The sequence below is a fragment of the Alteromonas sp. Cnat2-8 genome (assembly GCF_022348355.1).
In the GTDB taxonomy this organism is placed as follows: Bacteria; Pseudomonadota; Gammaproteobacteria; order Enterobacterales; family Alteromonadaceae; genus Alteromonas; species Alteromonas macleodii.
Map to the genome: position 1 here is coordinate 115,343 of NZ_JAKREX010000005.1, position 115,343 is coordinate 230,685.

The 115,343-nt window shown below is 44.2% G+C and carries 110 protein-coding genes and 9 tRNA genes (1 of these 119 cut by a window edge); 44 read left to right on the top strand and 75 right to left on the bottom strand.

The genetic code is table 11. The annotated features are described in order from the left end of the window. From MHN00_RS14000 to MHN00_RS14145, 30 genes are all read right to left on the bottom strand, one after another. On the bottom strand, window positions 1-779 hold the 5' portion of the coding sequence (locus MHN00_RS14000) for a phage protease (protein WP_239301510.1). It extends 433 nt beyond the left edge of the window; only the first 779 of its 1,212 coding nucleotides appear in the window; the start codon lies at window positions 777-779; its stop codon lies beyond the left edge, outside the window. 39 nt (window positions 780-818) lie between these two features. After that, window positions 819-1,649, bottom strand: a complete 831-nt coding sequence (locus MHN00_RS14005; protein WP_239301511.1) for a hypothetical protein — start codon at window positions 1,647-1,649, stop codon at window positions 819-821. A 97-nt stretch (window positions 1,650-1,746) separates the two neighbouring features. Next, on the bottom strand, window positions 1,747-2,199 hold the full coding sequence (locus MHN00_RS14010; RefSeq protein ID WP_239301512.1) for a phage virion morphogenesis protein: 453 nt from the start codon (window positions 2,197-2,199) through the stop codon (window positions 1,747-1,749). Window positions 2,200-2,370: 171 nt separating this feature from the next. Further along, window positions 2,371-2,568 carry a hypothetical protein gene (locus tag MHN00_RS14015; RefSeq protein WP_239301513.1) on the bottom strand — a complete coding sequence of 66 codons (198 nt, stop codon included), beginning with the start codon at window positions 2,566-2,568 and terminating at the stop codon, window positions 2,371-2,373. Further along, the gene (locus tag MHN00_RS14020) at window positions 2,568-3,986 is read right to left on the bottom strand and encodes a phage minor head protein (protein WP_239301514.1); all 1,419 of its coding nucleotides are present in this window, start codon (window positions 3,984-3,986) and stop codon (window positions 2,568-2,570) included. Before MHN00_RS14020 ends, MHN00_RS14015 begins: the two co-directional genes overlap by 1 nt. Window positions 3,987-4,161: 175 nt before the next feature. Continuing rightward, window positions 4,162-5,787, bottom strand: a complete 1,626-nt coding sequence (locus MHN00_RS14025; protein ID WP_239301515.1) for a DUF935 domain-containing protein — start codon at window positions 5,785-5,787, stop codon at window positions 4,162-4,164. Further along, window positions 5,787-7,442 (bottom strand): terminase family protein, encoded by a 1,656-nt coding sequence (locus MHN00_RS14030; protein ID WP_239301516.1) that lies wholly within the window; start codon window positions 7,440-7,442, stop codon window positions 5,787-5,789. The genes MHN00_RS14025 and MHN00_RS14030 overlap by 1 nt, the downstream gene beginning before the upstream one ends. Beyond that, window positions 7,442-8,014: a DUF3486 family protein gene (locus MHN00_RS14035; RefSeq protein ID WP_239301518.1), complete on the bottom strand. Its 573-nt coding sequence runs from the start codon at window positions 8,012-8,014 to the stop codon at window positions 7,442-7,444. The genes MHN00_RS14030 and MHN00_RS14035 overlap by 1 nt, the downstream gene beginning before the upstream one ends. Continuing rightward, window positions 8,007-8,267, bottom strand: coding sequence for a hypothetical protein (locus MHN00_RS14040; protein WP_014976450.1), 261 nt, complete (start codon window positions 8,265-8,267; stop codon window positions 8,007-8,009). Before MHN00_RS14040 ends, MHN00_RS14035 begins: the two co-directional genes overlap by 8 nt. Window positions 8,268-8,413: 146 nt before the next feature. Next, window positions 8,414-8,707 (bottom strand): hypothetical protein, encoded by a 294-nt coding sequence (locus MHN00_RS14045; RefSeq protein WP_014976451.1) that lies wholly within the window; start codon window positions 8,705-8,707, stop codon window positions 8,414-8,416. Beyond that, window positions 8,707-9,096 (bottom strand): DUF2730 family protein, encoded by a 390-nt coding sequence (locus MHN00_RS14050; RefSeq protein ID WP_014976452.1) that lies wholly within the window; start codon window positions 9,094-9,096, stop codon window positions 8,707-8,709. The genes MHN00_RS14045 and MHN00_RS14050 overlap by 1 nt, the downstream gene beginning before the upstream one ends. Before the next feature lies 1 nt (window position 9,097). Beyond that, complete coding sequence (locus MHN00_RS14055; RefSeq protein WP_014976453.1) at window positions 9,098-9,322, bottom strand: hypothetical protein; 225 nt, start codon at window positions 9,320-9,322, stop codon at window positions 9,098-9,100. Beyond that, a complete protein-coding gene (locus tag MHN00_RS14060) occupies window positions 9,322-9,840 on the bottom strand; it encodes a hypothetical protein (protein ID WP_239301519.1) in 519 nt (172 codons plus the stop codon). The genes MHN00_RS14055 and MHN00_RS14060 overlap by 1 nt, the downstream gene beginning before the upstream one ends. Beyond that, a complete protein-coding gene (locus MHN00_RS14065; protein WP_239301521.1) occupies window positions 9,840-10,109 on the bottom strand; it encodes a hypothetical protein in 270 nt (89 codons plus the stop codon). The genes MHN00_RS14060 and MHN00_RS14065 overlap by 1 nt, the downstream gene beginning before the upstream one ends. Further along, window positions 10,100-10,630, bottom strand: coding sequence for a hypothetical protein (locus MHN00_RS14070; RefSeq protein ID WP_239301523.1), 531 nt, complete (start codon window positions 10,628-10,630; stop codon window positions 10,100-10,102). Before MHN00_RS14070 ends, MHN00_RS14065 begins: the two co-directional genes overlap by 10 nt. Before the next feature lie 52 nt (window positions 10,631-10,682). After that, window positions 10,683-11,312, bottom strand: a complete 630-nt coding sequence (locus tag MHN00_RS14075; RefSeq protein ID WP_239301525.1) for a hypothetical protein — start codon at window positions 11,310-11,312, stop codon at window positions 10,683-10,685. Window positions 11,313-12,056: 744 nt separating this feature from the next. After that, entirely contained in the window at window positions 12,057-12,947 is an 891-nt protein-coding gene (locus tag MHN00_RS14080) for an AAA family ATPase (protein ID WP_171337124.1), read from the bottom strand. Window positions 12,948-12,964: 17 nt separating this feature from the next. Continuing rightward, complete coding sequence (locus MHN00_RS14085) at window positions 12,965-13,402, bottom strand: hypothetical protein (protein WP_014976459.1); 438 nt, start codon at window positions 13,400-13,402, stop codon at window positions 12,965-12,967. A gap of 297 nt (window positions 13,403-13,699) precedes the next feature. Continuing rightward, the gene (locus MHN00_RS14090) at window positions 13,700-14,026 is read right to left on the bottom strand and encodes a hypothetical protein (RefSeq protein WP_239301527.1); all 327 of its coding nucleotides are present in this window, start codon (window positions 14,024-14,026) and stop codon (window positions 13,700-13,702) included. Between the two features lie 8 nt (window positions 14,027-14,034). Further along, window positions 14,035-14,466 carry a Mor transcription activator family protein gene (locus MHN00_RS14095; RefSeq protein WP_239301529.1) on the bottom strand — a complete coding sequence of 144 codons (432 nt, stop codon included), beginning with the start codon at window positions 14,464-14,466 and terminating at the stop codon, window positions 14,035-14,037. Further along, entirely contained in the window at window positions 14,463-14,993 is a 531-nt protein-coding gene (locus MHN00_RS14100) for a regulatory protein GemA (protein ID WP_239301531.1), read from the bottom strand. The genes MHN00_RS14095 and MHN00_RS14100 overlap by 4 nt, the downstream gene beginning before the upstream one ends. Continuing rightward, window positions 14,994-15,158 (bottom strand): hypothetical protein, encoded by a 165-nt coding sequence (locus MHN00_RS14105; RefSeq protein ID WP_171337120.1) that lies wholly within the window; start codon window positions 15,156-15,158, stop codon window positions 14,994-14,996. Window positions 15,159-15,229: 71 nt separating this feature from the next. Beyond that, entirely contained in the window at window positions 15,230-15,406 is a 177-nt protein-coding gene (locus MHN00_RS14110; RefSeq protein ID WP_239301532.1) for a hypothetical protein, read from the bottom strand. Then, entirely contained in the window at window positions 15,381-16,073 is a 693-nt protein-coding gene (locus MHN00_RS14115; protein WP_239301533.1) for a DUF3164 family protein, read from the bottom strand. Before MHN00_RS14115 ends, MHN00_RS14110 begins: the two co-directional genes overlap by 26 nt. Continuing rightward, window positions 16,070-16,351 (bottom strand): hypothetical protein, encoded by a 282-nt coding sequence (locus MHN00_RS14120; protein WP_014976464.1) that lies wholly within the window; start codon window positions 16,349-16,351, stop codon window positions 16,070-16,072. Before MHN00_RS14120 ends, MHN00_RS14115 begins: the two co-directional genes overlap by 4 nt. Further along, complete coding sequence (locus MHN00_RS14125) at window positions 16,348-16,656, bottom strand: hypothetical protein (RefSeq protein WP_239301534.1); 309 nt, start codon at window positions 16,654-16,656, stop codon at window positions 16,348-16,350. The genes MHN00_RS14120 and MHN00_RS14125 overlap by 4 nt, the downstream gene beginning before the upstream one ends. 6 nt (window positions 16,657-16,662) lie before the next feature. Continuing rightward, window positions 16,663-17,211 carry a hypothetical protein gene (locus MHN00_RS14130; RefSeq protein WP_239301535.1) on the bottom strand — a complete coding sequence of 183 codons (549 nt, stop codon included), beginning with the start codon at window positions 17,209-17,211 and terminating at the stop codon, window positions 16,663-16,665. 2 nt (window positions 17,212-17,213) lie between these two features. After that, entirely contained in the window at window positions 17,214-17,924 is a 711-nt protein-coding gene (locus tag MHN00_RS14135) for an ATP-binding protein (protein ID WP_239301536.1), read from the bottom strand. 2 nt (window positions 17,925-17,926) lie between these two features. Then, entirely contained in the window at window positions 17,927-20,095 is a 2,169-nt protein-coding gene (locus MHN00_RS14140) for a Mu transposase C-terminal domain-containing protein (RefSeq protein WP_239301537.1), read from the bottom strand. Between the two features lie 37 nt (window positions 20,096-20,132). Further along, the gene (locus MHN00_RS14145) at window positions 20,133-20,423 is read right to left on the bottom strand and encodes a helix-turn-helix transcriptional regulator (protein WP_239301538.1); all 291 of its coding nucleotides are present in this window, start codon (window positions 20,421-20,423) and stop codon (window positions 20,133-20,135) included. A gap of 184 nt (window positions 20,424-20,607) precedes the next feature. Between MHN00_RS14145 and MHN00_RS14150 the strand changes: the two genes are divergently transcribed. The 4 genes from MHN00_RS14150 to MHN00_RS14165 all read left to right on the top strand — a co-directional run bounded on the left by MHN00_RS14150 (window position 20,608) and on the right by MHN00_RS14165 (window position 27,120). Continuing rightward, window positions 20,608-21,123 carry a S24/S26 family peptidase gene (locus MHN00_RS14150; RefSeq protein WP_239301539.1) on the top strand — a complete coding sequence of 172 codons (516 nt, stop codon included), beginning with the start codon at window positions 20,608-20,610 and terminating at the stop codon, window positions 21,121-21,123. A 1,270-nt stretch (window positions 21,124-22,393) separates the two neighbouring features. Next, entirely contained in the window at window positions 22,394-24,022 is a 1,629-nt protein-coding gene (locus tag MHN00_RS14155; protein ID WP_239301540.1) for an ABC-three component system protein, read from the top strand. Next, a complete protein-coding gene (locus tag MHN00_RS14160; RefSeq protein WP_239301542.1) occupies window positions 24,012-24,740 on the top strand; it encodes an ABC-three component system middle component 1 in 729 nt (242 codons plus the stop codon). Before MHN00_RS14155 ends, MHN00_RS14160 begins: the two co-directional genes overlap by 11 nt. Further along, window positions 24,733-27,120 (top strand): AAA family ATPase, encoded by a 2,388-nt coding sequence (locus MHN00_RS14165; RefSeq protein ID WP_239301544.1) that lies wholly within the window; start codon window positions 24,733-24,735, stop codon window positions 27,118-27,120. The genes MHN00_RS14160 and MHN00_RS14165 overlap by 8 nt, the downstream gene beginning before the upstream one ends. 257 nt (window positions 27,121-27,377) lie before the next feature. On the opposite strand, the gene MHN00_RS14170 is transcribed toward MHN00_RS14165, so the two are convergent. Beyond that, window positions 27,378-27,812: a hypothetical protein gene (locus tag MHN00_RS14170; RefSeq protein ID WP_039227301.1), complete on the bottom strand. Its 435-nt coding sequence runs from the start codon at window positions 27,810-27,812 to the stop codon at window positions 27,378-27,380. 236 nt (window positions 27,813-28,048) lie between these two features. Then, window positions 28,049-29,218: a patatin family protein gene (locus tag MHN00_RS14175; RefSeq protein WP_061485262.1), complete on the bottom strand. Its 1,170-nt coding sequence runs from the start codon at window positions 29,216-29,218 to the stop codon at window positions 28,049-28,051. A 220-nt stretch (window positions 29,219-29,438) separates the two neighbouring features. On the opposite strand from MHN00_RS14175, the gene MHN00_RS14180 reads away from it, so the two are divergent. Together MHN00_RS14180 and MHN00_RS14185 are read left to right on the top strand one after the other, a co-directional pair. Beyond that, window positions 29,439-30,455, top strand: a complete 1,017-nt coding sequence (locus tag MHN00_RS14180) for a 2-dehydropantoate 2-reductase (RefSeq protein ID WP_239301545.1) — start codon at window positions 29,439-29,441, stop codon at window positions 30,453-30,455. 163 nt (window positions 30,456-30,618) lie between these two features. Continuing rightward, the gene (locus MHN00_RS14185) at window positions 30,619-31,809 is read left to right on the top strand and encodes a porin (RefSeq protein ID WP_231506442.1); all 1,191 of its coding nucleotides are present in this window, start codon (window positions 30,619-30,621) and stop codon (window positions 31,807-31,809) included. A gap of 4 nt (window positions 31,810-31,813) precedes the next feature. Here the strand turns inward: MHN00_RS14185 and MHN00_RS14190 are convergent, their stop codons facing one another. Next, a complete protein-coding gene (locus MHN00_RS14190) occupies window positions 31,814-34,339 on the bottom strand; it encodes an ATP-binding protein (protein WP_231513054.1) in 2,526 nt (841 codons plus the stop codon). Between the two features lie 125 nt (window positions 34,340-34,464). On the opposite strand from MHN00_RS14190, the gene MHN00_RS14195 reads away from it, so the two are divergent. Beyond that, window positions 34,465-34,824, top strand: coding sequence for a VOC family protein (locus MHN00_RS14195; RefSeq protein ID WP_014948877.1), 360 nt, complete (start codon window positions 34,465-34,467; stop codon window positions 34,822-34,824). A 118-nt stretch (window positions 34,825-34,942) separates the two neighbouring features. Here the strand turns inward: MHN00_RS14195 and asd are convergent, their stop codons facing one another. Continuing rightward, window positions 34,943-36,067 carry an aspartate-semialdehyde dehydrogenase gene (gene asd, locus MHN00_RS14200; RefSeq protein WP_014948878.1) on the bottom strand — a complete coding sequence of 375 codons (1,125 nt, stop codon included), beginning with the start codon at window positions 36,065-36,067 and terminating at the stop codon, window positions 34,943-34,945. Between the two features lie 480 nt (window positions 36,068-36,547). Here asd and MHN00_RS14205 point away from each other — a divergent pair, with 480 nt between their 5' ends. Continuing rightward, window positions 36,548-37,114 (top strand): cytochrome b, encoded by a 567-nt coding sequence (locus MHN00_RS14205; RefSeq protein WP_014948879.1) that lies wholly within the window; start codon window positions 36,548-36,550, stop codon window positions 37,112-37,114. Window positions 37,115-37,251: 137 nt separating this feature from the next. Here MHN00_RS14205 and MHN00_RS14210 read toward each other — a convergent pair whose 3' ends face one another. Genes MHN00_RS14210 through MHN00_RS14220 form a run of 3 tightly spaced genes read right to left on the bottom strand, consistent with a single transcriptional unit; the run spans window position 37,252 to window position 40,540 of the window. Then, the gene (locus tag MHN00_RS14210; protein ID WP_069943989.1) at window positions 37,252-38,850 is read right to left on the bottom strand and encodes a sensor domain-containing diguanylate cyclase; all 1,599 of its coding nucleotides are present in this window, start codon (window positions 38,848-38,850) and stop codon (window positions 37,252-37,254) included. Further along, a complete protein-coding gene (locus tag MHN00_RS14215) occupies window positions 38,843-39,286 on the bottom strand; it encodes a hypothetical protein (protein ID WP_069943990.1) in 444 nt (147 codons plus the stop codon). Before MHN00_RS14215 ends, MHN00_RS14210 begins: the two co-directional genes overlap by 8 nt. Window positions 39,287-39,295: 9 nt before the next feature. Next, window positions 39,296-40,540, bottom strand: a complete 1,245-nt coding sequence (locus MHN00_RS14220) for a hypothetical protein (protein ID WP_069943991.1) — start codon at window positions 40,538-40,540, stop codon at window positions 39,296-39,298. A gap of 332 nt (window positions 40,541-40,872) precedes the next feature. Here MHN00_RS14220 and MHN00_RS14225 point away from each other — a divergent pair, with 332 nt between their 5' ends. Both MHN00_RS14225 and MHN00_RS14230 read left to right on the top strand, forming a co-directional pair. Further along, window positions 40,873-41,370 (top strand): YgjP-like metallopeptidase domain-containing protein, encoded by a 498-nt coding sequence (locus MHN00_RS14225; RefSeq protein WP_014976045.1) that lies wholly within the window; start codon window positions 40,873-40,875, stop codon window positions 41,368-41,370. A 113-nt stretch (window positions 41,371-41,483) separates the two neighbouring features. Then, window positions 41,484-41,903 carry a CBS domain-containing protein gene (locus tag MHN00_RS14230; protein ID WP_014948884.1) on the top strand — a complete coding sequence of 140 codons (420 nt, stop codon included), beginning with the start codon at window positions 41,484-41,486 and terminating at the stop codon, window positions 41,901-41,903. 103 nt (window positions 41,904-42,006) lie between these two features. Here MHN00_RS14230 and MHN00_RS14235 read toward each other — a convergent pair whose 3' ends face one another. Then, complete coding sequence (locus MHN00_RS14235; protein ID WP_069943992.1) at window positions 42,007-45,048, bottom strand: efflux RND transporter permease subunit; 3,042 nt, start codon at window positions 45,046-45,048, stop codon at window positions 42,007-42,009. 3 nt (window positions 45,049-45,051) lie between these two features. Beyond that, window positions 45,052-46,134 (bottom strand): efflux RND transporter periplasmic adaptor subunit, encoded by a 1,083-nt coding sequence (locus MHN00_RS14240; RefSeq protein WP_069943993.1) that lies wholly within the window; start codon window positions 46,132-46,134, stop codon window positions 45,052-45,054. A gap of 209 nt (window positions 46,135-46,343) precedes the next feature. On the opposite strand from MHN00_RS14240, the gene MHN00_RS14245 reads away from it, so the two are divergent. Then, a complete protein-coding gene (locus MHN00_RS14245) occupies window positions 46,344-46,958 on the top strand; it encodes a TetR/AcrR family transcriptional regulator (RefSeq protein WP_014976048.1) in 615 nt (204 codons plus the stop codon). Between the two features lie 509 nt (window positions 46,959-47,467). Next, complete coding sequence (locus tag MHN00_RS14250) at window positions 47,468-49,549, top strand: TonB-dependent siderophore receptor (RefSeq protein WP_049585922.1); 2,082 nt, start codon at window positions 47,468-47,470, stop codon at window positions 49,547-49,549. Window positions 49,550-49,643: 94 nt separating this feature from the next. Here MHN00_RS14250 and MHN00_RS14255 read toward each other — a convergent pair whose 3' ends face one another. From MHN00_RS14255 to MHN00_RS14285, 7 genes are all read right to left on the bottom strand, one after another. Then, window positions 49,644-50,135, bottom strand: coding sequence for a GNAT family N-acetyltransferase (locus MHN00_RS14255; protein ID WP_049585890.1), 492 nt, complete (start codon window positions 50,133-50,135; stop codon window positions 49,644-49,646). A gap of 93 nt (window positions 50,136-50,228) precedes the next feature. Continuing rightward, entirely contained in the window at window positions 50,229-53,408 is a 3,180-nt protein-coding gene (locus tag MHN00_RS14260; protein WP_069943994.1) for an efflux RND transporter permease subunit, read from the bottom strand. A gap of 9 nt (window positions 53,409-53,417) precedes the next feature. Next, window positions 53,418-54,566: an efflux RND transporter periplasmic adaptor subunit gene (locus tag MHN00_RS14265; protein ID WP_014948891.1), complete on the bottom strand. Its 1,149-nt coding sequence runs from the start codon at window positions 54,564-54,566 to the stop codon at window positions 53,418-53,420. A gap of 139 nt (window positions 54,567-54,705) precedes the next feature. Then, entirely contained in the window at window positions 54,706-55,821 is a 1,116-nt protein-coding gene (locus MHN00_RS14270) for a GGDEF domain-containing protein (RefSeq protein WP_069943995.1), read from the bottom strand. A 2-nt stretch (window positions 55,822-55,823) separates the two neighbouring features. Further along, a complete protein-coding gene (locus MHN00_RS14275) occupies window positions 55,824-56,435 on the bottom strand; it encodes an ABC-type transport auxiliary lipoprotein family protein (protein WP_069943996.1) in 612 nt (203 codons plus the stop codon). A gap of 177 nt (window positions 56,436-56,612) precedes the next feature. Continuing rightward, the gene (pqiB, locus tag MHN00_RS14280; protein ID WP_049585894.1) at window positions 56,613-58,265 is read right to left on the bottom strand and encodes an intermembrane transport protein PqiB; all 1,653 of its coding nucleotides are present in this window, start codon (window positions 58,263-58,265) and stop codon (window positions 56,613-56,615) included. Next, the gene (locus tag MHN00_RS14285; RefSeq protein ID WP_110288075.1) at window positions 58,262-59,404 is read right to left on the bottom strand and encodes a paraquat-inducible protein A; all 1,143 of its coding nucleotides are present in this window, start codon (window positions 59,402-59,404) and stop codon (window positions 58,262-58,264) included. The genes pqiB and MHN00_RS14285 overlap by 4 nt, the downstream gene beginning before the upstream one ends. 413 nt (window positions 59,405-59,817) lie before the next feature. Between MHN00_RS14285 and MHN00_RS14290 the strand changes: the two genes are divergently transcribed. After that, window positions 59,818-60,591, top strand: coding sequence for a hypothetical protein (locus tag MHN00_RS14290; RefSeq protein ID WP_239301546.1), 774 nt, complete (start codon window positions 59,818-59,820; stop codon window positions 60,589-60,591). Between the two features lie 89 nt (window positions 60,592-60,680). Here MHN00_RS14290 and asnS read toward each other — a convergent pair whose 3' ends face one another. Beyond that, entirely contained in the window at window positions 60,681-62,078 is a 1,398-nt protein-coding gene (gene asnS / locus MHN00_RS14295; RefSeq protein WP_014948897.1) for an asparagine--tRNA ligase, read from the bottom strand. Between the two features lie 324 nt (window positions 62,079-62,402). Between asnS and MHN00_RS14300 the strand changes: the two genes are divergently transcribed. Further along, window positions 62,403-62,891 (top strand): hypothetical protein, encoded by a 489-nt coding sequence (locus MHN00_RS14300; protein ID WP_069943998.1) that lies wholly within the window; start codon window positions 62,403-62,405, stop codon window positions 62,889-62,891. A gap of 182 nt (window positions 62,892-63,073) precedes the next feature. Here MHN00_RS14300 and MHN00_RS14305 read toward each other — a convergent pair whose 3' ends face one another. After that, window positions 63,074-64,042, bottom strand: a complete 969-nt coding sequence (locus MHN00_RS14305) for a calcium/sodium antiporter (protein WP_014948899.1) — start codon at window positions 64,040-64,042, stop codon at window positions 63,074-63,076. A 252-nt stretch (window positions 64,043-64,294) separates the two neighbouring features. Here MHN00_RS14305 and MHN00_RS14310 point away from each other — a divergent pair, with 252 nt between their 5' ends. Beyond that, window positions 64,295-65,782 (top strand): RimK family protein, encoded by a 1,488-nt coding sequence (locus MHN00_RS14310; protein ID WP_069943999.1) that lies wholly within the window; start codon window positions 64,295-64,297, stop codon window positions 65,780-65,782. After that, a complete protein-coding gene (locus MHN00_RS14315) occupies window positions 65,779-67,053 on the top strand; it encodes a GNAT family N-acetyltransferase/peptidase C39 family protein (RefSeq protein ID WP_069944000.1) in 1,275 nt (424 codons plus the stop codon). The genes MHN00_RS14310 and MHN00_RS14315 overlap by 4 nt, the downstream gene beginning before the upstream one ends. A gap of 125 nt (window positions 67,054-67,178) precedes the next feature. Here the strand turns inward: MHN00_RS14315 and MHN00_RS14320 are convergent, their stop codons facing one another. From MHN00_RS14320 to bioA, 3 genes are all read right to left on the bottom strand, one after another. After that, window positions 67,179-67,460 carry a hypothetical protein gene (locus MHN00_RS14320; protein WP_039233500.1) on the bottom strand — a complete coding sequence of 94 codons (282 nt, stop codon included), beginning with the start codon at window positions 67,458-67,460 and terminating at the stop codon, window positions 67,179-67,181. A 454-nt stretch (window positions 67,461-67,914) separates the two neighbouring features. Then, entirely contained in the window at window positions 67,915-68,436 is a 522-nt protein-coding gene (locus tag MHN00_RS14325) for a DUF2937 family protein (RefSeq protein ID WP_014948903.1), read from the bottom strand. A gap of 173 nt (window positions 68,437-68,609) precedes the next feature. Continuing rightward, window positions 68,610-69,935, bottom strand: coding sequence for an adenosylmethionine--8-amino-7-oxononanoate transaminase (bioA, locus tag MHN00_RS14330; RefSeq protein WP_239301547.1), 1,326 nt, complete (start codon window positions 69,933-69,935; stop codon window positions 68,610-68,612). 38 nt (window positions 69,936-69,973) lie between these two features. Between bioA and bioB the strand changes: the two genes are divergently transcribed. The 4 genes from bioB to bioD are packed head-to-tail and all read left to right on the top strand — an operon-like array spanning window position 69,974 to window position 74,311. Then, a complete protein-coding gene (gene bioB, locus MHN00_RS14335) occupies window positions 69,974-71,098 on the top strand; it encodes a biotin synthase BioB (RefSeq protein WP_039227343.1) in 1,125 nt (374 codons plus the stop codon). Next, window positions 71,098-72,459, top strand: coding sequence for an 8-amino-7-oxononanoate synthase (locus MHN00_RS14340; RefSeq protein WP_239301548.1), 1,362 nt, complete (start codon window positions 71,098-71,100; stop codon window positions 72,457-72,459). The genes bioB and MHN00_RS14340 overlap by 1 nt, the downstream gene beginning before the upstream one ends. 2 nt (window positions 72,460-72,461) lie before the next feature. After that, entirely contained in the window at window positions 72,462-73,544 is a 1,083-nt protein-coding gene (locus tag MHN00_RS14345) for a methyltransferase domain-containing protein (protein ID WP_239301549.1), read from the top strand. Beyond that, window positions 73,541-74,311 (top strand): dethiobiotin synthase, encoded by a 771-nt coding sequence (bioD, locus tag MHN00_RS14350; protein WP_239301550.1) that lies wholly within the window; start codon window positions 73,541-73,543, stop codon window positions 74,309-74,311. The genes MHN00_RS14345 and bioD overlap by 4 nt, the downstream gene beginning before the upstream one ends. Here the strand turns inward: bioD and pepE are convergent. Next, window positions 74,282-75,004, bottom strand: a complete 723-nt coding sequence (gene pepE, locus MHN00_RS14355) for a dipeptidase PepE (RefSeq protein ID WP_014978798.1) — start codon at window positions 75,002-75,004, stop codon at window positions 74,282-74,284. The two genes, bioD and pepE, sit on opposite strands and share 30 nt — an antisense overlap. A 93-nt stretch (window positions 75,005-75,097) precedes the next feature. On the opposite strand from pepE, the gene MHN00_RS14360 reads away from it, so the two are divergent. The 8 genes from MHN00_RS14360 (at window position 75,098) to MHN00_RS14395 (ending at window position 82,929) form a co-directional block, all read left to right on the top strand. Continuing rightward, window positions 75,098-75,574, top strand: coding sequence for a low molecular weight protein-tyrosine-phosphatase (locus MHN00_RS14360; RefSeq protein WP_239301551.1), 477 nt, complete (start codon window positions 75,098-75,100; stop codon window positions 75,572-75,574). A 57-nt stretch (window positions 75,575-75,631) separates the two neighbouring features. Next, entirely contained in the window at window positions 75,632-76,609 is a 978-nt protein-coding gene (locus MHN00_RS14365) for an iron chelate uptake ABC transporter family permease subunit (RefSeq protein WP_239301552.1), read from the top strand. A 15-nt stretch (window positions 76,610-76,624) separates the two neighbouring features. After that, window positions 76,625-77,560 (top strand): ABC transporter ATP-binding protein, encoded by a 936-nt coding sequence (locus MHN00_RS14370; RefSeq protein ID WP_239301553.1) that lies wholly within the window; start codon window positions 76,625-76,627, stop codon window positions 77,558-77,560. 178 nt (window positions 77,561-77,738) lie between these two features. Beyond that, the gene (locus MHN00_RS14375) at window positions 77,739-79,082 is read left to right on the top strand and encodes a 3-deoxy-7-phosphoheptulonate synthase class II (RefSeq protein ID WP_014978802.1); all 1,344 of its coding nucleotides are present in this window, start codon (window positions 77,739-77,741) and stop codon (window positions 79,080-79,082) included. Between the two features lie 131 nt (window positions 79,083-79,213). Beyond that, a complete protein-coding gene (locus MHN00_RS14380; protein WP_156078139.1) occupies window positions 79,214-80,212 on the top strand; it encodes a DUF4118 domain-containing protein in 999 nt (332 codons plus the stop codon). Between the two features lie 4 nt (window positions 80,213-80,216). Next, the gene (locus MHN00_RS14385; protein WP_075176251.1) at window positions 80,217-80,912 is read left to right on the top strand and encodes a response regulator transcription factor; all 696 of its coding nucleotides are present in this window, start codon (window positions 80,217-80,219) and stop codon (window positions 80,910-80,912) included. Further along, window positions 80,912-81,568 (top strand): TrkA family potassium uptake protein, encoded by a 657-nt coding sequence (locus MHN00_RS14390; RefSeq protein WP_239301555.1) that lies wholly within the window; start codon window positions 80,912-80,914, stop codon window positions 81,566-81,568. Before MHN00_RS14385 ends, MHN00_RS14390 begins: the two co-directional genes overlap by 1 nt. After that, window positions 81,565-82,929, top strand: a complete 1,365-nt coding sequence (locus MHN00_RS14395; protein WP_039227356.1) for a TrkH family potassium uptake protein — start codon at window positions 81,565-81,567, stop codon at window positions 82,927-82,929. Before MHN00_RS14390 ends, MHN00_RS14395 begins: the two co-directional genes overlap by 4 nt. Here MHN00_RS14395 and MHN00_RS14400 read toward each other — a convergent pair. From MHN00_RS14400 to MHN00_RS14410, 3 genes are all read right to left on the bottom strand, one after another. Further along, on the bottom strand, window positions 82,926-83,249 hold the full coding sequence (locus tag MHN00_RS14400; RefSeq protein ID WP_239301557.1) for a hypothetical protein: 324 nt from the start codon (window positions 83,247-83,249) through the stop codon (window positions 82,926-82,928). The genes MHN00_RS14395 and MHN00_RS14400 overlap by 4 nt on opposite strands. 65 nt (window positions 83,250-83,314) lie before the next feature. Continuing rightward, window positions 83,315-83,530 (bottom strand): DUF3820 family protein, encoded by a 216-nt coding sequence (locus MHN00_RS14405; RefSeq protein WP_014948919.1) that lies wholly within the window; start codon window positions 83,528-83,530, stop codon window positions 83,315-83,317. Further along, a complete protein-coding gene (locus tag MHN00_RS14410) occupies window positions 83,531-85,351 on the bottom strand; it encodes an ABC transporter ATP-binding protein/permease (protein ID WP_239301559.1) in 1,821 nt (606 codons plus the stop codon). 324 nt (window positions 85,352-85,675) lie between these two features. Here MHN00_RS14410 and moaA point away from each other — a divergent pair, with 324 nt between their 5' ends. Then, a complete protein-coding gene (gene moaA, locus MHN00_RS14415; protein WP_101563948.1) occupies window positions 85,676-86,644 on the top strand; it encodes a GTP 3',8-cyclase MoaA in 969 nt (322 codons plus the stop codon). Window positions 86,645-86,772: 128 nt separating this feature from the next. Beyond that, window positions 86,773-87,300: a GNAT family N-acetyltransferase gene (locus tag MHN00_RS14420; protein WP_014948922.1), complete on the top strand. Its 528-nt coding sequence runs from the start codon at window positions 86,773-86,775 to the stop codon at window positions 87,298-87,300. Between the two features lie 45 nt (window positions 87,301-87,345). Here MHN00_RS14420 and MHN00_RS14425 read toward each other — a convergent pair whose 3' ends face one another. The 5 genes from MHN00_RS14425 to MHN00_RS14445 form a co-directional block, all read right to left on the bottom strand. Beyond that, a complete protein-coding gene (locus MHN00_RS14425; protein ID WP_075176256.1) occupies window positions 87,346-88,968 on the bottom strand; it encodes a response regulator in 1,623 nt (540 codons plus the stop codon). A 243-nt stretch (window positions 88,969-89,211) separates the two neighbouring features. Continuing rightward, window positions 89,212-89,287: transfer RNA gene (locus MHN00_RS14430), tRNA-Val, on the bottom strand. A 37-nt stretch (window positions 89,288-89,324) separates the two neighbouring features. Next, window positions 89,325-89,400: transfer RNA gene (locus MHN00_RS14435), tRNA-Val, on the bottom strand. Window positions 89,401-89,437: 37 nt separating this feature from the next. Beyond that, window positions 89,438-89,513, bottom strand: a tRNA-Val gene (locus MHN00_RS14440). Between the two features lie 37 nt (window positions 89,514-89,550). Next, window positions 89,551-89,626 (bottom strand) — tRNA-Val (locus tag MHN00_RS14445). Window positions 89,627-90,522: 896 nt separating this feature from the next. Between MHN00_RS14445 and gltX the strand changes: the two genes are divergently transcribed. From gltX to dusC, 10 genes are all read left to right on the top strand, one after another. Further along, entirely contained in the window at window positions 90,523-91,932 is a 1,410-nt protein-coding gene (gltX, locus tag MHN00_RS14450; RefSeq protein WP_239301561.1) for a glutamate--tRNA ligase, read from the top strand. Window positions 91,933-92,017: 85 nt separating this feature from the next. Continuing rightward, window positions 92,018-92,093, top strand: a tRNA-Ala gene (locus tag MHN00_RS14455). A gap of 92 nt (window positions 92,094-92,185) precedes the next feature. Then, window positions 92,186-92,261: transfer RNA gene (locus MHN00_RS14460), tRNA-Glu, on the top strand. Window positions 92,262-92,418: 157 nt separating this feature from the next. Next, window positions 92,419-92,494 (top strand) — tRNA-Glu (locus MHN00_RS14465). Between the two features lie 151 nt (window positions 92,495-92,645). Further along, window positions 92,646-92,721: transfer RNA gene (locus tag MHN00_RS14470), tRNA-Glu, on the top strand. A 156-nt stretch (window positions 92,722-92,877) separates the two neighbouring features. Continuing rightward, window positions 92,878-92,953, top strand: a tRNA-Glu gene (locus MHN00_RS14475). Between the two features lie 348 nt (window positions 92,954-93,301). Then, the gene (locus MHN00_RS14480) at window positions 93,302-94,207 is read left to right on the top strand and encodes a M14 family metallocarboxypeptidase (RefSeq protein ID WP_239301563.1); all 906 of its coding nucleotides are present in this window, start codon (window positions 93,302-93,304) and stop codon (window positions 94,205-94,207) included. Between the two features lie 59 nt (window positions 94,208-94,266). Beyond that, complete coding sequence (locus MHN00_RS14485; protein ID WP_014948926.1) at window positions 94,267-94,488, top strand: hypothetical protein; 222 nt, start codon at window positions 94,267-94,269, stop codon at window positions 94,486-94,488. Further along, on the top strand, window positions 94,485-94,673 hold the full coding sequence (locus MHN00_RS14490; RefSeq protein WP_014948927.1) for a DUF1289 domain-containing protein: 189 nt from the start codon (window positions 94,485-94,487) through the stop codon (window positions 94,671-94,673). The genes MHN00_RS14485 and MHN00_RS14490 overlap by 4 nt, the downstream gene beginning before the upstream one ends. A 318-nt stretch (window positions 94,674-94,991) precedes the next feature. Continuing rightward, the gene (dusC, locus tag MHN00_RS14495) at window positions 94,992-95,930 is read left to right on the top strand and encodes a tRNA dihydrouridine(16) synthase DusC (protein WP_061485318.1); all 939 of its coding nucleotides are present in this window, start codon (window positions 94,992-94,994) and stop codon (window positions 95,928-95,930) included. 29 nt (window positions 95,931-95,959) lie between these two features. Here the strand turns inward: dusC and MHN00_RS14500 are convergent, their stop codons facing one another. From MHN00_RS14500 to MHN00_RS14510, 3 genes are all read right to left on the bottom strand, one after another. Continuing rightward, on the bottom strand, window positions 95,960-96,934 hold the full coding sequence (locus MHN00_RS14500; RefSeq protein ID WP_014948929.1) for a transposase: 975 nt from the start codon (window positions 96,932-96,934) through the stop codon (window positions 95,960-95,962). Window positions 96,935-97,265: 331 nt separating this feature from the next. Beyond that, window positions 97,266-97,448 (bottom strand): hypothetical protein, encoded by a 183-nt coding sequence (locus tag MHN00_RS14505; RefSeq protein WP_202940837.1) that lies wholly within the window; start codon window positions 97,446-97,448, stop codon window positions 97,266-97,268. 45 nt (window positions 97,449-97,493) lie between these two features. After that, window positions 97,494-98,150, bottom strand: a complete 657-nt coding sequence (locus MHN00_RS14510; protein WP_014948930.1) for an arylesterase — start codon at window positions 98,148-98,150, stop codon at window positions 97,494-97,496. A gap of 16 nt (window positions 98,151-98,166) precedes the next feature. On the opposite strand from MHN00_RS14510, the gene MHN00_RS14515 reads away from it, so the two are divergent. Together MHN00_RS14515 and MHN00_RS14520 are read left to right on the top strand one after the other, a co-directional pair. Beyond that, complete coding sequence (locus MHN00_RS14515) at window positions 98,167-98,865, top strand: ABC transporter ATP-binding protein (RefSeq protein ID WP_061094658.1); 699 nt, start codon at window positions 98,167-98,169, stop codon at window positions 98,863-98,865. Next, window positions 98,866-101,388: an FtsX-like permease family protein gene (locus MHN00_RS14520; protein WP_239301565.1), complete on the top strand. Its 2,523-nt coding sequence runs from the start codon at window positions 98,866-98,868 to the stop codon at window positions 101,386-101,388. Between the two features lie 339 nt (window positions 101,389-101,727). Here MHN00_RS14520 and MHN00_RS14525 read toward each other — a convergent pair whose 3' ends face one another. Both MHN00_RS14525 and folX read right to left on the bottom strand, forming a co-directional pair. Beyond that, on the bottom strand, window positions 101,728-102,624 hold the full coding sequence (locus tag MHN00_RS14525) for a TIGR01777 family oxidoreductase (protein ID WP_239301567.1): 897 nt from the start codon (window positions 102,622-102,624) through the stop codon (window positions 101,728-101,730). A 23-nt stretch (window positions 102,625-102,647) separates the two neighbouring features. After that, window positions 102,648-103,016, bottom strand: a complete 369-nt coding sequence (gene folX, locus MHN00_RS14530) for a dihydroneopterin triphosphate 2'-epimerase (RefSeq protein WP_012517852.1) — start codon at window positions 103,014-103,016, stop codon at window positions 102,648-102,650. 73 nt (window positions 103,017-103,089) lie between these two features. Here folX and MHN00_RS14535 point away from each other — a divergent pair, with 73 nt between their 5' ends. Continuing rightward, on the top strand, window positions 103,090-104,130 hold the full coding sequence (locus MHN00_RS14535) for an AI-2E family transporter (RefSeq protein WP_014948934.1): 1,041 nt from the start codon (window positions 103,090-103,092) through the stop codon (window positions 104,128-104,130). Window positions 104,131-104,388: 258 nt separating this feature from the next. Here the strand turns inward: MHN00_RS14535 and MHN00_RS14540 are convergent, their stop codons facing one another. The 3 genes from MHN00_RS14540 to MHN00_RS14550 are packed head-to-tail and all read right to left on the bottom strand — an operon-like array spanning window position 104,389 to window position 106,662. Then, window positions 104,389-105,720, bottom strand: coding sequence for an ATP-binding protein (locus MHN00_RS14540; RefSeq protein WP_239301568.1), 1,332 nt, complete (start codon window positions 105,718-105,720; stop codon window positions 104,389-104,391). After that, window positions 105,717-106,391 carry a response regulator transcription factor gene (locus MHN00_RS14545; protein WP_239301569.1) on the bottom strand — a complete coding sequence of 225 codons (675 nt, stop codon included), beginning with the start codon at window positions 106,389-106,391 and terminating at the stop codon, window positions 105,717-105,719. Before MHN00_RS14545 ends, MHN00_RS14540 begins: the two co-directional genes overlap by 4 nt. 1 nt (window position 106,392) lies before the next feature. Continuing rightward, a complete protein-coding gene (locus tag MHN00_RS14550) occupies window positions 106,393-106,662 on the bottom strand; it encodes a PepSY domain-containing protein (protein ID WP_014948937.1) in 270 nt (89 codons plus the stop codon). 631 nt (window positions 106,663-107,293) lie between these two features. Between MHN00_RS14550 and MHN00_RS14555 the strand changes: the two genes are divergently transcribed. Further along, window positions 107,294-107,758 carry a pyridoxamine 5'-phosphate oxidase family protein gene (locus MHN00_RS14555; protein ID WP_239301570.1) on the top strand — a complete coding sequence of 155 codons (465 nt, stop codon included), beginning with the start codon at window positions 107,294-107,296 and terminating at the stop codon, window positions 107,756-107,758. A gap of 334 nt (window positions 107,759-108,092) precedes the next feature. On the opposite strand, the gene MHN00_RS14560 is transcribed toward MHN00_RS14555, so the two are convergent. Genes MHN00_RS14560 through MHN00_RS14590 form a run of 7 tightly spaced genes read right to left on the bottom strand, consistent with a single transcriptional unit; the run spans window position 108,093 to window position 115,199 of the window. Next, a complete protein-coding gene (locus MHN00_RS14560) occupies window positions 108,093-108,392 on the bottom strand; it encodes a YciI family protein (RefSeq protein WP_061094662.1) in 300 nt (99 codons plus the stop codon). A 4-nt stretch (window positions 108,393-108,396) separates the two neighbouring features. Continuing rightward, complete coding sequence (gene trpA, locus MHN00_RS14565; protein WP_239301571.1) at window positions 108,397-109,206, bottom strand: tryptophan synthase subunit alpha; 810 nt, start codon at window positions 109,204-109,206, stop codon at window positions 108,397-108,399. Beyond that, a complete protein-coding gene (gene trpB / locus MHN00_RS14570) occupies window positions 109,206-110,387 on the bottom strand; it encodes a tryptophan synthase subunit beta (protein WP_014976090.1) in 1,182 nt (393 codons plus the stop codon). Before trpB ends, trpA begins: the two co-directional genes overlap by 1 nt. Window positions 110,388-110,407: 20 nt before the next feature. Then, the gene (gene trpCF, locus MHN00_RS14575; RefSeq protein WP_239301572.1) at window positions 110,408-111,817 is read right to left on the bottom strand and encodes a bifunctional indole-3-glycerol-phosphate synthase TrpC/phosphoribosylanthranilate isomerase TrpF; all 1,410 of its coding nucleotides are present in this window, start codon (window positions 111,815-111,817) and stop codon (window positions 110,408-110,410) included. Continuing rightward, window positions 111,810-112,841 carry an anthranilate phosphoribosyltransferase gene (trpD, locus tag MHN00_RS14580; RefSeq protein WP_014948943.1) on the bottom strand — a complete coding sequence of 344 codons (1,032 nt, stop codon included), beginning with the start codon at window positions 112,839-112,841 and terminating at the stop codon, window positions 111,810-111,812. The genes trpCF and trpD overlap by 8 nt, the downstream gene beginning before the upstream one ends. After that, window positions 112,834-113,466 carry an aminodeoxychorismate/anthranilate synthase component II gene (locus MHN00_RS14585; RefSeq protein WP_101563971.1) on the bottom strand — a complete coding sequence of 211 codons (633 nt, stop codon included), beginning with the start codon at window positions 113,464-113,466 and terminating at the stop codon, window positions 112,834-112,836. Before MHN00_RS14585 ends, trpD begins: the two co-directional genes overlap by 8 nt. Beyond that, window positions 113,463-115,199 (bottom strand): anthranilate synthase component 1, encoded by a 1,737-nt coding sequence (locus tag MHN00_RS14590; protein ID WP_239301573.1) that lies wholly within the window; start codon window positions 115,197-115,199, stop codon window positions 113,463-113,465. The genes MHN00_RS14585 and MHN00_RS14590 overlap by 4 nt, the downstream gene beginning before the upstream one ends. Window positions 115,200-115,343 lie beyond the last annotated feature (144 nt).

A 115,343-nucleotide genomic window follows, 5' to 3' on the forward strand; every position in this document is an offset into this window, starting at 1 on the left:
GCGCCGTCTAACTTGGACTTAATTTCGTCAAGCTTGGCTTTCACGCCTGGCTTAGTTAACTGTGCATGTAATGCAGCAGCATCGATGTCGGTAGACGGGGTAGTAATACCCAGCAGGTTAAATAGCAGGGCTAATGCTTCGTTCATGGGCGTAGGCTCCGATGGTTGGTTATTAACGTTTGCATGAAGGGCGGCAGCTTGACTCATGCCCTTTACTGCTGGGTCATTAGTGAGAGCGGCGCTGTGAAGGTCTAACACTTCACCTGTGTGTTTGTTGTAAATGACGACCGGGGAGTAGTATTTGTACTCACCGTCTTTGATGTGCTTTCGCGCGGTGGGCGTGAAATTAAGCTGAGCAAATAAGCCTTTGTCTTCTCGCCATTCGAATTTATTACCCCATGCACTGGCAGGGGCTTTAGAACCGTTCTCTTTGGCAAGTAGGGTTTGATGGTCATAGTCGACAAGCAGCTGCTCGCCCGCATCAGCTCGCGCATTTAATTTCGCGGCAAGAGCTTCGCCTTTGGCATTATCGATGCGCCACTTATTACCAGGCACTTCAGTAGGGCGGCCATCGTAGGCAGCGAAGTCAGCTCCCGGGAGTATTTGTTGCCAGGGCTGTTCTATATCAATTGAAAAGGTACAGGCAGCAACGCCAAGTGGAGACTCAGCGTTGTTCGACTGGTTCGATAGGGCAGCAAAGGACACGGCTGCTGCTAGCGTTGTCGCTACATGGCGGCCTCCAAGTACTGAAGATGTAAGTGTGGTTAATTGTTTTTTCATAGCCCGACCAGTATGTCGGGCTATAGGGAAGGAAGGGGATTAGTCTAGGTTTAGGATATTTTGTGCTTTCACAATCGTTGAAATTGACTGGTGGATTAGCGCATTCAATGTACTATTTATTTGCATGGAGTCTGATTCTATTCCCAGCGAATCTATATCATTATGCAATTCTTGAAGGGTTTCATTAAATTTTTCAAATTGCTTCAGATAAAGCAGGTTGTTTACTCCCAGCCGCTGATATTCTTCTGCAAACGTGTAAACTTCGTGAGCTAGCTGCACTGAATGATTCAAAGCCAGCTTCAATTTGTCTAAAAAAAAGTTTCCATCCGCGCTATACAGGGCAATTTGGATTTTTTCCCCCTCTTCTTTTAGTTTTCTCAAGCTTATTTCAACCATAGGCTTCCCAACTAATTGAGCTTCAGTACGTTGAGTAACTGTTAGTGCAGCTCCGTCTTTAGACAAGGATACGAAGTTATAATTTAGCGAGTTATTAAAGTTCTGAATTGCCTTGCTGTATTTTTCATATGTTTTTTCATAAATATCTACAGCTCGGCTATGTTTCATGTTTTCTTCATGAATCTCAGCGGTTGCTCTTAGTTCTTTTGCTGTTGCATTCAATTCACTTCGCTGAAGTCTTAACTGTCGAAGTAAGAGTAAGATAGTTAAGAAAGTCAGCATTGGGTTTAAGATGCCACCGAAAAAATCGCCAAATGCCCCAAAGTCACTTTGATCACCAAAGTCACCGTGAAAATTTCCAAAGTAGGTTGCCAACATCAGTATGGCGATGGGTATCGCAACATATGGGAAATACTTGATGATTTTGTCTAATGTGGTGTTTTCGTCTTCGACAAGGTGCTTCCCTTCGCTCATTGCTGTTTAAATCCTTTCAGAAGTGTTTAAGTTTTTTGATTGGTAACTTTACTCGTCTAATTAGCAAAGTCGCCTTAGGATGTCTTACAGGGCGCTTTTATGCAATAGCATCTTTTAGGTGGTCTTGCAGTATTTCAACAATCTCGTCTGCATCTCTCCACGGCCCAGTTGTGAGACCTAAGAATGGGCGGGCAGGTATGCCGTCTTCTTCTCTACCGAATTGGTGCGTGGCGGCATATTCTTGGTTGCTTCCGAATGTGAGCACTCTTCCCGTTATCTGATAGGTTAACAAATCACGCATGGTACCGGATTGCTGCAGTATCCTATCTTCGCCACCTTTTCGTGCAAACGTCTCTGGCGCTAGCGGTTCCCATTGCTCCCCGTTGGGCGCTAGCTCAAGCTTAAAACGTTCTTGAGTTGCTTCTATCAGATATTCACCGATTTCCGCGAACGCTGGCTCTAAGTCAGTTCCTGCCCTGGCAATGCGAGAAAGCAACGCATTTATCTCTCCACTGCCATAAGCACGAACCGTAATGAAGCTACCAGCCATTACCATCCCTTTTTTTTATAACGTCGATTTTACTTTCAATTTCACAGCCCACAGAGAAAATCGTCATGCAGATGAGAAAACCCCAGATAGATATTACTTCTACCTTCATCAGAAAAGCGCTCAGTATCGCTATAAAGAGGATCCAACTAAGAATACTAGCTTTAACCATAATTAGTCAGCCTGCAGCACTAGGTTAGAAAGAAGATCACCAAACATAGCTTTTTCATGTTCAGGGGCTTTTTTCATTAGCGCTTCAATACGCGCTTGCTTTTCTGCAGTTGGTACCGATGATTGAAGCACTTGCTGTGCGTCACGCAGCTGCTCGCTCTCACCTTGATGTTCAGCGTTAATTTTATCGAAAATACTCATTACAGTAGTTCCCCCATTAGTTCGTCGAAGTATGCGACTATCGCTGGATAGTGCGTTTCAAGCACGGCGCGATTAAGCGCCCATGCGGCAAAGTGCTCGGCATGCCATTCCATGGTGTCTTGCATACTGTAAGTGGTAATACTCTCATTTAAGCCAGGTGTAGGAATTTCCATGCGCATGGCCTGAAATTGAACTTGGTGTCCCATTTCATGAAGCCATGTGATTATTGCGCCACCATGATCACCACTGTCTGTATAGTGCCTTACTATATGCGACAGTGACCATTGCCGCTTGCCAGCCTGTAAAGCGAGTATTGCCGCCTCTACCGCATTGGTTAAGTCGGTAATGTCGGCAATTTTATTTAAGTTTACACCTGTTTTGGCTTTTACGACTACGTGCTTCCAAGCAAGTGCTGTGTAACCATTTGCACGTCGTGCGGTGTTACTGGGTACAGGCCAATGGCCATTGGCTTTTGATATTGGGACATTTAAATAACTGGTAATGTCCTCTTCCAACTCTTTGGCTTTCTTGCTTCCACGTACCATTTCAGTTGGTTTAAGAAACAAGGTTTTCATACCGTAGGTGGTAATAAAATCGGTCACTTGGCGCATTTGTGGTTGCGCCTGGCTCAATTCTGAAATGATCTTGTTTAGTCCATGAATGGTTACATTCTTATTGGTTGAGTAAGCGCTAGGTACCACACGTTCAGGAAGGCGCTCTTTTAGTGGTGGCTTTGAAAGTTGCTGCTGGCGCAATACATCGGCTTGCGATTTTGAGCCAGGCGAATAATCGAAACCAGGGTCGATACCTACTGGCACATAATGTACTTCACCAGTTTTTTTATCTATCCATTCACGCGTCTCAATAACGGGCTCTTTGCTTAACTTCAGGCCTTTTCGCTGAATGCTTCTTGCTGTCTCACCAAACACTTTGCATTTACAGCCCCAACCGTTTTGGGGAAACCAGGTAAGCCAGAACGGCGACTCTTTGGGTAAAATGGTACCGTCTTTACTTTGGTGATGTGGGCGAGGGTAGCGACTATCTCCGTGCGCATAGCGCCAGTAAGGAAAATTCTGCAGCTGCTGGAAGCGACCCGCATTATAAGCTTGGCGCATGTTTGTGTCGTAAATGATATTAGCTCGCCATGCGGCACTGCCTGTGTGTTCCCATCCATGCTTTTTAACCAGGTGTTTAAACTCTTTTTGAAACCAGCTTAAACTTTTGCCCTCTGCTATTGCACTGTCTACCATTTGGCGAATGTCGGCCAACAAATCCGTCTTCGTTGCGCCAGCCACCATAAAGGCGTTGTTGTGTTGTTCGCGCCACACATCAGCCCAGCGTTCGCTGGGCATGTTCAACTTGTTTCTAAAGTGGGTAATGGCTTCAGTAAACTTCTGAGGGCCGTACTGGGCAGGCATTAGGCTTTTTCTTCCGCGTCCAAAATGTAGTAAGACTTACACTGACAGCGCGGACAAACCGTGTCATAGACTGCTAGCTTCTTGTGGCTGAGGTTGCGCTTTTCAAGCCTCTCATTTTCAAAATGTATATTTCTACATCTACAACATTCAACTTTCACTGGTTGTCTTATAGTCATCAATTACCCTCATTCACATCAAATCGTCCGCTTAACTCAGCTGCGGTAAATGCTTGGCCCAAAAGTAGTTGATAATCTTCAATGGGCAGTTGGTCTTCTAGTTCCAGCAGCTGCTCTAATAGCGCCTCCAATGAGTCAGCATTAGCTATTAGCGACTCAATGGGTTGCATTAACTGACTGAACGACTCGCCAGCCTGTTGTGCTAAACGCTTGGTAAGTACATCTGCACCGTCGTCTTTCGGTTGTTGTGCTTTAAGTGCAGCGAGCGCTAAACGCAATGCAGCGGTTTGTGGCTCTTGTTTTGGGACGTCCTTATCCGCATCTTTTTCCTCTGGCTCTTTAACAGCAGGCGTGGCGATAGCGCGAGCCAAGATAGCCTCTTCACCCTCTGGCTCGGGAATGCGAAGCTTGTCTTGCGCCCAGCTGGCCGGAATACGAAAACCAATGTCGACCAGCTTGGGTAGGCTCTCAGCGTATTGGCTGATGTCTTCGGGCTCTTGTGTGTCGAAAATAATGCGCGGCTTACGTCTTGGGTCGCCTCGGTAGCTTAGGCTGTTAAGCGCGTGCATCGGCAACACAAGGTCACGATTTAGCGTGTTAGCAATTTGGCGTAAGTCATGGTCGCGAATGTCTTGTCGTACTTCATTGTGCACGTTGCCTAGCGCTTGGCTGCCCGTGCTGTCTACCTGTGATGTGAGGGTTTGACCTAAAATGACTTTAGATTGGATGCGTTCACACCAGCTCATCATGGTCATGAAGGGATCGCTGCCACCGCCTTTCGCTGCTTCGTGAAATTCAATTTCCATGCCCTTGGGGATTATACCCCCAGCGTTGTGGCCAATGCCGAGTACTGCCTGAAGCAAGCGGCTCTTTTCAGTATCAGTTGCACCACTTGGGTATTTCCCCAATTTAATTGGAATACCGTAAATCTCTAGGAACTCGGCTAAGTCGCGTACCGAATAGTTTTTGAATATAAAGGGCCATGCCAGCTGACGAATTAGGCCTATACGTGCGGCATAACCGCTCTTTGCAGGGTGGCGGTGCTGCAGCCAGTTAAGCGGGCGTAGTTTCTCGCCTTTACCCGTTTGGTCGCGAAGGGCAATGCAGTCCTGGTCGTCGTGGTGTAACTGGAACCACGTAGCAGGGCGGTGCACGAATGCCTCAGGAATACGGAAGTTATTGTAAAAGCCCCATTCATACTCAATGTTTGAAAAGCCTTTTAAAATGCCGTCACCCATACCAAATATGATGTCGTGCCAGTCTTCCACATCTTTCAGCATTTGCTCTATGTTGGCCGCATCTTTTTGTTCCTGGGCGGTGGCATTCACAGGCGGCTCTATCTGCCAATCGATATCGGTTAGTGCCATCTTACGCTTGAATATTTCAGCCTGGATGTGACCGTCTTTCTCTTCTATGTCTTCAGCCAGATAGCACTGTTCTAATAAGCTACCTTGTTCAGCATTTTTAAGAATGACCGCCAACGTGGCAGGCGTTAGCCCAGAACTAGGGTGCTCAGCAAACTCGCGGCGCATTTGCGCCACACGTGCTGAATTGTCGGTTTGTTTGGTTTTAAGGCCGCGCTCGCGAACGCGAAACCGCGTACCGTTTTGCTCGTAGGTTTCCATTAGTAACACCCACTTTGTTGGATTGAGTAGTTGTCGTCATTGTTGCGGTTGTCGCGCCTTTCGGCTTTGGAAGGTAGGCTCATGTAGTCAATTTCACCGCCCTCCATTTTACTGGCCGCAACCATCATGCAGCAGGCAATAGCGCCGTCGCCATGTCGCTGTTTTTTAGTGTCGGTTTTCGCATCGGGTATGCGAGGCACGCCCCGGTTGTTAATTTGAATAGAGCGCAGGTCATCCAAGATGTCAGCGTCACTCGGTAGGATAATAGTGAAGTCCTCAAAATGGGCCTTCATGGGTGGCATGCTTTCTCGATACCAGTTTTCGGTGATCTTGACCGACTCGATAAGCCCCGCGCCGTAATGATCAACTGCTTGCTCTGCTAAGTATTCACCGTTACCCGTGGCATCCAATTGCGCACCAATAAAGCGGGGTAGCCTGTCGATGATGAAAAATAGAATTTGCTCCTGCTGCTTGTAGGGAATGTTTTTAAGTTCCACCACAAGCGGTACACGAAGGCTTACGTCTTGCTGTATTGCACCAACCCATAAACACGTTAAGTCGCCAGAGCGTGCAAAGTCCTCCCCTAAGCAGTGACGCTGCTCTGGGTTTAACTTCTCCAGCTGTGGCAGTAATACCTCTTTGCACCAGTCTTTAATATCAGCAGCGCGCAAGTCAGGGCGCATCTGGTTCCACTCAGCGCTTTGTGCATAGTGGATAACGGTGGGCTGGCCACTTTCGTCGGGTTGCACCATGGCCTTGTCGATAAGGGCACGGCTGATGTAGGCACCACCGCCCGATTTAGGCACACAGAAGTATTCTTCCAGTGCATCCTCTTGGCTGGCGGTATCGTTAAGTAAATCGTCCTTCCACTTTTGTTCGGCCTCTTGGCTCCAGTCGTTCCCTTTAACCTGGCATATGCGCTGATATAGCCCTTCATTACACGCATCATCTAGCGTAATACGATGAATGCTGTAACGCTTTTTGCCTGCTCGGCTGTCTTGTATGAGCTGGTTAAATAAGTTCTCTGCACCGTTATGGGTGCTGATAAGGCGCACCTTTGCGCCCCACATGGTAAGCGCAAGTGCAGCCTTGAGTACTTCCGCTAATTGATCGTGAAAGGCGGCTTCATCAATCGTTACGTTACCCTGCATACCACGCAGGTTAGACGGCTTCGAGCTCAGCGCTTGTATTTTAAAGCCACTGGCGAAGTGAATAACGAAGGTAAGAATTTCTTTGCCTTCTTGGCCATCATCAATGAACAGCTCTTCTTCAATGTCACCTGCAGCTTTATCAAAGGCTTTTGCCCACATGGCTGCGGCATCAATGAACTCGCGGGCCATTTCCTTGTTTGAGCCCACATAGAAGTGATTGGTACCGTGTGCGCTTTTGGTTCTACTGGCGGTAAGCACAGCGTCTGACGCTTCGGCCCACGTGATACCGGTTCGACGGGACTTCTCAGCAATCTTCAGCGGTGACTCATCGGCTACCCAGCGTTTCTGGTACCCAAGTAAAAGTTCGTTCTCATCGAAGGGAATGAAGGTAGGAAGGCCAAACCGCGTTTCAAGCCTGTCGCATTGCTCAATGGCTTTTTGATATTGCGTTTTACTGGGCCTGATTTCCTTAGGTGTAGGGGCAGGCTGTGGTGGCAGCTCCATTAGGCAATCCCCAAAATCTCACGCTTAATTTGCGCAGCACCATCTGCGGTTAGTCCCGCTGCTTTGGCTACCTCTGCGGCGCGCTCTGCGGCTTCTTCCGCCATGGCCTTGCGGATCTCTTTTTCACGCTTGGTACTTTCAGTAGCGGCTTTCTCAAGTTTTTCTACTCCAACGGCTAGGTCTTTAATGAACTTAGGTTCAACAATTTCCCCTGACTCAGACATTTTTAACACTTGGTCGAACGCTAGGGTGCGAACCATTTCAATGAGCACTTTCGAGACTTCACCTGTTGGCTTGCCGCCCAGCTGGTCTACCCATTGTTTAGACACTTCACGGGCTTCCTGAATGCGACTGCCCACTGTGGCCATGCGCGTGGCATAGCGGTTAAGTCCGCTACGTGAGATATGTTCTTCTTCGGGTAAGCCTGCGTCACGTATTAGGGTGTTAACCCGTTCAAGCACTTCGGTTTGCGTGACGGATTTATCGCGCAATAGCTCAATCAGCTCAGACTTTATGTCGTCGGGAAGCTGGTCTATTTTGCTGGGCTTGCCACGGGTGCGCTTATCACTCATGCGTTTGGACCTTCACTTCTTTTTCAAACTCTTTCAACATCTGTTTACGCACCCTAGGAATTGCTTTTTGCAACTCATCTAAAAGTCGATAGAACTCAGGGCATGTCTTACGCATGTGAGCCTTATAGCTTTCTTCTAAATCTGGATAATGCGTTCTGATGACATGTTTGGCGATTTCTTCACAAGCAAAGGCATGTGCAAGGCGGTCAATTACGTCCTTTTCTGCTTTAGTTGCTACTTTGCGTTTAGCCATTTTGAATCCTTACTTTTAGCCTAGTAGCAGCACTGTTACTAAGATTAAGGCAAATAAAACCCAACATGCTGCGATCCCGTGAGCGAATCCCCACTGATATTGCTCGGTTTGACGCCAGATTTTAATTGTAAATTTCATTAGCGTTGTTACCTCGGCCCTGGGCGCTTAACACCTGGTGTGGTGGCAAGGCCTCGTTCAACGTCTAGGCCGCGCTGTGTAATGCGGGCTATGGTGTAACTCTCATGATGGTCCAAGGTAACTAAGCCTTGCTCTTTCAGCCAATGAAGCTGAGTGCCTAGCTTATCGATGGTCATTGTATTGCCGTAGCTGGCGCATACACCCTGAATAATGCTGTTGTTTGCGGCATAGTCATCCATTGCTGCTAGGCAGTGCAAAATGCTTAAGCGCTCGTGTTCGTTTACTATAATTGCGATTGCCATTAGTTCTTGTCTCCGCGCAACTCGTTTTCAAAAAGTATGTTTACGTTGTTTAACACCTGTTTAAACAAAGGTTCCATGCCTTCTAATCGTCCATTTAAACGGGCTATTTCTTCTCGAAGGGCGGCGCTTTCTCCGGCACTTGGAAGGTGCTTAACGTGGCTGTCAATTTCATGTACCTTATCGCGTAGCTTGTAGTGCTCAATCTGATGGTCTTTGAACTTCAGTTCGTTTAGTTTGAAGCGCTCTTCCTGGCTGTTAACGTGCGCTGCTAACTCTGTCTTTGTCGCGAAATACTTGCTCAGCCAATAAAGTCCAGCCATCAGCATTACTGATACAAAGAACGAATAAATTTTCCAGTTGTCGTTAAGGTGGCTTACTACATGTTCCATGCTATCGATTCCCGTTCTCTACATCTTGTTGGCAATCGGCGCAGCGCTGAGCATCGACTATTATTCTGCGGCGTTGAGTTATATCGGCATCACAGCGCACGCATAAAGGTGCGCCATGCTCATCAGTTTTAATGGGTGGTGTAGGTGTTACTTGGTTAGGCCTAAAGCGCGTGGCCATTCGTTTAAAAGGGGCGCTGGCTTTATCTGCCATATCCGCTGCATCCATCAACTGGCTCCCTGCTTGCTGAACTTATCCCATGTTCTAAAGCCAAACCAAGCAAGCACTGGCGAAGCGATAAGTAGCGCTATCTCCCAATTGGCACCACTGCCATAGTCGAAGGCATTGAGCAACTCCATTACAAAAATATACGCCACTGTGAACCAGCTGTGCCGCCGCGCAATTTCAGGGCGAAATGTTTTAATTTCTTTACCCGAACGCAAGGTTTCTTGCTGCTGAGTATGCATCCCCAAATCATGAGTTAGCCTGGCTTTCTCTCGCTCGGCTTCAATTTGTGCTAGCCCTAGCTCAATTTCGCCTACAACCTCTGGCGGTAAGCTGTCTACGGTGGCCTTTACCTTGGCTACGCTACTAGGCGATGTGTCGCCGTTAACTGCCTCTACGACATCGGCAATGGTGTGTGCCACCTTTTCCGTCGCACCACCTTTACGCTCACCAAAGAGGCGAATCAGTGACGGACCATATTTAATGAGGGCTGAAATTCCTGCAGTGGCTAATAAAGACATTAAGCATGTGCTCCAAGTTGTTTACGTATTTTAGTAATGTGTTGCTCGGCATTCAGTCGCTGAGGTGTCTCACCATCATTTAGGTAAGCTTCCAGCTCTTGGTGCGTCACACTATTCCAGCCCTGTCGCCAGTACCAATGAGCAGTCGCGCGATAGCTGCTTTCAGGCAACAGCGTAAGGGTTCCTGAAATTCTCGCTTGTTTCTCGGCTTCAAAACGAGCACGGCGACCCGTGTTAAACCATTCTTGGTTAAATTTGCTTACGGGCATGGTGGTGTGCTCAAGTCTGATGGCGTTAGGCTGTACAGATATGTATTAGCGCTGTCTAAGTAGTGTGTGACTGTGCCTTTACCCGCCATTGAGTTGTAAAACTGTTTCCAGTACTCAGCGCGCCCTCGCAATGACGAAGGGATTAGCTCTGGCCGCAAGCGATAGTGCAGACGACAAAATATGAAGCTAAGAAGCGGGTCATTGGCTAATGAAGTGTGCTTTAGCTTCGTGATGTCGCAACCGAAGTGCTTTTCGATAAGATAGATAAAACGGCGGGGTGTGCGCTGAATAATGTCTTTGAATGCAATGGCGTCATGCTGACATAGCCCCATACCTGCACCGCCTGGTGTAGGATCTTGATAAAGACCAAGACACGTTTCTGCTGCGGCTGTTTCAAGTAGCAAGTTAGTGGCGTAGCCGTGCGAGCCATGTCCCAGCACATTACAAACTTGATGTGCTAGAGAAAGAGCTTGTATTTTCGACTTAAGGCCGTAGTAGTAAGTGGGATTTTCTTGGTTCATGCCGCCATCGTAGCGATGGCGGTGAGATAGGTGGGATTAGTCTGCGTTTGGGTTAAATGGCGATACCGCAATCGGTCAAAGCATTTCTGAATGAGTTGTCTAGTTTGTACTCTCCAGTGGAAGACGCCGCTTGATTAAAACCAACACGGCGATAAATCAAATTATAGCCATTTAACATTTGAGACAGGATCATTCGAGCCTTTTCGCCAGACACTGCGGTGTAGGGAGACATTATCTTGGTTGCGTTCTCCATGGAGTTCTCAAACGTAGCTTGATATTGCGCTTTTTGCTCAGCTGTCATTGAGGCCATGTAAGGTGCCATATCTACCGTGCTTGATGAGGGAACGTAATCAACAGGCGTTTCCTGTGTCTCTATCGACCATGCATCATTACTATCTATTCTCAGTTGGATGTTGCCAACAGGAACTTGTACTTGACCACCACTTAATACGCCAACTCTAAGGTCGCCATCTAGAGTTTCTACGAAAGGATAAAAGTTATTTGTGTATGTTAATACAGTGCCGTTAGCATAGTAGAGACTTCCTACTGTAACTCTGCATGAACTGGTGTCGTCGAACTGATCAACTTTTTTTTGTGTGAACCATCTAACTGTTGGAGGTTCAGTAGAGCCACAAGCTCCCACAAGCATGGCTATCGATATAATCAGCGCCTTAGTTTTCAAAGTGTTTTTCCTTTTCTTTTTATCCTTGGGATCGACAATTTAGAGCAATAGCGAATTTTGTTCAAATATAAAAAGCCCGAATTTCGGGCCTTACCTGCTATCTGGTGACCGCGACGAGTAGTTTTTCTTGTTGGGTCTGAAGATAGTCCAATAAGACAGCTAAACTTTTGGTTGAACATCGCCCCTCTGGTATCGCACCTACTAGTTCAGCAATCACCTGCTGACAAGTAACAAGAGTGTTAAGTTCTTCCAATAACTGGTTGTTTGTCATTCGCTATACTCCATGCAAAATGCTAATCGAAAATTTGACTAATAAGTCAATACCATTACTTAGCTAGCGCCAAATAACACGATCATATTCTTTCAATGGCATTTGTTCATAAAGTGCAAATGTTGGATAAATCGGGTTTTTCAAACTCTGGATATCTGAGTTGTTCATGAGGTGTTTTCCTTATAGATTTAAGTTGAGGCTTCCAATTAACTGGAAGCCGGGCGTCAACTAAAGCTCCATAAGTCGCTTCGGGCCTATTTCCCTTTCAGGTTTTGTATTACGCCTCTCCACCCGGCCATAGAAATGACGGATCTCGCCTATGCTTCGACGAGGAAACCGCATGGCTATCGGGTGCGGAAGACCGCTTATGGAGTTTTAGTGCCGACACCATAAAGGCGGGAGGGATTGGTGTCAATTAAATAGCGTAAAGCTGAATAGGTTGTAGGCAGTTTAAATGCCTACAACAGCTACAACTACGACAACTGGTAAAATATGCGAGTGTGGCGTTTAGAGCTTTTCCAGTAAATACCGTCGTATTTTTCTAGTCTAGCGCGAGCGGTCTTATCATCTTTGGCATATCCAGCGGCGTTAAGCAGGTCGCCTTTTCCAACTTGGCCTTCTCGAACTAACACGTGCTTAACCTGGTTTACAAACTCAAGGTCTTGTTCTGAGGCTTGCGCTTCAATTAAATCTACCTCTTCTAGGTCTAGCGTATTCGGGTCGATATCAAATGCTTTGTCGACAATGGCGGCACGTTCTTTCCTGACCTCAAGAATCACACCTACGCCTTCAGCAAGCTCTCGCTTCTTAAGCTGATACATATTGTCTAGGCTATTTCGAATTGCATTACTGCCTTGGTAATTGCGTCCATCTTTATTACTGTGGCCGAGTATCAGAATGGTACCGCCCGCTTCTCGAATATCTTTTAGTAGGTTCATTACCAGTCCAATTTTGGCTTCGTTGTTTACATCGGCGAAGTCTCGAAGACTGTCCACAAAGAAGATCATGTTTTCAAATTGATTAGCAGTAGCATTTTCTGCCAACGTTCTTAGGAGTTCAAACGGGGGCAGGGGGCTTTTGCTACGTTGCACATAGTGCAAGTTTGCATGAGGTGCGATAAGCAGTTCGTGTACCTTTCGCTCTTTCAATACACTCAGTGGGTTGTCAAAATCTAAGTAGAACACTTGTTTCATTCGGGGAGCACAGTATTTCGCCAGCGCAAACGCTAACCAGCTTTTGCCATTCCCACCATCGGCATAGACCATGGTCATCATGCGCTTGGTGATGAAGCCTTCAATAACGAAATCTATCTTTTGATTAAAATCAGCTTCGCACAGGCTTGCTTGTGTGAGTATTTGGAGCATTTATTGGTCCTTTCTTATTAGAGTTCTTCTAGCGCTTGGTATTTGATGGTGTGGTACACGCCACCAAAATGTTCAATGTCCTCATCTGTAAAGCCAGCAGCAATCAAATGGTCTTTGGTTAAACTTTCAAACAGTTTGAATAAAAGCTTTGAGCCGCGTTTAGAAAGCTCCACACAGCCAAACAATTCATCCATTGGAATGTCTTCAGACTCGGTTTCTTTTTCTATCACTGGTATTTCTCCTGATAATTTGTTGTTACCGCCGTAAAGCAGTTTGTTTAATACTGGCGTTACTCTTAAGCCCTCCACCTGAACACGTCGCACCACTTCTTTGACGACAGTTGCGGGGAGCTTGCTTCTAATCGCCAACTCGCGAGTGCTCTCAATTCCTCTACCATCTAAAATGGCATTGAGCTGTAATTGTGTAATGGTGTGGTCGAGTATGATAAGGCTCATAGCATTCCCCTTAGTGCATTCTTCCATTTTCACCTGGACTACGAGGGCGCTTCCAAATTTCAGTTTTCCAAATAGGCTTTGCTCGTGCTATTGGTATCCAAACCGCGCGTGTGAGGACTGTTGCACAAAACAGAAGGGAGGCTATTAAATTGATAGCTATTGTTAAGCAAATAGTGAAAGGATAGAAAAGCGAACATAGTGAACGTCTTAGATAGTTGTTTTTTATGAATCCTATCCACGCTGGTCGCACTGAATATCCACCTTCATTATTTTTGAATATTACAAACATGTTGCCTCCTACTGCATATTTAATAGACGGTCAATTTCTGCGGCAAGCAGGGCTCCAGCTTTTGTGAGCTCGCGCACTCTTGATTCAACAGAGTGGTCCTGTCCAGGCTTCCAAGATTCAACACTCCAAGGCCAACCATTAGGTTTCAAGCCCATTGACGCTTGAACATTCACCGACTCTCTAATTCTTGGTGAGCTTCCACCAACTATGGCGTAGCAGATAGCAGCGCTGGTTAACTCACCTGGCTTATAAAGGGAGTCCAGTGCCAAGGTGTAACCTTCTTCATTAATCTGTCTTGTTCTTTCTTTTGTAATTAGTTCGATACCTGTTTTCATTGTTTTTCCTATATAAGCTGCGGTTGGATTTTGTTGCGATATTCTTCACGCTTGGTGCGCAGAATCTCGTAAACACGAATTTGATTGAGTTCAGGACAGTATTCTTTTCGTATCTTTTCTACTGGCCAGTTGTGGTTGTGCCACAAACGAAACATTTGAATGTCTCGTAGTTCTTGTTGAAGGCGCTCACCGCGTGGTAAGTATCTACACTCACCACCTTGGTAATGCGCTATTTCTGCGATAAGTTGGCAGCTAAGCTTGTACGCCTTGTTATCTTCGATATTTGCCTTTTTAAGGCGTCGCTCACAAATTAAAACCAATGCCCACAAGTGCTCTTTGTATCTGGCCATGGCTAGTGCTTTATCGTCAGCTAAATCCGGCAGGTGCTCCAATAGTGAGTCAAAGTCATCGTCAAAATCGAACTGCTCTTGATTGCTCACGGCATCAGCTCCTCAAAAGCGCTTTTTACATACTCGTAAGGCGCTTTTTCTGTACTCCACACCTTTCTATGCCCTTTCAACACGGTGTACCCTTCAGCAATGAGTTTTATTGCCATCTCACGTCGGTGCCAGTTCTTTAGTGACTCCAGTACTTGTGCCAAGCTCCCATCTTTCAGCCAGCCCACGTGCGACACGTTAACAATGCGAGACACATAGGCGTCTAATGCACTCTCAGAACCGTCTCGCACAAAACCTTGCTGATACATGGTTATCCAAATAGCACGTATTTTGTCTATTCCCGTACCTTTAGACTTGGGTGACAGTCTGCGTCCAGAAGATGCTTTTCTGACTTTGAACCCTTTATCTTTCATTTCGTCCATGACGCGCTCAAGCTGTTCTACGTTCATGCCTGCGCATGAATTCGTCCCTGTAACGCGTTGAAGCAAGTTGCGGTAACTGTCCTCATCCATTTTGAGCTGCGCTTTTGCGACATGAATTTTGGTAATTAACCCGCGCTTGATAGACATTTATTCGTCTCCGATTGGCAAGCTGTCAGCCGCGCCTTGAAAAAACGCTTGAGCAAACAGCAACGCTGCAACTAAAAGAGAAAACGCACCTCCCCAGTTGTATCCGAAGTAAAAGCAATACGCCGTGGCGTAAAGAAACATCATAAATAAACAAAGACGTAGCATGGTTTTCTCCTTTCCCTAAACAAAGCCCTGAACGTTCAAGGCTTTGGTTAAGGGCCCCGAAGGGCCGCTCGTTATTTAGCTGGCATTATTTCTAGCCACTTTTCGTTGTTGCTTTCGTCGTGATACACGTTCATCACGTAAGTTTCTTCTACTCCATCAACGTCTGGCGGCAGCTGCGCAACGGCTTCGGCTAGCTCTCGTTTCGAGCCAATGTGGGTTCGGCTAAGCACTTTCGGTTGATTGCTCATTTTTCAATTCCTTGTTGGTGTCAGTAGTAATGTCTGAGATATCCAGTGCAAGCTGGCGATACGTGCCATCTTCAAGACGGAAATAAATGCGGAAGTACTCAGCACTGCTATCAACCTCAATGGCGTCAGCCAGTGCGGTCATGGCCAGTTGCCATTGCTCGTCTTGAATGTTGTGTTGGCGAAGGCTTAGTACCTTGGCAGCGCTAAAGCGCCCGTGCTTATCGGTTTTAAATGCGCCTTGCACAATGGCTTGGAGGTTCTTGTTACTGCCTTTCGACCAGCGTTTGATGCACTCGTCAATCATTGCTTTTGCGGCTACAAGGTTTTCGTTGAAACACAATCTGTCTTGACGGCTACGCTCAATCTTTATGCGACGGTCAAAACTATAAAGCGTGACATTGCCCTTGGTGCCGCCCAGGCGTTTGTCATAATTCTTCATTGCGTGACTTACAAACTCAGCAACGTCTCGTTTCAACTTTTTGGTGAACGCTTGTAGTTCGTCATGCACCAAAATTGCGTTAAGAAAGAGCTCTCTTGTTAATTTGTCCCGCTCAATCTCAAGCGGCTTGATACGGTCTTTGCGGCGTAGGTTGCCCTCACCATCTTCCATAAACCCAGTCGGGGCTTCTGGTTTGGCAATTTGATAAAGCTTATCGATAGATGTCATGCGTTTAATTCCTGTTGTGGTTCTTCATTGGTTAAGTGCCATTGCACCGTGCAGCCGTATAGTCGTGTAGCCATCATGTGACAGCGGCCAGTGTGCGTTCCCGTAATTGAAATCAGTGTTCCTTTAACCCGCTTATCTCTCGGCGGGAGGATATTGATAACGGTGGATGTGTCTTGGATAGACAGGCCAGTGATGGCACACCCTTGTTTGATTAGGTGCGTCATCGCCAGGCTCGCCTTATCCACTCTTTTCTTAAAAGCAGTGTTATAAGCGTTCATTGCTTGCTCCTGTGTATGCAGTTTTGGCACGCTCTAAAAAGCCTGACGCGCTGCGGGTTACTTGCCGAAAACGGTCTTATCTGTTCGTTTAAACAGCGTTTAACCGCTATTGAACCAAGCACTGGGCAGGGCACCGTTAAATTTGCGTACGCTGCCAGTACTTTCTTTTCAATATTGCTAATGCTTCCTGGGTACTTTTTATTAAGCACCTGAGAAAGTGTGGTCTTACTCATGCCCGTGTCTAACTCAACCTGACGACGACCCAATTCCTTGACCTTGTTCGCTAATAATTCATACCAATCCATGTTTCCTCACTTAGTCACAGCAGTAGCTGCTACTAGTTTTTTAAGGTTCTGGTCGTATAAGCCTGCTTGTCGGGCTATGGGATACATATGCCCAGTGTTACTCAGTAGTCTGTAGCGGTTGTGCCAGCCTCGGCGTTTTGCCATAGATGCGCGCTTGTTAAAGCCGCTTAATTTCACAACGTACTGGTAACGACACAGGTCAGTGAGGTAGCGCTCCACACTGCTCCTACTGCACTCTGCAAGGGCCACAATTTCAGGAATAGTGAACACTTCTAGATACCTCATGGCTTGCCAAATTTTTTGGCGCTTCGAACCTGGCTGAGGGCTAGTTGTGTTCTTCCCTGGTAAATGTGGCTTTGCACGTGCAACCTTTGCGTAAACGACCGGGTTTGCTTTTCGATTTACCGTTGTTACAGCACCAAGTTGCTTAAGATGGTCGATTACCATTTGCGCTTGGTACAACGAGACTTCCATTTCCTTTGCCAGCTCATTCGAGTGAAAGTCTGGCTGTTCTTTTATCCACTCCCAGCTACGCTGGCTGAGGGTTTGAGACATATCTACAGTTCCGCGACAGGGAAAAATTGACGCTGGGCCCATTGATCAGCGTTTATTGTTTTTAGGTTGTTCGACTTTGTGAACCTCTCAATACTTGCAAGACCAGTAGTGATGCGTCGAAAGTTACCTTTTGAGACATCTAATAACTCTTGCAGTAGGTCAGGCGAAATGACGGTGTGCTCTACCAGCTCACTCGCCATGATAGAAATGTCTTCCTCATCGGCTCTTTGAAACTTTACGTGCTGGCTGATGCGATTGTGTAACTGCTCAAGTCGCTTGATTTTTACGGGAAGCAAGTCATAACCAATCATGATGACTGGTACGCCAGACATGTCGTAAATGTCACGTATTGTTTCAAGAATCTCGATGTTGTCAGCGATGTAGTCAGACTCATCAATGAACAGTGGTTTTCCACTCAATGAGAGTTCTCGAACAATAAAATTAAGCATGTCAACTTTACTTTTACGCTTATCTAGCCCTAGTTCACGTGCGAGTCGCCATAACCAAGCTGGCAATGTGTCTGCTCTGTAGCAGCGGACTAAAACACCGTCAGCTTGAACGAACAGGAACGCCCCCGCTGTCGTTTTGCCAAGTCCTGACTTACCTGAAAAGAGACATATAGCGGGTGAGCCCTCTAATGAGGCTTGGTATATAGTTTGATAGGCGTCGAATGCTGCCATAACGTTTTTTGTTTTTGCGGTAGTCGCTTTCATTTCTACTTTCCTTTGTTAGCTGTATTGTCTTGATACAAATTATCGAGCATGGCTGCCGCCCGTCGGTTCTCACGACGATATTGGTGAAGCCATGCTTTTTCGCTAGGGCTCAACAAGCCCTTAGTTTTTCTTTCGGTGAAATAACGTGCTTTTTGATGATCACTTGAGAATGTGGGCTCCGCGGAAGTACGTATCGCTTCAACGGCCTCAAGCTCTTTTCTACGTTTCTCAAATTCACTTTTTTGTTCTTCTGAATAGCCCTGCGTTTCAGTTGTCGCAGTAGTGATGGACGTAATAGTTGATGTGTTAACCTGCTTAGAAGGTTTAGGAAACGCGGATACGCCTCCTGTTTGAGCTTCACGGTACGCAATAAACTTTTGCGCTACATCACTGACATCGTATTCTTTCGATGCTTGTTTTATAGCTTCTCGCTCGTTGCGAAGCCTCGCTCTTTGAATCCGCTTAGCTTCTTGAGCATGCGTCATTGTTATTTCGTTATCGACTAGTTCTGGGTTAAACGCCTCGCAGATGAATTCGCGCTTGACGGGATCGAATACGAATATTTTTCCAATATCATCAGGATTGAAACGACAGTGAACTCGTTCACCAATATAGGCTCCTAGTTCTGCATGAATGTACTCTACGCCCTCAACGCTGATACCTTCTTTACCAACGGTTCTAAATCCTTTTTGGCTGGGTACCGGTGCAAGTAAAACGTCCAATAGCCGCTCGTTATCCAAGCGTTTTATGGTTTGTTGATGTTGAGTGAACTGTTCAAATGGGGTGCATTTGAGTTCGCTGTGCTCGGTATGGTCGTAGTGGTAATCAAGCCAAGAATTAATGAATTTTTCGAAGTCAGTTGATGAGATAGATACATCAAGCGCTACTCTATCTGCGCCTTTTTCTCGTCGCTCTATTAAGCGCTGAGCAAAAGTAAGGCGAGCATTTATCTTTTCACGATCACTAACGTTATGACCGATGTAGCCCGATAGCATCTCGGCAATACCATGGCTAAACGTTCTGAAGAAACGTTCTATGAAGGGTTTTTCCCAGCCGCTGTAAGGATTGGTAATTTGGTTGTGTATACCAAGTGCATCCCATATCGCGAAGATATGCGCAGAGCAATAGTCAGCTCCATTATCTGTTCGAGCGACTTCTGGAATACCCCAATCAAGGATCGTATTGCGGATTAAAAGTGCAATACCTTCGGCATTCGATGTAGGTTTTAAAACGACTTTTACACGTCGTGTAAACACATCAATTACACCAATAATTGAATATCTACCATCGGTAAGCATTACGTCGGCTGGTGTGCTATCAAATTCCCAAAGTTGGTTGATGCGTTCAACACCTGCACTGCGGCTGCCAAAAGCTGCCATGTGTTTGTTCTGCCAGCCACTGGCATCCATAAGAGATAGGAAAGTGGTTTTGTTTTCATCTTTCCATTTACGTAGCCAATCTCTACAAGTCGATGGTGAAGGCGTTGAGTATTTTCCCTCAAACTCCATCTTAAGAAGTTCAGATAAGCGCTGGCCCTTTATGTGTGGAAACTGATGGATTAAAGCAACGGAATATCGCTTCATTTCCGGCGTGGTTTCAATGATGCTCTTGCCCTTGGTTTTACCGTAACCTGTAACTAACCCTTGGAAACCGTGCTTTTCGTAGCTTTTTTCCCAACGAAGAAGTGTGCGGTAACTTAGGCTTGGCTTAATGCGATAATGAGCTTCATTTATCTCAAGTTCTCGGTTGTTATATAGACCAATAAAAGTGTTCCAAGCTGAGACTTTACTGCTCATTTCAGCAGCAAAACTTTGAGCCAGCTTTAATATGAATAGAGAGGTGCTAGCGCGCTTGGCATTCTCATCCTGGTATGAAGCATCTAATAAGCCACTCTTTCTCGCATCTAGGGTAATGCTTTTTTCTACTTCACTAATGGTGCTTTCAACTGTCTTCTTGTTTTTGGCCTTTGACGCAAGAGAGCTGGGGTGAAATTTCTTCTCAACTGCATTAGCCACTTCCTCAGGAAGGCCTTCGAAAAGATAGTGGGGAACTCTGCCACCCAAACCAGCGAGTAGTTGGAATGGCCAGCCCTCATTTTTAGCTCGCAAGCTAACATTGCGCTTAGCAATATTGAGAGCTTCAGCGATTTCCTTGGCAGTAAATAGTTTCATAAGAGGTTCTCTAGTTATTGCGAGACACAATTGTGTCTTATGCGCTTTTTACGCCGCGAGTTTCTTTTACCGCTTCCTTTGCTACAATCTTGCTATGTAGAAATCTGCGACGTGTGCCATTAGCGTGATAACGAGAAGGCCAAATCTCTTTGGGGTGCAGCCCTAGAGCTTTTGCAATAACGGCCTCTGGTTTTGCGTAAGGTCTGTGCATTGCGGTATCACATGCCCTGGCTGCTAAACCATTTTGAATAGAGAGATCTTTTAAAGTGAGCTCTTTCTTACGAATTGCAGCGACGATATCTGCTGGGTGCCAATCTTTTTGGTACATTTTTAGATCCATTTAGTGTTGCTTTTTTTGAATCATAGGACACAAAAATGTCTCATGTAAAGCATGTTCAGACACAAATGTGTCTTAATTTCTTTATGCCTTTGAAAACTAAAAATAAAAAGTTGGGTTTTTTATGAACGTGAATGAATTTTGCTCTTTGATAAAAAGTATTCGTGAAGAAAAAATGAGCAGGAAGGAGTTCGCAAGGCGTCATGACCAATGGCATGAAAATACACTCAAGTCTTATGAGAAAGATCGACTCCCTGATGTCGATTACCTCTATTTACTTCACAAAGAAACGGAATTTAGCTTTAGAGAGCTCGTCGAGGCGCGAACCAGGGTTGTTCTAGAGGGTGTTGCTGATTTAGAAGAAATTGAAAATGCAATCTCATTAGTGCAAGGAACTGCAAACTATAAAGAAAAACAATTCATTGTCATCGAAGATAATGCCATGGAGCCCCATATTCAAAAGGGCGCTCGTTGCCGAATAGATGAAAGCGATAAAGCCTTACACCCTGGTCACATCTATTGCTTTAAAATTGAAGATAATTTCACGTGTCGAAAGGTCCATAAAACCCTCTTAGGGGACCTCATTCTGCAAGCAGAGAACGATGAGTTCATTCCGTTGGCATTTAACGAAGATTACAGAGAGCTACTCAATATTGTTGGTAGAGTCACTGAAGCTTCTAATACCTTTTGAATGTCTTTTAAACGCTTTTTTGGATCGCACTTAAACATAAAAACGCGCTATTTGAGGATCGCACTTACAATTTAGAAAGTGCGATATAGATTGTTTCTAATTGCCTCACATTACATTGACTAACCATCTCGTGAGGCCTTATTTAAACTAGTCTTAACGTAATTAGTCTATGCTGGTAGCAGTTCCAAATTGTTAGTTGCCAAACTGCACCTTAGTTTTCAGACATTCTCTAACTTTCGCCAAACTACTCTGTCGAAGTGCTAATTTATTTTGGCGCTTTAAAATTGGCCCAAACCCTTACAGTACAAGGCTTCCCACTTATTCCCGCCAAATATTACTGGATCCCACTTAATTGACATACTTCTCTGACATCTACAATTTCCGCTAAATTAAACTTTTTCTTTTTTAAATTAATAGGTTACTAATCAATAGTAGCAATAACTATTTAGCGCTTACATTACTTTTATTCGTCAATATATTTTGGGCTCCTTGGACAAAAGTTTCTATTTGTTTTTTTAAAATTTCTTTAGTAGACGTTGAGTTTTCGCTCTGATTCGCTCTATTGAAAGTATATTCATTTCTTAGCAGAAAAATGACACTAGGCTGATTGTTGCCTCTTTGCCTTGCCCAACTAGCTGATAGCAAGAGTAATTAGTTTCTCAGACACATCCTGTTTTACTATTTGAGATGTAGTAACTTAATCTCCTTGGCCAAAACGGAGTGTTTGGTAATTAAAGATTGTCTCATGCAAAACTTTACTCTTTGCTTTGTCCCCATCTCAAATGATAACTATGAACCAATCACTCAACGCTCTATACATAACTACTGTATCAAAACTATACCAAGTGATAATCATAAAAAGTTCTTCATTTAAAACATAATAAAAACGTGGAAGTAATCCTTACATTTTTATAAGGTACTGAAATAATAGCATTTAAATTTAATGGATTAATGCAGCTAAGCTATGTTGGCTCAATTGAATAATCAAATAAACTTTCAACTGCAAACTTTGGCTGGAAGTCTTTGCAAGACTTATTTGTAACGATAATGACCGAAATCTTCGGGCAAGAAGTTGTATATTGTTCTAACATATCATAGGGTTGTATGATTTAACTATTGAAAAAACATTACCATAAAGGACAATGGATTTGGAATGCACTAGTAAAAGCCATAGAGAAAATACCGCATCTAAAAGGACTACTCAGTTAATAGCATATTTTCAAATCCTAAGGTTTAGTCGAATACTAAGTCTGTTTAAGAGACGTAATTAATGGCTGAAGATATAAAGAGTGCGCTACATGATGCTTCTCCATCTTGGAATGGTTATGTTTACCAAGGGAAGGTAGGCATATACGTAGTTCTTTCAAAAATTCTCCAGCAACTTCAGATGCATCAAACTGATGAAGAGCTACAAAAATTTTTAAAAAACTATTCAATAGAGTATGAGTGGATTGAAGATTTTTCTATTAAAAATAATGGAAGCTACGAGTCCCTTCACCAAGTGAAACATAAAGCTGGGAGAGGTTTTCACAGTCATATTAGTGCAGTAGTCACTATTTTAAATAGAAAGCGAAAGATCCTCTCTGCTACAGATTTTATTAAATATAAAACGTTTGATATTCAAGATAGAGATCAGTTACTGCAAAAAATTCAAGAGTGCTTTCAGTCAATGCAAGACGCTGATTATCTAAATGAACAAAATCAACTCAAGGATGGCTGGAAAAATGTCACTACAGTTTTACCTGACATTGAAAGAACAGTACTAATTAAATTACTAAATGATTTTGAGCAATTTAGTGAGAACACTTTTGATGCTTCGAAAGTTTATTTTCATACAGCTGAACCTGTATCGCCCCCCCAAAAAGACTTAGATTTATATGAAGGAATTCCTCATACACACCGTGAAAAAGTTCGGGGCTATCGTAGTTTATCTTTCTTAGATATTTATTTAGCTTTTGATGATCAGATGAATTTTGAACTGGCTCTCTCTGATATCGATGTTGAAAAAAAAATAGAAGATTTAGCATCTCAAATACTCCGCGTCATGCAAGAAGACGAAGAATACCAAAATGAAGATGTTAAATTATATACAGCCAAACTATATAGACTGATTGACACTCATATCGTGGCGAGGCATAAAAAAATTAGAAATTCAGAAATAGTTGAGAATGGACTGCTTGAACAAAGAGATAGTATTGCCTTTAAAGACTTTTACGACATTTTTGATTTAAAGCTTCGGTCTACAAATAAAGATTTCTGGGAGCTTTTTTCAAAGTTAAATTTTGAAGCAGCTTTTAATGAACATTGTAACGACGTAATTGAACGAATAAATGATAATTACTATAGGCGACAAAATGAGGAATATTTGGAGAGACTACAACAGTTCAGAGCTGATGTTTTGTGCGAATATGAAAACAACTTCGTTTCACTGCTTCAAAAGCTATTTCCAAATCAGCTAAAAGCTGGTGCGTCTGATGCAGTTTTTTACAACAGTCTTAATGATAAGACTAAGATAAAAAACGTTTTCTTAAAGTTTATTCAACAAATTTTAAACACTCCTAAGTCTCTATTATTCACTACCAACACTGCAAACACCTATCACCCGTCATGTATAGATATTTCAGAAGGGGTTGATGAATATGACTGGGAAAAGTCTATAGAGCAATGCAGGCTTAATATAGAAAATAACGATTTAATAACTGAATACATTGGTGTTACCCACCTAGCTATAAAAACTAATCCGAACCACAACGTTTCTGAGATTGAAGTTCACTTAAACAACATTGTTGAAAATATTGATGAAGAACTTACTGACAATGCAGAAAATCAAATTTCTAGATTATCTACAGTAAAATTTGAAAAAAATGAAGATGCAATACGGATATTAAATGAAGAATAAAGTTAAGACTCTGATCACAGGGCTATTAAATGAGTTTGACCTAGAGTTTCAAAGCTTTGAAGGTTTTGCCTTTTTCGAAGAGCAGCCGATAGATATTATAGTTGGAACTAAAGATCGTGTTGACTATATGATCTTTGCTTTTATTAAACATTCTTTTCTAAACGTTGTATGTGAAGATATTCAAATAGAGATATTTACAAGACTAAAGCTAAAAATTCAAAAATCGGAAGAGCCGGAGTTTAGCGCTATCAGCAGGTCGATAGATAAAAACTCGACTCTGATTATTTGCTCGCAAGTACCTCCCAATACTTGTGAGATCGAACTCAATAAAACTATTTCTTCTATTGAAGAAGACTCGTATTACTACAAAAAGCAAGTTCTAAGCTACTCGCGTTTAGATGAATCAAATATAGGCGAGTTATTAGCTAAAAACGAAGGTGTCTTAGAGGAATGTGAGAAAATTGTTACAGACATCGAAAAATACAACTCTTTTATATCTGGAAATTCCGACAGTAAATATGCTTTGGTTGCACTTTTATATGAAAAGTTGCCGTTTTTGACTCTGAAAATAAAAAGTGAAGATAGGCTTGTCCTTAAAGATGAGATTTTAAGATCTCTTAGTGACAAGGAAGTAGATGATTTGGCTTTCTATGAAGACCTGATAAAAAAAGGCTCTATTGAAGATTGGGTGAATGGCATAGGAGCTGAAAATGATTAGACTAGGGCGACTTCGTGTTAAAAATTTTAAATCATTTCGTGAGCCTTGTGAGTTCGATTTTAGAGGGAACGATGTTGCGATCTTTGACGGTCCTAATGGCTTTGGTAAAACGACTATCTTTGATGCTATTGAGTTATGTATAACTAGCAAGATAAGTAGAGTTTATAACACTGATAATAAACAAAAAAGCTCTCACTTTCTTAAGAATGACGTCAAAGTTGATACAGAGATCTTATTAGAACTGACTGAAAATGGAGACACGAAAGCTGTAATTTTTCTCATAATTCCGACTGATTTAACTAAAGACGAAAACAAAATAGCTGCTTTTAATGTATCAAAGCGACTACTTTCGAAATGGCCAGAGACTTATGAACGTGGTAAATATGATTTTATTGATGGTGATTTAGAATCTATCTTGGGTAACAAGCGACTGAATTCAACTTTTTCATTATTTAATTACGTTCAACAAGAAGAGACTTGTCATTTTTTAAAAAGAACAGAGATTGACCGTCATAAGCAAATTAGTCATTTATTTGGAACAACAAAGGAGATTCATGAAAGAGATAATTTAAAATCTATTCAAAAATCCTTAAGTTCCAGATTGGCAAGCGTTGAAGAATCCATAGCTCAGACTCAGATTGAGATAGATAAAGTTGAGCAACGTTACTCGGAATTTTTTGACAGATTTAAAGATGTAGAATCGGCTAATTCATCTGGCACTATTATTAAGCTCGAAGCAACTGAAAATTCGATTGAATCGAATATTAATTTTGAATTAATAGGCAGTCATCTGAAATCACTGAAATGGCTTTCCGATAATACGGAAAGTTATGGGCAATTGAGACTGAACAGCCAAGTCGAAGTTGTACTGAATCAGCGTGAACAAACGCTTAGTGATTTAGTACGTGTAGGTAATGCTAAAAATTTCTATGAAGTACAGAAAATAGGCAAACATTTAAAATGGATTAATAGAATATCCAAAAAAATAACAGAGTACGAAAAGATTATATCGGAGTATGAGAAATCTCCAATTCTGAATCTTAACTTTTTACAATTGCTTGAATTCCAATTTAGCAGAGAAAGTGAATTTCATAAATCCAAAATTTTAGATTATAAAACTGCAGTTAATGAAGTCAGCTCTTACGATAAGATCATGAAGGCTATTATATCGAGCCGTAATAGCTTAAGGAGCCACTTTGAAGAGCATTTATCCATTATAGACACTAGCGATGGTGTAGACTGCCCTCTTTGTGGCGAGCCAAAGGGTTCAGAAACAGCTCTCTGGCAAGATTTTGACGCAGAGGCGAAAAAGATTGAAAAAATTCAAAGCTCTGCATCAAAACGACTAATTGAACTAGAGAACGATTTAGCTAATAACTTTGTTCAACCGTTAATTAGAAAGTCCAATTACTTTGTCAAAAAATACAAAAAATATTTGGATGTTCAGGAAGGCTTGCGAGAAAGAGACTTATCAGAAGATAGATGGTCTCAAATTATTAGAGTGAAACAGTGGCTTGAACAGAACGAAGTAGACTTTTCGGCATGTATAATGGGTAGCTTACTTGAAGAGTATCCAACACAAAGTGTGCATGTAATTGAACTAAAAAAATTAATCAAAGACTTATCGAAACCAGTAGATACTGCCCTTACTTTCTCAGAGCTTGAAGATTCGCTTTCGTTTTTTAGTGTCAATGTTGAAAGTAATTCTCTTAAAAATGAAAGAGGAGAAAAGCTTAGCTCTCAAAGCATTGAACATGATATTGATTATTTAAGTTATCTTGAAGCTAAGTCAAAATCGATAGAGTTAGAACGTTACAATAATTTGATAAAAAAGCAAAAGGAGCTGGAAGGGATATTAAAACTGAAGTCAAAAGAAGTAAACGCATTAGTAAATGCCTATAATCGTGAAATAAAGAAATTTGAAAGTTCAGTAGCAAAGCAGATTGCAATTCCTTTCTATGTATTTAGTAGCAAGATATTACAGACTAGACCTGATGGTAATGGCGTTTTCCTTCAAACCGCTGAAAATGCAAAGGACGCAGGCTATATTAGGTTTGTTTCAAATGTGAAAGATGATCATGATGCATGGAATACAATGAGTAGTGGTCAACTTTCAGGTCTAGTTATATCTTTTATGTTAGCTATGAATAAGATTTACCCGACAGAGCTGGGTACATTATTAATAGACGATCCTGTTCAAACGATGGATGAGATTAATATGACCTCGTTTGTTCAATTATTAAGAAATGAATTTCCAAATACCCAAATTGTACTTTCAACTCATGAAAAGAAAGTGGCTAATTATTTGACCTATAAATACAAACAATCTGGTGCTGCTTTGCAGAGAATTAGCCTTAAAAAATTGAGGCTGGATTCTTAGGGGATTTTTAACCTTCACTCATATGAGAGTAATGTATATGGAATAGCTCCATTGCCCATATCCTCCAGCCAAATACTGAGAACCGGCTTTAGGCTTTTTTTTTGTACCTACCGATCAGCGCTGGATGACGCTCGGATACTTTTCGCTTACGTAAAAAGAAACCCGCTATGAAGCGGGTTTCTTTTTAAACGCGATTGTTGCGACGCTGGTATGCTAAAGCTAATGGCTTTTCATCTGTGATGTCGCGCCGCTGCTAATTACTTCGCAATTTGCTGGTGAAGCTTGATTAGGTCAGGAAGCTTTTTCGCGTAAATCGCTTTCTTTGTACCTGGGTGAAGTAATTGGCTGACGAACGTGCGTAGGAAGCCAAGTACAAACGTTTGAACGCGATCAGCGTCTGCATCACTTGGGTTAGCAATAAGCTTTTCTGTCTCCGCTTGTACTTTATGTACAATCGGGTCCATGGTGTCTTTTCCAGAAACTAGGTCATTACCAGTCACAACGCCTTTGCCAAGCAAGTCTCTAACTGCTGAGTATAAATCAGCAGAAACAGCGTTAGACTGTCCCCAGTTCGCAATGTTGAATTCTTCAGCAATCTTATCTAGATCAGCAGTTGGGTCGTTCGACTTCAATAGGCCTTCGATAAGTTTATGGGCTTCAGTTTGTTTTACGGGTGTTGATAATTCTGACATGGTTACATTTAAAGATTATGTGGGTGAGCGCGTTATAAATATTCTGCCAGACAATGTCAACCCGTTTGCCGCCAATAGAGGCAAGAACGGGAGAGGAGCTTACTAAGTCATGATGTAAACATGGCGAACAAAGCACCGAAATAGCACCGAAATAACACAGAAATATTACTGAAAGAGTAGCAAAATAGAGAAAAGGCACCTGCTGCCAAGCACCCTTTATCAAATGAGTAAACGGGCTACGCGGAGATCCTATTCTCTTTGTCTACTTTATCTATTTTGCCTGTTCGACGTGCTGGGAAAGGCAACTTAATTGGACGTTTACCATTTAATGCAGCATGTTCTGATTTCACACTATAATTAGCGCTGTCTTTACTATGCATGCCCTTGGGTGTATCAGTTACATCGAAAAGCGGAGCAACAGGCTGTCTGTTTTCCTCTAGCTGGTAAGCAATGACTTTGTTTTCGGTTTCTAAAAAGGCACTTCCAGCTTGCTTACCAAGCTTATAATCATGACGAAGTTGTGCGTCTGTACTACCTAACAATTTACTTTGAAGCTTATCTGACGCAAAAATTTGAATAACCTCTACGCCTTCTGGCGGGTTTTCAATAAATGCCAGTTCTTTTTGATACGCTTGTTCGTGCTGCAGCAGATAGTCGATGGTCTTTGGGCACGTGCCCGTTGCGCACATTACCGCGCTTAACCTTTGTAGCCAAGGCGACTGTACTTGAAAGCCTCTATCTACGGTGCGAATAACTACGATTTTCGTCGCGCCGCGCTTGTACGCTTCGGTAACAGGCAACGGTGCAGCCAAACCACCGTCTAGAAAGAAATCGGTATTGGCTGCCTTTTTTGTCTCGACATCAATGTGCAGCGGTACGCCCTGTTTGTAAAGTAAGGGGAGGGCGCTCGAAGCCTTGATAAGATCGACCCAGTTGTGAGTACTTTTCATTGGATCAAGAAAATACGCCTGTCTGTCTCTGGAATTTGTGGCGGTAAATAAAATTTCTCTGTCCGCAACATTAGCCTTCGCAGTATCAAGATCAAGTAAACGGTTCGCTTCTTGGGTTTTGTCAAAATACCAATCTAAATCGACAATATGCTTTCCCATTAAACCTCTTCCCATTTGGAAAAAGCGTTTGTGTCGAGTTAAGCCGCGAATAAGACGTTTTGCATAGCCTTTTTGACGCGCGACAAAGCTCGTTAAGTTCTGTGAACCTGCTGATGTGCCGATAAGAATATCGAAAGGGTCGTGTCCGGCGTCTAACCATGTATCGAGTACGCCTGCCGTGAAAATTCCTCGCTGTCCACCACCTTCCGCAACCAAGGCAACTTTGCCATTGTTCGACATTTCAGCATTGTGTGCTTTTGAATAAGCGAGACAAGGAGCAGATTGTTGACCCGACATGATAACCCTCTATTTGACCATGACTATAAATTGACTACTTGGTCTAATTGTAGGGAGATCACGACGCCGGGGAAAATTGAAAGAATAAATCGGACTGATAGGAAATAACTGATACTGAAACACTTTTTGTTATTTTATTGTGATTTTTGTGTTTACATTTCGATCGTTTAATCGCAGTCTAACAAAGTATTGAAAGCTAAACTTTCATTGGGAGTCAATAATGAAAATTGCCGTGTTAGGTGCGGGAAGTATTGGATGTTATGTAGCGGGCTGCCTGTTAGCCTCTGACCCCACATTGAGCGCCGCTAATGCACTTACGCTCATTGGCCGTCAGCGTTTATATGATGATATTACTGCCAATGGTCTTAAAGTAACGGATTGGCAAGGGCGTGAGCAGCTAACAAAGCCTGAGCATATCGCATTTTCAATTGAGAACGATAGTTTAGTTGATGCTGACGTCATTTTGCTTTGCGTTAAAAGCCAAGATACCGAGCAGGCTGCTGAGATAATCAATCAGCATGCAAAGCAATCAGCAGTCGTAGTCAGTCTTCAAAACGGAGTGGGTAATGCACACCTGCTTCGCCAGCACATAAAACAATGCGTAATTGCAGGTATGGTGCCTTTCAATGTTTTTTATAAAGGTAACGGCCATTTTCACCGTGGTACTGAGGGTAATATTGCCCTTGAAGATCCCAATAACCAATGTAGTGACGTCATAAAAGCGCTTAGTAACGCGTCGTTGGCCGTTACGGTTTATAACGATATGAAAGCTGTACAGTATGGCAAACTCATTATGAACTTGAATAACGCGGTCAATGCACTGTCGGGTATACCGCTGAAATCACAGCTAGGAGATAGGCAATATAGGTTAGTTATGGCAAAGGTGTTGTCCGAGGCGTTAGCAGTACTAAAAGCGGAAGGAATTGCACCAGCAAGAACCGGTAAGGTCATTCCCAAACTGATGCCAAAAATTATGAAGCTACCTGATTTTTTATTCAATGTGGTGGCTTCATCTACGCTTAAAATAGATCCCGAAGCACGTTCATCAATGTATGAAGATTTGGCGCTGGGGCGACGAACGGAGATTGATTATTTGAACGGCGAGATAGTCAGGCTCGGTGTAAAAAATCACATAGCTACGCCAGTGAATAAGCATATTGTTAACCTGATCAAACAACACGAAGTTGCTCAGAAAGGAAGTCCTCACTTACCAGCAAATGCTTTACTGTTAAAGTGACAGGTCTATCTAACGGTGTATTTCAACGTTAAATATTACAGTTTTGTGTCATTTTTATGTCAGAGCACTTGATTCTTATACTAAAGTATATATCCTGCGCGCAAACTTCCGTTATATTTAGTGTGCTTTGCTTTTTCAAAATCGTTTTTCTTCTTGTCTTCTGTTGAGTGCTTTATGGGCGTCGCTTTTCCATACGGCGGTTGTAGCGTCTGAGGTTGATGCCGAGCGCGAATCTAGCGCAACGTTCTCTCAATACAATGGCAACGGCCTTTCATTTCAAAGCGACAGCAATACCTTCTCACTACGCGTGCGCGGTAGACTTCAGTTTCGCTATGCCAATCCCGGTATAAGCCAGCCTACCGAGCGTGCTGACTTTGAGCATAACGCCGGTAATCAATTTGGCGTTAACAGGGCGCGGGTCAAATTAGACGGTCACATTGGTTTGCCTTGGATTAAATATGGTGTGGAATATGATGCTGTCGATCAGCGCACCCTGACCGCTACACTATCCTTTGAAAAGTATGACGCGCTTCGGTTTAAGGTTGGTCAGTGGAAAGTCGAGTATTCCAGAGAGCGCAGTGTTAGCAGTGGCGGCCAGCAAATGATGGATCGTTCAATCATCAACAGAATATTTACGCTAGATAGGCAAATGGGGGCATCCCTGTACGGTAATTTTGATGGCCCAGGCGCGGCCAATTTCAATTACTGGGTAGGAGTATTCAATGGCTCAGGCCGTGGTGATTATAGCAATCACGATGGCGAGAATATGTATACAGGGCGATTACAGTGGAATTTCTTAGGTGAGTCTGTCGGGTTTAAAAACAGTGACATTAAACGAACAGCTACGCCCAAAGCCGCTCTAGCAATAGCAGGTGCGAAGTTCAAAAGCCAGTTTACGCGTTTTTCATCGTCTGGCGCTGGTAATTTAGCCAACTTTAGTGCGGGCGAGATCGAAGGTCAGTACGACATTCAGCAGTTTGTGATTGATGGTGCCTATTTTTATAAAGGGTTTAATGCTCAAGCGGAATATCATGAAAAAGATATTGTGGATTTAGCGGACAACGATAGAGAAACTACGCTGCGCGGCTATTATGTGCAGGCGGGTTATTTTTTGAGTGAATCAATCAGCTGGTGGCCAGAGCCCCTTGAAATGGCTGCACGCTTCGGGACCTATTCGCCCCGAGACAGTGAACAAGACGAACGCTTTTTTGAAAAGACAGTAGCATTCAACTATTTTTTTAATGGCCACGAAAACAAACTAACCGCAGAGGTAAGCAGGGTTTCACTGGATCAGTTCGATGCTGAAGTAGGGGACGAGACCATCTACTCTCTGCAGTGGGACGTCAGTTTTTAACTACTCACGCCGGGCGAGCAAGAAACTCACCTAGTGTGTTAACAAGGCGAGCCTTGTCTACGGGCTTGCCCACATGGGCATCCATTCCTGCCGCGTGACAGTTGTCGATATCTTGCTGCATGGCGTTAGCCGTCAGGGCAATGATGGGGGTTTTTAACTTAAGTACATTTCTTATATGCCGTGTGGCGCTAAGCCCATCAACTTCAGGCATTTGAATATCCATTAGTACCAAATCATAAGTGCACGCTTTCAATGCATCAATGGCCTTTTGTCCGTTTGATACGTGTGTTAAATCTAAATGGAATTCATCAAGAAGCGCTTTTATTACTTCAACATTAATGTCGTTGTCTTCTGCAAGGAGGACACGAGCGCCTTCTAGCGTAACGTGTTGCTGAGTTGTCTCAGATAGCGGAATATCAATATCTGCTGCAACAGCAAACGTGACATCAAAAGAAAAAGTAGAGCCTCGTTCTAATTCGCTTTCGAGCGTTAGTGAAGAGCCCATTAGCTTAAGCAGATTATTACTGGTGTTAAGCCCTAGGCCTGTGCCGCCATACTTTCTCGCTATGGAGCTTTCAGCTTGCGTAAAAGGCGTAAACAGCTTTACTTGGTTTTCTTTCGAAATACCAATCCCGTTGTCTTTTACCCAGCAGTGCAGGGCACAATGACTATCGTTCGACTCTGATACGGATAATCCAATTTCTATAATTCCTTTATCAGAAAACTTGATGGCATTGCTTATTAGGTTTGCCAATATTTGCTTAAATCTAAGTTCGTCAAACATCAAATCGTTATTAAGGTTTTTGTCGATATGAAGCTGGAGCACTAATCCTTTGCGTTCCGCTTGGTCTGAAAATATGTCGACTAATGTACACAGGCTTTCATTGATGTCGTGAGGCCTGATAGCCAACGTTAGCTTGCCCGCTTCAATCTTCGAAAAGTCGAGTAGGTCGTTAATAAGTTGAAGCAGCATTTCAGATGCATTGACGATTTTCTTGGTGAGATCCTTTGCTTGCACGTCTGCTGCGCGGCTCGCTAATGATTGTCCAAAACCAATAATGGCATTTAAAGGCGTGCGAATCTCGTGACTAATATTAGAAATAAACTCAGACTTCAACCGATTGTTTAATTCTGCTTTTTCTTTCGCCGTTAAGTAAAGCGCATTAGCCTGTCTTGATTTACTCAATAAAATCAGAATGATAACAATTGTTACTAGGGTGAGTGTGGTAAGTATGACGAGCAACGTGGAAAAAAGTGATTGGGTGCGCTGAGCCTCTGTTTTCAACAAAAGCGCTTCCTCGAATGCTTTATTCTCATTCTCAAGTTGATTTGCTCTGTCTTTCTCTTGGGTTATCTGATCAATTAAGTTGGCGCTTTTTATTAGCTCTAAGTCTTCATATTTCTTTGCATTCAAATAGGCTTCATGGAAAACCTCAAATTGTTTGAATGCCAGCGCGTGATCACCTTTCGCAGCAGTAATGTAGGCTTCTGTTTTGTCCAGCTGTGCGCGCCAAGTCGTTTGCTCGGCTTCGCGGTTTTCATCGTAGAGTACACGTGCTTTATTGAGCGCGTTTGTCGCCTTATCCAGTTCTCCTAAACTAAGGTGAGCTTCCGCTTTTAAACGGTAAATTTCGCTATTGTAAAAAGAAGATGAGAGAGGATGAGCAAGAACGATATCAGACAGTGTCAGTGCTTTCTGGAGGTTACCTGAACGATAATAGGTTGTAGCGATACCGTAAGTGGCAAGAAACTCAGAATAGTTAATATCAATTTGTGAATCGAATTCTATGGCGCGCTCAAAGTAGTCGATGGCCTTGCTATAGTTTCCTAGATTTCTATACAGAATACCAATGGCGTATAGATTGTCACTGACCAAAATTCGCTGGTTTTCAACTTTGGCGCCATCAAGCGACTTCTCATAGTAAGACAGCGCAATGTCATAAGCGCTGACTGATTGATAGTAGTCTGCCACAATTGCATAGTACAACGGTCGAAGCTTGGTAAGCGTATGTTTGGTTAGTATATCGTTTACCGTGTTGATAAGCTCAGCGTTAGGCGCAAAAACCTGCCCCTCGCTGTAAGTTAATACCTGGTAAATAAGCGCGTATGCCTTTACGCTTGGTGGAATATCAGGCGTTGCAACAACGCGGTTAAAGTGCTCGTAGGCTTTGTCGTAGTCTGCTGAAATACCATACATTCTTGCTACACCAGTAGCGATTGTAAGCCCTTCACTCGAGTTGTCTTGCAACGCAATCAGCGAATTTAAGATTTTTTCGGAAGGGCGTTGGTGTATCGAGAGTTGGTACTGAACATAAAGCGCGCCCACTTTTCTTTTTTCATCTTGCGTTAATGTGTCAGATAACAACCAAGCTTCAAGCTTTTTTATTGCTGCCCCTATAGGCATAGGCACTAAGGTTTCAACGTCCACTTTAATTTCGCTGACCTTGTCTGAGATAGATGCATGAGCACTAACCGTTCCCATACTCCAAGTTAGGGCAAGCAATAAAGCCAAACTAATAAAATGCTGCAAACTAAGTGACCCGAATAAATGCTATTTGTCTTATGTTAAACGATTAAGCACGTTTAGAATTTAATCGATAAGTCTAAAGTTGGTGATAGTATGAGCTCATCATTTTTTAAAAAGAGGAGAGTGACATGCAAGAAAGCACCAAACTCAACTATGTAGAATTTGCATCTCTAGATATTCGCCGCTCAAAAGCGTTTTTTGAAAGTGCGTTTGGCTGGTGTTTTACCGATTATGGCAGTGAATACAGTGCGTTTAGCAATGCTGGCATGGACGGAGGGATTTTTTCTGCACAACGTGTGATGAAGGCAGAAAGTGGTGCGCCTTTATTGGTGCTGTATTCCAATAACATTTCTGAATCGCAAGAATGTGTAGAAAAAGCAGGTGGAGCAATTACTAAACCGTTGTTTGACTTCCCGGGGGGCTGTCGCTTTCATTTTGTCGAGCCAGGTGGTAATGAGCTTGCTGTTTGGTCTGAGTCGGCAAAATAGCGCTATCGTGTCAACGAAGTCTAGTGATTCTGGCTTTTATAGTCTGATAAAAAACGCCTTGCGTGTAATGACACAGCAAGGCGCTCTAAATTCAGATTAATTAGCTATAAGCTTGACGTTACTTTTGCTCAAGCACAATGCGCAGCATTCTGCGAAGCGGCTCTGCGGCACCCCACAATAGCTGATCGCCGACAGTAAATGCCGAGATATATTCAGGACCCATGTTAAGCTTGCGAATACGGCCTACGGGAATAGACAGTGTACCGGTCACTTTCGCTGGCGTAAGTTCTTGCATCGTCGCGTCGCGATCGTTAGGAATCACTTTTACCCAGTCGTTGTGGTTAGCCAAGATTGTTTCAATTTCGGCTAGAGGCAAGTCTTTCTTTAGCTTAAGTGTGATAGCCTGGCTATGACAGCGCATGGCGCCAACACGTACACAAATACCGTCTATCGGCACTTCACTGCCTTTAATGCCTAAAATCTTGTTGGCTTCCGCTTGGGCTTTCCACTCTTCGCGGCTTTGACCTGAAGGTAGTTGCGAATCGATGTACGGAATTAAGCTACCCGCAAGCGGAACACCGAACTGTTCACTAGGGTAGTCTGCGCTTCGAATAAACTCAGACACTTGCTGGTCAATTTCTAAAATCGCGGTAGCAGGATCTTCAACTTTAGCTTTCACATTACTGTGAATTGCACCCATTTGATTAATTAGCTCACGCATGTGCTGTGCACCTGAACCTGAAGCGGCTTGATAGGTCATTGGCGAAGCCCATTCAACCAAGTCTTTCTCAAACAGGCCACCGAGTGCCAGAAGCATAAGGGAAACCGTGCAGTTTCCACCTACGTAGGTACGAATGCCTTTTTCAATGCCACTATCAATTTCTTTACGGTTTACTGGATCTAGAATAATTACGGCATCGTCTTTCATACGAAGCGCTGACGCAGCATCAATCCAATAACCGTTCCAGCCAGTGGCTCTTAAATCGTTGTACACGGCTTTTGTGTAGTCGCCGCCCTGACAGGTAATAATGATATCCTGTTTAGATAGCGCTTCGATATCGTGCGCATCTTCTAGAACACCAGCATCCTTTCCAGCAAAATCTGGTGCTGCACTACCTTTTTGCGAGGTAGTGAAAAAGGTGGGCTCAATGTGCGCGAAATCTTGCTCTTCTTGCATGCGCTGCATTAATACTGAGCCAACCATACCGCGCCAGCCCACTAAACCTACTTTTTGTTGTGACATTAAATTGAGAACCCTTGTTACTAAAATGAAAAGTACTTCACCACCTACGCCTTTTGCTCAACGCTAACACATGTACTTTTGAATTAACGTGTCTATCAATTGAACGTAGAATGATGTCGAACGCCGCTGCTTTATTGTGCTGGCGCAATACCTGTCGTTTTTATTTTTGTCTTTGCAGTCTAAGTGTTATTTATCCCGCTGGCTAGATGGTTTTTATAAATAATCTATCGCTGATATAAGCATTTTAGAAACGGCTAGTTCATGGCAAAAAATTTAAATAAAACACTTGAAGGAGCAATCAAATCGCAGGGTAGAGAGTGAACCTGTATTAACCCCTCATTGTGTCTATGCACTGCTTACGGTCTAAAAATTGCTTTATAAATAGAATTAATCCCTCACAATGTGTGAGGAGATATACAATATTGAGATACGCTTTAAGGAAAACGTAGTTCTTAATATGAAAATAAAAGTGAGGAACGCATGCAGTACGATAGTCATAACAAATTTGCTACCACTACGGTATTTTTGCACTGGTTGGTTGGATTAACCATTATTGGCTTGCTTGCCACTGGGATTTACATGTCGGAAAACGGTGTGTATGCACTATACCCCTGGCACAAAGCGATTGGTTTTCTTGTACTCTTTGTCGCACTAGCACGTGTGGTATGGCGCATGAAAAATGGTTGGCCTAGCGCTGCTGCTAACTATAAGCCAATAGAGCATAAATTAGCGTCAGTTGTGCACTGGGTGTTAATTATCGCCACGCTCTTAATGCCAATTTCAGGCTTGATGGCGTCGGTATTGGGTGGGCACGGGCTGTCAGTTTTTGGTCTGGAGGTTTTCGCGCCAAATTATAGTGTTGAAGATCCTGAGAAAACGCTACCGATAAATTATGAGCTTTCCAAAGCAGGTGGCGCTATACACTTCTATCTTGGTTATACCGTTATTGTCGCACTCTTGCTACACATTGCTGGCGCTCTTAAGCATCATTTCGTTGATAAAGATGGCACATTGAAGCGCATGCTAGGCAAAACCATTGGGGAGTAGTGCTTAATATCCTAGTTTTTGTGTATACCTTCGTCATCGTAAAAGTATTTTGACTGAAGTTTGCACCTTGGGAGAACAGGTAGATAACTTTCACGTAGAAGCCGAGCTATTTTTGCTCGGCTTTTTTTCTTCAACATTTATTGGCTGCCATTACGTGATGCTGAGTCAGCAAAGAAGAGATAGTCATTGGGCGCTGAGACCTTGTTTTGTTTCGCTTTGTACATGGCAATGTCAGCCAGTTTTATTAACGTATTCATGTCATCGCTCATGGCAGGGAAAAAGGAAACGCCGACACTCATTGAAATAAAGGTTGGCTCTGGGTCGCCGTTAAAGTAGAAAGGTTGCTTCACCCCGTCATTCACTTTTTCTATGGCGCGTTTTACGGAAACTTCGTCTTCAGCTTGAAGTAATAATACAAACTCATCGCCGCCCCAACGTATCGCTACATCGTTTTTGCGAATTTTTTCCTGTAACTGTTCAGCCACAAAGATGAGTACTTCGTCGCCCGCATCATGACCGAAAATATCGTTCACCGCTTTGAAGCCGTTCAGGTCAATTAACGCGAGAGCGAAGTGGTGGTCTTTTCTCATTAACTTCGCAATCAGCTTTTCACCGCCATTGCGATTATAAATACCTGTGAGTGCATCGAAGTCTGCCTGTAAGGCCAGTTTCTGGAGTTCGTGTTTTCGACTAGAAATATCATTCAGCGTCAGCTGATAGTAGCGTTCGCCATCATCAGTGACTAAAGGGCTTGCGATTAGTTGAACCCATGTGGCGTCGTCAGTTTTCTCTGATTTTAGTTTATATTCACCTGTTGCAAACTCATTGCGTGCAAATGCCTCCGAAAGCGAAGTTTTCATTGCAGTAGGCGCTTCAAATAGCTCCTCAAGTAGCTCGCCATAACCTTGCTTTATCTCTAGGCCAATCTTTTCTACCAAGTCGTTGAAGGCCTTATTTCTAAGCTCGATAATTCCATTTTCCGCCATTAACACAGTGGCAGACTTTGCGTTTTCAAAAAGCATTCTGAAACGCTTTTCCAGAAATTCGATTTCTTCCCTAAGTTGACGCTCTTGAGTGAATTGCTCTTCGACTTTGTTTAACAGTTGATTGGTGTCCTGCACCAGCTCGCCTATTTCACTTCGGGAGTGATACTCCGGCATTTCAATTCTTTCTTTTGTGCCTGGAGTAATCTTATGCAGTGAACGACCCACGCGAAGCATAGGAGAGATTATGATGTAGTAGGTAATTATCAACGCAACAATGCCGACAACCACTGCTTCAACATACAATGAATAATTATTGTCAGTACTTATTTTTTTCGCCTGTTCAATAATGTGGGCAAAGTTAGGGTAAACATTGACCTCAGCCAAGGTGTCTTCAGGAATGAATGGGTGCCTCACCAAAAATACCCGAGGCTTGACGTCTTTGCTGATGGCATCGTTCACGTTGAATTGATAATACATTGCATCGCTTTTTATAGACGCAGCGAGTATTTTTTCACTTTTAACCAAGCCGTTGATCGCCTCTTTTGCCAGATCTTCATCTTCTAAAAAAGCAGCGATAGACGCCGTTGCGGCAACGGTTTGGTAAAGTTCTTGAATATCGTTGTTCGCTTCACTAATTTCGTGTTCATACGTAGCGCGATAAAAAAATTCGGCGGTCGTAAGTACTACCAGCATAGCAGCAGCTACTAATATGAGTGAAAAACGAAACCCTAAGCCGTGGATGTTAATCAAAGCGGTACACTACCTTCATTTTGTCGGTGACGTACGACTCATATACATAGGCTAAGGCTGACTCATCGTCTTCTAGCCGTTGTTTAACATCTTCCATAGTTTGTTCTATCGCAGGTGGTTTAACACGTCCAGAAAACTTCAGTCTAGACCAATACGCATTAACGCGAGCAAGGGGAAGGCCCACCAGCGATTTATAAAATTGACCTTTTAGCTCGTCATTAAGCTCTATATCGATGGGCGTTGCCTGCCTACCGTTAGGGAAAGCCGAGTACTTGCCCATGAAGAGATCTATAATCCCTTTCTTATCTAAAACCTGCACATCATTGTTTAAGTTAGTAACAACAACGATTTTCTCTTGTGATTGCGCTACAGAGGAAAAGCTATACAAGGCAAGCACGACAGCCAGTAGGGGTGAGAAGTGTTTATAAAAAGTCATCTCCTCCCCCTAAAAGCTGAAACTTAACGCAACAAAGAGAGTGTGAACAACCCCATCTTCATCATCTACAACAAGACCATCTCTGGCGCGTAGGCCAGTTCCTCTAGCTTCAACATCAGTTCGCTCAAACTGCACTTTAAAGGCTAGGTTTTCTTGCAAATCCCAACGCCATCCGAGAGAAAGTGTTTGTTGATGATGTGCCAAGCTACTCGCTACTTCTTCTACAAAAACGGCTAGTTGAGCAGTGCTCTCGTTTATTGGGAAGCCAGGTTGCTCTTGGCTAAGAAAGTATGTGTCTGTTTTTGCAAATGAGTATAAACCGTAGAATGTATGCGCACCATAAAGATAGCTGAGGTTGAGGAAGCCATTAAAAGAGGGTCTCAACGCAATTGAATTTGAATCGATATATGATAGCTCGCCAGAAAGCTCCCACGCATCAAAATAACGGTTGAAGTAAACGGACGTATAGTGAATGGTTGTATCTTTAAGGCTTACTTCTTTAGCAAAGTCTATGGCGCCGCTCCAAAATGGCTGTAGCTGCGCAACGGAAGCAGCTACAACTGCTAAATCTTCGTCGTCATTGTCCGCTTCGGTTTGGGTGTGTTTAAGAGCAAGGCTCCAGTCGAATGAGACAAATTCAACACCAATTGAACGTAAGTTATTAAACCTAATCGGGTTGTAATCGTCACTAGAAAAGTCACTCTCTCCGCTTCCCCAAAAGCCTTTAATCAATAAATTAAAGTTGTCGTAAGGCTTAGTGTAGCTAATGTCTCCTCCATCAAAGCTTCTTGCGGGAACAATACCGTAAACCTCGGTGGGGACTTTCACCCAAGGATAGGCTATCGACACGTCTCTGGTATCACTGAAGTGAAAAATATCGGCCGCAAGTCTTCCTGCTCTTACTTGCCACGATGGGGTTATATCGTATCTTAGAAAAGCCATCTGGGTTATCGAATCCAGGTTTTGCTCATCTTGCTCTCGATAAACGAATTGACCCACAAAGTCTAGGTTATCAGAAACGCTGTAATCAAGCTGTACGCCAACTAAACTCAAAGGCTTGAATGCAAGGCCGCCTTTTTTCGCCGATTCAGCTTGAGACCGGTCTGAACGAAACTGATACCTGTCAGAATCGGAAGTTGCTGTTGCAACGGTGCCAAAACCACTAACCTTTACGTTCTCTTTTTCAGCAAACGCACTATTAACAATGAGGAAGCTCATCACCATAGCGATAACTGAGAAGGGCTTTTTAATCATCAATGCGTATCCAAATTCAAGCTTGTCTTTGCTAACACCTAAAAATCATACTTTCGAGCTGCTGGTTACAGTAAGAATAGTAAAGAAACAGGAAAACGTATGAAAAGTCAGCTTTTTTTATTTTTTTAACCGAGCGCTTGATAAATGCGAGTGGTATCTTCGAGCGTTGTTTGACCAGCATATCATTTAGCTTGTCGTTACTGTAGGGGGGATTCCTAATATGACTTATTGTTACTGCTGTTTTTTTATTTTCAACAGAAATGTTTGTAAGCGGCTTTCACTGTCTACGGCTCCAATTTGCTTTATAATTCCTGACGTAAAGGAGAAAAAACGTGAATGAATATGCTCGGTATTTTAACGGCTACCCTTCAACTATTGTGGAGCAAGCCTTACAGCTCATTTCCAGCAATCGGCTACAGCGTTATTTACTAAAAAAATACCCAGAGGCCCATGATATAACCACCGACAAATTGCTGTATCAGTACGCGACGGAATTAAAAAAGCGATACTTAAAAAATGCGCCACCGTTTGGGCGCGCCGCGTTTAAAAAGCAAGGTGATATGATAACTAACGCGCTAGGTACGCATACTTACCGTATGCAGGGTAAAACGCGCAAACACGACTTGGCCATTAATAACGATTTACTCTATGCCCCAGAGGCCTTGTTAAAAGCCCTTGTAGTGCATGAACTGGCGCACTTTAAAGAAAAAGACCACAATAAAGCCTTCTATAAACTTTGCTGCTATATGGAGCCAGATTATCATCAACTAGAGCTGGATTTACGCTTGTTCTGTGTGGCCGTATCAATGGGAGAAAATCCGTACACGTAACATGTGAACGCCTCATCAGGTGTCGCTATGTTTAAACCCATGTTGAGTACAATTGTCGTGTGCTTGCTATAACTAAATTAAAGCCCAAGCGCTGGAATTAACGAGGAGTATTAATGAGCATTGCTAAAATTATGTCTACGCGGGTGGTTAGCGTGCACATGGATGACAGTTTACAGTCATTGCGCGAGCTCTTTGCTGCTACGGGGTTTCATCATTTGGTCGTGGTGCATGACAATAAGCTGCAGGGGATTATATCTGACAGAGACTTGATGAAATCGATTAGTCCTTTTGTAGATACCCTAAGCGAACGAAAGCTTGATCGCGCTACATTGGATAAAAAAGCGCACCAAATCATGACTCGTGAAGTCATTACACTTAACCCAAGTGACTCTGTTTATTCGGCTATTGAGCTTTTTAATACCCATAAAATTTCCTGCATTCCTATTATCGACACGAAAAGGCATCCAGTAGGAATGGTGTCGTGGCGCGATGTGATGAAGTTTATGCAAAGTAGGGTAGAGGCAAAGCGTTAGGTCGGTACTCGTATGTTATTAATAGTGAACACCGCTTTAAAGGGGAGTGGTCTCTCTACCTGCGTTTATAAATTGCGGTAAAGAGACCGTTAGTTTTAAAGCGTTAGCTTTTGCGGTAGCTGACTTTAAACAGCAAACTGTAGAGTACGGGCACAGCGATAAGTGTAAGTACCGTCGCAAAGGCCAGGCCACCCATAATGGTCACTGCCATATCGGCAAAGAAGGCGTCGAACAGCAGCGGCGCCATACCTAAAATGGTCGTTACCGCCGCCAGTGAAACAGGGCGTACACGGCTGATCGTAGCGTCAACAATCGCTTGGCGAATGGCTAAGCCTTCTTCTATCTGAAGGTCAATTTCTTCAATAAGTACAATAGCGTTCTTAATAAGCATGCCAAACAAGCTTAAGAAGCCGAGTAGCGACATAAAGCCAAACGGCATATCGGTACCTAATAGACCAGAGACTACACCAACAATAGCCATAGGTACTACAAGCCAGATAATCAGCGGCTGACGAGCATGACCGAATAGCAACACTGAGATAATAAACATGACTAGGAAGCCAGCAGGCAAGCCAGCGCCCAGCGCTTTTTGTGCATCGCTAGAGCTTTCAAATTCGCCGCCCCATTCTAATGAATATCCAGCTGGAAGTTCTATGTCTTCAATAAGTGGGCGGATTCTCGCTAACGCTTTGGCAGCAGTTTCATCGTCACCCGGCTCAGCTTCTACCGTAATGGTGCGAACGCGGTCGCGACGGTGAATACGCATTTCTTCGGTCATTAACTCCAAGCCCTGAGATACCTGCGTGAAAGGCACATATTGGCGCTGTTGCGTAGACCATACTTGTGATTCACGTATTGATTGAAGCTCGGTATCTTCTGCCTTACCCATCTTTGCAATAATGTTGTAAGCATAATCACCGTCTTGCACCGTACCTAGCTGAACGCCGCTACTTGCATACTGTATAGTCTGGCTAAAGTCACTATGCGAAACGCCAGCAATCCCTGCGTTGTAGTTGTCAAATTGCGTATTAATAGCAAAGCCTTTTTCACGCCAGTTATGTCGAACGTCTTTCACTTGTCCGTCAGCAAAAAGCAGTGCTTTGGCTTCATCCGCCAGTTCGCGAAGTATTTCAGTATCTGGGCCTGAAAAACGGGCCTCAAGTTTTGCACCAGAGCCGGGGCCAAACTGCATGCGCTCCATATAAAAGCTAGCGTCGAAGTCTAGGTCGGTAAGCTTACTCGCAAGCGCGCTTTGAATAGCCGGAATATTATCAAGTTCATTCGCACGAACCATGAAAAAGGCATAGTTTTCGTTAGCACTTTTAGGTGCATAAGTGAGGGTGAAACGATCGGCGCCTTGCCCTATAAAGGTGGTTACAGCCGTGACGTTTTCCATTCCCAAAATACGAGCTTCAGCTTCTTTTGCAATGACTTCAGTGGCACGTATATCTCTATCTTGCGGGCCCCAATAATGCACAAAGAACAGCGGCGCGTTTGACGGAGGGAAGAAGCCTTGTTTTACCATGCCAAAACTTCCATAAGCCACGATAGTAATAACAAACAGTGCACCAATGGTTACCCAACGAAGCTTAAGTGCGCCTAAAAGTGCACGCTTAAACCAGCGTTGCGATGCAGAGAGTTCGTTACCTGTGGTTTGCCCAATACCTTTGCGGTAAAAATACGCGCCAAGCACGGGCACCAAGGTTACCGCTAATACCCAACTTATCATGAGGGAAACCAACACTACGGCAAACAATGAATAAAGAAACTCGCCTGTAGCATCGTTTGAAAGGCCTATGCCTGAAAAAGCCGCAATACCGATAACGGTTGCGCCAAGTAAAGGCCACTGTGTACGCTTAACAATAAAGCTGGCTGATTCTTTGGCTGTAGAGCCGGTGGCCATGCGCAGCATCATCCCCTCAGCAACTACGATAGCGTTATCTACCAGCATACCCATGGCGATAACCATGGCACCAAGTGATATCCTTTGAAGCTGAATATCCATAAGCCACATGATTAGAATAGTACCTAGTACGGTGACAAGTAGCACAGAGCCAACTACCACGCCTGAGCGCCATCCCATGAACAAACATAGCGTTAAGGTAACAACCGCCACCGACATAACGAGGTTATTTATAAAGCCAGTAACCGATTCGTCGACGACTGAGGCCTGATCGTAAATAGGCGTAAGCGTAATACCGACAGGCAGTTCTTGAAGCAGCTTTTCTACTTTTGCGTTAACACGCTCGCCCACATCAACAATGTTAACGTCGGTCAACGCTGATACTGAAAGCGTAAGTGCTTCTTCGCCGTTGTAGCGTACATGAACGGGCTGTATGTCGGCAGGCTCTAACTTTAGCGTGGCAATATCAGCAACCCGAAGGGAACGGTTTGTGCCAGGCACTACCACTGACAGATTAGATATTTCTTCTAGTCTGTCTGGCGCGCGCTCTACAATTAGGCGCACATTTTTTTCGTCAACTTTAATACGGCCGCCGTTGAACGGGCGCAGGTTGTCTTCAAAAAGAGAGGCGAGATCAGGAAATGAAATGCCTAAGCCCGCGAGTTGATAAGGGTTGATATAGGCCACTATCTGTTCTTTTTGAACGCCAGTGACATTTACTTTGGCAACGCCTTCTGTAGTAAGCAGGTCACGTCGAATAATTCGGGCGAATTCTCGAAGCTCCCGGGTATCGAAATCAGGTGCACTTAACGCGTAATAAAGCCCGTAAACGTCACCGAAATCATCAAATACCACTGGGTTTTGTGCACCCGTTGGCAACGAGCTTGCGGTGTCGCGAAGTCGCTTTCTCAACTCATCCCATATCTGTGGTAAGAGGTTACTGTCGTAAGTACTCTTAACTTCAACGGTAATTTCGGAAAGGCCCGGCGATGAAACTGACGTCACTTCCTTTAACTGCGGCATTTGCTGAATGGCAATTTCCAAGCGTTCAGTGACTTCACGTTCTACCTTTTCAGCACTGGCTCCAGGATAGTTGGTGTATACCTTTACCTGTTTGATGGTAAACGCAGGGTCTTCTAAGCGACCAATTTTGCTCATAGCCAAAATGCCGCCTAAAAGCAGGATGACTACCATTAGCCAAATGTTGACGGGCTTATCAATTGAATAGCGTGCGATATCCATAAATTACTTCTCTCCTTGGTAAGGAAGTACTTTCATGTCTGCACGCATTTGTGTTGCTCCAGCAGCAACCACTTGCTGGCCAAGAGTGATTTCACCTTGGCTTTTACCTTCGATAATTGCTAGTTCATTTTCAATATGCTTAACATTTACAGCTCGCTTTGTTACTGCATTCGTTTCTTCGTTGTATACCCATACGGCAAAGCCAGAGTCCTTGTTACCCACAAGTGATCTTACAGGCACAACAAAGCCCTCTGGATACAGACTACCTTGTAGGCTGACTTTTACCACTGCGCGGGCGCCTGGCGTTAACGGTAGTTCTTCGCGAGGCTCCATGGCAAACACCACTTCATAAGTTTGCGACACAGGGTCGGGTTGAGTAGAGTGCTCTACATAGTTCACCGGGTACCACTGGCTGCGATTGGTGGCTAATGTGGCGCTGGCTTGTTTTATCCCACGGCCAATATTGGCAGTAAGTAAGCGCTCAGGAACATTTATGTTGAAGTATATTTTAGACACATCTTGCAGGCGAGCAATCGGCGTACCTGCGGCAACAAAACTGTTATTTTCAACAAGTCGTTGAGATACCTTTGCATCAAAAGGAGCATAAAGCTGTGTGTAGCTCAAATCTTGCTCTGCATTTTTTAAGTCGATAACCGCTAGTTCGTAAGATGTTTTTGCAGTATCCAGAGAGCTCTGTGCAACTAGCTTTTGAGCGAACATTTTCTCAATTCTATCAAGCTCTCGTTTAGCCTGATCAAGTCGTGTCGTAGACTCGTCCACGCGTCTTTCGAATGGTTTACGATCAATAGTGGCCAGTAACTTGCCTTTATTGATATCACTGCCTGTCACCAAGTCGGTCTGGATAAGGCGGCCTGAAACTTCAAAGCTTAAATCGACGGTTTTCACTGCCGATACAACGGCAGGGAAGGTGAATTCGTCAAAATCTGGAATGTTGCTAACCGTAGCGAGTTTGACATAACGAGGTGCAACGTTTGCTTGTTGCTCGGCAGGCTCTTCGGAAGAACATGCACTTAAAGTGAAAACCGATAAAACGCTTAAAAATAAAATGTGAGAGAATCGCATCATGGACATAGGTGTATGTAATCCATAGTCAGGGTAATTAAAGTATAGATGTGTAAACCAAGGTAGTGATGATATGCACAACGGCAGCAAAGATAGTCATTACCTAAAGTAAACTGGTGAGTGCATTTTAGTGCGGTCACATTGAAAAGTAAACTGTTCGGTGTAAAATGATCGGGTTAATGTAGCGGATAACTAATTTTGAGAATTTCCATATGGTAGGCAACACACGTACGCGTAGCGACATCAAACGCGAAGCCATTATTCAGGCGGCAACACAGGCATTCCAAGAGTTTGGCGTTAACGGCACAAGCATGGATAAGCTGGCTGAACTGGCAAATGTGTCAAAGCGCACTGTGTACAATCACTTTTCTACAAAAGAAGAGCTGGTGATGCATTTGGTTACGCAGCAGTGGCAAACGGCTATTTTAAATATTAATAAAAAGTACGATGCTACGCTTCCGCTAGACGAGCAGCTAGAAGACCTTATTTTGCAAGACATTGAGTTTATGGTGAGTGAATCACACCTCGATTTAGCTCGGGTTGCGATTGGCCACTTCTTCTACGAGCCGGAAAAGCTAAAAGATGAAGTTGCGCAATTAAAAGCCCAAGAGACGGCTATGCACCGCTGGTTAAAGGATGCCAAAGCCGACAATAAACTCGCGTTTGACGACTTGGATCGGGTTGTCGATGAAATTGATAGCTTAGTAAAAGGGCAGTGCTTTTGGCCTCAGCTGTTCAAAATTGAAGATTCCCTCAGCGATAACGATAAGAAGAGCTTAGCAAAACACACAGTGGCTTTGATTTTAAGCCGCTATGCTGTTGTGTAGTTGGCAGGCTATATCAATGAGTTTGTTCAAGGCTCTTTCAGTATTGAAGGGCCATTGAACTTTTACTTCCCAAACATTTTTTCCGCTTATCCGTCTTCGCGCTAACTTCACAGATCCCTCTTGATTCAAACGGACTACACTTCAGATGATGTAGCCAGTAAATACCTTTTCACTTAGCTGTTTGTTCTCCCTGTCGCTCGTCCTCCGACACCTGCAATATGCTCCTCTACAATCGTACGAAATATATTCACCTGCTTATTCTTTAGTCTATTTTGGTGCAATTTGAGTCTTATTCATCTAATAAATTAAGAAAATTTATAAAGAGTTTTTAAATTTTGTCGCTTTTGCTCTCGTCATTTGTTCTAAATTTTTATAATATCCCGACCAAAAATAACAACTATTATTATTTGCAATTGCAAAGTTCGGCAGAAAGCCGGGTCGTGATAATAGGGTTTTACAGATTTTTAAAAGTAAACACACAACACTTACAGAACACTTGGAGAGCAATTTTGAAATTCAAACTTACGAGTATTGCTGCTGCGATAATTCTAAGCCCAGCAACTTTTGCTGCTGATATGGAAGATATTGAGAGACTAACGGTGAAAGGGAAGTACCTTTCGGTTAACCAGTCCAACTCAATTAAAAGCCCTACACCTATTATCGACGTGCCACAGAGCTTGTCGATTATTACGGCTGAAGAAATAACGGCTCGCGGTATTACTAGCATTGGACAAATTATTGACTACGCACCAGGTGTTAATACATCGCAAGGTGAAGGTCACCGCGACTCGGTAGTATTCCGTGGTGTGCGCTCTACTGCAGATTTCTACTTAGATGGTAACCGTGATGACGTTCAATACTACCGTGCACTTTACAATGTTGAACAGGTAGAAATTCTTCGTGGTCCAAATGCATTGCTATTCGGTCGCGGTGGTACGGGCGGTATCTTAAATCGTGTATCTAAGAAAGCGAAAACGAGCGATAAGTTTGTAAACTACAACGTATCTGCTAATACGTTTGGTGCATACAACTTACAGTTAGACACCAATGTTGACACGGGCGATAAGTCGGCCCTGCGCATTAACGCCATGTACGAAAGCTTAGATAATCATCGCGACTTCTTTTACGGAGATCGTTACGGCTTCAACCCAACGGCACGCTTTGAGTTAAGCGATGACACAATTGTTGATGTGTCGTATGAATATATCGACCACGAGCGCTTTATTGACCGCGGTGTGCCAACAGCCAACGGCGAGCCAGTTGAAGCGTTTGAAGAAATCGTGTTTGGCGATCCAGATAACAATTACCAAACATTGGGCGCTGACGTGTTCCGTGCAAACGTTGAGCACACTTTCTCAGATAACCTGAAAGGTAACTTCAACGCTTTTTACGGTGACTATGACAAAGTTTACTCGACCTTTTATGCGGCAGGTTATAACGCTGAGACTGAGCAAGTAACGCTAGACGGATACGTTGATACTACGCAGCGTGAAAACATGATCTTGTCTTCTAACCTAGTTGGCGAATTTGAAACGGGAAGCATTGGGCACACGGTTATCTTCGGTGGTGAGGTTATTAATACCAAGTCAAACCAAGATCGTTACAACCCTGTGTTTGATTCCACTGACGGTGATAGAGAAACGTTTAATATTTCACGTCCGTTAAGCTTCCGTGGTTTAACTGGTACAAATGCTGAAGGCGTAACAGTTACAGCAGACTTCTCTGACTTGAACGACGATACGCATGTAGACTTGGATGTATACTCTTTCTATGTTCAAGATGAAATTGCACTATCAGACAACTTCGACCTTGTACTAGGTGCACGTTTTGACAGCTTCGATATTGAAGTATTCAACGCGGACCCTGAAGTTTTAGAGACACGCAGCAGAAAAGACGAAGAAGTGTCACCGCGTGCAGGCCTAGTGTATAAGCCACAGAAAAATATCTCTATATACGCTAGCTACAGTGAGTCATTCTTGCCACGCAGCGGCGAGCAATATGCGAATATTAATGGCGACGCAAACGCGCTAGATCCAGACACGTTCACGAACCAAGAAATTGGTGTTAAGTGGGACTTCAACGACAGCATGAGCTTTACAGCAGCTATCTTTGAGAACGAGCAGACGTCATTGGATAACGACCCGAATGACCCTGAAAGCTTTGTTGAAGTTGACTCAGATGTATCTGGTTTTGAGCTACAGCTGCAAGGTTATATCACAGACAAGTGGTATATTACTGCAAACTACAGCAACCTTGACGGCGAAAACGCAAGTGGCGTAGAGCTTCGTGAGCTGCCTGAAAATACGATGTCTGTGTGGACAACCTACGAAGTGAATGAAGTATTTGGCTTCGGCATTGGTGCTACATATCAGGACGAAAGTAAGGTATCGACAAGTGCTTCATCGCCTGTACTACCTAGCTATACGCGTGTTGATGCGTCTGCTTACTACACGCTTAGCGACAAAATGCGCCTTCAGTTAAACGTTGAAAACTTGACTGATACGCTTTACTTCCCGAATGCACACTCTACGCATCAGGTAACAGTAGGTGCGCCAATTAATGCGCGTCTATCACTGATTGGTTCTTTCTAAATTAACCGTCAGTTTTAAAATATTGTTTAAAAGCCATTCGCGAAAGCGAGTGGCTTTTTTTATCTTTGCACTTTGTATTTAGAGGCTTTGTGCTCTATTCGCCTTGCTTTGCAAAGTCGATAAGTGTCTGTCCATCCATACGATAGCCTAACCATTCACTCTTTGGTTTAGCGCCAAGTGACTCGTAAAAATCGATAGCTGGTTTGTTCCAATCTAAAACGCTCCATTCGAAACGCCCGCAGTCGTTTTCTACCGCTGTTTTAGCTAAGTGTTGCAATAACGCTTTCCCTGCACCCAGGCCACGTGATTTTGGTGAAACATACAAATCTTCAAGGTAGAGACCATTGCGTCCTTGCCACGTTGAGTAATTAAAGAAATACACAGCGAAACCAATAGGTGCGTCATCGCTTTCACACATTACACAATGCGCGGTTGCGCCTTCTCCGAATAATGTTTTTAATAGCGCTTCTTCATCTGCTTCTACTTCATGCTCTGCTTTTTCATAAATAGCAAGTTCCAGAATGAACTGGCGAATTTGTGAAATATCCTCAGGCGTGGCGGGTCTTATTGAAATGGCGTTGCTCATGGTGACTCCCATCATAAATAATCAAAAAAAATGAGCCAATAAAGGCTCATTTTAAAACAGTTAGGTGTTTGTAGCTTTTCTCAGCGATAAAAGCTAGTCCATCGATGCACTTGGCTGAGGTACATGTGTGTGTGAAGTACTATTGCCGTCGTCACCCTTAGTAGGCTTTTTGCGTACAATCTTGCGCTTAATAAACGTAAACGGACCACGTAAATCAAGCAATATTAAGTACAAGCACGGCACCAATATAAGCGTTACAAGCGTAGCGTAAAGTACTGCAAAGCCGAGTGCTGCAGCCATTGGTACAACAAACGCTGCCTGTAGGCTTGTTTCAAACATAATGGGCAGTACGCCCACAAACGTAGTGATTGAGGTTAACGTAATCGCTCGGAAGCGCGCGGTACCAGCTTCGGTCACCGCTTCTTTAATGCTGTAGCCTTGTGCACGGCGCTGGTTCACAAAGTCAGTCATGACTAGTGAGTCATTGATAACAACCCCCGCAGCAGCGATTAGGCCAAAGTTAGACATCATAGATAAGTCTAAGCCCAGCACAAAGTGGCCGAAGACTGCGCCTGTAAAACTAAACGGGATAACCGACATGATAATAAGTGGTTGCCCATAGCTTTTAAGTGGTACAGCAAGAAGGATATACACCATGATCATGGCAGCTAAGAAAAACAATATCTGCTCATTCTGTTGCGCTTGCTGCTCCTCAATGTCACCACCAAGTTCAGTCATAACCGACGGGAACGACTCTTTTAATTGAGGAAGTAGCTTCTCTCTAATTTCAGTGACCACTTCGTTTGGCTCAATCTTTTCTTCATCGATATTGCCCCAAATGTAAACGCTACGGTATCCACCTTCACGGCGAATGTAGCTTATACCTGGTTTCTCCTCTAAGGCCACAACGTCACCCAGCATAACTTCCTGACCATTAGGCGTGGTGATCAAAGAGTACTTCAAGTCGGCGAAGCGTTCGCGGGTAAGTTCTGGGTAGCGCACCATTACTTTCACTTCTTCACCGTTTCGAATAACACGTTGTGCCTCGCCGCCGTAGAAGCCTGCACCTACTTGAGAAGCGATATTAGATAAAGTAAGACCCAAGTCGTACGCAACTGGAAGCAATGTCATTTGTACTTCTTTGCTTGGAGGGTCGATAGTTGAGCTAACGTCAAACAAGCCCTCTTGCTGCTGCAGCATTTCAATAAACTTAAGACCTGCTGCGTTTAGGGTGTCGATATCAGGGCCAAAGAGTAAATAACCAAATTCGCCGTCATCACCATCACCGTTTACGTCATCAACTACGGTAAATGATTTCATGCCGGTAATTTCAGGAATGGCTTCGCGCCAGCGACGAGCAAGCTCAAACGTGTCAATAGGGCGGTCTTCTTCATTAACTAACGGCGTTAAAATACGGCCTTCAGTTCTGTCATCGTTAAACGCCAGGCGGTCTCTTATCATGCCTTGACCAAACTCATCGATGATTTGTTCTTCAACGTCTAAGATTGTTTGCTCAACAATTTTTAACGCGTTAATGGTTGCTAAATCTGAGACGTTTTCATTCATCTCTATTTTAACGCTTGGGAAGTCATGAGGTACTTTCGGATTGGGGACCATTCTTACGTAATTAGCACCAATAAGCCCCATACTTAGCATTAGCATTGCGACGAACATCATGAGTACAGCCCAGCGCCATTCAATCGCTTTCGCTAGAGAACGCTTGTAAGGACCGTTAACAAAAGCAAAGAATCGCTTGTTAAAACGCGACCGCCAGCTATTTTGTTTAACTGGGGAAAATTTAGTGTGGGCTAAGTGGGCCGGCAGAATGAGCTTAGATTCAACTAGACTGAATGCTAAACACAAGATTACGACAACAGCGATATTATAGAAGAACGCGCCTTCAGGCCCGCTGCTTAGCGTAAACGGAGCAAACACGGCGATAGTGGTTAAAACACCGAATGTGGCGGGCGTAGCTACGCGCTTGGCACCGCGGATTACATTGTCAACACCGCCACCTTTGCTTTCAATTTCGGTGTAAGCACTCTCGCCAATAACGATCGCATCATCAACCACAATACCCAGTACCATGATAAATGCGAACAGCGAAAGGATGTTTATGCTTACACCAAACAAAGGCATTAGCATCATGGCACCAAGGAAACATACCGGTAAACCAACCATAACCCACACGGCAAGCCTAAAGCGCAAGAACAGGGTTAACATTAGCGCCACTAGAATTGAGCCTTGAACCAGGTTCGACAACATCATGTCTAAACGAGCGTTAAGGTAATAGGTCATATCAACCAGAATTTCTAGGCTTACTCCTTGAGGAAGGCTTTCGTTTTTCTGATCAATATAGGCTTTTACGGTTTCGGCTACAGGAATGGTGTTTTGGGTTTTAGTGGCTTTAACGGCAATGTAGATAGCGTTCATGCCGTTGTATTTAAAGTAGCGTTCACCTTCAACAAATCCATCGTTGATATAAGCGACATCGCCCAAGGTTACCTTAGCGCCGCCTGTGCCAATTTTAATAGGGATTTGCTTAAACTCATCGCCGCTGTAGTACTGGTTTTCAACACGTACCGATACGATACCTGAGTTAGTTCTAAGCTGACCTGCGGAAATGTTGGCAGAGTAACTATTAATTGCCTGTGTGACATCGGCAATAGTTAAGCCGTACTTCCTAAGCGTATCAGGTTTAATTTCAATGGCAATTTCATCGTCCGGCGTATTGGCTTCAACCAAAGAGATAGAGCCAAGTTGTAGAAGCTCATCTTCCACCTCTTTTGCCAGCACTTTGAGTTCTGATAAAGGCAAGTCACCGACAATAGGCATTTCAATAACTTGCTGCTGGAACTCTACTTGGGAAACATTAACCGGCTCCATGCCAGCGGGGAAGGTGGCAATACTGTCAACGCGAAGCTTCACCTTATCAAGTACATCTGTTAATTCAGCTTTAGTGTCAATTTCCAGTGTAACTGCACCGCCACCGCGAAATGCACGTGAAACCGTACGCTTAATCTCAGTAATGTCTTTTACTGCTTCCTCAACTTTAATGAAAATACTCTCTTCAATCTCTTGAGGTGAAGCACCAGGGTAGTTGGCTTCAACGGTGATGTAGTTTATTTCGATGTTTGGAAACATCTGACGCTGAATAGTGAAATAGCTCGCTATCCCCATGATGATGATAAAAATCATCAGTAGGTTGGCGGCCACGGAGTTTCTGGCGAACCAAGAAATAATGCCGGTTTGTGTATCGTTGTGGTTTTCCATGACAGCTCCTTAGTTCGCTTTTGCTGTCACAATTTCGGTCGTGGTCTCAATGACCTTAACAGGCATACCGTTTTGAGGATATTCGGGCAAACTCATCACGACTTTTTTGGCATTGAAATCGCCTTGAATAAGGAAGTCGCCATTTTCTTCGCGAACAACTTTAACCTTTTGCGATTTTAATCTGTCTTCGTCATCTAACGTCCACAACAATCGATTGGTTACCAACTCTTGAGGTACGCGGTATACGTCGCTAAGGGTTTTTCCTTCAAATGCGATTGTGCTATACGAACCAAACTTTACGATAGGCTTCGACGAATTGATGGCGTAAGGATCTTCAATACGGGCAACGAAATAGCTCATACGCGTGGTGTTATCTACCACACCCGTATCACGGTGAATGGTACCTTTTACAGTAGCGCCCTGCACATCATCTACTTCGATGGCGATTTCACTACCAATGGTGTTGTCTGCTAGAAAAACACGGTCAAAGCCGGCTACAGGGAAGGTTACTTCAGCGTATTCGATGTTGTTAATGACAGCGACTGGCGTGCCTTGAGTTACATAGTCACCAGTGCTGATATCTCTAGATACTATAAGTGCATCGTATGGTGCTTTTACCTTACAGTTGTCTAAGTCACGCTTTGCGATTTTAAGCTGCGCTTCAGCTGATTTTACGCCAGCTTGCGCACTCATCACTTGAGGTTTGCGAAGGTAAAGGTCAGTAACCCGTGCGTTAGGCATCGTTTTCGCTTCTTTGGCAGCGACATCAGCTTGGGCTTGCTCTTGGATAAGCTGTGCTTGCGCGCTAGCGAGGTTAGCTTCAGCCAGCAACAATGCCGCTTCATATGCGTCAGCTTCTATTTCAAATAAGGTTTCGCCACGTCGAACCAGACCGCCGCTCACAAACTTAGGGTTCCAGCGCTCAACTTCTCCCGATACCTGAGCTGCAAGGTTTGTGGTTTCAAGGGGCGTTATTTCGCCATACGAGGTAAGTTGAACGCGCACGTCTTCTGGCGATAAAGCTTCAATAGTCACCGTTGGGCGGGTATCAACTTCTTCTGTAATAGTATTATCAGAGGCAGAGGCTTCGATTCCTTTCATACCTAAGTAGCCTACTAATAAAACACCAATAGGCAGTGCAACTTTCATCCATTTCATGGCTAAATCTACTTTTATAGCGAATACTTTACATAGTGTAGCGCTAAAGTGTTTCAGGAATACAGCGCAAATGTAACTAAACATGAGTCAATTTTGTGTAAAGTCAGTTATCCGTACTGATTTAAACAGGGAAATTGGTTTAGTTTTCCGAAAAAGAGGGGGAGCTCAACGACGAAAATTCACACACGAAATCTCGACCATTATCTTTGGCATAGTAAAGTGCTTGGTCTGCTCGACGAACGGCGCAGGAAATATCTATATCGGGATTTACTTCGCTCACCCCGAAACTACTCGTTACATGGATCTCGCTACCGTTAATATTAAGCGGTGCGTTGTTCAAAATATCTCGAATATTTTCCAAGGCATTTACAGCACCCGCTTCATCAGTATCGGTAAAGATGAACATGAATTCTTCGCCACCCCACCGTGCGAGAATATCTTGTCCTCGCAGACGAGAACTAAACACTTTTGAAATCTGACGAAGGACCTCGTCACCTTGTTCATGGCCTAAGGTGTCATTAATACTTTTAAAGCGGTCAATATCTGCAATGGCGACTGAAAATTTACGTTTGCTTCTCAGCATTCTTGCGTACTCGCGCTCTAGACACTGCTGCGCACCTCGCCGGTTTAATAACTGAGTTAAGTGGTCATGCTTGGCCTGGCGCTCAAACTGCTCACTTAAATAAAGTGCTGTGTCGTAACTCTTTTGTCTACTGTACTCATAAAACGCCGACAGAAATGAAACGGTTAAAAAAGAATACAGTAAACGAGTTTTAAACGCGTAGGTGTAGTTTGCTACAAATGAAGCGTCATTGAAGGCGAACAGCACGATGGCGCTAACTAGCGTATAGGCAATAAGTGCGATGAGGCCTCTGACAAAGCCTGCAAAAAACATAGTGACTGGCGGCACCAAGTAAATCCAAAGGGGACCGGTATTGTCTTTTCCACCGGTAATCAGCAGCAGGAGAGTCAGTACCATTAAACAGATAATGAGAAGTGTTATAGACCATGTACGAGCTTTGGCTGACGCAAACCGAACTTGTAAGCGCTGTGAAATAGCAAATACTACACTGGCAGTATAGAGCGTAGTTGAAAGAGAATATTCACCGTCAATAAAAGCCCTAGAGCCAAGCAAGAACGTGATAGACATACCCACTGCCGCAAAAAGGTTCACCACCATAATGCGTCTGTTGGTTTCATCCTTGTAGTGACGGCTTACGCCACTAAATACGTATTGCTTGAGAGCGCCGAACATGATTAAACAGATTTTGTCACAGTTTTTCTAATATCTTCTGCGAGTTGTTGGATAGTATTTCTCATTGCTTTGATACTTGGAGAAAATCCATCATCTTCAAGGGGCGTTTTGAATAAAAATGGATAGCTTTGCGTTTGGCCTTCCACGTGAGTAATCACATATTGGCCAGATAGAATAACTTCCCCTTCATAGGTGCTGACAAAATCATTGAGGTGCAACGCCATATGAATGGCTTCTTCACTTGCGTAGTGATCGGGGCGAAGCAATGACACTTGCTTTGATGCTAACGCGCTGGTTAGCGCCTTAGTAAGCCCTTCGTCTACAGGTTCGGCCCATAAGTGACTGGTTGAGATATGCAAGTTGGTGTCACTGGTTTGGTACACAAGCCCACGGTGTTTGAGATATTCCGGTAGGGTTATCTTATCTATTACAACAGCCGTTGATGCTTTGTTTACGGTATATGCACTGTCACCCGTGGTGTGAAGTAAGTAGTATGTCAGCGAACGAGGCGCGCTACTACACGCCGATAATACGCAGGTGAAAAGCGCAAATACACCGATAAACAGTGCTTTACCTGTAGGTTGAGATGGGAAAACCTTAAACTGCTGTATCATTCTATTTATTCCTTCCATCCTTGTTTTTGGATGTTTCGCTATGGCAATACTGTCAATTGACATTCACTGTAGCGTATTACTTTCTTAATATCGGCTAATTATCAAGGATAAAGAGCATTCATTTTTTACGCCATTGTTGCTCGAAAATTAACCGCGTATTTGTTTGACTCTACTGCGCTAATTCTTCGCTTTAGGTTGAATGTCCGCTTCATCATCCTTTGAAAATATTAAACTATTCGGAGACTGGTTTAGCTTTAACAATAAAGGCTGAATGTTGCGCATGGTTTCTTGCAGCGCATCAACGGTCTCTTTTATCTCAGACTGGTTAAAACCACCCTCGCTGTAATTTTTAAGCAGGCCATCAAGGCTAACAAGAACCTGATTAAGATTACTATTTAATGCTTTCGCATCAATATCAGCGATAAGTACATCAAAGTCGCTGCTCGCCGTTTCCACAGACTCAGCAGCTAAACGCATGTCTTCAACGGCTAACTGCACATTTTCCACCATTTCCTTAAGCGGAAGCTGATTGATTTTGTCTAAAATTGCGTCGGCCTTTTGCGTCAATTGCGTGAACTCGTTACTAACAGTAGGAATTACTTCGTAGCCGTTAATCACTTCAATGCCGCCGTTACTGTCGGCATCAGGTACATGCTGTAAATCTACATACAAACCACTTGTTAATACATTACCCATGCGTAGCGATGCGCGAAGATCTCTTTCTAGCCAGTTTCGAATGGTTTGCTTTATTGCACTAAGGCCTTCTTTGGTATCAGGCTGCCTTGCTTTACCGGGGTAAATATTAATAAGCACGGGGATGGGATAATCTCGCTCCAAAATGTTGCCATCTAAAGCAGGGAAGGAGTTGATAGCAGTTACGTTGCCAATTTCAATACCACGGTATTCAACCGGTGCGCCAACGGTTAGACCTCGCACACTTTCATCGATAAGTAGCAAGTATTCAGCGGCGACTTTATAACGTGCATCTGAGGCGGATGTGCTATCCCCATAAATTGTGAAAAAGGCGTTATCTAGCACTTGTTCACCTTTTGGCACGCCGTCAGGGATCCCAAAGGTAATACCGTTTGCTAATAAGGTTTCCAAGCTGCCTGTTTCAATGCTTACACCGTTCGATTCAAGCAACAATTTAACACCGCTGACATCCCAGAAACGTGTCGTGTTGGTTATGAGTTTATGGTAAGGCGCTTCAATAAATGCGTCGTAATACACCACACGTTCTTCAATATTAAAGGTAGCGTCTTCAAACTCGCCAACTTTAAACCCTTTATAAATAACGGGATCGCCAGGTTTGTAGGCAAATTCGTCGTCACTTTTTAACATAACATGAAGCCCTGGAGTGCCAGGAGGCGTAACCGGTGGGCGCTCAAGTGCCGTAAAATGGAGTTGCTCTTTGCCTTTATCACGGGCTGACATGGCAATATAGCTGCCAGACAAGAGGGTGTTAAGCCCTGAAACCTCTGAAAAACTTATACGGGGGGCGACAACCCAAAACTTTGCATTTTCATTGAGTAGATGGGCCGCGCTAGCATCAATTCTGGCCGTGACAAGTACGCCGTTTAAGTCAGGCTTTAGCGTTATCTTTTTTACCTGTCCAATATCTAGGTCCCGCACTTTTATTGGTGTTTTGTTTACCTCAATACCTGTTGCCGAATGCAGCTCTATCGTAATGAGAGGGCCCTGATTCTTCCATTGGTAGTACACCATCCAGCCACCAATAACGATAACAAGAATTGGGATAATCCAAATGCGAGAAATGGACGAGGTCGGTTTGACCTTAGCTTCATTAATGTTCGGATCGTTTGTGGTCATGGTAATTGCTTCCACTGCTGCCAAATTAGCCTCGAATCAAACGTCATCGCGGCTATCATCGTTACAAATACAACGGCACAAAAGGCGAGTGCCGCTTGGCCCGGATAAATAGACATGGTGTTCCCCATCTGAATAAGGGATACCAGCACTGCTACAACAAAAACGTCTATCATCGACCAGCGGCCTATCGCCTCAGTGATGCGGTAGTAACGTATACGTAATTGTTTTGAAGTGGTTTTCTCTCGCTGTACGGAAAAATTGAGCCAAGCAAGAATGATAATTTTTGCCACTGGCACTACCACGCTGGCAACTAAAATAATTATCGCCACTGGGTATGAACCCGATTCCCACAACGATATGACACCACCAATAATGGTATTGGGCGTCTCTTGGCCAAAAAATTCAGTATACATAATTGGCAGTACATTAGCAGGAATATATAAGATACAAGCGGTGATCAACAACGCCCACGTACGCTGAATACTCTCTTGCGCTTGTGCTTCACACAGTGGTTTAGGTTGTGGTGGTTGTCCTTGAGACATCCACATGGCGTAGCGTGTGGGATCAAATTGAGATATACAAAGAGCCGTGAACGCTGAAAAGCCAACGAATGCGTAAAATGATAGGCCTATGGAAACGTCGGCCAATTCGGTAATTTTGATAAGGCTAACCAAGGTACCAACAAGAAAAATTTCTGCCATGCTCCACGGTAAGAGGGCTTTCACAAGTTTGTAAAGCCGCGGCAAGTAAAAGGGGCGTCGGTTTTGTATTTGAGCTAACGATAACAATAGCAGGCCGCCGAGTACCATTCCGGGCAGCAATAATGTCGCTAAGCTGGTTATTATCGCTAGTGATAAATAATCGTTTTCAATGAGTACGGTTATACCGGTGGGCAAATCAATACTGTGCTTTTGACCGCTTGCTTTAAATGTCAGAAAGTTAAAAGGTAACGAAAGTAATAAAAAAATCAGGGCACTGAAGGTATAAGCAAGCAACTTTTCGCTTGCGCCATCGCGATGAGATATTAGTGTGTGGTTACATACTGGGCACACAGCCCGTTGCCTGTGTGCTAGGGCGGGAATGTGTACCTGAGTATGGCATTGCTCACAAACTATAGATAACGTATTTGATTCAGCCATATGCTTTTGCACGCCACTTTTTGTATGCTCGTTGTATGATAGATAGCAGCCTAGAGGTATAACCCGTTGATTTTTAGAATCAACAGCATAGCTTATTGCAGGCATGTCGGGAAGTATAGCCAGTCGTATTTAGCAGTATAACAACAATAATTGACGATTAAGTGATGGAAATAGCAAACGAAATTCATAGTGTATATGGAAAAATTAAGAAGCAGGTAAGTCGTTTATTCCTAAAAAGGCGTGTTGGTTTTTTGCGTTTTTGGATGAGTATTACCTTCGCTCAGCGATGTTATTTTTTAGCAACCAGCATGCTTTTGTTGCAAATATTTCTGAACATAGAAAGTAGACTGTTTGAAGCAATAATGTTTGGTTTTGCTCTTACGGGCATTGTTAGCGAGACATGGCCCAGGTTCATGACACTTTGGAACAGCTTACCAGGTAAAGCTGTGATTCTGTTTATATATGCAATCATCGCAAACTTTGCACTCGCCTCTGCAAGTGGGTTAGTGAATAGCATAACTGGCGTATCAGCAAACGCCTTGCCCTACAGTCACAATTTTGCGCTTATTCTTATGGTGCCAAGCTGGTTCTTTGTTACCACCATGTTAGGGCTCGTGGGTGGTATGCTTCTTATTATTTTCTATCTGTTTTTCTTACTGCTATTGAAGCCGTTTGGCGTTGCGCGGTTTTGGCATCCAAAACACTATCGGTTTGCTACCTCTACCACATTGGCAAGACTAGCATGGACACTGGGCGTGGCGCTGCAGCTGGGAGTTTTAGCTGGGCAAGTTGGGCTACTCTCTGAATTCAGTAGTGAAAGTGCTAACCCTTTAATAAGCATAGAAAACGTAACGGAAAATGAGCTTGAAAACGGTGAAGCGCAACTTACTAAGGAACAAGCGGAAGATATTTCTGAGTTAGAAAAGGACTTAACCACGCTACTGACTAACGCAAAACAAAAGAGTGTTGATTACAAAAAGTCACAACGACGTGCCTTAGCCTATTTCATTTATGAGTTTGAAGCTGACTCACTCTCACGCTGTGCTCATCCTGAGGGAACCCGCGTCATAGAGCTTAACGACTACGAAATTTTGCAGATTGAAAAGACAGATGAAGTGGAAGAGGGATTTGTTTACACGGTTGAACCTTGTCGCTCTGCTGCAATTGGAATTTCAGTGAGTCCGTAAACTAGCGCTGAGATAATAACGGTTCAAGAAGTAAAAAAGCCCGCATGTAGCAATCTATATGCGGGCTTTTAAATCTAGCGAACAACTGCTTAGAAGCTAGCGTTGCCCGGTGTACGTGGGAATGGGATCACGTCACGTACGTTTTGCATGCCAGTTACGTATGCTACAAGGCGCTCGAAACCAAGACCGAAACCTGAGTGAGGTACGGTGCCGTAGCGGCGAAGGTCGCGATACCACGCGTAGTCTTCTTTCGATAGGCCCATTTCGTCAAGGCGTGCATCGAAAACGTCTAGGCGTTCTTCACGCTGTGAACCACCGATGATTTCACCGATACCTGGCGCAAGTACATCCATTGCTGCAACAGTCTTACCGTCATCGTTAATGCGCATGTAGAACGCTTTAATATCTTTCGGGTAGTTCTGCATGATAATTGGCGCACCAACGTGCTCTTCTGCAAGATAGCGCTCGTGCTCAGAAGATAAATCGATACCCCATTCAACAGGGAATTCGAATTCTTTGCCGCAGTTTTGCAGAATTTCGATAGCGTCTGTGTAGTCCATGCGAACAAAGTCAGAGCTTACTAACTTTTCTAAACGCTCAATGGCGTCTTTCTTAATACGCTGAGCAAAGAACGCCATGTCGTCAGGCAGTTCTTCAAGCACAGCCTTACAAACATATTTCAGCATGTCTTCAGCAAGCTGTGCGACATCTTTCAATTCAGCAAACGCCACTTCAGGCTCAATCATCCAAAACTCGGCAAGGTGGCGAGATGTGTTTGAGTTCTCTGCACGGAACGTAGGGCCGAAGGTGTACACCTTAGACATAGCTGTACAGTAAGTTTCAACGTTAAGCTGACCTGATACCGTAAGGTAGGTTTCTTTGCCGAAGAAATCTTCTGAGTAGTCAACATTGCCTTTGTCGTCGCGTGGAAGATTCATCATATCAAGAGTTGATACGCGGAACATTTCACCTGCACCTTCTGTATCGCTGGCCGTTAGAATTGGCGTAGAGATCCAGAAGTATCCTTTTTCGTGGAAGAAGCGGTGAATAGCCTGCGACAAACAGTTGCGCACGCGAGTTACCGCGCCGATAACGTTAGTGCGTGGGCGAAGGTGTGCATATTCGCGAAGATACTCAATGCTGTGGCGTTTAGCGGCCATTGGGTAGGTATCAGGGTTTTCTACCCACCCCAAAACTTCAACGTCAGTCGCGTCAATTTCAACGGCTTGGCCTTGGCCCTGAGACTCTTTCACTGTACCGGTAACCGATAATGAGCAGCCTGCTGTTAAGCGCTGGATATCGGCATAATTTGACAGAGAATTTAGCGCAATAACTTGTACAGGATCGAAGCAACTACCGTCGTGTAGTGCAATAAATGATAACCCCGCTTTAGAGTCGCGGCGTGTTCTTACCCAACCCTTTACGGTTACCGATTCGCCAACGGCGTACTTACCTTTAAGTACGTCAACTACGGGCGCATGCGTCATGTTAATTTCTCCGTCTTACTAATTTTATGTTGTTGCTTACTATTGAGTCATTTTCAACAACACAGTGCATTAAACTGTGAATGAAAAAATGCACTAAAATTTGCTTTATAGTCAATGTTTTTGGATTGCCATGCCGATAACTTACTAGATTCTGAATAGCTTTTCGCTTTTCAAAAAGGCATTTCGCAATTCGCTTGGTGCCAAATATAAGCAAAATACAGATCGAAACATGACTTGGTGATGTAAAAATAACCAATGAAATACAATCCAATAGCACGCTAGTATACCCAACATAAAGCGGGATGCCAGAGAACAGAGTGACAAATGGGAAATAAAAATGATTCGAACACGCAAGTGTCTCAGCAAGCACAAGAACCGAGTGCTACGCAAAGTGACGCTGACCGTTCTAGCGATGCCGAAAATGAGAGAAGTTCTATGACTTACGAGCAACTTGCAGAGCGACGTTCAACGCCCCGTTCTAAAACGCCTTTTTATAAGGTGATGCTTGGGTTAAACATCGTTGGCTGGGTTGGCATGGTTGTCGTACTCATACTGTTTCACTATGCGCGCCCTGACTTTATCAGTGGCGTGCAGCAGTACTGGGGAATAAAAGGCGATACCAGTTGGTCTGAAAGTCATTTATCGGCCATGACCATCATGCTGCAGGTATGTTTGATAGTGAGTTTGGTTAGCATAATTATGCGTGCCAGAAGAAACCGTCGTCAAAGCGATAGTTTTGGCATAAACCTATTCATTTTATTTGCTATTGCGGCGATAAGCCTAATCACACTGGCTACCACACTGGGCCTGTAAATAGTGAAAGCGCTCTACATGCGGTGCACGACGAAAACATAACTCAAGGACAAATAACAAAGCTTTGTGAGTAGCGCTTTCGACAAACGGTGTTTATGTCACTTGATGGGGTTGCTATGACCTTCCCATCAAGTGAGCGATGCATAAAAAGCGTTATTGTTTACAAGGCTTGCGGCAATAACTTAAATAAAAGCTGCTTGGATAAGCCAGTACGTATAGGCCGCGTAGGCCAGCACAAATGCTCCGCCTTCCAGACGGTTTAAACGTCCTTGGCGCTTAATGCCAATACAGAAAATGAATAGGGCGATGGTTGATGCGAACATCACCATAACGTCGCGGTATAAAAACTCAGAACCTACAGCCATTGGCTGAATAGTGCCTGCAATGCCCACTACTGCCAAGGTGTTGAACATGTTAGATCCGATCACGTTACCAATGGCTAAATCGTGTTCGCCTTTCTTCACCGCCATTAGCGATGATGCAAGTTCTGGTAACGATGTACCAATTGCGATAACCGTCAACCCGATAATAGTATCGCTAACACCAAAGAAGGTGGCGACTTCTACCGCGCCCCATACCAGCATACGCGAGCTTGCAACTAGCAATAAAAGCCCCGCAATCAACCACATTACGTGGGTTTTTACAGTACCTTCGTTGCTATTAATCTCTTCATCGTATTCGTCGGCGAGGGCGTCTTTGTCGCCTTTCATGCCGTGATAAATACTCCAAGAAAGCAGAAGCACAAACAGTCCTAACAAAGAGAATGCGTCGTCTTTCGAGATATTTAAGTCCCACACCTGCCATGCGGCAAAGAAGGTGATGCCAAGTAAAACAGGCAGCTCTTTCTTAATGATTTCTGATTTAACCGCAATAGGACTAATGATTGCGGTAAGGCCAAGGATTAACAAGATATTGGCGATATTAGAGCCATAGGCGTTGCCCAGCGCTATGCCAGAGTTGCCTTGAATAGCTGCAAACACTGAAACGATGATTTCAGGGGCCGATGTACCAAACCCAATGATGAGCATACCGATGAGCAAGGGGGAAACACCGAAATGATTGGCTACCGATGCGGCACCACCTACAAACTTCCCTGCGCTCCAAAGCAAAACCGGTAATCCGATTAAAATAGCCAAGCTGGCTAATAACATACGTACTCCTTAAACCATTCGTATCTTGTTTGCTTACTTCAATGTATAGGCAAACTCAATAAACAAAAGTCGTTTCAATCTATTCAAATGCACATTAGTTTTTGTTGTCTTAACGATGAAAAAAAGCCGTGCTGATAATGCTATGCAAATGATGAGTAAAGCGTAAACTCAGCGCTACTTTAATCGTGTTTGTAAATTGAACAAACACAGTAATAATTGTAACTGACAACATACTATTTAGAAGCGAATTACATGCACAATACACTGATTGTTACTGATGATGTTACTCCTTTTTGTAACACAGCTTTAACCGTGCTGACTTTTCAAGATTATCTTGCTGAGTTTCCAAAGTTGAACGAGCCCAAAACACGCGTTATCAACATTTGTGATACTACGCGTTACTTAAGCGAAGGGTACTATTGTTCACTTTTGGCTCAGGCACGTAATCACTCTGTATTGCCTTCTGTAAATACCATTAACGATTTACGCATGGCGGAAGAGAAAAGTATAGATCGCATCGTCTTCTCTTTATCGGTATCTCAAGACAATACGGAAATTACTGATGAGCCTATATTAGTACTTTTCGGCGAAGTGAAAGATCAGCGCTTTAAGCGTTTGGCGCGCCAAGCGTTTGAAAAATACCCGTACCCTGTTTTGGTGTTAAGCCCAACAGTTACCGATACGAAAGTGTCGCCTAAAGCCACGGGTAAAGTACAAATTGAAGGCTTTGCAAGCGTACAGGCAAAAGCGTTTAAGGACTTAAATGCCAAGCAACAAGCGCGTTTCATTGAGCAATTAGAAGCACATACTAAAATACAGTGGAAAGCCGGTAAAACGAGCAAACGTACTCGTTGGGATATGGCCATTTTGGTTAACCCAGAAGAGAGCACGCCGCCTAGTGACGAACGCGCCATTAAAAACTTTGTGAAAGCAGCTGAAAAAGTGGGCTTTCGCGCAGATGTGGTGAGTCGCCTGTCGCAAGAAGAATTGGGTCACTATGATGCATTGTTCATTCGTGAAACGACGGCGATTGACCATCATACCTACCGTTTAGCGCGTGCCGCAGAGCGAGAAGGCATTGTGGTTATGGACGATACGCAGTCAATTCTGCGCTGCTGTAACAAAGTGTACCTGCAGGATGCGTTTGCTTATCAAAAAGTGCCAGCGCCGAAAGCGACGTTTGTATCGAGCGCTACTGATGAAGTATGCGAAAAACTCATAGCTGACTTTGGTTTGCCGCTTGTTTTAAAACTGCCAGAAAGCTCGTTTTCCCGCGGCGTGCATAAAGCTGAAAATAAAGAAGCGTTAAAAACGCGCTTAGAACAAATGCTGGCTGAATCGGCACTTGTTTTGGTTCAGGAATATATATTCACTGAATTCGACTGGCGAATTGGTGTATTAGGTGGCAAACCTATTTACGCTTGCCAATACTTTATGGTGCGCAACCATTGGCAGATATACAACCATCAGGGAGACCGATTCTCTTCGGGTGGATTTGCCACAATGCCAACGTTTGAAGTGCCTAAGCCGGTGTTACAAGCTGCTATCAAGGCCGCTAAAGCGGTGGGTGACGGCTTGTATGGTGTAGACATCAAGCAAACCGGCAGTGCAGTTTATGTTATTGAAGTGAACGACAACCCAAGTATCGACTCGGGTGTTGAAGACAAATATTTAGGCAAAGAACTGTACGAATTAATTATGCAGGAATTTGCTGACAGGTTGGAGCAAAGAGGGCGATGATCACATCGGCTGAGCGAGTAATTGAAGTGAATAATGCAAGTCCACAGGAAAGCGCAAATCGTGCATATGGTCTAGCTGAGGGCGCATCTAATACTAAATCGACAAATGGTGCCGGTGTGCCTTCTACGCAGTCGAGTGTAGTGCTACGCGTTGCGACATTACACGATCTTGCTTCGCTTCAGCACATTGAGCAAACTTGTTTCACCACCGACAGGCTAAGTAAAAGTCGTTTCAAATTTTACATTGATGCACAGCACGCAGAGCTTATTGTGGCCGAGCGTGAGCCGTCGACTTCAAGTTCTAACCTCGACAAAAATAAGCCGAGTGTAAATAGCATTGTTGGCTATGGACTGTTGCTGCTGCGTCGTGGAACGCAGCTCACTCGACTGTATTCTATTGCAGTTTTGCCTGAGGCGAGGGGGCTTGGCGTTGCTGAAAAGCTCATAAATAGCTTGGGGGAGCGGGCGCTTTTGCGGGGAAAGCGATTTATGCGCCTGGAAGTGGCAGTAGGTAATGCTGGCGCCATTGCTCTGTATAAAAAGTTAGGGTTTACTCAGTTTGGTATGTATACCGATTACTACGACGATCACACTGACGCATTACGTATGCAAAAAGTGTTGGTGCCGAGTAAGTCAGTTAAGCCAGAGGTTTATCCGTGGTACCAACAGACGACTGATTTTACCTGCGGTCCGTCAGCATTAATGATGGCAATGTGTGCATTGAACAATCGCTATGAGATGACCCAAGAAAAAGAACTATCGTTGTGGCGTACTGCTACCACGATATTTATGATGTCAGGTCATGGCGGTTGCCACCCGGTGGGATTAGCGCTCGCCGCGGTAAACGAAGGTTATGCAGCGAAAGTGGTCATCAATCAGGATGTCCCGCTTTTTGTTGATGGCGTTAGAGATACTAACAAGAAAGCGATAGTCGAAAATGTTGAGTCGCAGTTTATGGCAGAGGCACGTAGAAAAGGCATTTCTGTTGAAATCTCTGACTGGCGAGTTGATGTTATCGACCAAACCCTTAAAGCTGGCGGGGCAGTATTGTGCTTAATCAGCACATACGCGTTCGATAAAAAAAAGGTTCCCCATTGGGTTGCGGTGACTAGCTGCGATTCTCATTGCTATTATCTGCACGACCCAGATGCGAGTGAGGGGCAGCCTGTCGAGTATCAACACATTCCGGTTGCCCGCGAAGACTTTCTAAGGCTTGCCAGCTATGGCACGCGTAAAGTAAGAACATTGGTACTCCTTAAAAAGAAAAAGTAACACGAATTTTTGCTTAGGCCTAAGGCACGGAGAATGCTTGAGGCCTCATACCATTAGTCCGCAAAGATAAATACTCACTCAGCGAAACTTAAAATAGCCATAACCGTGGCGTGTCATCGCAGGTATTAGTGATGAACTCGTGTAACGTTAACCTTTTTATTTAGCGTTTTAAGTTGTTTTACTAATTGAGAAAGCTCTTTCACCGAACCTGAATAATCAATGTGCTTATTCATTTCCTGGCCTTTCACAGCACTCCTATAAAGCGCCTCACTTTCAAAACACGCAGTTTGCTCATTAAGCGTGTTCCATTCCGCTTTTAGGTCGCTTGGAATACAGTGGCGTTTTGCAATAATTTTGTCTTTTATTTGCAACACTTTCCCGATTAATAATTGTGCATCTGTTGGCATAATAATATCTCCTGTATAGCTTTTTGTGCTTAAGTTGCTGTTTATCAAAGGCATTAAGTGTTTACTTTGATAGGCGTAGTGTAAATTCAGCAACATCTCAACACACACTCTTAATAAGTGTTGCAGCAAAGATGCCAACTCTTACTAGATGATGACTTAGAACACGCCAAATGTGCCTAAATGCGGATCGCGACTGTTGAGGCTCACCAAAGCGAGAAAGAGAGCGAGAAAGAGAGCGAGGAAAAGCTAAAAGGAAAAATAGCGAAGCCGGCTAACGGATAGAGAAAAGCCCGAGCGATTTTAGTGCATGGCTTGCATGACGCCTTGAAATCTCAGGCCATGAAATATCAAAGCCATGCAGCTCATTAAGATCTAATGTGTTGGTTTAGTTGGACTGGTAGAAGTGGCTTTTTAAAAAACAATAAACCACGTATTAACAAGATAAACCCAAGTGCTATTTATAAGCGTAGCGCTTGGGTTTATTCTTAATTTTCTTAACCTGACAATAGCAGAAGTGTGGCGTCCAAATTAACAGATTAAGTAAGATAGCGGTAACAAGGCTGAACACAATTGACGAAGGCGTTAGTGGGACAGAGGGGCTGAAATTATCTAACACGCGCTTCAGCGTACCATATTGAGAAGGCGAGGCCATAAACACAAGCTTTTCGAAGTAATGACCGTGCTCTAGCTTCCTCATGCCTTGCTCTAAAGTGGTGATCTGGGCGAAGCGTGTGGCTTTCATCGAGGCATTCTCTCGCACAACTGGCTCACTGTTTTTCTGTAAGCTTTCAAGCATGGCTTCAACCGAAGAAAAACCATGCTGCTTGGCGAGCGCTGACGAACTAGAAACTTCATCTCTCAGTGCATCATAATAACCATTGAGGTATTGACGATAATGATCCGCCAAGATGGGGACTTGAAGTGTAATGATAAACAAGACTGCAAATACAACTTTATCTAAAACACGTACTATCATTCAAATCTCGCTATAAACACTCTGCATTAATGATCTAATTAGTGACCCGCTTTAAAGTTGAATGTTCACTCTATAACAAAACTAACATCAACCCTCGGGCCATCTGACGTCAACTAGTGGTTCAAAAACTCATATTTCACCCAAGAAGATAGTTAGCGTAACAATCTCACACACTATTTCAAGGCGGTGTAAATCGCATGGGTCAGCTTACTTAACTGCTCGGAAGATATAATGTACGGAGGCATAATGTATACCAATTTCCCGAATGGCCGTATCCACACGCCATGTTTCACAAAATGGCGTTGAATTTCGGCTACATTGACGGGATTTACCGTCTCGACTACCCCTACAGCACCTAACACCCTTACGTCAGCGACTCGCGGCAAGTCTGCACATTTTGCCAATTCGGTTTGTAATTGTTTCTCAATGACAGGAACTTGTTGCTGCCAATGATTTTCGTTAATGAGCGACAGACTGGCATTGGCCACCGCGCAGGCTAACGGGTTGCCCATGTATGTGGGGCCGTGCATAAATACGCCAGGCTCCCCTTGGCAAACCCCTAAAGCCACGTCTTCGGTACACAAGGTCGCGGCCAGTGTCATATAACCACCCGTAATCGCTTTACCCAAACACATGATGTCAGGCGAAATACCTGCATGCTCGCAAGCGAAGAGCTTACCTGTACGGCCGAAGCCAGTAGCAATTTCATCGCAAATTAAAAGTACGTCGTAGGTATCGCAAAGCTGTCGGCAGCGCTTTAAGTATTCGGGGTGGTAAATACGCATGCCTCCCGCGCCTTGAACAACAGGTTCTAGGATAAGGGCTGCCATCGTGTGGTGATGCTTTTCAAAGATCTCTTCAAGTGGAAGAATGTCATCTTCGCTAAACGTTTGCCCAAAACGAGTTTGAGGGGCGGGCGCAAAAATCTGCTTGCTTAGTACACCCTCAAATAAACTATGCATACCGTTAATGGGATCGCACACGCTCATTGCAGCGAACGTGTCGCCGTGGTAGCCATTGCGCGGCGCGACAATGCGCGACTTCTCTGAGCGCCCTTGGCATGCCCAATACTGAATCGCCATCTTTATCGCAACTTCAACAGACACTGAGCCAGAGTCTGCTAAAAATACACGCTCTAAACCTGCCGGCACCATGTTAAGTAACGATTTACACAAATCTACCGCCGGCTGGTGGGTAATACCGCCAAACATAACGTGAGAAAATGCGTCAATTTGCTTGTGCGCAGCATCGTTGAGTACAGGATGGTTGTAACCGTGAATAGCTGCCCACCAGCTAGACATGCCATCTACTAGCACTTCACTTGTGGCCAAGGTAAGTTCAGCGCCTTTTGCACCAACTACTTCATAGCAGGGAAGGGGATTAACCGCCGAGGTATAGGGGTGCCAAATGTGTTGTTTATCAAATTCTATATTGTTCACAAAATAACCATTAGTAAAGGTTTTAAATTGGTCAGAGTTGACAACTCGATATTGGGGCATAGACTAAGCCAGCAATAATAATTAGTAAAGGACAGTCAATGACGCTGGCTAGTGCGCCTTCTGCGCAAACGACAACTATTCGAAACGATTGGACCAAAGCCGAAGTTGAGGCTTTGTTTGCGATGCCATTTAACGATTTACTGTTTAATGCCCAAGTAGTGCATAGACAGCATTTTAATCCGAATGAAGTGCAGGTCAGCACGCTTTTGTCGATTAAAACCGGTGCTTGCCCTGAAGACTGTAAGTACTGCCCGCAAAGTGCTCGGTATGATACGGGCCTTGAAAAAGAACGATTACTGGAAATTGAAAAAGTCATCCAGCGTGCGAAAGAAGCAAAGCAAGTGGGCTCAACCCGTTTTTGTATGGGGGCTGCTTGGCGAAATCCACGCGACAGAGACATGCCTTACATTTTAAAAATGGTTGAAGAGGTGAAAAGCTTAGGCTTAGAAACCTGCATGACGCTGGGTATGTTAACCCGCGATCAAGCTGTGGCCTTAAAGCAAGCGGGCCTTGATTATTATAATCACAACCTTGATACCTCTCCGGAATACTACGGCGATATTATCACTACCCGTACTTACCAAGACCGATTGAATACGTTAGAAAACGTGCGTGCTGCAGGCATGAACGTTTGCTCTGGGGGAATTGTTGGCATGGGAGAAACGGTGAGCGATCGGGCTAGTATGTTAGTGCAACTAGCAAACCTTCCTGAGCAGCCTCAAAGTGTACCTATTAATATGTTGGTTAAAGTAAAAGGTACGCCACTCGATAGTGTAGAAGACTTGGACTATTTTGAGTTTATCCGCACTATTGCCGTTGCTCGTATTATGATGCCTAAGTCACATGTGCGCTTGTCGGCAGGCCGCGAAGCAATGAACGAACAAATGCAGGCGCTTTGTTTTATGGCAGGCGCGAACTCTATTTTCTATGGCTGCAAGCTGTTAACCACGTCAAATCCAGATACCCATGAAGATGTAATGCTGTTCAAAAAGCTTGGTATTAATACTGAGCGTACAAGGGATTACTCAGACGAAGCACATCAACAAGTGTTAGAAGAAGAAATTGCCCAGCAACAAGAACAAGACGACGACAGTAACGACTTGTTTATTGATGCAACCAAGCCTAAGGTAGCGCCAAAGAAACAGCATTTAACGGAGGCGTAATGGCCTTTCACTGGTTAGACGATTCGCTGAGCGCGCGTGCCGAGCAAGGCTTACTGCGCCAGCGCCACTGCCAACAATACGAAAAAGACAGCATTATTTGTATTAACGGTGAGCACTACCTTAATTTTTCAAGCAATGACTACCTAGGCATGCGCCAGCATGAGGGTGTATTGCAAAGTTGGGTTGAGGGACTAGCGCAATTTGGTGGTGGCAGTGGTGCATCGCCATTGGTAACTGGGCACACGCAGGCTCATTTGGCGCTAGAAGCCTACATTGCCGATGGTTTAAACCGAGAAGCTGCGCTGTTGTTTAACTCTGGCTTTGCCGCCAATCAGGCACTGTGCATGGCACTTTTTCCTCACATGTCTCACCCTAATAAAAGCGTAAGAGCAGGGCACATCATTGCTGATAAGCTCATGCACGCTTCGTTTTTAGAGGGGGCGCAATGTGTATCTGATAGCGCCAAGCTTCGCCGTTTCAAGCACAACGATCTAAGTCATTTAGAGAGCCTGCTATCGAGCGTTTGTCAAAGCCAGGTGCCCGATGCGGTTGGTAATTCTGGTGCAAACCAGCAAGACACTCTGATTGCTAGTGAAGGTGTGTTTAGTATGGACGGTGACGTAGCGCCTTGTGAAGATATCGCTGAACTGGCCGCTAAATATAATGCATGGTTCATGTTAGACGATGCACACGGTATGGGTGTATTGGGTGAAAACGGCTTCGGCACAGCAGAAGCACTAACCTTAAGCCAGCAACAAGCGCCTATTGTTATGGGAACATTTGGCAAAGCAGTGGGCACGGCCGGCGCCTTTATTGCGGGAAGCCAAACCCTAATTGATTATCTGGTGAATTTTTCTAAACATTATGTGTATTCCACTGCCATGCCACCAGCACAAGCGGTCGCGACGTTGTACTCTCTTACACATATCGCCAGTGATACTGCCCGCCGCGAAACGCTGCATAACAATATCGCTTATTTCAGAGACTCGTTTCAAAAGCGCTTTGGACAGACACTTAATACAAGCGAGAAAGGCGATGCATCAATTGAAATCACTTTGGGGCAGTCGCAAAGCGCGATCCAGCCCATTATTGTTGGTAGCCCAGAACGTGCAGTTGCACTAAGTGAGGGGCTAAAGCAGCGCGGTATCTGGGCAACGGCTATCAGGCAGCCTACTGTACCGAAAAACCAAGACAGGCTGCGTATAACGCTTACGTCAAATCATACATCACAAGATATTGACGTATTGCTTGATGCCCTAGAGCTTTCACTTAATAACTTTCTGTTAAGTGAGACTTCAATAGAAAAAGATTCAGACAGCGCTGTGAATACTCCTGACTCTGTAAGTAAAAAAGAGATGTAACGATGTCACTAAGTCCCGCTATAAAAGCTGCTATGTCGGCAGAATCGAGAAGTCTCTTCGACGGTAAGCTGTCGCGTGACGCGGCGCAGGCGGCTTTTAAGGCAAACGGGGCTTTTTCGTCCGAGGCACCTCTCGATTTTAAAAGTGCGACCAACGCTGAAGGGACTCTCACAGTTGAAACTGCTTACCCTTCTGATTGCTCTTCCAAAGCTGCGGCACATTTGAATACTGAGAAAAACGCTAAGACTGAGGGCTATATTACAGCTGAAGGCTCTATAACAACTAAAGGCCCTGCAAAAGCTGAACGCAATGATACTGCTTCAGCAATTAACGAGCAGGACGTGGCACATCGCTTTTCAAAAGCGGCTGCGCAGTACAACAGTATTGCGAGTGTTCAGCGCATTATTGCTAAGCAGGCATTAGCGAACTTACCGATAGACCTACAGGGTACGGCTCTTGATATTGGCTGTGGTACTGGCATTCATACCCAAACGCTTGCAAATAAAGGTGCAGCCGCAACTGGCGTAGACATTGCCGAGGGCATGTTAGCGCAGGCCAGAAAAATGTACTCTGACCCCATTTTCGTAGAAGGTAGTGCTGTTGATTTGCCTTTCTCTGATAGCCAATTTTCAACCGTATTTTCATCTATGGCGCTTCAGTGGGTTAGCGATACTAGGCTTGTTGCTAATGAGATAGCGCGAGTGCTTGAAAAGAGTGGTATTGCCGAGCTGGCGATTATGGTGGCGGGTTCATTTAGTGAGCTTAAAACGGCGCGCAAAGTAGCGCAGCTTCCGCAAGCCGAAACCTATATGCCAACAACCGCACAATGGGTAAATGGCTTTAAGCAGTCGGGCCTTTCTTTGCAACGGGTGATTACTAAGGACTATGTCGATTCTCACCACGATATAATGTCGCTATTGCGCTCTGTGAAGGGAGTTGGGGCAGGAGAGACAGGCCAAAAACAACCGCCGCTCACCCGTCGAGATATTAAAAAATTAGCCATGGCCTACAGCAATATGAGCGGTGTAGAAAGTAAGTTACCGCTTACCTACCGCGTAAGTCATTTTAGATTGGAAAAACGATGAAGCAGTATTTCATTACCGGTACCGACACCGAAGTAGGTAAAACCTATGTTACCTGCCAACTACTACAAGCTGCGCAAAAATCCTCGTTAAGCGCCATCGGCTACAAGCCTATTGCAGCCGGATGCGAACAGATAAACGGCGAGTGGGTTAACGAAGATGCGCTAAATATTCAGCAAGCGTGCTCCAAAATACGCACAAATAAAGCCATTAAAATTACAGATAATAACCAGCTAAAAAGCGCAAATGAAAAAAACGAAGAAAGTGGACAGACACTTCCTTTGCATCAAATAAACCCAATTGCACTAAAGCCGGCTATTGCACCACATATTGCTGCCCTTGAAGAAGGTGTTACGTTAACGTTTGACGAGATTGCAAAAGGGCTTGACGAACTGCACGCCTATCAACCAGATCTTTTGTTAATGGAAGGTGCAGGTGGGTGGCGTTTACCGCTAACGGTAGGTGATGAGTATACGCCCACTTACTATCTTTCTGATGTCGTGAAAACACTCAAAATGGATGTGATTTTAGTTGTAGGCATGCGTTTGGGTTGCTTAAATCATGCGTTATTAACTGCAGAAGCAATTCGCGCCGATGGACTTACCATTAAAGGATGGGTTGCGAACGACATCACGGGTAACATGACGCGATACCAAGAAAATCTGCACTCTCTTAAAGCCATGTTACCCGAACCGCTACTGGCAGAAATTCCTTACCAGGTAGCGCCCAACGATGAGGCGTTATTCGCCGCTATCAAGCAAATAAGTTAAATCATCACCTGAATGAATTGGCGTTTTTTCTTCACCTAGAAAGATAAAGCCGTCTTTTTCACCTACTAGGGTAAGTTGATTATGAGTAAGGCGCAGCGCTGTGCCTTCGCGAATAGCAACTACTGGCGTGGTTGGATTAAGCGTGGTGAACTCTGCCAAACGTTGGTCGCGGGTTTCGCCATTGTGACCCGGCGGCTGATAATCGGTGTAATGCGGGTTTAACTGAAACGGCACGATATCTAGTGCATCAAAACTCGGCGGCTCGATAATGGGCATGTCGTTAGTGGTTCTAATTGATTGACCACAAATATTCGAACCTGCACTCCAGCCAATATAAGGCGTGCAATCGGCGATGGCGTGCTTTATTGGCACAATAAGCGCGTTTGCATAAAGGGTAGAAAGCAGGTGAAAGGTGTTTCCACCGCCTACAACAATGGCTTGGCCGTTTTTCTTTGCGTTATTTACCGCGGCAACCGGATCTTCAACGGAATGTAGCCCAGTAACCTTGCACTCTGGCAGGGCAGTAGCAACGGCGTCTACATAGCTATCGTACGTTTGAGTGACGGCGGCATAAGGAACAAATAGAAGGTCGCGAATTTCGCCTAAGTGTGCAAAAATAAGCGCTCTTGCGTGCTCTAAGTAAGCCTCGTCGCCTTGGCGTGAGCTACTTAGCATAAGTACATGTGCGGTCATACTAACTCCACAATTTTTCTGACGGCGTATCATACGTGAAACTAGGCATAAAGTTTAGTCGCGCTCCGTCACTGTGTTGAAATAGGATTTTGAATGAAACAATCTACATCGGTGTTGTTCGTGTGTTTGGGTAATATTTGTCGTTCTCCAACCGCAGAAGCCGTGTTCAAACACAAGGCTGCACAAGCCGGATTAAATATTGAAATTGACTCAGCGGGAACCCACGGCTATCACATTGGTAACCCGCCCGATAAGCGTTCGCAAGCCGCAGGCGTAGAACGAGGCTACAGTTTCAAAGGGCTAAAATGCCGACGTGTGGATGAAAGCGACTTTGAGCGATTTGATTTCATTCTTGCCATGGATAACAGCAACCTTGCTAATTTGCACGGTATGTCGCCTAGCCAGTACCACGATAAAATTAAGCTGTTTCTTGATTTTACAAATGCAGACGATAAAGAAGTACCTGATCCATATTATGGCGGCAAGCGCGGCTTTGAGCTGGTGTTGGATCTTATCGAAGAAGCGTCGGACGGTTTGATTGCGCATATTAAACAAACCCAACAACAATAAACGCAAATCATATTGATAAACCATCTCGAAAGCCCACGTTGAGAAACCGTATTGACAATGACAGGAACTAAACGCACCGCCGTCACTTTGGTTGTAATAACAGTACTTTTGTCACTCGTCATAGGTGTGGTAGGGATTGTTGGCGTGACAGGGCTGTCTGATACGGCGGCTGAACTAAAACAGCATATTATTGTTCAGCTTCAAATACCGCTTATTCTCACTGCGTGTTTAGTAGGGGCGGCACTGTCTACAAGTGGCGCTACCTTGCAAGTAGTACTGCGAAATCCCCTGGCAGATCCGGGAATTATTGGCATTACGAGTGGCGCAAGCTTGGTTGCTGCGCTTTTGCTATTGCTAACCCCACAATGGGCTACAGCGTACCTACACTATTTGCTGCCTTTGGGATGTTTTATTGGTGCGTTGTTATCTACATTTATTATCTACCGCTTAGCCAGAAAACTGTTGGGCTCCTCTACGGCTGTTATTCTAGCGGGTATTGCCATCTCTACTCTTAGCGGCGCCGTTATAGCGTGGCTTTACATGTTCAGCGACGCTAATGCCCTGCGCAATCTTACTTTCTGGTTAATGGGTAGTTTGTACCAAACTAACTGGTTAATTTTGTCAGTGGGCGGCCCGTTAATCGCTGTTGCTGTCGCATTACAGCTTTATTTCGCCGGCGATTTAAACAAGCTCTATGCTGGTGAACTTGCAGCAAAAAGCAGTGGTGTGGATGTGGAGAAGCTCACTGAGCGCGCACTCATTGTTTGCGCTATTGCTGTAGGCACTGCGGTGTCTATGGCAGGCTCTATTGCTTTTGTTGGCTTATTAGTACCGCATATCTTACGTTTGATCATCGGGCATAATAATCGCTATTTGTTGCCGTTAAGTGCATTAAGTGGTGCAAGTCTGCTGATGCTGGTTGCGTTAAGCTCTGAAATGACCCGTGCCATTACGCTTCCGGTGTCTATGGTAACAGCTACGTTAGGCGGTCCATTATTAATTTGGGCATTAGCTAATGGTCAAATAAAAGGGTAGTGGAGGGGAAATGAAATGACGACAAACAATTTTAGACCCCAGCAACGCCCTGATTCTGGCAGCAATGAACGAATAAATGCTAGTGAGCAAGACACCATAATTACTAACCCTAAGCAAAACGTTAGCGTTAAAGATGACGTTGCTGATTGCAATAGCCCAACGAATAGCCATAACCTAGCAGATAGTCGTACCGTTTTAAGCTTACAGAATGTAAAAGTGGCATCGCGACTTTCGGTGGAAGGTTTACGTGCAAAAAAAGGCGAGTGCGTTCACATAATAGGGCCAAATGGGGCAGGGAAATCAACAATGTTGCTTATTCTTGCGGGCCTTATTGACGCTGATGAGGGCACCGTCATGCTGCTAGGTAAACCAATGAACGATTGGTCGCTGGCAACACTTGCGAGTGTGCGCACCTTATTAGCGCAACAAAGCGAAAGTGGTTTTCACTTGTCGGTAAAAGAGTACCTAAGCTTTTATGCAACAGCACAGCAAGATGTACTAATTCCTCCGGTTTTAGAAAAAGCACTCGAAATATCGGGTTTCTTGAACCAAATTGTCACCCAGCTTTCTGGCGGTGAGCGTCAGCGAGTAGAAATTTGTCGTTCGCTTTTGCAAATATGGCCGCAGTTAGAGCGCGGAGAGGGGGTTGTGCTTTTAGACGAGCCATTGCAAGGACTTGATATAAGACATCAATATGCACTGGCTAGTTTGGTAAAATTCCTTTGCGATAAAGGGAATACCCTACTTATGACGTCTCACGACATCGCGCTTAGTGCCAACAATTGCGATAGTTTATGGCTTATGCAAAAAGGTCGTATGGTAGCGTTCGGTAAGCCACAAGAGGTGGCCACGCAAACAAACTTAGAAAGTGTGTTTGAATGCCATTTTGCTATAAGCAAGCACGATAACTTTCTAGAAATTCAAGTTTGCGCACCTATTTCCCTAGAATAAATGTGGTAAAGTGCCCCCAGCATTTTTTTAGATTCACATTTTCACATTAGGCTGATTAGAAAAAAGCGCTACAGACGCACTGTTAAGCGCGTTACAGTCTTTTTATTCGAAGCATCTAGCTTCAATAAATATTTTCAGTAAAACGTTTGCCCTACGTTTTTTATTCAGGAGAACACCGTTGAGTAATTGGCAAGTAGACAGTTGGAGAAATAAACCTATTCTTCAGCAACCAGAGTACGACGACAAAGTACGTTTAAAAGAAGTAGAGCAAACATTAAGTTCTTATCCACCGCTTGTATTTGCTGCTGAAGCCCGCGAGCTTAGACGCCAGCTAGGTGAAGTCAGCTTGGGTAAAGGCTTTCTTTTACAAGGCGGCGACTGTGCTGAGTCGTTTGACGAATTTAATGCGCCTAAAATTCGCGATACCTTTAAAGTTATTCTTCAAATGGCCATTGTGCTTACCTTTGCTGGTCGTTGTCCGGTAACTAAGGTTGCCCGTATGGCAGGCCAGTACGCCAAGCCGCGCTCATCAGATTTCGAAACCCGCGATGGCGTGACCTTGCCAAGCTATCGTGGTGATATCATCAACAACTTCGAATTTACCGAAGCGGCCCGTCGACCAGATCCTGACCGTTTGTTGGAAGCCTACCATCGCAGTGCGTCAACCCTGAATTTACTTCGCGCGTTCGCACAAGGTGGTTTGGCCGACCTTCATGAAGTTAACCGCTGGAACATGGCGTTCGTTGAAAACAATCCGCTTAAAGAGCGTTATTCTGATATGGCCAACCGTATTCAAGACACCCTTGAGTTTATGGATGTTATTGGTATTAACGCACAAACCAGTTCTACGCTGCACGAGACTTCACTGTTCACGTCGCATGAAGCATTGCTGTTGAACTATGAGCAGGCGCTAACACGCATCGATACCCTTACCGGTAAGCCTTACGATTGTTCGGCTCACATGGTGTGGATTGGCGAGCGTACCCGTCAACTTGACCATGCGCACGTTGAGTTTTTCCGTGGCATTCACAACCCAATTGGTGTGAAAGTGGGGCCAAGCATGCAAGAAGACGAGCTTATTCGTTTGATTGATGCGCTTAACCCGCTAAACGATCCAGGTCGTTTAACGCTAATTACGCGTATGGGCGCCGATAATTTAGCCGACAATTTGCCACGCTTATTGCGTAAAGTGAAAGCTGAAGGCAGACACGTTGTGTGGAGCTCTGACCCGATGCACGGCAACACGTTCTCGGCATCTAGCGGCTATAAAACCCGTAACTTCGATGCAATTTTGAAAGAAATTAAGCAGTTCTTCCAAGCTCACGAAGCAGAAGGTACTCACGCAGGTGGTATTCACCTTGAAATGACCGGTCAGCACGTAACGGAGTGTACAGGCGGTGCTTATGAAATTAGCGATGAAGACTTAGCGCAAGCCTACAAAACGCAATGCGACCCGCGCTTAAATGCAGACCAAGTACTTGAAATGGCATTCTTGGTGGCTGATCATTTGCGTAATGCTTAAAGTGACCAACATCGCTTTGGCAATTTGAAGAAACGGCATCATTGGGATGCCGTTTTTTTTACCTAAATTTTACGCGTATATTTGAGGTTAGGTTGATATGCTCATTGTGTTGAAGTAAACACGATTGACCTATGACCCAATTTAAACACGGTTTCTATACACTCTTTATTATGGCTGTGGCTATTTTAGGGTGTTTAGCACTTAGCAACTGGTTACTGCCGCTTGGCGGTATTTTGCTCATTCTACAGCTTGCGTGTGCCATTGTGGCGTTAACGACCTCAAGGTTTTACGGCTTGCTTGCAGGGGTAGCCGGAGCACTGAGCTTTAATTATTTTTTCACCGAGCCTTTGCACTCATTTCAAATTGCAGAAGTTGAAGACAGCATAAATTTTGTCGTTTTCATCATTGTAGCCATCCTCATTAGCGAGCTTGCTGTCTACGTTAATTCTCAACAACATGCACTACAGGTTGTTAAAACACAATCTAGTGTCCTGCGATCTGTGTCCCACGATTTGCGTACGCCGCTCTCTACCATTATCGGTTCTGTTGAAACCTATATGACATATCAAGACAAGCTTGATGACATTGAGAGACAGGCACTGTTAAAAGGGGTTCACGATGAAGGTAAACGCCTTTATGTTTACGTTGAGAACCTGCTTCAAGCCACACGAATTGAGCATAACGCGTTAGCGCTAAATTTAACCCATGTAAACCTGACTGCCTTTTTAGCTAACCTTGAAAGTCGTATTAACAGTGGACGACTAAAAGTGATCAACAACAGTGACAGTCGCGGTATAACTGTGTCTGAATCACTGTTTGAACAAGCTTTATTTAACGTAATTGATAATGCCCTTAAATTCAGCGATGACAGTGTATTGCTGATGGTTAGCCACTCTGATGGAGAGTTTAAGTTTCAAATAGCCGATAAAGGCGAAGGGATCAGCGATGAACAGCTACAAGCGCCAATACAGCTTTTTCAAACCAGTCGTCGCAGCGATAGTGGAAAAGGCGGCATTGGCTTAGGGCTAAGCGTAGCAGCAGGCATAGTTCACGCCCATAGTGGTGCTATCAAGCTGTCGAATACCACACCAGGCCTTCTCGTCAGTATTACAATTCCAAAAAGGGATTAGCGCAATGAGCCACACCATTCTACTTGTTGAAGATGATGCGAATATTCGTCAGATGCTGAGCATTGCGCTAGGTGCAGAAGGCTACCTTTGTGTTGAAGCTGCTTCGGTTCGAGAAGCTTTGTCATTGTTTAATCAGCACCGTCCAGACCTTGTCATACTCGATTTAGGGTTACCTGATGGTGAGGGGAGTGAAGTACTTAAACGCATAAGAGAATCTAGTCGCCTGCCAGTGCTCGTGTTGTCTGCAAGAGATCAGGAGTTAGACAAGGTCGACCTGTTGTCCCGGGGGGCCAATGATTATGTTAGCAAGCCTTTTGGGATCAGAGAGCTTGTCACCCGGGTGAAAGTACTGCTTAGAGACTTCAATCCTGTGGTTGAGCCCACAACGCCCACACGACAGATTGGCAAGATAGCATTGGATATTACCGAGCGACGGCTGCTCGTTGAAGGCGAAGTTATCGCGCTCGCCCCAAAAGAAGTTCAGCTTCTTGACGAGCTTACAAAACAGCCTGGGGCGTTTGTTAGTCAGCAAGAATTGTTAAGAAGAATATGGGGTCTGCACCACAGTGAAGATACCCACTACATCCGCGTTCTTGTAAGACAGCTAAGAAAGAAGATAGATCCGTTCGAGAAAGATTTAATAGAGACAATGCCTAAACAAGGCTACCGAATAGCGGTTGATAAACCGGAGGCTAATTAATGTCGCACTTTAGTGTAATTGGGCTTGGCAAGTTTGGCTTAACGGCCAGTTTAGAGTTAATTCATATGGGACACACCGTTACAGGAATTGACCAAAGTGAAAAGCTGGTTGAACAGTATGCAGGTGAGTTTACACAGTGCGTTGTGTGTGATGCCAGTGATGAGCGTGCACTCAAGGAATTAAACTTGTGTCAGAGCGAAGCCGTGCTTGTTGCTATTGGCGAGGATATGCAAGCTAGCTTACTGTGTACGTTAGCACTAAAAAACTTGGGCGTAGCCAATATTTGGGTGAAAGCTAATAGCTCTGCTCACCACGCTATTTTATCCAAGCTGGGTGTATCGAAAATTATTCACCCTGAAGAAGAGATGGGAGCAAGGGTGGCACAAGCGCTTAACTATCCAATGGTGAATGACTACTTGGGTATAGGGCACGGCGTTTATATCGTTGATGTCATTTTGTCTGAACACTTTTCTTCACAGCGCTTAAAAGACGTGCTGTCCGTCGGAAAGGGGCAGGTCTCTTGTTTGTTAGTTAAGCGAGGTCACCAGCTACATCATAATCCATCGTTAGACTTTGAAGTTACTTCGAAAGATACCGTTATTCTCTGCGGCCATAGAGAGAACCTTGTTAAAATAGCGCCTAGGCTAGCACAATGAACAGATGGGATCCTGGCTATAGACCTATAGAGCGCTCGCCTAAAGGTATCAATAAAATTCAGGTAGGGCCGCCTCTTATTCTCTCTCTAAGCTTTGTGGCGGTGATTTTCTTAGGCACCGTTATCCTAAAATTACCAATGATGACTCATGAGCCCATCTCGTGGATCCAAAGCCTATTTACTTCCACATCGGCGGTGACAGTAACGGGTCTTGTGGTTGTCGATACCGGATCTGTTTTTACAACTGCTGGACAAGCGGTGATTGCGGTTTTAATTCAGCTGGGGGGCTTAGGGTTGATGACGTTTGCCATTGTCACGCTCATTGCCTTAGGAAGTAAAATAAGTTTCTTGCAGCAATCGGCAGTGAAGGAGGCGTTTAATCAAACAGATTTATCAACGCTTGTGTCTACAGCAAAGTCGGTACTGATTTTTGCCTTCTTCGTTGAGTTAGTGGGTTTTTGTATTCTGTCGGCCTACTGGATGCAGGAAAAAGGAGTAAGTGAAGCGTTATTTCACGCGTTTTTTTACACCATTTCTGCGTTCAACAACGCAGGATTTGCACTTAGTGGGGATAGTCTTTCCGCCTATGTGGGAGACCCGATTATCAACATCACTATTTCTGCATTATTTATTATTGGTGGTCTCGGGTTTTCCGTTTGGATAGAGCTTCATAAAAAGCGCAGATGGCAACGTATCTCTGTGTATGCCAAGACAATGATATTGGGTACGCTAATTGTCAACGTAACCGCCTTTTTGCTTATCTTTGTTATTGAAAGTGATAATCCTGCAACCTTGGCGAACCTCGATACTCAAAGCGCATTATGGGCATCTTGGTTTCAAGCCGTTACTCCAAGAACAGCCGGCTTTAATACGCTGGATATAGCATCGTTAGAAGATCCAACGACAGCATTAATGTTGTTGTTAATGTTTATCGGCGGGGGCTCAATGAGTACCGCAAGCGGTATAAAACTGATGACTTTCATCGTTTTGATCATTGCCGCATACAACTATATTCAGCGGGGAGCTGCGCCACGACTCTTTGGCAGAACAATTTCAAATGACACTATCAGCAAAGCGCTAGCGCTTACGATGATTTCCATAGGTATTACGTGGATAGCTATTTTTCTTTTATTAATGTCAGAAAAAGCTGACTTTTTGGATATCGTGTTCGAAGCGGTTTCTGCTCTTGGGACCGTGGGTCTTTCCAGAGGGCTAACTGGCGAGCTGTCAAACAGTGGTGAGTGGATCATTATCTTACTAATGTACGCGGGTAGATTAGGGCCTTTGACATTGGCTTATTTTATTGCCAGCCCTCGAATAAGCCGCATTAAATACCCAGAAGCTAAACTAGCAATTGGTTAACTTGCAAAAATAGCGGCTCGTTCATCTTCACTTAAAATACCGACGAAGATGGTTTCTCTTCTTAAGTTGGCTGTGCGCTCGTCGTCAGCCAAAAGAAGCGCCTTAAATACGTCTGGTTGATGGCGAGCCTCAATTATTCCTTTCCAAAGAAGGTAGCTTCCATAGCGCATCATTTTGTTGTGATAACGGGTTTCTAATGTTTTTTCGACTTCTTCGAATAGCTCTGGTTGCAACATCAGTTTGTCGGCAATGGCATTATGTATTTTTTTGATGCGTTCGTTTACGTCATTTCGACGTTGCTTTCTGGGTCTTGCCAACATAAATCATCGTGTGGTTAGAGTTTACTCATTTTGCCATTAGGGGACGCTGAGTCCCCGTGTGATTGCTAGTCGTCATTTAATAGCGGTTCTACAACAGACTCTAAACCGTTTAGCTTAATTTCATACATTAAAGCGAGCTGTTCACCAAGCTTGTTTTCTGGAAAGCCTTGCTTGTGAAACCAGACCAAATAGGGTTCAGGTAAATGAAATAGGCGTCTTCCTGCGTATTTACCAAAGGGCATCACTTGGTTAATAGCGGCTTTAATAAGCGTTGGGTCCATTTACTGATTACCTTTTGACTTGGAATTTTCGTTGAGATCTTCATCTTCACGTTGTTGTGCTTGCCATAGTGCTGCGTATTCACCACCTTGCTCAAGCAAATAAGTGTGTGTCCCTTTCTCTACAATGGTACCGTTTTTAAGTACAAGGATCTTGTCGGCATCAACAATTGTGGACAGTCTATGGGCGATGACTAAGCTGGTGTGTCCTTTAGCAGCGTCGCGAAGGGCCGCTAATATCGCACGTTCTGACGTGCTGTCTAACGAGCTGGTGGCTTCATCAAAAATCATGATTGGCGCGCTTTTAAGTAAGGCCCTTGCGATAGATACGCGCTGCTTTTCGCCACCAGAAAGTTTTAGGCCTCGCTCACCTACCGTTGTGTCTAGCTTTTCAGGTAGGCTTTCTACAAATGCTTCAAGATGCGCGAGTTTGATAACTTGTCTAATGTCTTCATCGCTGGCATCAGGGTTACCGTAGCGAATGTTCTCCAGCAAGGTAGTGTTAAACAGCACCGTATCCTGAGGGACAATGCCGATATGTGAACGCAGACTTTGTTGCGTAACCGATGCGATGTCTTTTCCATTTATCGTGATGTCGCCCTGTTGTGGCTCATAAAACCGAAAGAGTAGTTTCATCAGCGTTGATTTTCCTGCGCCGCTTTCACCTACCACCGCTACTTTTGAGCCTGGCGGTACATCGAAGCTTAAGCCGTTAAGTATTTGTCGATTCTCAGTGTATGCAAAATGAACATTGTTAAATTGCAGTGCGGGGTTCGCACAGGTTAATTCTGTAGCGTCGTGGGCATCTTTTATGGCCGGAGTTTGGGCGAGAAGGTCAAACAACTTATCGATATTCGCAAGGCTCCCTCGAATTTCACGGTACACAAACCCCAAGAAATTTAAGGGCATAAAAATTTGCATGGTGAAGGCGTTTATCAATACAAAGTCACCTATGGTCATTTCGCCATTCATGACGCCAAAGGCGGCGTTTGCCATCATAGATGTCATGGCGATAGCGATAATGGCAGCTTGACCGCCATTCAATGCAAATAGCGACAAGCGGTTTTTTCTTCGTGCCTTTTCCCATGCAGCTAAATCCGTGTCGTAGCGATTGGCTTCAAAGGATTCGTTGTTAAAATATTTAACGGTTTCAAAATTTAGCAGGCTGTCTACCGCCCGGGAATTGGTGGTCGAGTCTGCTTCATTCATCTGAGTAACAAAGCGAGTACGCCAATCCGTGGCTTTCATCGAAAAGCCAATGTAAGCCACCACGCTAACTACAATAATTAACGCGAAAGATACGCCAAACTGAAACAAGAGTAAGCCTACAACAAGAGTGATCTCTAACAGGGTAGGAACAATATTAAACACCATAAAACGCATGAGGAAGCTTACGCCGTTGGTACCGCGCTCTATATCTCGTGACAATCCGCCTGTGCGTCGATTTAAATGAAAGCCCAAATCTAAGTTGTGCAAATGTTTGAAGACTTTTAGTCCAAGGCGGCGCATGGCACGCTCTGTAACCCGACCAAATAGCGTGTCGCGTACTTCGCCGAGCAAAACATTCAGTAAACGCAGTGTTCCGTAGGCAACGATAAGGCTGATAGGTACCGCTAATGCAAGCGTGGTTAGGTCGCCATTTAAGCTATCGACAGTGTATTTCAATACATAGGGTAGGCCGATACTGGCAAGTTTTGCTGCTACTAGGCAGAGTAGAGCAAGAAATACACGGTGCTTGAACTCTAGGAGATAAGGCCAAAGCTGTGAGAGAACGTGCCATTTAACAGGTTCGTCGACATTGGTAGGAAAACGGTTTTTTCTCATTTTATAGTGTGCTTTATTATTGTGTTTACAGTGTTAGGAACGCGCTGATTCAAAAAATCGCTTTTCGTAAACGTTGTAATAGATATTGAGCTAACCTGCTCGTGTAGGGCGATTTTCGCTTTTTGAAGTACGTTTTGAAATAGGCTAGAGATTAAAATGGTCTTATTTATAGCGATGAATGTGTTTAATTTTGGTTTCACCGCGCGTACACTAGAGGTAGTTTAATTTAGTTACCTTGTTATTTACTCAATGTTTTACTGGCTTATGTTAGATTGAGAAAGCCGTGAATTGAATGACTAAGCAGCACAGGATTAAGGAGTTAGTTTGTTAGAAGATAGTTTCGGTAGACAGTTTCATTATTTACGTTTGTCAGTGACCGAAGCGTGCAACTTTCGTTGTCAGTACTGTTTGCCAGACGGATATGAAGGCCCGACAAGCGATCAGTTTATGACGCTAAACGAAATTGATACCTTGCTCAAAGCGTTCGCTAAGCTAGGTACGTCGAAAGTGCGCCTAACAGGCGGCGAACCAACGCTGCGAAGAGACTTTCTTGATATTTTACAGCTAACAAGTAATACGCCTGGTATCGAACGTGTAGCGATGACAACACATGGAGCGCGAATGGAAAAGTTTGCGCATCAGTGGAAAGAAGCAGGGTTACACCAAGTAAATGTAAGTATTGACAGTTTAGATCCCCGTCAGTTTGCCGCTATAACAGGACAAGACAAGCTTAAAGCTGTACTTCGAGGGTTAGACGCAGCGATTGATGCCGGCTTAGACGTGAAAGTGAACTCTGTCTTACTCAACGATTTTTCAGATAGCCGCCTTCATAGGTTTCTTGCTTGGCTAAAAGATATGCCAGTAACGCTCCGGTTTATAGAACTAATGGAGACAGGCGACTTAAATCAGTTTTTCAATAAGCAACATCAAAGTGGTACGCCGCTAAAAAGTACGTTGTTAGAAATGGGCTGGCAGCCTTTGTTGCGTAGAAAAGATGCGGGGCCAGCGCAAGAGTTTTACCACCCTGACTATGCCGGTAAAATTGGCTTAATCATGCCTTACAGCAAAGATTTTTGTAAAACTTGTAATCGACTACGTGTTTCTGCCCCAGGAAAGCTTCACCTATGCTTGTTTAGTGAAAATGGGATAGATATGAGACATCTTCTTGCCACTGGACATGTGGATGAAGTGGTCGCTTTTTTACAAGATGTGCTGGGTCAAAAACACGAAACACACTATTTGCATGAAGGTAAAACAGGGGCAACCAAGCACCTTGCCATGCTGGGAGGCTAGTTAATTAACTCTACGTTAAAGGAAAATGTAGGGCAAAATAAATACATCGAATAAGTTTGGTTTGTTGTAAAAATGAGCTATATTCAGCGGTGTAAGTATATTAAAAATAATAACGATAAAGGAAGTATATGCATATCAAGGACAGTGCGCGTCTTTCCTACCATTATATCACCGAACAAGACGCAGACTTTTTATGGGAGCTCGACCAAGATGAGCTTGTCATGAAATATATCAACGGTGGCAAGAAGTCTTCTAAGGAAGATATTCGGGAAATCTTTGTTCCTCGTTTCCAAGCCTATTCCAATCCAGCTCTAGGGTGGGGACTGTGGCGCGTGGAAACGCTAGTCGAAAAGGAAAGCATTGGTTGGATTTTGGTTCGACCCTTTGGCTTTTTTACTCAACACCCCGAAAGTGACAATATGGAACTAGGATGGCGTTTTAAGCGCCATACGTGGGGCAAGGGCTACGCAACAGAGGCTGCGGAGTCTGTTAAAGAAGCGCTGTATGATATAGGTGTTGAAAAATTCTCTGCTATTGCTAACCCGCAAAATAGTGCGTCTATCAATATTATGAAAAAGCTAGGAATGACGTTTAGTCACGAGCTTGAGTATAAAGACAAACTCTATCACGAGACAGTAGTCGTCTACTCTAATTAAGTAATCGTATTGGTATAAGAAGGGCGAGGGGAATGACTGACGTTATCATTCGCTCTTTAGAATGCTTTTTACGTTCTCGTAGCGAGAATACTGATCTTCTGACAAAGCTGCCGACTCGAGTGTTTCTCTACATTTTTTGATGGCCGAAAGGGTGTCGGGAAGCATAGGCGCGTTAGCTTTTCGGGCCCTTACTATTGCTTGAAGGTAGTTAAGCGCAATAGAGGGATTTTTAGGCATGACGCGGAACGCTTGAGCAAATGTTGTGTAAGACTGCTCTAAATTACCCCGTTTATACTGTGCAACGGCGGTGTTGTTAAGTATTTTAGGGCTTAGCGTAATCGCTTCTTTTTCTTCTTTCTCTTGTTTTAAATAGGTGGCCATGAGGTTTAATTCATCGTTCTCCTCATCCTGCCTTGAGGAAATGGCGTCTAAAATCGCAAGGGACTCTTTCTTCATTCCTACTTCATGAAGGGCTTTGGCTCTATCAAGCAAGGCTTCTGTGGAGTGGTGTTGGGCATGATCAGTGTGAAAATCTGACAACAGCATTTGTGCTTTCACTGTGTCGTCTTTCAAATAATGAAGACGCGCGTCAATCACCGTCAGCTCATCGTTTAAGGCTGCTTTCGGGTGAGCCTTTTTCAACTGTCGCAAATACTCATTAGTTTGTTTAACTATGCTGTTTACGTGTTCGGGCTCAGATGTCATAGCAAAATCAACACCCGCTCTTGCGGCAGTTAAATAAATATCTGGCTTGTCATGGATAGAGTCTTTCGCGTAGCGGACCACCTTTTTAGCGCTGTTAAACTGACTTTCGTAATCATGGGTGATCCGCGCCAAATTTATCGCTAACTTATGTCTAGCAATGTTTTGAGGTGAGATATTGCACGCCAGCGATGTACACTCCAGCGCTTCGTCAAAAGCTGACTGCTTAATTTGTAGTTTGGCGAGTAAGTCATAGGCCTCAAGCGCAGAGTCAGGTCGCATCGCTAACTGGATAACTTCTCTTTCGGCATCGTCTAATTCATTGAGTGCCAACAGACTCTTCGCGATCCCCATTTTTGCCCAGCTAAAATCTTGAACGTTAATTATCGATTCAAAGAAGGCTACGGCTTCTTGAAACCTTTCTGTGATAATCAACAAATCGCCTTTAATCTTCATCGCTAGCGGAAAGTGTTCGGCTTGTTCAGGCTGCAATAGAAAGAACTCAACCTCGGCTAGGGCTTTTTCGTAGTCCTTTTTATCCATGAATGAATAGATATTCTTTAGCGCTTTTTTCCTTGATAAAACTCTGGAAAGTCGCCTGTCTAACTCGTTAACCGAAAAAGGCTTAGCGATAAACTCATCCGGCTGTAACTCTATGATGGCGTGGACGACTTCTGCTGAGGTATCTGCACTGGTGAAGATGAATGCGCTGGTAAGGGGTAGTGATTGAGTTTCGTTTAGTTGCTCAAGTAAAAAATAACCGCCTTGTTCAGAGCGCAAATTATAAGAGCAGATAATGGCGTCATAATCATGTTCTTGCAGTGCCGAAAGGGCATGAGAGGGCCTATCAACATAGTTCATGTTCTTGAAACCTAACTGCTCAAGTGCATAGTGCATATGGCTTTTCGCCAGCACCTGGTCTTCAGCAATTAACAACTTAGTATTTCTAGCTAAGTGTAGTTTCATCAATTAGTAGCCTCTGAAACATGAGAACCCTTATTTTTCTTACCATATCACGGTAAGTACACCTTAAGTATAGTTCTTTATGGAGACTATCGCATAATGGAAGCTGCTCGTAGCTGAATTTCAGTACTGGTTATTGATAATGATTGCTGGGTTTGGTGTAGGAGTAGCCAAAATGCTTTAACGTGACAACGACTAAACATAGTTAGATTGTTGTGTTTGTAAAGATTGATATATTGAGAGGGATGGTGGACGCTACTGGGCTTGAACCAGTGACCCTCGCCTTGTAAGGGCGATGCTCTCCCAACTGAGCTAAGCGTCCGTATTTTTGATTTCACTATTTAACCACGGTGAGGAAGTGGTGGACGCTACTGGGCTTGAACCAGTGACCCTCGCCTTGTAAGGGCGATGCTCTCCCAACTGAGCTAAGCGTCCATATTTTTGATTTCACTATTTAACCACGGTGAGGAAGTGGTGGACGCTACTGGGCTTGAACCAGTGACCCTCGCCTTGTAAGGGCGATGCTCTCCCAACTGAGCTAAGCGTCCATATTTTTGATTTCACTATTTAACCACGGTGAAGAAGTGGTGGACGCTACTGGGCTTGAACCAGTGACCCTCGCCTTGTAAGGGCGATGCTCTCCCAACTGAGCTAAGCGTCCATATTTTTTTAAAGCTTGCCTAAGCAAGTGGGGCGGTATTATAGAGTCGGTTCCGTTAGTGTCAACAATAAAATTAAAGAAAAATGACTGTGTGCCCGAATTTTAGACACTCTGGCTGCATCTTAACTAAATTGATGAAAAGAACAGCGTTTTTAATCGCGTTTTGAATTCATCGATAAACAAAAACTGCAGCGTGGGTTTACACGAGCCAGTCGGAGTTTGGGGGACAGACACTTGCTTCTTACTAAGAGTTGAAATAGAGGTTGGGTGGAATTGAAGTGGACAGTCACTTATTTACCACAAACATATAATTAAATTGGCTTCGCACAATGGACACACACTCATTTTTTAAAAGAAGAAGTGGCAAACAAGGACAAAGTGCAAGCGCAAAGTGGACACCCACTTATTTTTTCGTAGCTTAACGCTAGTAAACCCAACCAAATAAAAGTGGTGCTTACTTTATTCTTGAAATATCTAATTGAATTACCAAGTGGACAGTCACTTAAAAACGCGCAACGAAAAAACAAAGGAGAGAAGGAGAAAGAAGGAGAAAGGACAGACACTCACGTAAACCTGATAAAGTGCGTGCAGAATCTTTTTATTTAAAGTACCTGGTCTTTTCGGACACACACTTACTTTTTTAGAGTTTTTTCAGTTCTGGCACTCTTTGAGCGTTAGACTTTTCTGAGTGTGTGTCCACTTCAGCAAGAAAAGAATTTTGAAAAAGTGGGCTTCAACAATAAGTGTCTGTCCACTTTATACCTCACTTTCTTCGTACCATCTAAACTACTTCAAGGGATTTCTTTTTCCTTCTATTCTTATCTTACTTTTGAAGTCGCGCGGACACTGGTAGAATGCGCCCAACTTTAGAAATACATTAACAATAGAGAGTGACCATGTCGGTTGTTACACGATTTGCACCCAGCCCAACAGGCTACCTTCACGTTGGCGGCGCACGAACTGCGCTTTATTCTTGGCTTCTTGCCAAAAGCAAAGGCGGCGAGTTTGTACTGCGCATTGAAGATACTGATATTGAACGTTCAACTGAAGAAGCCAAGCAGGCCATTTTAGACGGAATGCAATGGTTAGGTTTAACGTGGGACACGGGTCCTATTTATCAAACTGAGCGTTTCGATAGATATAAAGAACTTATCCAGCAGCTTTTGGATGAAGGTAAAGCGTATAAATGCTTTATGAGCTCTGAAGAATTAGACTCAATTCGTGAAGCGCAAAAAGAACGTGGTGAGAAGCCTCGTTACCCAGGCACGTGGAGAGACAGAACGGATCACCCTGAAGGTCAGCCTTTTGTTATTCGCTTCAAAAACCCTCTGGAAGGTAAAGTGGTTATTAATGATCACGTGCGCGGAAAAATTGAGATTAGCAATACTGAGCTTGACGATCTTATCATTCAGCGTTCTGACGGTACCCCTACATATAACTTCTGTGTAGTTGTTGATGATTGGGATATGGGTATTACTCATGTAGTTCGCGGCGAAGACCATATTAATAACACGCCACGCCAAATCAACATCCTTGAAGCGCTTGGCGCACCTATCCCAGAGTATGCTCATGTTTCTATGATTTTGGGTGATGACGGCAAAAAGTTATCAAAGCGCCATGGTGCAGTAAGTGTAATGCAATATCGCGATGACGGTTTCTTACCGCAAGCTGTGCTTAATTACCTTGTAAGGTTGGGGTGGTCTCACGGTGACCAAGAAATTTTCTCAGTTGATGAAATGATTGAGAAATTTAGCCTAGACGCTATAGGCCAGTCTGCTTCTGCGTTTAACACAGAAAAGCTAATCTGGTTGAATCAACACTACATCAAGACATTGCCAGCAAGTGAAGTAGCTTCGCATGCTAAATGGCATTTTGAAGAGTTGAATGTTGACCTTACGACAGGTCCAGCGCTTGAATCTATTATTGCTATTCAGGCTGATAGAGTAAAAACGCTGAAAGAGTTAGCAGAGATTTCTACATACTTTTATCAAGACTATGAAGATTTTGATGCGAACGCAGCGAAAAAACATCTTCGTCCAGTTGCTAAAGGTCCACTAGAGCTAGTTAAAGATAAATTAATGGCTATAGACGAGTGGAACCCAGAAAATATCCAAGCTGCTATTAATAATACGGCTGAGGAATTAGAAGTGGGCATGGGTAAAGTAGGTATGCCGCTACGTGTAGCTGTGACTGGTGGCGGTAATTCTCCGTCTTTAGATATCACATTGAATCTGCTCTCAAAAGAGAAAATTGGCGAGAGAATCGACAAAGCGCTTACTTTTATAGCAAACAGAGAAAATTCGTAAAAAAAGCGTTGACATGACAGGGGGGGATGCCTAGAATGCGCCCCGCTGTCACGGAACAGTCACACGAAATGACTGGTACCATGATGGGGCCATAGCTCAGCTGGGAGAGCGCCTGCATGGCATGCAGGAGGTCGGCGGTTCGATCCCGCCTGGCTCCACCAAGTCACATTGAGTTGTGGTTTGATATAGGCTGAAGTTGTTAACGCAGCTTCGGACTGAAACTTCGAGAGTTTAGTCTCGATAAAAGAATTCAGTCCCCTTCGTCTAGAGGCCTAGGACACCGCCCTTTCACGGCGGTAACAGGGGTTCGAATCCCCTAGGGGACGCCATATTATCGCGTCACAGTCGATTAAAACTGTGAAATAGGCTGGAGTTGATATTTCAACTTCTGACTGAAAGTATCGGTAGGGACAGGTCGCTCAGTTCGCTGACTCACCTCACCTTGCTAAAAATATCGAAAGCAAAGCTTTCGAAAGAAGATTTTCAGTCCCCTTCGTCTAGAGGCCTAGGACACCGCCCTTTCACGGCGGTAACAGGGGTTCGAATCCCCTAGGGGACGCCATTTTATCGCGTCACAGTCGATTAAAACTGTGAAATAGGCTGGAGTTGATTATTCAACTTCTGACTGAAAGTTTCGGTAAGGATAAGCTCGGTTAACGCTGTCTTATACTCACAGAAATTTAGTGAAGTACATCTTCACTAGAAGATTTTCAGTCCCCTTCGTCTAGAGGCCTAGGACACCGCCCTTTCACGGCGGTAACAGGGGTTCGAATCCCCTAGGGGACGCCATTTCATCGCGTCACAGTCGATTAAAACTGTGAAATAGGCTGGAGTTGATATTTCAACTTCTGACTGAAAGTTTCGGTAAGGAAAAGTCGCTCAGTTCGCTAGATCACTTTGCCTTACTGAAAATCTCGAAAGCGGTGCTTTCGAAAGAAGATTTCAGTCCCCTTCGTCTAGAGGCCTAGGACACCGCCCTTTCACGGCGGTAACAGGGGTTCGAATCCCCTAGGGGACGCCATATCGAAAAAACCAGCCATTCGGCTGGTTTTTTTGTTTCTGGCTTATAACTTTGTGGACAGACACTGCAATTAAATCTGTAAGCAAATAAATGCAAAGCCATCTTAAGAAAGCTTCAGTGGACAGACACTCTTCTTTCCCTCTTTAAACCATCTACCTAGACATACACCGATCATTTTCATCGGAATTTGCAATTCTTACAAAAGAGGCGTCAACACCTTCGCGCAAGTACTTTTCAGAGGTTCAATGCGTAAAGAACTCATGTCACAACCCTTTAAGAAACTTTTGTGTGATAGATACGTGAGCTTGTTGAACTGTTATGATCTAAAAAATACAAAAGAGGTGTTATATGCAGAATTATCCAATTGGAACTCCTGGTGAGCCGTGGGGCGAAAAAGAAAAAGCCCAATGGAAAGCACAGCAGACTGTGAAAAGAAGTTATCAGGAAGAAGTACTTAATAAACTCTTCAACATTATCCCTGAAGGCTTTGAGTTAAAGCAGTATGGCGCACTTCCTTACGATACAGCGCGTTACCCACTATATGTTGTCATTCCCAAGAGTTTTGACGCTGAAAAGCCGTCTGCACTCGTTACAGGCGGTGTTCACGGCTACGAAACCAGTGGTGTGCAAGGAGCGCTTCAATTTATTGAAACAAAGTTGGCTCAGTACGCGGAGCAAGTAAATATAGTTGTGGTGCCATGTGTAAGCCCTTGGGGATACGAGTCGATAAATCGATGGAACCCAATGGCATTAGATCCGAATCGCTCGTTTTACAGTGATTCTCCTGCACCTGAGTCTGCTCAGCTTATGCAATTAGTATCTGATTTAGCGTTATCTCTTACGCTTCATATTGATTTGCACGAAACGACAGACACGGACAATAGTGAGTTTAGACCAGCACTAGCTGCACGGGATGGGGTGAGCCATGATAACTGGAACATTCCAGATGGTTTCTATACGGTTGCTAATACTCCAAGCCCCCAAATAGAGTTTCAAAAAGCAGTTATTGAGGCTGTGAAAAAAGTAACGCATATCGCACCGGCCGATGAAAACGGAAAGATTATAGGTGCAGATGTGGTGAGTGAAGGTGTAATTTGCTATGACAAGAAGTCGTTGTACCTTTGTGGAGGTATGACAGATGCTAAGTACGTCACAACCACAGAAGTCTATCCCGATAGCGATAATGCGACACCCGAGAATTGCAATGATGCTCAGGTGGCCGCAATTTGCGCTGCACTCGATTATTTAAATTAGACGCTTGAACGTTTAGACGTCTAGATGTATATTTGAGTCTCTTTTTTAGGAGGCTCTTTGTGTTTACTTATTCTGCGGTTATTTACGACGGTAAAAAGCAAAATTTAGTGAGGTATGACTGTGGGACAGACACTGAGTTTTCCTCATATCTTGAATCGCGTTTTGGTTGTCATGTTTGTTTGTGGTCCAATAAAGAGCTATCAGAAACTACAATGGCAGCTATCGCAGCTTCGCGAGTACAGAGTAAAAAAGACGGTCTGGATAAAACAGAAGCTTTATGAACTTAATTTCCCCCTGTGTAGCCTTGTGCAAATTAACCGAAGAAGACATTTGCATTGGGTGTAAACGTACGATTGAAGAAATCATTAATTGGCGGACATACACCGATAATCAAAAGAAGGCCGTATTCACTCGCCTTGAAAATTTAGAAAAGGAAGCGGCTACCCAGTCACAGCCTCGTAAGTAGGCAAAATGCGGATTTCTATCAATACTCTCTACGAACGAACGAACGAACGAACGAACGAACGAACGAACGAACGGACAGACACACAAGCTTTCTCCATTCGTACAAAATTAGAAGCCAGCATCATTCTCACATGAATTAAAGTGTCTAGCGGACAGACACTTACTAAATTTAAATAGCTGCAATTTAAAACCACCTTAAATGCACCTTAAATAGACAGTCACAGAAGTTGAAAAACTAAGCATTAAAGCCTGGCTGATATAAGTGCTTTTTGCTAAACTCCCGCGCCGATTTTATGTTCTATAAACTGAGATTTTTGCAATGAAAGTAATGCTTGCCCCTATGGAGGGCGTTGTCGACCACTTAATGAGAGATATGCTCACTCGCGTGGGTGGTTTCGATCAGTGCGTTACTGAATTTGTAAGAGTGGTCGATCAAAAGTTACCAAAGAAAACGTTTTATAGACTTTGCCCTGAGCTTCACAATGGTGGCAAAACTCCGGCAGGTGTGCCTGTCCGAGTTCAATTATTAGGACAACATCCACAGTGGCTTGCAGAGAATGCACAAACAGCAATAGAGCTGGGCTCTCCTGGTGTTGACCTAAATTTTGGTTGCCCTGCCAAAACAGTTAATAAGAGTAAGGGCGGGGCGGTTTTGTTGAAAGAAACCCAAACCCTTTATGACATAGTGAAAGCTGTAAGGGACGCTGTTCCTGCAGAAATCCCAGTTTCAGCCAAAATCAGACTAGGTTTTGAAGACAAATCTTTAGCTATCGAGAATGCTATAGCTATCACTGAAGCGGGCGCTTCTGAGCTCGTTGTTCATGCGCGGACCAAAACGGAGGGATATAAACCACCGGCTTATTGGGACTGGATAGCGAAGATAAAGCAACACACCGATATTCCACTTGTTGCAAATGGTGAAATTTGGAACGCTGAAGACGCTAAGCGATGTCAGAGCCAATCAGAGTGTACCAACCTTATGATTGGACGAGGTGCATTGGCAATGCCTAATTTGGCGCTGAGTATTAAAGAGGGTGTAGCACCTATGCCATGGTCTGAACTGGCTGCTTTGCTGATTCAGTACTCTGGCTACGAAATTTTTGGTGATAAGGGCAAATATTACCCCAACCGAATTAAGCAATGGTGCGGCTATCTGAAAAGACAATACCCTGAAGCTGAAGTTCTGTTCAACGACATAAGGCGCCTAACGAAATCTCAGGACATTGTTGATGTGCTTGCACGCCAAGCCGATATTTAGCCAAGTACTTTTGCTATAGTGTTAGAGGTTCACGACAGATACCTTTGGGCATTTGCAACGTTTGGGCGACATGCCCTTTGGCAGCATCTGGCGAAATTCTCCATCATCTCGGGGCAACCGACAGGCCCAGTAAAAAGTGTTTCAAAATTACTAGTTACTAGCTGCCAGTTTTCTTTTGTCATTCCAAGCTTACTTAGCAAGCGGTTAGGAAGCTTTGGGACTTTGCAGATATCGTTATTACTCTCTGCATTCATCGTATCAGTGATAAGCTGCAAATAATCGGTAAATGCGAAGGGCAACGGCACGGTGTTCTTGTGGTGACTATCGCTAAAGGGCATCAAAAACTTAGGCGTTTTATTCGAGCGTTTGGCATTCAAGCGATATTGGATACTAGTATGGTGAGAGTTGCTTAGCGTCGTCGCTATTTTTGCTCGAATGGGATTTAAATCGACGTAAGCCATTACACTGGCCAGTGCTTTCTCATCGAGTATAGCTTGTGACCTAAACCTTCTTTCCCAGAAATAGCCCTTACATTCATCTTCTTTGTTAGCTCTTCGAGCAATATATTCATTGAGCATACGCATAAACCAGCTGATGCTTTGAAGTCGCTCTCGATATAAAACAGATAATGATTTCAATTCAGCAAGTTCTTCTGACGTTACAGAATCAAAGTTTTCTAAATATCGCTGCACTACGGGCGGGCATTTATAAAACATCCTCCACCGAAGCAAGACCTCATCCATCGTCCAGCCTTCAGCTCTGCCTTTTGCTATATGTAATACCACATGAATGTGATTGTGCATAACAGCGTAGGCGCATAGGTCGATGGCAAAAGCTTGAGAAAGCTTATGGAGCCTGTCTTGAATCCACTTTCTTCTATGCTCATAGTTTATGCCAGTGCGGGCATCGCGACCACAAAGGTAAGATTGCCTCACGCAGCGAGAAATGCAGTGGTAATAAGGTGTAACATCGGTATTTATTTGTTTGTAACGAGGTAGAGGCATATCCGTATCCCATAGTTATTTATTGACATTATGAGATTTACGGCGTCAATTTTAAGTGGTCTTTGGGACAGTTTTAGGGACGGTTATTTTTCATGAGTGCTCTTTCGATCAAATCTCAGAACTGGCAATCGTGGACAGACACTCGAATTTCATAACGGATAGACGTCAATCGCTAAGTCTATTTGACCCAAAAGAAAAAGGTCAGACACCCTTATTCACCGGGTGTCTGTCCTTTCTAATTTTCTTATTGCAAAAACGCCTCTACTAGCTAGAGGACTAAGCAAAAGTACCAACGAGTGTCTGTCCCTAACAATTTAATTTAAAAGGCAAGTTATACAAACACGTCAACCCTAGAACCCACACGCCCATCGTTAGTGCTTGAGGTCTGCTGTGTGCTCTGAGGCTGAGTCTCGCGACTTTCTTGCACATTGCGGGGCTCAACCTGTTGAGTAGGTCGCTGTGGCGATTCTAAGACAGTGGAAACAGGAGACGAATTAACAGAAGAAACGTCCATAAACAAACCTCGCATTTAAAAAATCACTTAATAAGATTAGCACAATTATTGAGCGCTAAGAATTAAACTTCTTAAGTGTCTGTCCATAAAATTAGCGATCAAAGGCTGTGCCTCAGCATTGGGATGAATACCATCGTTTTGCATTAAGTCCTTATTTAGCGCTATTTCTTCAAGGAAAAATGGAATTTTTTGAACGTCCTGAGCTTCCGCTACTTTATTGAAGTTTTGAGTAAACATCTGCGTATAGCGCTTGCCATAATTAGAAGGAATTTGCATTTCTTGCAGAAACACTACGGCATTACTCTCCTTCGCAACACTTACCAGTGAATCTAAATTATCCCTAATCTTACCGATATTATGGCCCTGAAGGCCGTCATTACCGCCCAGTTCAATCAATACATGGGTAGGGTTGTGTTGCTCTAATAAACGGGGAAATCGCGCTAAACCACCGTCAGTGGTCTCTCCGCTTACCGCAGCATTTACAATATCAATCGGAATGTTGTCGTCTTGCCACATCTTTTGTAACAAACTGACCCAACCCTCATGTTGCTGTAATCCATAAGCCGCGGATAAACTGTCACCTAAGATAAGTAAAACCGCATTTTCGCTTGTGTCGCTCTGCTCGGCTTGATCTGATAGCGCTTGAAAGGGTATTAAAAGAATAAGTAAAAACGCGAACAAACAACGAAATTTAACAAACACGAATTGATGACCTCTTATGATAAAAGCTAATGCTGTAACCAAAGTAGTGGATACGAGTGAAGGTTCACTGCAGATCCTTCGTCCTATTTCTTTTGAAGTCAAGTCTGGTGAGTCCGTTGCCATTATTGGCGCGTCAGGCTCGGGTAAGTCAACTCTTTTGGGCTTGTTAGCTGGACTTGACCAAGTTACAGAAGGGGAAATTTTCTTAGATGGCGAAGCACTTCACAGTATGAATGAAGAAGAGCGCGCAATTTTAAGAGGAAATAAAGTAGGCTTCATCTTCCAAAGCTTTATGTTAGTTCAAAGCTTAACAGCCTTAGAAAACGTGATGCTACCGGCAGAAATTGCAGGGCTTGATAACCCAAGGGCACTAGCTTTGGATATTCTAGAGCAAGTCGGATTGAAACATCGCGCACATCACTTCCCTAATCAGTTGTCGGGGGGCGAGCAACAGCGTGTTGCCATAGCGCGAGCATTTATTACCTCTCCCAAAATACTTTTCGCCGATGAGCCTACCGGCAACCTAGACGCCAAAAATAGTGAAAAAATCGAAGCGCTGTTGTTTGAGATGAATAGAGAAAAAGGCACAACTCTCGTACTCGTAACTCATGATAACGAGCTTGCGGAACATTGTGACAGGCAACTCACTATGAATGCTGGCGAATTAGTTGAAACAACTGGCGCGAACACAATGAATAAGAAAGAGGCGGTTTAGATGTCGACGTCTTTTAATTTAGCTTGGCGGCTTTTCAAGCATGAAGCTAGACGTGGTGAACTGACCATCATATTGCTGGCCATTGTGCTTTCTGTGGCAGCCGTATTGTCGTTGTCACTTTTTAGCGAGCGTTTACAGGGCGCACTAAAGTCTCGCTCTGCGGCTTTCATTGCAGCAGATGCGCAACTTCGTTCAGACGACCCTATAAACGAGGAATGGTTGGCTAGAGCCCGAGAAGAGGGCCTTGCGACGGCAAAGCAGGTAGCAACACGTTCAATGGTATTTAAAGGCGACGAGATGTCGCTTGTTGATTTACGAGCCGTGAATGACGCTTATCCACTGAAAGGGACAGTCAATATTACCGACCAGCCTTTTGGAGAAAAACGCAATACTGCAGAATTACCGCAGTCTGGGGAAGCATGGGTACAGTCTCGGCTTTTTCAGAGCTTGGGGCTTTCTATTGGCGATAGTATCGATATTGGTGATGGCACTTTTACCGTTACGCATGTATTGGTAGATATTCCCGATGCTGGTTTTAGCGTGTTTAATACTGACCCTATTGCGCTAATTAACTTAAACGACTTGGAAAAAACTGCGATAACCGGGCCAGGGAGTCGCGCTCGTTATGTGGGCTTTTTTGCCGGTGATGCGGGTGACATAGAAAACTTCAATACCTGGTTATTGCCCCAATTAAATGACGACTTACACTCGTGGCGTACAGTCGAAGATGACGAGTCAGCGATAGGGCGTTCTGTCGCAAGTGCTGAGCGCTATTTTCTGTTAGCGAGTTTGTTAGCAATAGTATTAGCGGCCGTTTCCATTGCCGTTGCTGCTCAGCGTTATGCTCAACGTCACTTTGATCCCGTAGCAATAATGAAGACCTTGGGGGCAACAAGCAGCACCATTCGAAAAGTCTATTTGTTCCAAATTTTATTTATCACTGGGCTTGGTATTTTTATTGGCCTCGTTATAGGTTTTATCGGTCAGCAAGTGGTGGTTTCACTTGTAGCGGACAGAGTGGATGTATCTCTTGACGTGTGGCATTGGCGGCCGCTTTTAATCGCCGTTGCTACAGGCGCTACGTGTGCATTGCTCTTTTCCTTATATCCGCTTTTGCAGCTATTTTCAGTTCCCCCGCTTCGCGTATTAAGAAAGGACATATCAGCGAATTTACGTTCCAGAAGCATTCAGTTCGTGGCATCAGGTGGTGCGATATTTTTATTGATGTGGATGTATAGCCGAGATTTAAAAATTAGCGCAATTCTTTTCGTTTCTGGCGCTGCGCTGGTGCTTGGACTGCTTGGTGCTACGTATATCTTAATTGCAGTAGGTCGCAAATTGGGCAGTGGAAGAATGGGGGCGTGGCAGTTGGCATGGGCACGTATTAAGCGACGTGCAATGGACAACAGCGTGCAGCTTATTAGCTTCTCCGTCACCATTATGTTGCTTTTAGTGGTGCTGGTAATGCGTAACGATATGGTTTCGCAATGGCGCTCGCAATTACCCGAAGGTACACCCAATTACTTCTTAATTAACATTACGCCAGACATCCAACCAGAATTGGACAGACACTTCGCTGACAATGGCGTAAAAATCGAAGAGTTTTATCCTGTCATTCGAGGTCGATTTGTTTCGGTAAATGGAGAAGGCGTAAACACCGAGGTTTCTAAAGAAGATGAGCCGAATCGAGAAGGCCGAAGAGGTTTAGGCAGAGAAGCAAACCTAACTTGGAGCAACGCGCTTCAAAAAGAAAACGAGGTCATTGACGGGAACTGGCATGGCGATGAGGATAAACACTACAGCGAAGGATGGTTCCCGGTTTCCGTTGAAGAAGGCGTTGCAGAAAGGTTGAACATTAAAATGGGCGATCGGCTTACTTTTAATGTGGGAAGCGAGATTGTCGAAACGAAAGTAACGAGTATTCGTACTGTGAATTGGCAGACTATGCAGCCTAACTTTTTCTTCGTTATTCACCCTGAGGCAATGGCCGCATTTAGCCCAACTTATATTACTAGTTTCTACCTTCCTACCGAGAGAAAGGCAGAGTTAACTAACCTACTTAAACCGTTTGCATCAATAACTATGTTCGACGTTGATGCTCGAATTAATCAATTGCGAGAGATTGTTGATCAGGTGTCTGTTGCCGTTGAATTTATTTTGGTGCTGGTATTGTTAGCGGGCAGTCTGGTATTGATTGCACAAGTACAGGCGAGTATGGATGAACGCAGACAGGAAATAGCCATACTTCGGACGCTCGGTGCAAAGGGGGCGTTGATAAGAAAAAGTGTTATTTTTGAGTTTGTTATCATTGGTGTAGTAGCAGGCTTTATGGCAGCAATGGCCAATGAGTTGAGCCTTTATTTACTTCAAACCTCTGTATTCCAAATGGAAGCAAGCTTACACCCAGAATACTGGGCAATAGCGCCAAGCGTTGGCGCTGTCGTTGTAGGCATATTAGGTGCGTTTGGATGCTGGCGTTTGCTTACACTTAATACCAGTCAGATGCTGCGGAATATGGTTTAAGTATTGTTGCGTTAGTTTAAAGTGCACTTTAATACAAAACGAATACAAAACGGACAGACACTCGGTTAAGTGCCGTTTAGATTAAGGGCAGTGGACAGTCACTCAATTCAAATGAGTGTCTGTCCACTGTGCATTTCACAGCAAAGTTCACTAATTACAAAAGAATGGTTTTCGCGAAGAGTTTGAGAAGTGCTCTGGTTTGAGAGTGGATAGAAGTTTTTGAGGTCTGTGACTAAGCAGCATGCCTCGCGATAATGTTGTGCAATAAATGTGGACACACACTTGCTCAGCAATTCAAGTGACTGTCCACAAGGCACGTAGCTAATTTAAGTAATTCATTTAAGCGCGATATATCTCTCTTAGCGCCTCGTCGATAGAAGGGAAGTCAAAACTGAAGCCGGCGGTAGTAAGCTTTTGAGGAATGACTCTTTGCCCCTCAAGTATCATCGTCGACGATTCGCCCATTGCTACTTTCATAACAAAGCCCGGGACATTGAGCAGGCAAGGTCGGTTAAGTGATTTTGCGAGCGCTTTAGAGAACATCTTGTTCGTCACTGGTTCTGGTGCCGTTAAATTAAATGCACCAGAACATGTACTATTCTCGAGCAAGAAGGAGATAGCACGCACCATATCTTGTAAGTGGATCCAGGCCAAATACTGACTACCACTCCCAAGTGTACCTCCGGCCCCCAGTTTAAACGGTAGAGCCATTTTCCCTAACGCACCGCCTTTTTCGGTGAGAACTACACCAGTTCGAAGCGTTACGACACGTGTCTTAGCTTGATCTACACTTTGGGCAATAGTCTCCCATTTAGCGCACAGTTCATGGGTGAACTCGTTATGAGGAGGAGTTTCTTCAGTTACAAGCTTGTCTCCTTGATTGCCGTAGTAACCAATCGCGGAGCCCGATAAGAAAACAGACGGAGGTGCATCACAACTATTTATTTTTGAGACTAGCTCAGAAGTGATGTCCCAGCGGCTATTGCAAATTATTTTCTTTTGAGTATCTGTCCAGCGCTTATCGGCGATAGGCTCTCCAGCTAAATTAATTACTGCGTCGAAACTTTCAAAATTTTCTAACGAAGAAACGTTCTCGACGATTTTGACGTTATCCCCCAATTTGCTCTTTGCTTTTGCAAAGTCGCGAGAAATCACCGTAAATTCATGTTCTCGAGAATATTGACGAATAAATTCGCTTCCTATCAGCCCTGTTCCACCGGTCAAAAGAATGTTCACAATTAGCTCCTCGAGGTATGACCTTATCCCGTCTTATTGCAAGATAGTGTCAGGGACACGGAATCAGAAAATCTAAGGGCATGTGGCTTATCGACCTCAACCTCAGCGTAGCGCACCGAAGAATGTTCTGCGGCAATGCTTAGCACATCGGCGGTAAGTTTTTCCAGAAGAGAAAAACGGTTGTCTTCTACAAGCTTGATGATTGCCTTTGTAATCGTTTTATAGTTAAGCGCATCACTCATATCGTCGGTGTTCGTCGCTTTTTCAGCGTCGTAATCAATTTTCACGTTAACAACAACGTCCTGCTTGTTTTTTATTTCATCTTCATTGATGCCGATGTATGTGCGTAGTCTTAAGTTTTTAATTTTAATAGTGGCAAGATTAAAGTTCATTGAAGTCTCTTGTTTGTAGTTGTTTATAAGTCGTTGTAAAGTGTTGTCGTTTCAGTCAGGAATGTAGCACAAAATGTCAATGGAACTACGCTCGCCAACAGCAAAAATTCTAATCGTTTTAGCATGTTTAGTAGTGGTAATGGCTGGTATTAAAGCCGCCAGTACGATCATGGTACCGTTTTTTCTCTCTATTTTTATAGCGATCGCGTGTAGCCCAATAATACGTTGGACTTCGAAATTTGGCGTGCCTAAATGGCTCTCTATAACTTTTGTTATACTGCTTATCGTTGTTTTTGGTTTTCTTTTAGCTGGCTTAGTTGGCCAGTCTATGACCGAGTTTCGAGAAAATTTGCCAGAATACAGAAGTAAGCTTGATACAGAGTTTGCCTGGGTTGTGTCCAAATTGGCTGAATTTAATATTCACATCAATAGAGAGTTAATCGCTTCGCACCTTGATCCAGCAACGGCTATGTCTGTAGCAACAAATTTCATCAGCGGAATGGGCGGCGTACTTTCAAACCTTTTCCTTATTCTTCTTACTGTCATTTTCATGCTTTTTGAAGCAGACAGTATTCCACGCCGGTTGCATATTGCCCTTGCCGATCCTGGAATGAAACTAAAGCATATCGACAGATTTATTCGTTCTGTGAACAGTTACTTAGCGATAAAAACTGTGGTCAGTTTAGGAACAGGTCTGATTATTGGTATTTGGCTGTATGTGATGGGAGTAGATCATTTTATGCTTTGGGCTGTGTTGGCTTTCATGCTCAACTTTATTCCTAACATTGGCTCAATTATCGCTGCTGTGCCCGCAGTGTTGATAGCCTTTGTTCAACTTGGGCCTGCCTCAGCAGGTTTCGCAGCGCTTGGCTTTGTGCTTGTTAATACCATCATGGGTAATATGGTGGAACCTCGATTGATGGGTAAGGGCATGGGGCTCTCTACGCTCGTGGTATTCCTTTCGTTAATATTTTGGGGGTGGCTGCTAGGCACCGTTGGAATGTTGCTATCAGTTCCGTTAACCATGGTGGTAAAAATAGCTCTAGAGTCTCGCGAGGAGAGCAAGTGGCTTGCAGTGCTGTTATCGAGTGAAGGTGAGAAGTCTGCGTCGTAACTTAGTGGAAGTAGAAAGTGGACAGACACTCAATCGATTTAAAAAAATCTCTCATTGGTCTCTAGCTAAACAGTCAATTGAGAATGTGTCAGTCCCCCAAAAACTTTTGTGCAAGATTAAGTGTGTATCCACTTTCCCACTTTCCATACGCACCAAATTTTTGTAGGAACTCAAGTGTCTGTCCACTCTCATATTTGAGGAATTGAAAGCTAAAGGGGTTAACGATCATGCACAAACTTCGTTGTACTTTTTAAAGCACTATTCGTGATTGGGAAATTGAATAACGATACGAGCACCGCCAAGCGAACTGTCCTCGATGAGCATTCTACCTTCGTAGATTGAAACTAAATCGGCCGCCAACGCCATCCCTATTCCGTGGCCTTCTGTATAGGTATCAAGTCGAGTTCCTCGCTCTAACAAAAGCACCTTTTTGTCGTCAGGAATACCAGGGCCGTCGTCTTCTACTTTAATTGTTAGCCAACCAGCACGCTTCGACGCTGATACGATAATTCTATTGGTCGCTGCTTTGCATGCATTGTCTAGAAGGTTGCCACATAGTTCCATGAAGTCGGTCTCGTCTCCTTTAAACTGAGTATCCTCATCCAGTTCAAACTCTATAGTAAGGGCTTTATCTTGGTAGACCTTGTCCATTGCATCGGCAAGCTTGTGCAAAATGGGTAATATATAGATTGCTTGTTGCCAGCCAGATTTTCCAGCACTCGCTCTTTTCAGCTGGCGTTTAATGATTCGGTCAATTTGCTGTAATGCTTCGTTTACCTCAGTAGGTAAATCGCTAGTGCCCGATGCTACTGCCAAAGGCGTTTTTAAACTATGTGCTAAGTCTCCTAAACTGTTTTTATATCTCGCCCTTTGGGCGGCCTCAGTTTGAAGCAAACCATTAATGGATTGTTTTAAGGAATCGAATTCAACGGGATAGCGTGATTCTAACTGGCGTTTATGTCCACTTGAGGCTTGTGAAATTTCGTCAATTAACTTCCTAACAGGAAGAAGTACTAGGCTAATCCCGATAATAATAAAAATTAGGAGCGCTATACAGAGCGTGAAAATCCACTGCCACGTCGTGTCTAAGAACGTATTCCGCTCTGCTTCAAAAAGTGCTTTATTGTTAAATATATAAAACCGAACAGGCTCGAAGTCTCTACTTGAAGCAAATTCCGCAGTAAAGGCGTATACAAAAAACTCGGAATCTTCTTCAAACTTAGGTGTATGAGAATCCAAAAATAACTCGTTACCGACTGCAACGTCTATCTCAGGTGGTGAAAAGGTATATTCAAGAGCTGAGGCTGACTGCCAAATTACTTCGTCTCGAAACACAATCACGCCAAGATAACCTGATCCCGGAAGGTTTAACTGCTCTTCGTATAAAATTTCAGGCATATAGGGCAGGTCGCCATCTAACTCGAAAGCCGATAATAGACCTAAGTTCATCAACCTAAGCTCACTCATCTTGGCTTGCGTAAGGCTATCAGTATATGCCTCGTCTAAAATGACAACAGTAAAGGGCGCAAATAACGCTAGAAGAACAATCGCTAGAAAGATACTCCGAAGACGTAGCGACAATTGCCTCATAAACTTCTATTTATCCTATAGCCTCTACCTCGAAGGGTTTCGATTGGCTTTAACTCACCGGTCGGGTCCAGCTTTTTCCGCAGTCTTCCAACGAAAACCTCTATGACATTACTATCTAAATCGAAATCTTGGTCATAAATGTGCTCGGTTAGCTCTGTTTTTGAGATGACCTTTTGCGGGTTAAGCATAAGGTACTCCATGACTTTGTATTCGTAAGCTGTTAGATCCAGAGCTTGACCGTTTAACGATAGTTCTTCACTAACGGTATCCAGTGAGATAGGGCCGAACTGAATGGTTGGGTTCGCTTGTCCTGAAGCTCGTCGAATTAGTGCTTTTGTTCGAGCAAGTAACTCTTCGTTATGAAAGGGTTTGGTGAGGTAGTCATCGGCTCCGGCATCAAGGCCTTCCACTTTCTCTTGCCATCTATCTCTAGCAGTTAAAATGAGTATAGGGCAGGAAATATCAGCTTGACGGGCTTGTCGTATAACCTCAAATCCGTCTAGCTTTGGCATGCCGATGTCGACGATAGCCAGGTCATAGCTATATTCTTTAATGAGAAAAAGCGCGTGCTCACCATTATCTGCGAGGTCTACGCTATAGCCATTTTGCTGAAGGAGCGCATCAAGCTGGGTTAATAATCTGCTATCGTCTTCGGCTACGAGGATACGCATGTTAGTCCTTATCTTTATTTGTTTTTACCTTGCCTGAGCGTTTGTCTACATCTACTGATACTACTCGCCCTGACTTTTTAAGTACTTTTACCCGGTAGTTTTTTGAGGTCTGTTCAACTTTTAGGACGCGTCCATTTACAGCAACGCGAGCACGCTCAGCAGCTTCGCTTTTTGATATATCGCCGCCAGAGTCTTGAAACGCCAAAGCTGGCGCTGTGTTAGACAAAGCTAACACTAAACAAACTACTGCAACACGAAGCGATAATTTCATACAACCTCACAATTATTATCCCACTCAGGCCAAACTACAGATAAGTATAACTTGGTTAACTGAACCCATTCTGAACTAGGTTTAGTCTACCTTGCGGAGCAAAAGCTGTATATAAGCCTTAAGTAAATGGCATTTACGAAAGAGCAAATATTGTGGACAGACACTTAGTTGCTAAGAGGCCACAAGTCAAAATGAGAGTGTCTGTCCACAACTCTATTTCTAAGCTTCAAAGTGACGCATATATTTAAGTGCTCTAGTTAGTAAGTCATATTGAGTAATCTTTACTCCTACTTTGAAAAAGTGTCTGTCCACTTTGTTGATTGTTATTAAGGGGGACCAATGTTTATTGTGCAAACGAGTGACTGTCCACGGTTTTTGTAAATTAGTTCTCAACGCTCATATGGATGTATGAGTGTGTGTCCAAAGCTGTACCTAACTAGTGTGTAGTGAAGAGCTTACGTTTCTCAATAACTCTTTTGGCAGCTGAGCGGGATGATATTGACTTTTTTGGCATGCCACGTGCGAGGCATAAGCTTCAGATGAATCAATAAAATGAAAATAAGGCGTTTAGTTCAACTACTCCATTCAATAGTAACGTCGGACAGGCACTTATTTTCAACAAGGAGGAGCTATGTCTAGCGATATTAAGAAAACAATGTGGAAAGCAATGTCAGATAGTCCAAAAGTCATGGTAAGTCTGGTAGGTGAGGATATGCATGCCGAGCCTATGTACGCCCAGCTTGATAAAGACGCTGATAGCGAGTTTTGGTTTTACACTAGTCGAGACAACCGCATTGCTAAAGGTGGAAAAACCATGGTTCATTTTGCATCCAAAGGTCATGATGTATTTGCTTGTATACGAGGCAACCTCACTGTTGAATCACGTAAAGAGGTGATTGATAAATACTGGTCTAATCCAGTAGAAGCATGGTTCCAGAAAGGTAAAGATGATCCTTCTTTATTAATGCTTCGCTTCGAACTTACAGATGCAGAAGTGTGGGATGCAGACCCTTCACTCAAAGGCATGTTTAAAATGCTTACTGGTAAAACGGTAAAGCCAGAAGAGATGGGGGAACACGAAAAGGTCGATCTCTAAACGCAGTATAATGGGCCAATTTTATGACGAAGCTTCGAGGCGCTCGGACACATACTTAGAGGAGCGAGTGTCTGTCCACAAGAGATTGTTTATTACGATTGTTGGCTGATTATTAAGTGACTGTCCATTATCAACAGTATGAAGCTTGGCAAATAATTACGAGTGTGTGTCCTCATTAGTTTAGTAAATGAGTGACTGTCCACACTAGTTCGATAAATAAGTGTTAGCTTCATTATTGTTGAAGCAACAAAAAAGCCCCTTAAAACCGGAGCTATTCGGTCTCAAGGGGCTTTCGTTATTTATCGCAGTTTGCTACTTAGCGTTTAGCTAAAAACTAAGGCAAAACCCTTTTGTAAGGTTTAACAACAACACTTTCGTAAACACCTGCTTCGATGTACGGGTCAGCGTCTGCCCATGCTTGAGCAGCTTCTAGTGAATCAAACTCTGCGACTACTAGCGAACCAGTAAATCCGGCCGGACCTGGATCTGGGCTATCTACAGCAGGGAAGGGGCCTGCCATAACTAAACGGCCCGCATCTTTTAATGCATTCAGACGTTCAAGGTGAGCAGGTCGCGCCGCTAGGCGTTTTTCTAGGCTGTCCGCCACATCGGTTGCACAAATCATATATAGCATACGTTTATCCTTTTGCCGTAGCTGCTTTCATGCTTTCAACAAAGCTGCCGAGCTCGCTTAGCATTTTGTGACTGTCCGATAAATTGGCAGCGATAATATTCACTGTCGCCGAGCCTGAAATTGCGCCAGCGGCACCAGCGTCAATAGCAGATTTAACCTGTTCCGGTGTAGAAATACCAAAACCTAACAATGCTGGTGCTGCTTTGTGTTTGTTCAAGCGCTCAATAAGCTCTGAAGCAGGCACGTTTGCGGCAGTTTCTGCGCCAGTAACGCCAGCACGACCCAGCAAATACGTGTAACCTTTCGAGTATTCCCCGATTTTTTCCATGGTTTCGTCAGTAGCATTAGGTGGTGCAATCAGAATTTGTGAAATGCCAGTGGCTTCGGCTGCTTTTTGAAAAGGTGCTGCTTCGCGAATAGGAACGTCAGCGACCAAAATTGAGTCAACGCCTGCCTCTTGCGCTTTATTGTAAAAATTTTCGATGCCTTGGGCCATTACTAAGTTGCTGTACAGAAGCAAGCCGATAGGCACATTAGGATATTTTGCGCGAACACGTGAAATAACACCCAAGCAATCTGCTACCGTCACCTTGTTATTTAATGCGCGAATAGCAGAAGCTTGAATCGTGGGGCCATCAGCGATGGGGTCAGAGTAAGGTATACCTAACTCAAGTGCGTCAGCACCGCTTTCTACTAGCTGGCAAATAATGGCTTCAGATTGCGCTAAATCGGGGTCACCAATCATTACGAAAGGTACGAAAGCGCCTTGGTTCTTTTTATCAAGCCCGGCAAACATTTGTGCATATCTATCCATTATAAATCGTCCCCTAAAATGTTGATAACGTGCGCTAAATCTTTGTCGCCACGACCTGATAAGTTAACTACGATGATGGTTTCTTCTTCCGCTTCATCTGCCATATTAAGCGCGTGCGCTAAGGCATGCGACGATTCAAGGGCAGGAATAATACCTTCTTTTCTTGCAAGCAATTGGAATGCGTTCAGCGCTTCTTCGTCGGTGGCGGCCACGTATTCCGCTCGGCCAATGTCGTGAAGATAAGCATGCTGAGGGCCAACAGCAGGGTAGTCCAGACCAGCTGATACTGAGTAGCTCTCTTCAATCTGGCCTTCTTTGTCTTGCATAATGAAGGTGTAAGCGCCGTGAAGAATGCCTTTTGTACCCGTCACGATAGTTGCGCCGTGCTCTTTGGTGTGCACACCTTTACCCGCAGGCTCAACGCCAACTAGGCGTACAGATGGCTCATCAATAAAGTCTGCAAACATACCGATAGCATTTGAGCCTCCGCCCACACATGCCACTACTGCGTCAGGTAAGCGACCTTCTTTTTCCATAATTTGTGCACGAGTTTCTTCACCGATCATACGGTGATATTCACGAACAATAGTCGGGAACGGGTGTGGGCCCGCGGCTGTGCCTAACAAATAGTGCGCTTTATCATAGTTTGCCGACCAGTCGCGCATGGCTTCGTTTACGGCATCTTTAAGCGTACCAGAACCGGCATTCACAGGAATAACTTCTGCGCCCATAAGCTTCATTCGAAACACGTTTGGCGCTTGACGCTCAACGTCTTTCGCACCCATATAAATACGTGCTTTTAGTCCCAACAATGCACATGCTAACGCGGTTGCAACACCGTGCTGGCCTGCGCCAGTTTCGGCGATAACTTCTTTTTTACCCATTCGCTTAGTCAGCAGCGCTTGGCCCAACACCTGGTTAGTTTTGTGAGCGCCACCGTGTAGTAAGTCTTCACGCTTTAGGTATAACTTTACCTTTGGGTTACTTACCAGATTGCGAGTTAACGTCATTGACGTTGGGCGACCGGCGTAGTCTTTTAACAGAGATAAAAACTCTTCGTTAAATGTCGGGTCGTCCTTGGCATCTAAAAATGCTTTTTCCAGTTGGTCTAGTGCTGGAATAAGTAGCTCGGGCACGTACATGCCACCAAATTCACCAAATTTTGTATCTAACTGGTTCATTACGTTGTCCTGTATTTAAATTAGTAACGGCGGCAAATGGCAAAAAGCGCGTCGAGTTTTTCTTCGCTTTTCACACCGGGTGCGGTTTCCACGCCTGAATTCACATCAATAGCACCACAGCCGGTTGCAATAGCTTCTGCAACATTCTGGGCGTTAATACCGCCAGCAAGCACTAACTTATGCTTCGCTTCGATATCGTTTAATAGCTGCCAATTGAACGCTTCGCCTGTACCGCCTTTGGCATCACCCACTTGGCAATCCAGAAGAACTCGGCTTACAAGGCTATTATTTAAGTGTCTGTCCACTGATTCTGGTAGTTCGTCAGAAGAGGTTGCTTTAACACCTTCGACTTTCCAAATTTCACAACCTTCTGGAAGCTTGGCAGCAAGCGCTGAAATGTAGGTGTCATCTTCGCTGCCGTGAAGCTGCACGGCAAAAAGGTTGAGCGAAGCAGCGAGTGATGCCACTTCATCAATGTCGTGATTAACGAACACGCCAACAAAAGCACCGTCAATGCTCTGCGTTATAGTCAAAGCCTGTGCTTCGCTCACACAGCGTGGCGATTTTTCAGCGAAGATAAGCCCGCCAAAGCTAGCGCCTTTATCAAACGCCATTTGCGCTTGTTCGGGGTTGGTAAGTCCGCACACTTTAACTGCGCCATTCACTAACGTTTTCACAGCGCGTGGTAGGTCAGACTCTGCCATTAACGCACTGCCCACCAAAAAGCCTTGGGATACAGGCGCTAAACGAAGCACGTCTTGGTGTGTGTATATGCCCGACTCTGAAATAACCACGTAGTCGTGCGTGGCTTTTTCAAGCATGGGCACAAGGCGTTCGGTTGTGGCTAAATCAGTAGAAAGGTCGCGTAAGTTGCGATTATTGATACCAATGATGTTGGCTTCAAGGGCAATAGCGCGCTCCATTTCTTCTTCATTACTTACTTCGGTAAGAATGTCTAATGACAGAGCATTGGCAACGCTTGCCAACTCGCGATATTCGTCATCATTTAGCACACTAAGCATTAATAGCACTGCGTCGGCATTATAGTGACGGGCTAGATACACTTGATAGGTATCTACGAAGAAATCTTTGTTAAGCACAGGCTGAGCAACACGCTCAGTTACATAAGCTAAGTACTCAAATTTACCTTGGAAGTACTTCTCGTCTGTCAGCACAGAAATACCGGCAGCATAAGGCGTGTAAGCCGCTAAGATCTCGTCTAAATCGAAATGCTCTCGAATTAGGCCTTTTGAAGGCGATGCTTTTTTGCATTCGAAGATAAAGCCTGCGTTTGGCTCACTAAGTGCGGCAAATAAACTCTTCTCGGAAGGAACTAGATTCGCCTTGAAGCTTTCCAGCGGCAGTGCATCTTTGCGTGCGGCCACTTCTTCTCGTTTGTCTGCAACAATTTTCTCAAGCACATTAGCCATTCGTGCTTACCTCCTGAGTAATTTTGGCAACCTTCGTTAATAACTGCATGGGTAACCCTTCGGCCATAGCGTTCATCGCCATTTCAGCCCCTTCTTTGAAGGTTGAGGCTTTGCCGGTTACTTTCAACAGTGCCCCGCAGTTCATGGCGATAGCGGCACGGTGCGCCTCTTTACCTTCGCCGTTTAGCGCGGCTTCAACAAATTGTCTGTTTTCTTCAGGTTCACCGCCCTCAATCGCAGAAAGAGGATAATGAGGTAAACCGAAGTCTTCGGCGGTAACGGTAAGCTTGCGAATATCGCCATGCTCAAGGTCGTAAATCATTGATTCGCCGTGAAGCGCCAGTTCATCCAAGCCATCGCCATGCACTATCATTGCGCGGTGTTGGCCAAGCAGCATAAGGGTTTTTGCGTAAGGTTCAAGCAGTTCAGGAGAGTATACGCCGAAAACGCCATGAGTTGGACCCGCCGGGTTTGCCAGCGGCCCCAGTATATTAAATAAGGTTCTGGTCTTCATCGCAGCGCGCACGGGGGCTGCGTGGCGCATACCGGCGTGATAAACCGGTGCAAAAAGAAATGTGAAATTTGCTTCATCTAAGCACTTGCGGGATGTTTCTGGGCTAATTTCTAAATTAAGACCAAACTGGCGAAACAAATCAGCAGAGCCAGACTTACTCGATACACTGCGATTACCGTGTTTCGCCACCTTCACGCCACAAGATGCGGCAACTACACCGGCTGCACTGGAAATATTAATGGTGTTGTGGCCATCTCCGCCTGTACCAACGATATCTGCAAACTCATAAGACGGTGTGGGAAAGGGCAGTGCATTGGCAACCATGGCACTCGCGGCACCCGCAATTTCGCTGGGCGATTCTTTTTTCATTTTCAGCGCAGTCAGCACTGAAGCAATCATCACCTCGCTTTGCTCACCGTGCATGATGCTGTTAAACAAGCTGTATGCCTCGGTTTGCGACAGTGATTCTCGCAACATAATTTGTTCTAGTAGAGGGCCTGCGTTAAGCATGGTTCGCTCCCTGTAACGTTAAATAGTCAATACTTTGCTTTAACAGCAAACTGCCGTGGGCTGTTAAAATAGATTCTGGGTGAAATTGGAAACCCAACATGCGATCTTCGCTGTTGTAAACTGCCATTACGGCCTCACTGCCGTCATCGTTTATTGTAGATGCGCAAACAGTAAGGTTTTCAGGCAATGAATGTGCCACTAAAGAGTGGTAGCGTGCGACATGTAAGGGCTGCTGTAAGCCTTTGAACATAGCATCTTCAGAATGAGTAATGGCAGAAGATTTGCCGTGCATAACTTGGCTGGCGCGACCTACGGTGCCGCCGTAATGCTCAACAATAGCTTGATGGCCTAAACAAATACCAATTACGGGGAACACGCCGTGTACTTTTTTAAGTAGCTCAGGCATACAGCCAGCTTCACTTGGTGCACCTGGGCCTGGCGACAGCATAAGAAGCACGGGGCCTTTCGTTGCTTGTTCCTGCATTCTTTCAAACAGAGCATTTGCTGAAACCGTGTTGCGATAGACTTTAATGTCTAGGTTTAAGGTGCGCAGTTCGTCCACAAGGTTGTAGGTAAATGAGTCTACATTGTCGAGCAAAAATAGGGTGGTCACTTGCTGATTCATGCGTTGCCTCCTTCATTTAACGCAACGTTGATACTTTCAGCTTCTTCTTGTAGTGCTGCTTTTACTGCGCCAATTACCGCTTGCGCCTTAGCGCGAGTTTCATCAGCTTCAGCTTGTGGAACCGAGTCATATACTACACCTGCACCCGCTTGAATATAGGCCGTACCGTTTTTCACAAACGCTGAACGAATGACAATACAAGTGTCCATATCGCCTTGACCATTCAAGTAGCCAACCGCGCCGCCATAACTGCCGCGGCGTTTTTTCTCAACTTCGCGAATTAACGTCGCTGCGCTTACTTTTGGTGCGCCGACTAGGGTGCCCATATTCATGCAGGCTTGATAAGCGTGCAGTGGATCTAAGTCGTCACGTAGCTGGCCAACCACGCGTGACACCAAGTGCATCACGTGAGAGTAACGGTCAACTTTTAGCAAGTCTTTCACATAGCGCGTACCTGGGCGACTCACTTTTGCAACATCGTTTCGGGCAAGGTCAACCAGCATAATGTGCTCAGACTTTTCTTTGGTGTCTTCGCGAAGGTTAAGCTCAATGCGGCTGTCTAAATCTCTGTCGATACTGCCATCAGGGCGCTTGCCACGTGGACGGGTACCGGCAATCGGGTAGATCTCTACCTGATTGCTTTCTCTTTCGTATTTAAGCGCTGATTCAGGAGAGGCGCCAAATATGCTGAAAGCGGCATCTTGCATGTAAAACATGTAAGGGCTTGGGTTTGATTCTTTAAGTTTAGCGTAAGCAAGTAGCGGCGATGGGCAGGGGAGAGAGAATGTGCGCGAGGGCACAACCTGAAAAATGTCGCCGGCTAAAATGTGCTGTTTTAAGTCCAGCACATGGTTGCAAAACTGTTCATCACTTAAATCAACACTCACTTCGACGCTTGGGTCAAAAGAAGAAAGTGACTGTCCGTTTTCGGTTTCGTTTGAGTTTTCTGAGTCGGAAACGAGTGACTGTCCGCTTTGTGCTTCACTTTCTACATCAACAATCTTTGCTGTATTTGCACCTACTAGCACTGGTTCAGCGGGCATATCGTGTAGCTGCTGATGAATTGCTTCTAAGCGCTGAGCAATGGCAAAGTATTGCTGGGCAACGTCTTGTCCGCTAAAAACACTGCCAATTAAATGTGTCTCGCGGGTTTGGTGGTCAACGGTAATTAAGGTCTCTGCCAAGTAAAACACAAAGTCTGGACAGTCATTTTCACCTTCTGCAACATCGGGTAGTTTTTCAAAGCCTGCTAGCATGTCGTAGGCAAATACACCGCCTAAGAAAACCGCGTGGGGATGTTGGCGGATTGGTGTAATCTTATTGATAACAATGCGAAGCGCGTCCATTACGCTTGCGGCCTTTAAGCGGCTGTCTTCGTCAAGTTCACCGTCAGCCTCATCACACACCAACGTAATTGAAGTGTCTGTCCTTTCTTTGATGTGTAGGCCGTCAGGGGCGTGGTCAACAAATAAAGGTAACACTGAAGCGCCGTTGCCTGTCAGTGCTTTCACTTCAACGCAGTTGCCCCGGCATTCCATGCGCAGTGCTGCGTCAACCATTAACAAGCTTTGTAAATCGTCTTTAGAATCAATTTCTGCCGACTCTAAAAGCAATGCGTTATTTTTATTGCCACAAAGGTGGGCAAACGCGGCAAGTGGATCATCGACATAGTGTCCCACCTGCTCAATTGTCTCTACCTTACCTGGAGAAATCCCCAGTTCCGCTAAACTCATTTTTGCTACTCTCCAACTGCAAAAAGACAAAAAAAAGGCCCGTATAAACGGGCCTTTATGTGTATTCATTCACGCACTACAGTGCACACCGCCCGTTAAGTTAGGGAGTGCCACCACCAAGCTGCAACTGTCATTGCTGTTGAA

Excerpts from the sequence above, each read along its gene's own strand:
- MHN00_RS14505 (WP_202940837.1), bottom strand. The coding sequence starts at position 97,448 with ATGGACGTTTCTTCTGTTAATTCGTCTCCTGTTTCCACTGTCTTAGAA.
- MHN00_RS14050 (WP_014976452.1), bottom strand. The coding sequence starts at position 9,096 with ATGGAACATGTAGTAAGCCACCTTAACGACAACTGGAAAATTTATTCG.
- MHN00_RS14490 (WP_014948927.1), top strand. The coding sequence starts at position 94,485 with ATGAACTTAATTTCCCCCTGTGTAGCCTTGTGCAAATTAACCGAAGAA.
- bioB (WP_039227343.1), top strand. The coding sequence starts at position 69,974 with ATGACGCTGGCTAGTGCGCCTTCTGCGCAAACGACAACTATTCGAAAC.
- MHN00_RS14545 (WP_239301569.1), bottom strand. The coding sequence starts at position 106,391 with ATGCGTATCCTCGTAGCCGAAGACGATAGCAGATTATTAACCCAGCTT.
- folX (WP_012517852.1), bottom strand. The coding sequence starts at position 103,016 with ATGAACTTTAATCTTGCCACTATTAAAATTAAAAACTTAAGACTACGC.
- MHN00_RS14285 (WP_110288075.1), bottom strand. The coding sequence starts at position 59,404 with ATGGCTGAATCAAATACGTTATCTATAGTTTGTGAGCAATGCCATACT.
- MHN00_RS14345 (WP_239301549.1), top strand. The coding sequence starts at position 72,462 with ATGTCACTAAGTCCCGCTATAAAAGCTGCTATGTCGGCAGAATCGAGA.
- MHN00_RS14150 (WP_239301539.1), top strand. The coding sequence starts at position 20,608 with ATGAGCAGGAAGGAGTTCGCAAGGCGTCATGACCAATGGCATGAAAAT.
- MHN00_RS14180 (WP_239301545.1), top strand. The coding sequence starts at position 29,439 with ATGAAAATTGCCGTGTTAGGTGCGGGAAGTATTGGATGTTATGTAGCG.
- MHN00_RS14400 (WP_239301557.1), bottom strand. The coding sequence starts at position 83,249 with ATGTTGGCAAGACCCAGAAAGCAACGTCGAAATGACGTAAACGAACGC.
- MHN00_RS14255 (WP_049585890.1), bottom strand. The coding sequence starts at position 50,135 with ATGAGCAACGCCATTTCAATAAGACCCGCCACGCCTGAGGATATTTCA.
- MHN00_RS14425 (WP_075176256.1), bottom strand. The coding sequence starts at position 88,968 with ATGAAACTACACTTAGCTAGAAATACTAAGTTGTTAATTGCTGAAGAC.
- MHN00_RS14260 (WP_069943994.1), bottom strand. The coding sequence starts at position 53,408 with ATGGAAAACCACAACGATACACAAACCGGCATTATTTCTTGGTTCGCC.
- trpB (WP_014976090.1), bottom strand. The coding sequence starts at position 110,387 with ATGAACCAGTTAGATACAAAATTTGGTGAATTTGGTGGCATGTACGTG.
- dusC (WP_061485318.1), top strand. The coding sequence starts at position 94,992 with ATGAAAGTAATGCTTGCCCCTATGGAGGGCGTTGTCGACCACTTAATG.
- MHN00_RS14065 (WP_239301521.1), bottom strand. The coding sequence starts at position 10,109 with ATGCCCGTAAGCAAATTTAACCAAGAATGGTTTAACACGGGTCGCCGT.
- MHN00_RS14520 (WP_239301565.1), top strand. The coding sequence starts at position 98,866 with ATGTCGACGTCTTTTAATTTAGCTTGGCGGCTTTTCAAGCATGAAGCT.
- MHN00_RS14040 (WP_014976450.1), bottom strand. The coding sequence starts at position 8,267 with ATGGCTAAACGCAAAGTAGCAACTAAAGCAGAAAAGGACGTAATTGAC.
- MHN00_RS14025 (WP_239301515.1), bottom strand. The coding sequence starts at position 5,787 with ATGGAAACCTACGAGCAAAACGGTACGCGGTTTCGCGTTCGCGAGCGC.
- MHN00_RS14365 (WP_239301552.1), top strand. The coding sequence starts at position 75,632 with ATGACAGGAACTAAACGCACCGCCGTCACTTTGGTTGTAATAACAGTA.
- MHN00_RS14090 (WP_239301527.1), bottom strand. The coding sequence starts at position 14,026 with ATGAAAACAGGTATCGAACTAATTACAAAAGAAAGAACAAGACAGATT.
- MHN00_RS14145 (WP_239301538.1), bottom strand. The coding sequence starts at position 20,423 with ATGTACCAAAAAGATTGGCACCCAGCAGATATCGTCGCTGCAATTCGT.
- MHN00_RS14290 (WP_239301546.1), top strand. The coding sequence starts at position 59,818 with ATGACACTTTGGAACAGCTTACCAGGTAAAGCTGTGATTCTGTTTATA.
- MHN00_RS14160 (WP_239301542.1), top strand. The coding sequence starts at position 24,012 with ATGAAGAATAAAGTTAAGACTCTGATCACAGGGCTATTAAATGAGTTT.
- bioD (WP_239301550.1), top strand. The coding sequence starts at position 73,541 with ATGAAGCAGTATTTCATTACCGGTACCGACACCGAAGTAGGTAAAACC.
- MHN00_RS14390 (WP_239301555.1), top strand. The coding sequence starts at position 80,912 with ATGTCGCACTTTAGTGTAATTGGGCTTGGCAAGTTTGGCTTAACGGCC.
- gltX (WP_239301561.1), top strand. The coding sequence starts at position 90,523 with ATGTCGGTTGTTACACGATTTGCACCCAGCCCAACAGGCTACCTTCAC.
- MHN00_RS14300 (WP_069943998.1), top strand. The coding sequence starts at position 62,403 with ATGGGAAATAAAAATGATTCGAACACGCAAGTGTCTCAGCAAGCACAA.
- MHN00_RS14115 (WP_239301533.1), bottom strand. The coding sequence starts at position 16,073 with ATGACATCTATCGATAAGCTTTATCAAATTGCCAAACCAGAAGCCCCG.
- asd (WP_014948878.1), bottom strand. The coding sequence starts at position 36,067 with ATGTCACAACAAAAAGTAGGTTTAGTGGGCTGGCGCGGTATGGTTGGC.
- pepE (WP_014978798.1), bottom strand. The coding sequence starts at position 75,004 with ATGACCGCACATGTACTTATGCTAAGTAGCTCACGCCAAGGCGACGAG.
- MHN00_RS14135 (WP_239301536.1), bottom strand. The coding sequence starts at position 17,924 with ATGAAAGCGACTACCGCAAAAACAAAAAACGTTATGGCAGCATTCGAC.
- MHN00_RS14385 (WP_075176251.1), top strand. The coding sequence starts at position 80,217 with ATGAGCCACACCATTCTACTTGTTGAAGATGATGCGAATATTCGTCAG.
- MHN00_RS14085 (WP_014976459.1), bottom strand. The coding sequence starts at position 13,402 with ATGAGCCTTATCATACTCGACCACACCATTACACAATTACAGCTCAAT.
- MHN00_RS14500 (WP_014948929.1), bottom strand. The coding sequence starts at position 96,934 with ATGCCTCTACCTCGTTACAAACAAATAAATACCGATGTTACACCTTAT.
- MHN00_RS14535 (WP_014948934.1), top strand. The coding sequence starts at position 103,090 with ATGTCAATGGAACTACGCTCGCCAACAGCAAAAATTCTAATCGTTTTA.
- MHN00_RS14105 (WP_171337120.1), bottom strand. The coding sequence starts at position 15,158 with ATGCTACGTCTTTGTTTATTTATGATGTTTCTTTACGCCACGGCGTAT.
- MHN00_RS14230 (WP_014948884.1), top strand. The coding sequence starts at position 41,484 with ATGAGCATTGCTAAAATTATGTCTACGCGGGTGGTTAGCGTGCACATG.
- MHN00_RS14560 (WP_061094662.1), bottom strand. The coding sequence starts at position 108,392 with ATGCTATATATGATTTGTGCAACCGATGTGGCGGACAGCCTAGAAAAA.
- MHN00_RS14100 (WP_239301531.1), bottom strand. The coding sequence starts at position 14,993 with ATGTCTATCAAGCGCGGGTTAATTACCAAAATTCATGTCGCAAAAGCG.
- MHN00_RS14205 (WP_014948879.1), top strand. The coding sequence starts at position 36,548 with ATGCAGTACGATAGTCATAACAAATTTGCTACCACTACGGTATTTTTG.
- MHN00_RS14020 (WP_239301514.1), bottom strand. The coding sequence starts at position 3,986 with ATGCCTGCCCAGTACGGCCCTCAGAAGTTTACTGAAGCCATTACCCAC.
- MHN00_RS14060 (WP_239301519.1), bottom strand. The coding sequence starts at position 9,840 with ATGTCTTTATTAGCCACTGCAGGAATTTCAGCCCTCATTAAATATGGT.
- MHN00_RS14140 (WP_239301537.1), bottom strand. The coding sequence starts at position 20,095 with ATGAAACTATTTACTGCCAAGGAAATCGCTGAAGCTCTCAATATTGCT.
- MHN00_RS14325 (WP_014948903.1), bottom strand. The coding sequence starts at position 68,436 with ATGATAGTACGTGTTTTAGATAAAGTTGTATTTGCAGTCTTGTTTATC.
- MHN00_RS14315 (WP_069944000.1), top strand. The coding sequence starts at position 65,779 with ATGATCACATCGGCTGAGCGAGTAATTGAAGTGAATAATGCAAGTCCA.
- MHN00_RS14220 (WP_069943991.1), bottom strand. The coding sequence starts at position 40,540 with ATGATTAAAAAGCCCTTCTCAGTTATCGCTATGGTGATGAGCTTCCTC.
- MHN00_RS14515 (WP_061094658.1), top strand. The coding sequence starts at position 98,167 with ATGATAAAAGCTAATGCTGTAACCAAAGTAGTGGATACGAGTGAAGGT.
- MHN00_RS14340 (WP_239301548.1), top strand. The coding sequence starts at position 71,098 with ATGGCCTTTCACTGGTTAGACGATTCGCTGAGCGCGCGTGCCGAGCAA.
- trpA (WP_239301571.1), bottom strand. The coding sequence starts at position 109,206 with ATGGATAGATATGCACAAATGTTTGCCGGGCTTGATAAAAAGAACCAA.
- MHN00_RS14235 (WP_069943992.1), bottom strand. The coding sequence starts at position 45,048 with ATGGATATCGCACGCTATTCAATTGATAAGCCCGTCAACATTTGGCTA.
- trpD (WP_014948943.1), bottom strand. The coding sequence starts at position 112,841 with ATGCTTAACGCAGGCCCTCTACTAGAACAAATTATGTTGCGAGAATCA.
- MHN00_RS14010 (WP_239301512.1), bottom strand. The coding sequence starts at position 2,199 with ATGGCTGGTAGCTTCATTACGGTTCGTGCTTATGGCAGTGGAGAGATA.
- MHN00_RS14080 (WP_171337124.1), bottom strand. The coding sequence starts at position 12,947 with ATGCTCCAAATACTCACACAAGCAAGCCTGTGCGAAGCTGATTTTAAT.
- MHN00_RS14110 (WP_239301532.1), bottom strand. The coding sequence starts at position 15,406 with ATGAGCAATCAACCGAAAGTGCTTAGCCGAACCCACATTGGCTCGAAA.
- MHN00_RS14195 (WP_014948877.1), top strand. The coding sequence starts at position 34,465 with ATGCAAGAAAGCACCAAACTCAACTATGTAGAATTTGCATCTCTAGAT.
- MHN00_RS14590 (WP_239301573.1), bottom strand. The coding sequence starts at position 115,199 with ATGAGTTTAGCGGAACTGGGGATTTCTCCAGGTAAGGTAGAGACAATT.
- MHN00_RS14175 (WP_061485262.1), bottom strand. The coding sequence starts at position 29,218 with ATGTCGGGTCAACAATCTGCTCCTTGTCTCGCTTATTCAAAAGCACAC.
- MHN00_RS14125 (WP_239301534.1), bottom strand. The coding sequence starts at position 16,656 with ATGGATTGGTATGAATTATTAGCGAACAAGGTCAAGGAATTGGGTCGT.
- MHN00_RS14155 (WP_239301540.1), top strand. The coding sequence starts at position 22,394 with ATGGCTGAAGATATAAAGAGTGCGCTACATGATGCTTCTCCATCTTGG.
- MHN00_RS14305 (WP_014948899.1), bottom strand. The coding sequence starts at position 64,042 with ATGTTATTAGCCAGCTTGGCTATTTTAATCGGATTACCGGTTTTGCTT.
- MHN00_RS14165 (WP_239301544.1), top strand. The coding sequence starts at position 24,733 with ATGATTAGACTAGGGCGACTTCGTGTTAAAAATTTTAAATCATTTCGT.
- MHN00_RS14120 (WP_014976464.1), bottom strand. The coding sequence starts at position 16,351 with ATGAACGCTTATAACACTGCTTTTAAGAAAAGAGTGGATAAGGCGAGC.
- MHN00_RS14240 (WP_069943993.1), bottom strand. The coding sequence starts at position 46,134 with ATGATGCGATTCTCTCACATTTTATTTTTAAGCGTTTTATCGGTTTTC.
- MHN00_RS14035 (WP_239301518.1), bottom strand. The coding sequence starts at position 8,014 with ATGAGTGATAAGCGCACCCGTGGCAAGCCCAGCAAAATAGACCAGCTT.
- bioA (WP_239301547.1), bottom strand. The coding sequence starts at position 69,935 with ATGCCCCAATATCGAGTTGTCAACTCTGACCAATTTAAAACCTTTACT.
- MHN00_RS14245 (WP_014976048.1), top strand. The coding sequence starts at position 46,344 with ATGGTAGGCAACACACGTACGCGTAGCGACATCAAACGCGAAGCCATT.
- MHN00_RS14320 (WP_039233500.1), bottom strand. The coding sequence starts at position 67,460 with ATGCCAACAGATGCACAATTATTAATCGGGAAAGTGTTGCAAATAAAA.
- MHN00_RS14380 (WP_156078139.1), top strand. The coding sequence starts at position 79,214 with ATGACCCAATTTAAACACGGTTTCTATACACTCTTTATTATGGCTGTG.
- MHN00_RS14070 (WP_239301523.1), bottom strand. The coding sequence starts at position 10,630 with ATGAACCAAGAAAATCCCACTTACTACTACGGCCTTAAGTCGAAAATA.
- MHN00_RS14360 (WP_239301551.1), top strand. The coding sequence starts at position 75,098 with ATGAAACAATCTACATCGGTGTTGTTCGTGTGTTTGGGTAATATTTGT.
- MHN00_RS14265 (WP_014948891.1), bottom strand. The coding sequence starts at position 54,566 with ATGAAATGGATGAAAGTTGCACTGCCTATTGGTGTTTTATTAGTAGGC.
- MHN00_RS14395 (WP_039227356.1), top strand. The coding sequence starts at position 81,565 with ATGAACAGATGGGATCCTGGCTATAGACCTATAGAGCGCTCGCCTAAA.
- MHN00_RS14550 (WP_014948937.1), bottom strand. The coding sequence starts at position 106,662 with ATGAAATTATCGCTTCGTGTTGCAGTAGTTTGTTTAGTGTTAGCTTTG.
- MHN00_RS14130 (WP_239301535.1), bottom strand. The coding sequence starts at position 17,211 with ATGTCTCAAACCCTCAGCCAGCGTAGCTGGGAGTGGATAAAAGAACAG.
- MHN00_RS14310 (WP_069943999.1), top strand. The coding sequence starts at position 64,295 with ATGCACAATACACTGATTGTTACTGATGATGTTACTCCTTTTTGTAAC.
- MHN00_RS14480 (WP_239301563.1), top strand. The coding sequence starts at position 93,302 with ATGCAGAATTATCCAATTGGAACTCCTGGTGAGCCGTGGGGCGAAAAA.
- MHN00_RS14270 (WP_069943995.1), bottom strand. The coding sequence starts at position 55,821 with ATGTTCGGCGCTCTCAAGCAATACGTATTTAGTGGCGTAAGCCGTCAC.
- MHN00_RS14275 (WP_069943996.1), bottom strand. The coding sequence starts at position 56,435 with ATGATACAGCAGTTTAAGGTTTTCCCATCTCAACCTACAGGTAAAGCA.
- asnS (WP_014948897.1), bottom strand. The coding sequence starts at position 62,078 with ATGACGCATGCGCCCGTAGTTGACGTACTTAAAGGTAAGTACGCCGTT.
- MHN00_RS14215 (WP_069943990.1), bottom strand. The coding sequence starts at position 39,286 with ATGACTTTTTATAAACACTTCTCACCCCTACTGGCTGTCGTGCTTGCC.
- MHN00_RS14015 (WP_239301513.1), bottom strand. The coding sequence starts at position 2,568 with ATGAGTATTTTCGATAAAATTAACGCTGAACATCAAGGTGAGAGCGAG.
- MHN00_RS14045 (WP_014976451.1), bottom strand. The coding sequence starts at position 8,707 with ATGGCAATCGCAATTATAGTAAACGAACACGAGCGCTTAAGCATTTTG.
- MHN00_RS14420 (WP_014948922.1), top strand. The coding sequence starts at position 86,773 with ATGCATATCAAGGACAGTGCGCGTCTTTCCTACCATTATATCACCGAA.
- MHN00_RS14410 (WP_239301559.1), bottom strand. The coding sequence starts at position 85,351 with ATGAGAAAAAACCGTTTTCCTACCAATGTCGACGAACCTGTTAAATGG.
- MHN00_RS14030 (WP_239301516.1), bottom strand. The coding sequence starts at position 7,442 with ATGGAGCTGCCACCACAGCCTGCCCCTACACCTAAGGAAATCAGGCCC.
- pqiB (WP_049585894.1), bottom strand. The coding sequence starts at position 58,265 with ATGACCACAAACGATCCGAACATTAATGAAGCTAAGGTCAAACCGACC.
- trpCF (WP_239301572.1), bottom strand. The coding sequence starts at position 111,817 with ATGGCTAATGTGCTTGAGAAAATTGTTGCAGACAAACGAGAAGAAGTG.
- MHN00_RS14540 (WP_239301568.1), bottom strand. The coding sequence starts at position 105,720 with ATGAGGCAATTGTCGCTACGTCTTCGGAGTATCTTTCTAGCGATTGTT.
- MHN00_RS14055 (WP_014976453.1), bottom strand. The coding sequence starts at position 9,322 with ATGGATGCAGCGGATATGGCAGATAAAGCCAGCGCCCCTTTTAAACGA.
- MHN00_RS14555 (WP_239301570.1), top strand. The coding sequence starts at position 107,294 with ATGTCTAGCGATATTAAGAAAACAATGTGGAAAGCAATGTCAGATAGT.
- MHN00_RS14170 (WP_039227301.1), bottom strand. The coding sequence starts at position 27,812 with ATGTCAGAATTATCAACACCCGTAAAACAAACTGAAGCCCATAAACTT.
- MHN00_RS14585 (WP_101563971.1), bottom strand. The coding sequence starts at position 113,466 with ATGAATCAGCAAGTGACCACCCTATTTTTGCTCGACAATGTAGACTCA.
- MHN00_RS14370 (WP_239301553.1), top strand. The coding sequence starts at position 76,625 with ATGACGACAAACAATTTTAGACCCCAGCAACGCCCTGATTCTGGCAGC.
- MHN00_RS14005 (WP_239301511.1), bottom strand. The coding sequence starts at position 1,649 with ATGAGCGAAGGGAAGCACCTTGTCGAAGACGAAAACACCACATTAGAC.
- MHN00_RS14405 (WP_014948919.1), bottom strand. The coding sequence starts at position 83,530 with ATGGACCCAACGCTTATTAAAGCCGCTATTAACCAAGTGATGCCCTTT.